The organism is Coprobacillus cateniformis, from assembly GCF_009767585.1.
GTDB classification, from domain to species: domain Bacteria; phylum Bacillota_I; class Bacilli_A; order Erysipelotrichales; family Coprobacillaceae; genus Coprobacillus; species Coprobacillus cateniformis.
Genome location: NZ_WSNW01000001.1, coordinates 2,047,188 through 2,162,530, shown reverse-complemented (window position 1 = coordinate 2,162,530; position 115,343 = coordinate 2,047,188). Strand labels below are relative to the sequence as shown.

116 protein-coding genes (2 of these 116 cut by a window edge) are annotated in these 115,343 nt (G+C 31.0%); 25 read left to right on the top strand and 91 right to left on the bottom strand.

From position 1 onward, the window contains the following. From GQF29_RS10780 to GQF29_RS10735, 10 genes are all read right to left on the bottom strand, one after another. Positions 1 to 1,399, bottom strand: partial view of a hydantoinase/oxoprolinase family protein gene (locus GQF29_RS10780; RefSeq protein WP_008787330.1) — the 5' portion only. 746 nt of this gene lie to the left of the window's left edge; only the first 1,399 of its 2,145 coding nucleotides appear in the window; it begins with the start codon at positions 1,397 to 1,399; its stop codon lies beyond the left edge, outside the window. 21 nt (positions 1,400 to 1,420) lie between these two features. Further along, positions 1,421 to 2,701 (bottom strand): TRAP transporter large permease, encoded by a 1,281-nt coding sequence (locus GQF29_RS10775; protein ID WP_008787329.1) that lies wholly within the window; start codon positions 2,699 to 2,701, stop codon positions 1,421 to 1,423. A gap of 1 nt (position 2,702) precedes the next feature. Then, on the bottom strand, positions 2,703 to 4,067 hold the full coding sequence (locus GQF29_RS10770; protein WP_008787328.1) for an FAD-dependent oxidoreductase: 1,365 nt from the start codon (positions 4,065 to 4,067) through the stop codon (positions 2,703 to 2,705). A gap of 180 nt (positions 4,068 to 4,247) precedes the next feature. After that, positions 4,248 to 7,673: a transcription-repair coupling factor gene (gene mfd, locus GQF29_RS10765; RefSeq protein WP_008787327.1), complete on the bottom strand. Its 3,426-nt coding sequence runs from the start codon at positions 7,671 to 7,673 to the stop codon at positions 4,248 to 4,250. A gap of 11 nt (positions 7,674 to 7,684) precedes the next feature. Next, positions 7,685 to 8,239: an aminoacyl-tRNA hydrolase gene (pth, locus tag GQF29_RS10760; protein WP_008787326.1), complete on the bottom strand. Its 555-nt coding sequence runs from the start codon at positions 8,237 to 8,239 to the stop codon at positions 7,685 to 7,687. Between the two features lie 8 nt (positions 8,240 to 8,247). Beyond that, a complete protein-coding gene (gene pulA / locus GQF29_RS10755) occupies positions 8,248 to 10,341 on the bottom strand; it encodes a type I pullulanase (RefSeq protein WP_008787325.1) in 2,094 nt (697 codons plus the stop codon). Between the two features lie 691 nt (positions 10,342 to 11,032). Further along, positions 11,033 to 13,429 (bottom strand): glycogen/starch/alpha-glucan phosphorylase, encoded by a 2,397-nt coding sequence (locus GQF29_RS10750; RefSeq protein ID WP_008787324.1) that lies wholly within the window; start codon positions 13,427 to 13,429, stop codon positions 11,033 to 11,035. A gap of 14 nt (positions 13,430 to 13,443) precedes the next feature. Further along, the gene (glgB, locus tag GQF29_RS10745; RefSeq protein WP_008787323.1) at positions 13,444 to 15,315 is read right to left on the bottom strand and encodes a 1,4-alpha-glucan branching protein GlgB; all 1,872 of its coding nucleotides are present in this window, start codon (positions 15,313 to 15,315) and stop codon (positions 13,444 to 13,446) included. A 144-nt stretch (positions 15,316 to 15,459) separates the two neighbouring features. Beyond that, complete coding sequence (locus tag GQF29_RS10740; protein WP_008787322.1) at positions 15,460 to 15,663, bottom strand: helix-turn-helix domain-containing protein; 204 nt, start codon at positions 15,661 to 15,663, stop codon at positions 15,460 to 15,462. A gap of 146 nt (positions 15,664 to 15,809) precedes the next feature. Continuing rightward, positions 15,810 to 16,793, bottom strand: a complete 984-nt coding sequence (locus GQF29_RS10735) for a nucleoid-associated protein (RefSeq protein WP_008787321.1) — start codon at positions 16,791 to 16,793, stop codon at positions 15,810 to 15,812. Positions 16,794 to 16,875: 82 nt separating this feature from the next. On the opposite strand from GQF29_RS10735, the gene GQF29_RS10730 reads away from it, so the two are divergent. Together GQF29_RS10730 and GQF29_RS10725 are read left to right on the top strand one after the other, a co-directional pair. After that, positions 16,876 to 17,574: a YaaA family protein gene (locus tag GQF29_RS10730; protein WP_017143935.1), complete on the top strand. Its 699-nt coding sequence runs from the start codon at positions 16,876 to 16,878 to the stop codon at positions 17,572 to 17,574. A 152-nt stretch (positions 17,575 to 17,726) separates the two neighbouring features. Next, a complete protein-coding gene (locus GQF29_RS10725; protein ID WP_008787319.1) occupies positions 17,727 to 19,058 on the top strand; it encodes an MATE family efflux transporter in 1,332 nt (443 codons plus the stop codon). A gap of 724 nt (positions 19,059 to 19,782) precedes the next feature. On the opposite strand, the gene GQF29_RS10720 is transcribed toward GQF29_RS10725, so the two are convergent. From GQF29_RS10720 to GQF29_RS10710, 3 genes are all read right to left on the bottom strand, one after another. Continuing rightward, positions 19,783 to 20,328 (bottom strand): DJ-1 family glyoxalase III, encoded by a 546-nt coding sequence (locus GQF29_RS10720; RefSeq protein ID WP_008787318.1) that lies wholly within the window; start codon positions 20,326 to 20,328, stop codon positions 19,783 to 19,785. Further along, a complete protein-coding gene (locus tag GQF29_RS10715) occupies positions 20,306 to 20,749 on the bottom strand; it encodes a DUF2871 domain-containing protein (RefSeq protein WP_008787317.1) in 444 nt (147 codons plus the stop codon). The genes GQF29_RS10720 and GQF29_RS10715 overlap by 23 nt, the downstream gene beginning before the upstream one ends. Positions 20,750 to 20,844: 95 nt before the next feature. Beyond that, positions 20,845 to 21,450, bottom strand: a complete 606-nt coding sequence (locus tag GQF29_RS10710; RefSeq protein ID WP_017143936.1) for a hypothetical protein — start codon at positions 21,448 to 21,450, stop codon at positions 20,845 to 20,847. A gap of 110 nt (positions 21,451 to 21,560) precedes the next feature. Between GQF29_RS10710 and GQF29_RS10705 the strand changes: the two genes are divergently transcribed. Next, a complete protein-coding gene (locus tag GQF29_RS10705) occupies positions 21,561 to 22,742 on the top strand; it encodes an AI-2E family transporter (RefSeq protein WP_008787315.1) in 1,182 nt (393 codons plus the stop codon). Between the two features lie 151 nt (positions 22,743 to 22,893). Here the strand turns inward: GQF29_RS10705 and GQF29_RS10700 are convergent, their stop codons facing one another. From GQF29_RS10700 to GQF29_RS10675, 6 genes are all read right to left on the bottom strand, one after another. After that, positions 22,894 to 23,838: an ABC transporter ATP-binding protein gene (locus tag GQF29_RS10700; protein ID WP_008787314.1), complete on the bottom strand. Its 945-nt coding sequence runs from the start codon at positions 23,836 to 23,838 to the stop codon at positions 22,894 to 22,896. Then, positions 23,828 to 24,922 (bottom strand): ABC transporter ATP-binding protein, encoded by a 1,095-nt coding sequence (locus tag GQF29_RS10695; protein WP_008787313.1) that lies wholly within the window; start codon positions 24,920 to 24,922, stop codon positions 23,828 to 23,830. The genes GQF29_RS10700 and GQF29_RS10695 overlap by 11 nt, the downstream gene beginning before the upstream one ends. 3 nt (positions 24,923 to 24,925) lie before the next feature. Next, a complete protein-coding gene (locus tag GQF29_RS10690; protein WP_008787312.1) occupies positions 24,926 to 25,852 on the bottom strand; it encodes an ABC transporter permease in 927 nt (308 codons plus the stop codon). A 2-nt stretch (positions 25,853 to 25,854) separates the two neighbouring features. After that, the gene (locus GQF29_RS10685) at positions 25,855 to 26,799 is read right to left on the bottom strand and encodes an ABC transporter permease (RefSeq protein WP_008787311.1); all 945 of its coding nucleotides are present in this window, start codon (positions 26,797 to 26,799) and stop codon (positions 25,855 to 25,857) included. An 81-nt stretch (positions 26,800 to 26,880) separates the two neighbouring features. Beyond that, positions 26,881 to 28,509, bottom strand: a complete 1,629-nt coding sequence (locus tag GQF29_RS10680; RefSeq protein ID WP_008787310.1) for a peptide ABC transporter substrate-binding protein — start codon at positions 28,507 to 28,509, stop codon at positions 26,881 to 26,883. Positions 28,510 to 28,818: 309 nt separating this feature from the next. After that, positions 28,819 to 29,553 (bottom strand): nitroreductase family protein, encoded by a 735-nt coding sequence (locus GQF29_RS10675; protein WP_017143937.1) that lies wholly within the window; start codon positions 29,551 to 29,553, stop codon positions 28,819 to 28,821. A gap of 112 nt (positions 29,554 to 29,665) precedes the next feature. On the opposite strand from GQF29_RS10675, the gene GQF29_RS10670 reads away from it, so the two are divergent. Then, positions 29,666 to 31,033 carry an aminopeptidase gene (locus GQF29_RS10670; protein ID WP_008787308.1) on the top strand — a complete coding sequence of 456 codons (1,368 nt, stop codon included), beginning with the start codon at positions 29,666 to 29,668 and terminating at the stop codon, positions 31,031 to 31,033. 32 nt (positions 31,034 to 31,065) lie between these two features. Here GQF29_RS10670 and GQF29_RS10665 read toward each other — a convergent pair whose 3' ends face one another. The 7 genes from GQF29_RS10665 to GQF29_RS10635 form a co-directional block, all read right to left on the bottom strand. Then, complete coding sequence (locus tag GQF29_RS10665; protein ID WP_008787307.1) at positions 31,066 to 32,307, bottom strand: MFS transporter; 1,242 nt, start codon at positions 32,305 to 32,307, stop codon at positions 31,066 to 31,068. 2 nt (positions 32,308 to 32,309) lie between these two features. After that, positions 32,310 to 33,269, bottom strand: coding sequence for an ABC transporter ATP-binding protein (locus tag GQF29_RS10660; RefSeq protein WP_008787306.1), 960 nt, complete (start codon positions 33,267 to 33,269; stop codon positions 32,310 to 32,312). Beyond that, positions 33,269 to 34,273 (bottom strand): ABC transporter ATP-binding protein, encoded by a 1,005-nt coding sequence (locus GQF29_RS10655; protein ID WP_008787305.1) that lies wholly within the window; start codon positions 34,271 to 34,273, stop codon positions 33,269 to 33,271. The genes GQF29_RS10660 and GQF29_RS10655 overlap by 1 nt, the downstream gene beginning before the upstream one ends. Positions 34,274 to 34,279: 6 nt before the next feature. Next, complete coding sequence (locus GQF29_RS10650; protein WP_008787304.1) at positions 34,280 to 35,248, bottom strand: ABC transporter permease; 969 nt, start codon at positions 35,246 to 35,248, stop codon at positions 34,280 to 34,282. 4 nt (positions 35,249 to 35,252) lie between these two features. Continuing rightward, entirely contained in the window at positions 35,253 to 36,197 is a 945-nt protein-coding gene (locus tag GQF29_RS10645; RefSeq protein ID WP_008787303.1) for an ABC transporter permease, read from the bottom strand. 196 nt (positions 36,198 to 36,393) lie between these two features. Further along, the gene (locus tag GQF29_RS10640; RefSeq protein ID WP_008787302.1) at positions 36,394 to 38,040 is read right to left on the bottom strand and encodes a peptide ABC transporter substrate-binding protein; all 1,647 of its coding nucleotides are present in this window, start codon (positions 38,038 to 38,040) and stop codon (positions 36,394 to 36,396) included. Positions 38,041 to 38,261: 221 nt separating this feature from the next. Next, positions 38,262 to 39,083 (bottom strand): mechanosensitive ion channel family protein, encoded by an 822-nt coding sequence (locus GQF29_RS10635; protein WP_008787301.1) that lies wholly within the window; start codon positions 39,081 to 39,083, stop codon positions 38,262 to 38,264. A gap of 137 nt (positions 39,084 to 39,220) precedes the next feature. Here GQF29_RS10635 and GQF29_RS10630 point away from each other — a divergent pair, with 137 nt between their 5' ends. From GQF29_RS10630 to GQF29_RS10620, 3 genes are all read left to right on the top strand, one after another. Further along, positions 39,221 to 40,093, top strand: a complete 873-nt coding sequence (locus tag GQF29_RS10630; protein ID WP_008787300.1) for a DegV family protein — start codon at positions 39,221 to 39,223, stop codon at positions 40,091 to 40,093. Positions 40,094 to 40,192: 99 nt separating this feature from the next. After that, complete coding sequence (gene rnjA, locus GQF29_RS10625; RefSeq protein ID WP_017143939.1) at positions 40,193 to 41,944, top strand: ribonuclease J1; 1,752 nt, start codon at positions 40,193 to 40,195, stop codon at positions 41,942 to 41,944. Then, the gene (locus tag GQF29_RS10620) at positions 41,941 to 42,762 is read left to right on the top strand and encodes a metallophosphoesterase (RefSeq protein WP_008787298.1); all 822 of its coding nucleotides are present in this window, start codon (positions 41,941 to 41,943) and stop codon (positions 42,760 to 42,762) included. Before rnjA ends, GQF29_RS10620 begins: the two co-directional genes overlap by 4 nt. 7 nt (positions 42,763 to 42,769) lie before the next feature. On the opposite strand, the gene GQF29_RS10615 is transcribed toward GQF29_RS10620, so the two are convergent. The 11 genes from GQF29_RS10615 to GQF29_RS10565 all read right to left on the bottom strand — a co-directional run bounded on the left by GQF29_RS10615 (position 42,770) and on the right by GQF29_RS10565 (position 51,070). Next, positions 42,770 to 43,582, bottom strand: coding sequence for a MurR/RpiR family transcriptional regulator (locus GQF29_RS10615; RefSeq protein ID WP_008787297.1), 813 nt, complete (start codon positions 43,580 to 43,582; stop codon positions 42,770 to 42,772). Then, positions 43,579 to 44,340, bottom strand: a complete 762-nt coding sequence (locus tag GQF29_RS10610) for a metallophosphoesterase (protein ID WP_008787296.1) — start codon at positions 44,338 to 44,340, stop codon at positions 43,579 to 43,581. Before GQF29_RS10610 ends, GQF29_RS10615 begins: the two co-directional genes overlap by 4 nt. A gap of 117 nt (positions 44,341 to 44,457) precedes the next feature. Continuing rightward, a complete protein-coding gene (locus tag GQF29_RS10605) occupies positions 44,458 to 44,826 on the bottom strand; it encodes a DUF11 domain-containing protein (RefSeq protein ID WP_008787295.1) in 369 nt (122 codons plus the stop codon). A 173-nt stretch (positions 44,827 to 44,999) separates the two neighbouring features. Next, positions 45,000 to 46,055, bottom strand: a complete 1,056-nt coding sequence (locus tag GQF29_RS10600) for a type IV pilus twitching motility protein PilT (RefSeq protein WP_008787294.1) — start codon at positions 46,053 to 46,055, stop codon at positions 45,000 to 45,002. A 3-nt stretch (positions 46,056 to 46,058) separates the two neighbouring features. Continuing rightward, positions 46,059 to 46,439 (bottom strand): hypothetical protein, encoded by a 381-nt coding sequence (locus GQF29_RS10595; protein WP_008787293.1) that lies wholly within the window; start codon positions 46,437 to 46,439, stop codon positions 46,059 to 46,061. Next, positions 46,432 to 46,800, bottom strand: coding sequence for a hypothetical protein (locus tag GQF29_RS10590; protein ID WP_008787292.1), 369 nt, complete (start codon positions 46,798 to 46,800; stop codon positions 46,432 to 46,434). The genes GQF29_RS10595 and GQF29_RS10590 overlap by 8 nt, the downstream gene beginning before the upstream one ends. 12 nt (positions 46,801 to 46,812) lie before the next feature. Beyond that, entirely contained in the window at positions 46,813 to 47,262 is a 450-nt protein-coding gene (locus tag GQF29_RS10585; RefSeq protein WP_008787291.1) for a DUF4860 domain-containing protein, read from the bottom strand. Further along, on the bottom strand, positions 47,259 to 47,555 hold the full coding sequence (locus GQF29_RS10580) for a hypothetical protein (RefSeq protein WP_236916420.1): 297 nt from the start codon (positions 47,553 to 47,555) through the stop codon (positions 47,259 to 47,261). The genes GQF29_RS10585 and GQF29_RS10580 overlap by 4 nt, the downstream gene beginning before the upstream one ends. Positions 47,556 to 47,608: 53 nt before the next feature. After that, positions 47,609 to 48,637: a type II secretion system F family protein gene (locus tag GQF29_RS10575; protein ID WP_008787289.1), complete on the bottom strand. Its 1,029-nt coding sequence runs from the start codon at positions 48,635 to 48,637 to the stop codon at positions 47,609 to 47,611. A 15-nt stretch (positions 48,638 to 48,652) separates the two neighbouring features. Then, positions 48,653 to 49,549, bottom strand: coding sequence for a transglutaminase-like domain-containing protein (locus GQF29_RS10570; protein ID WP_017143940.1), 897 nt, complete (start codon positions 49,547 to 49,549; stop codon positions 48,653 to 48,655). 327 nt (positions 49,550 to 49,876) lie between these two features. After that, positions 49,877 to 51,070 carry an AfsR/SARP family transcriptional regulator gene (locus GQF29_RS10565; protein ID WP_054689469.1) on the bottom strand — a complete coding sequence of 398 codons (1,194 nt, stop codon included), beginning with the start codon at positions 51,068 to 51,070 and terminating at the stop codon, positions 49,877 to 49,879. Positions 51,071 to 51,424: 354 nt separating this feature from the next. Between GQF29_RS10565 and GQF29_RS10560 the strand changes: the two genes are divergently transcribed. Then, positions 51,425 to 52,069 carry an immunity protein TriTu family protein gene (locus tag GQF29_RS10560; protein ID WP_008787286.1) on the top strand — a complete coding sequence of 215 codons (645 nt, stop codon included), beginning with the start codon at positions 51,425 to 51,427 and terminating at the stop codon, positions 52,067 to 52,069. 13 nt (positions 52,070 to 52,082) lie between these two features. Here the strand turns inward: GQF29_RS10560 and hflX are convergent, their stop codons facing one another. Continuing rightward, positions 52,083 to 53,309 (bottom strand): GTPase HflX, encoded by a 1,227-nt coding sequence (gene hflX, locus GQF29_RS10555; RefSeq protein WP_017143941.1) that lies wholly within the window; start codon positions 53,307 to 53,309, stop codon positions 52,083 to 52,085. A 34-nt stretch (positions 53,310 to 53,343) separates the two neighbouring features. On the opposite strand from hflX, the gene GQF29_RS10550 reads away from it, so the two are divergent. The 3 genes from GQF29_RS10550 to rbr all read left to right on the top strand — a co-directional run bounded on the left by GQF29_RS10550 (position 53,344) and on the right by rbr (position 55,349). Next, positions 53,344 to 54,261 (top strand): nucleoside recognition domain-containing protein, encoded by a 918-nt coding sequence (locus GQF29_RS10550; RefSeq protein WP_160340808.1) that lies wholly within the window; start codon positions 53,344 to 53,346, stop codon positions 54,259 to 54,261. Between the two features lie 78 nt (positions 54,262 to 54,339). Further along, on the top strand, positions 54,340 to 54,744 hold the full coding sequence (locus GQF29_RS10545; protein ID WP_008787283.1) for a Fur family transcriptional regulator: 405 nt from the start codon (positions 54,340 to 54,342) through the stop codon (positions 54,742 to 54,744). A gap of 17 nt (positions 54,745 to 54,761) precedes the next feature. Beyond that, positions 54,762 to 55,349 (top strand): rubrerythrin, encoded by a 588-nt coding sequence (rbr, locus tag GQF29_RS10540; RefSeq protein ID WP_008787282.1) that lies wholly within the window; start codon positions 54,762 to 54,764, stop codon positions 55,347 to 55,349. Positions 55,350 to 55,388: 39 nt separating this feature from the next. Here rbr and GQF29_RS10535 read toward each other — a convergent pair whose 3' ends face one another. From GQF29_RS10535 to GQF29_RS10520, 4 genes are all read right to left on the bottom strand, one after another. After that, on the bottom strand, positions 55,389 to 55,955 hold the full coding sequence (locus GQF29_RS10535; RefSeq protein WP_054689466.1) for a DUF2812 domain-containing protein: 567 nt from the start codon (positions 55,953 to 55,955) through the stop codon (positions 55,389 to 55,391). Continuing rightward, the gene (locus GQF29_RS10530; protein WP_008787280.1) at positions 55,955 to 56,272 is read right to left on the bottom strand and encodes a PadR family transcriptional regulator; all 318 of its coding nucleotides are present in this window, start codon (positions 56,270 to 56,272) and stop codon (positions 55,955 to 55,957) included. The genes GQF29_RS10535 and GQF29_RS10530 overlap by 1 nt, the downstream gene beginning before the upstream one ends. Before the next feature lie 202 nt (positions 56,273 to 56,474). Further along, a complete protein-coding gene (locus GQF29_RS10525) occupies positions 56,475 to 56,984 on the bottom strand; it encodes a GNAT family N-acetyltransferase (protein WP_008787279.1) in 510 nt (169 codons plus the stop codon). Between the two features lie 10 nt (positions 56,985 to 56,994). After that, a complete protein-coding gene (locus tag GQF29_RS10520; RefSeq protein WP_017143943.1) occupies positions 56,995 to 57,618 on the bottom strand; it encodes a phosphatase PAP2 family protein in 624 nt (207 codons plus the stop codon). Positions 57,619 to 57,691: 73 nt separating this feature from the next. Between GQF29_RS10520 and GQF29_RS10515 the strand changes: the two genes are divergently transcribed. Further along, a complete protein-coding gene (locus tag GQF29_RS10515) occupies positions 57,692 to 58,288 on the top strand; it encodes an HAD family hydrolase (RefSeq protein ID WP_008787277.1) in 597 nt (198 codons plus the stop codon). A gap of 25 nt (positions 58,289 to 58,313) precedes the next feature. On the opposite strand, the gene GQF29_RS10510 is transcribed toward GQF29_RS10515, so the two are convergent. The 17 genes from GQF29_RS10510 to aroE form a co-directional block, all read right to left on the bottom strand. Further along, complete coding sequence (locus GQF29_RS10510) at positions 58,314 to 59,036, bottom strand: C39 family peptidase (RefSeq protein WP_054689464.1); 723 nt, start codon at positions 59,034 to 59,036, stop codon at positions 58,314 to 58,316. 442 nt (positions 59,037 to 59,478) lie between these two features. Next, positions 59,479 to 59,979, bottom strand: a complete 501-nt coding sequence (gene tnpA, locus GQF29_RS10505; protein WP_054325826.1) for an IS200/IS605 family transposase — start codon at positions 59,977 to 59,979, stop codon at positions 59,479 to 59,481. A 226-nt stretch (positions 59,980 to 60,205) separates the two neighbouring features. Further along, positions 60,206 to 61,084 carry a DMT family transporter gene (locus GQF29_RS10500; protein ID WP_160340807.1) on the bottom strand — a complete coding sequence of 293 codons (879 nt, stop codon included), beginning with the start codon at positions 61,082 to 61,084 and terminating at the stop codon, positions 60,206 to 60,208. A gap of 21 nt (positions 61,085 to 61,105) precedes the next feature. Beyond that, positions 61,106 to 61,591 carry a pyridoxamine 5'-phosphate oxidase family protein gene (locus tag GQF29_RS10495; RefSeq protein ID WP_008787274.1) on the bottom strand — a complete coding sequence of 162 codons (486 nt, stop codon included), beginning with the start codon at positions 61,589 to 61,591 and terminating at the stop codon, positions 61,106 to 61,108. 57 nt (positions 61,592 to 61,648) lie between these two features. Next, positions 61,649 to 62,614: an SIS domain-containing protein gene (locus GQF29_RS10490; protein ID WP_008787273.1), complete on the bottom strand. Its 966-nt coding sequence runs from the start codon at positions 62,612 to 62,614 to the stop codon at positions 61,649 to 61,651. A 72-nt stretch (positions 62,615 to 62,686) separates the two neighbouring features. Continuing rightward, complete coding sequence (locus GQF29_RS10485) at positions 62,687 to 63,523, bottom strand: PTS system mannose/fructose/sorbose family transporter subunit IID (protein WP_008787272.1); 837 nt, start codon at positions 63,521 to 63,523, stop codon at positions 62,687 to 62,689. A gap of 13 nt (positions 63,524 to 63,536) precedes the next feature. Then, positions 63,537 to 64,334 carry a PTS mannose/fructose/sorbose/N-acetylgalactosamine transporter subunit IIC gene (locus GQF29_RS10480; RefSeq protein ID WP_008787271.1) on the bottom strand — a complete coding sequence of 266 codons (798 nt, stop codon included), beginning with the start codon at positions 64,332 to 64,334 and terminating at the stop codon, positions 63,537 to 63,539. A gap of 18 nt (positions 64,335 to 64,352) precedes the next feature. Further along, a complete protein-coding gene (locus GQF29_RS10475; RefSeq protein WP_008787270.1) occupies positions 64,353 to 64,817 on the bottom strand; it encodes a PTS sugar transporter subunit IIB in 465 nt (154 codons plus the stop codon). Positions 64,818 to 64,835: 18 nt separating this feature from the next. Then, a complete protein-coding gene (locus tag GQF29_RS10470) occupies positions 64,836 to 65,261 on the bottom strand; it encodes a PTS sugar transporter subunit IIA (protein WP_160340806.1) in 426 nt (141 codons plus the stop codon). An 11-nt stretch (positions 65,262 to 65,272) separates the two neighbouring features. Then, a complete protein-coding gene (locus GQF29_RS10465) occupies positions 65,273 to 67,996 on the bottom strand; it encodes a PRD domain-containing protein (protein WP_160340805.1) in 2,724 nt (907 codons plus the stop codon). Between the two features lie 238 nt (positions 67,997 to 68,234). Next, complete coding sequence (locus GQF29_RS10460) at positions 68,235 to 69,605, bottom strand: MATE family efflux transporter (RefSeq protein ID WP_008787267.1); 1,371 nt, start codon at positions 69,603 to 69,605, stop codon at positions 68,235 to 68,237. Between the two features lie 117 nt (positions 69,606 to 69,722). Then, positions 69,723 to 70,439 (bottom strand): GntR family transcriptional regulator, encoded by a 717-nt coding sequence (locus GQF29_RS10455; RefSeq protein ID WP_160340804.1) that lies wholly within the window; start codon positions 70,437 to 70,439, stop codon positions 69,723 to 69,725. Positions 70,440 to 70,505: 66 nt separating this feature from the next. Next, entirely contained in the window at positions 70,506 to 71,153 is a 648-nt protein-coding gene (locus GQF29_RS10450) for an HAD family hydrolase (protein ID WP_160340803.1), read from the bottom strand. A gap of 117 nt (positions 71,154 to 71,270) precedes the next feature. Continuing rightward, positions 71,271 to 71,927, bottom strand: coding sequence for a TIGR01906 family membrane protein (locus tag GQF29_RS10445; protein WP_008787264.1), 657 nt, complete (start codon positions 71,925 to 71,927; stop codon positions 71,271 to 71,273). Further along, positions 71,902 to 72,408, bottom strand: a complete 507-nt coding sequence (locus tag GQF29_RS10440; RefSeq protein WP_054688841.1) for a tRNA (cytidine(34)-2'-O)-methyltransferase — start codon at positions 72,406 to 72,408, stop codon at positions 71,902 to 71,904. The genes GQF29_RS10445 and GQF29_RS10440 overlap by 26 nt, the downstream gene beginning before the upstream one ends. 418 nt (positions 72,409 to 72,826) lie before the next feature. Next, a complete protein-coding gene (locus GQF29_RS10435; protein WP_054688844.1) occupies positions 72,827 to 73,414 on the bottom strand; it encodes an XTP/dITP diphosphatase in 588 nt (195 codons plus the stop codon). Between the two features lie 5 nt (positions 73,415 to 73,419). After that, positions 73,420 to 74,706 carry a shikimate dehydrogenase gene (aroE, locus tag GQF29_RS10430; protein ID WP_336603414.1) on the bottom strand — a complete coding sequence of 429 codons (1,287 nt, stop codon included), beginning with the start codon at positions 74,704 to 74,706 and terminating at the stop codon, positions 73,420 to 73,422. 476 nt (positions 74,707 to 75,182) lie between these two features. Between aroE and GQF29_RS10425 the strand changes: the two genes are divergently transcribed. From GQF29_RS10425 to chbG, 3 genes are all read left to right on the top strand, one after another. Further along, on the top strand, positions 75,183 to 75,824 hold the full coding sequence (locus GQF29_RS10425) for a hypothetical protein (RefSeq protein WP_054688846.1): 642 nt from the start codon (positions 75,183 to 75,185) through the stop codon (positions 75,822 to 75,824). A gap of 8 nt (positions 75,825 to 75,832) precedes the next feature. Continuing rightward, positions 75,833 to 76,234, top strand: a complete 402-nt coding sequence (locus GQF29_RS18640; protein ID WP_236916419.1) for a hypothetical protein — start codon at positions 75,833 to 75,835, stop codon at positions 76,232 to 76,234. Positions 76,235 to 76,514: 280 nt separating this feature from the next. After that, the gene (gene chbG / locus GQF29_RS10420) at positions 76,515 to 77,261 is read left to right on the top strand and encodes a chitin disaccharide deacetylase (RefSeq protein ID WP_008787259.1); all 747 of its coding nucleotides are present in this window, start codon (positions 76,515 to 76,517) and stop codon (positions 77,259 to 77,261) included. 11 nt (positions 77,262 to 77,272) lie between these two features. Here the strand turns inward: chbG and GQF29_RS10415 are convergent, their stop codons facing one another. The 22 genes from GQF29_RS10415 to GQF29_RS10315 form a co-directional block, all read right to left on the bottom strand. Further along, the gene (locus GQF29_RS10415; protein ID WP_160340802.1) at positions 77,273 to 77,848 is read right to left on the bottom strand and encodes a sugar O-acetyltransferase; all 576 of its coding nucleotides are present in this window, start codon (positions 77,846 to 77,848) and stop codon (positions 77,273 to 77,275) included. Next, positions 77,845 to 78,453: a PTS sugar transporter subunit IIB gene (locus tag GQF29_RS10410; RefSeq protein WP_008787257.1), complete on the bottom strand. Its 609-nt coding sequence runs from the start codon at positions 78,451 to 78,453 to the stop codon at positions 77,845 to 77,847. Before GQF29_RS10410 ends, GQF29_RS10415 begins: the two co-directional genes overlap by 4 nt. Positions 78,454 to 78,631: 178 nt before the next feature. Beyond that, on the bottom strand, positions 78,632 to 80,056 hold the full coding sequence (gene ascB / locus GQF29_RS10405; RefSeq protein WP_160340801.1) for a 6-phospho-beta-glucosidase: 1,425 nt from the start codon (positions 80,054 to 80,056) through the stop codon (positions 78,632 to 78,634). A gap of 12 nt (positions 80,057 to 80,068) precedes the next feature. Continuing rightward, a complete protein-coding gene (locus GQF29_RS10400) occupies positions 80,069 to 81,052 on the bottom strand; it encodes a sugar kinase (protein WP_236916418.1) in 984 nt (327 codons plus the stop codon). Positions 81,053 to 81,069: 17 nt separating this feature from the next. Further along, positions 81,070 to 81,711 carry a bifunctional 4-hydroxy-2-oxoglutarate aldolase/2-dehydro-3-deoxy-phosphogluconate aldolase gene (locus GQF29_RS10395; protein WP_008787254.1) on the bottom strand — a complete coding sequence of 214 codons (642 nt, stop codon included), beginning with the start codon at positions 81,709 to 81,711 and terminating at the stop codon, positions 81,070 to 81,072. After that, a complete protein-coding gene (locus tag GQF29_RS10390) occupies positions 81,708 to 82,001 on the bottom strand; it encodes a hypothetical protein (RefSeq protein ID WP_008787253.1) in 294 nt (97 codons plus the stop codon). Before GQF29_RS10390 ends, GQF29_RS10395 begins: the two co-directional genes overlap by 4 nt. Then, complete coding sequence (gene ilvD, locus GQF29_RS10385) at positions 82,001 to 83,716, bottom strand: dihydroxy-acid dehydratase (protein ID WP_008787252.1); 1,716 nt, start codon at positions 83,714 to 83,716, stop codon at positions 82,001 to 82,003. The genes GQF29_RS10390 and ilvD overlap by 1 nt, the downstream gene beginning before the upstream one ends. Positions 83,717 to 83,733: 17 nt before the next feature. Next, on the bottom strand, positions 83,734 to 85,170 hold the full coding sequence (locus GQF29_RS10380) for a glycoside hydrolase family 1 protein (RefSeq protein WP_008787251.1): 1,437 nt from the start codon (positions 85,168 to 85,170) through the stop codon (positions 83,734 to 83,736). Between the two features lies 1 nt (position 85,171). Further along, a complete protein-coding gene (gene uxuA / locus GQF29_RS10375; protein WP_008787250.1) occupies positions 85,172 to 86,206 on the bottom strand; it encodes a mannonate dehydratase in 1,035 nt (344 codons plus the stop codon). A gap of 15 nt (positions 86,207 to 86,221) precedes the next feature. Continuing rightward, positions 86,222 to 86,983 carry an IclR family transcriptional regulator gene (locus GQF29_RS10370; protein WP_008787249.1) on the bottom strand — a complete coding sequence of 254 codons (762 nt, stop codon included), beginning with the start codon at positions 86,981 to 86,983 and terminating at the stop codon, positions 86,222 to 86,224. 86 nt (positions 86,984 to 87,069) lie between these two features. Further along, a complete protein-coding gene (locus tag GQF29_RS10365) occupies positions 87,070 to 88,401 on the bottom strand; it encodes a PTS sugar transporter subunit IIC (protein ID WP_008787248.1) in 1,332 nt (443 codons plus the stop codon). A 233-nt stretch (positions 88,402 to 88,634) separates the two neighbouring features. Then, entirely contained in the window at positions 88,635 to 88,763 is a 129-nt protein-coding gene (locus GQF29_RS18855; RefSeq protein ID WP_270601355.1) for a hypothetical protein, read from the bottom strand. 344 nt (positions 88,764 to 89,107) lie between these two features. After that, the gene (locus GQF29_RS10360) at positions 89,108 to 89,905 is read right to left on the bottom strand and encodes a ChbG/HpnK family deacetylase (protein ID WP_008787247.1); all 798 of its coding nucleotides are present in this window, start codon (positions 89,903 to 89,905) and stop codon (positions 89,108 to 89,110) included. Then, complete coding sequence (locus GQF29_RS10355) at positions 89,880 to 91,307, bottom strand: PTS transporter subunit EIIC (RefSeq protein ID WP_236916417.1); 1,428 nt, start codon at positions 91,305 to 91,307, stop codon at positions 89,880 to 89,882. Before GQF29_RS10355 ends, GQF29_RS10360 begins: the two co-directional genes overlap by 26 nt. A gap of 64 nt (positions 91,308 to 91,371) precedes the next feature. After that, positions 91,372 to 92,220, bottom strand: coding sequence for a PRD domain-containing protein (locus GQF29_RS10350; protein ID WP_044927310.1), 849 nt, complete (start codon positions 92,218 to 92,220; stop codon positions 91,372 to 91,374). Next, entirely contained in the window at positions 92,198 to 92,692 is a 495-nt protein-coding gene (locus GQF29_RS10345) for a PTS sugar transporter subunit IIA (protein ID WP_008787244.1), read from the bottom strand. The genes GQF29_RS10350 and GQF29_RS10345 overlap by 23 nt, the downstream gene beginning before the upstream one ends. A gap of 256 nt (positions 92,693 to 92,948) precedes the next feature. After that, positions 92,949 to 94,031 carry an ORF6N domain-containing protein gene (locus GQF29_RS10340; protein WP_008787243.1) on the bottom strand — a complete coding sequence of 361 codons (1,083 nt, stop codon included), beginning with the start codon at positions 94,029 to 94,031 and terminating at the stop codon, positions 92,949 to 92,951. An 810-nt stretch (positions 94,032 to 94,841) separates the two neighbouring features. After that, positions 94,842 to 95,549, bottom strand: coding sequence for a hypothetical protein (locus GQF29_RS10335; protein WP_008787242.1), 708 nt, complete (start codon positions 95,547 to 95,549; stop codon positions 94,842 to 94,844). Next, a complete protein-coding gene (locus tag GQF29_RS10330) occupies positions 95,546 to 96,226 on the bottom strand; it encodes a fluoroquinolone export ABC transporter permease subunit (RefSeq protein ID WP_008787241.1) in 681 nt (226 codons plus the stop codon). The genes GQF29_RS10335 and GQF29_RS10330 overlap by 4 nt, the downstream gene beginning before the upstream one ends. Beyond that, positions 96,223 to 97,068, bottom strand: a complete 846-nt coding sequence (locus GQF29_RS10325) for an ABC transporter ATP-binding protein (protein ID WP_017143946.1) — start codon at positions 97,066 to 97,068, stop codon at positions 96,223 to 96,225. Before GQF29_RS10325 ends, GQF29_RS10330 begins: the two co-directional genes overlap by 4 nt. 75 nt (positions 97,069 to 97,143) lie before the next feature. After that, entirely contained in the window at positions 97,144 to 97,728 is a 585-nt protein-coding gene (locus GQF29_RS10320) for a TetR/AcrR family transcriptional regulator (protein WP_008787238.1), read from the bottom strand. Between the two features lie 114 nt (positions 97,729 to 97,842). Further along, positions 97,843 to 98,109 carry a hypothetical protein gene (locus GQF29_RS10315; protein ID WP_008787237.1) on the bottom strand — a complete coding sequence of 89 codons (267 nt, stop codon included), beginning with the start codon at positions 98,107 to 98,109 and terminating at the stop codon, positions 97,843 to 97,845. Between the two features lie 123 nt (positions 98,110 to 98,232). Between GQF29_RS10315 and GQF29_RS10310 the strand changes: the two genes are divergently transcribed. Next, positions 98,233 to 99,123: an Rgg family transcriptional regulator gene (locus tag GQF29_RS10310; RefSeq protein ID WP_008787236.1), complete on the top strand. Its 891-nt coding sequence runs from the start codon at positions 98,233 to 98,235 to the stop codon at positions 99,121 to 99,123. Between the two features lie 68 nt (positions 99,124 to 99,191). Here the strand turns inward: GQF29_RS10310 and GQF29_RS10305 are convergent, their stop codons facing one another. The 3 genes from GQF29_RS10305 to GQF29_RS10295 form a co-directional block, all read right to left on the bottom strand. Beyond that, positions 99,192 to 99,806: a DUF2238 domain-containing protein gene (locus GQF29_RS10305; RefSeq protein WP_008787235.1), complete on the bottom strand. Its 615-nt coding sequence runs from the start codon at positions 99,804 to 99,806 to the stop codon at positions 99,192 to 99,194. A gap of 50 nt (positions 99,807 to 99,856) precedes the next feature. Continuing rightward, entirely contained in the window at positions 99,857 to 100,054 is a 198-nt protein-coding gene (locus GQF29_RS10300; RefSeq protein ID WP_008787234.1) for a hypothetical protein, read from the bottom strand. A 73-nt stretch (positions 100,055 to 100,127) separates the two neighbouring features. After that, complete coding sequence (locus tag GQF29_RS10295) at positions 100,128 to 101,870, bottom strand: M3 family oligoendopeptidase (RefSeq protein WP_008787233.1); 1,743 nt, start codon at positions 101,868 to 101,870, stop codon at positions 100,128 to 100,130. A 251-nt stretch (positions 101,871 to 102,121) separates the two neighbouring features. On the opposite strand from GQF29_RS10295, the gene GQF29_RS10290 reads away from it, so the two are divergent. The 9 genes from GQF29_RS10290 (at position 102,122) to GQF29_RS10250 (ending at position 108,638) form a co-directional block, all read left to right on the top strand. Further along, a complete protein-coding gene (locus GQF29_RS10290) occupies positions 102,122 to 102,574 on the top strand; it encodes a nucleotide triphosphate diphosphatase NUDT15 (protein WP_008787232.1) in 453 nt (150 codons plus the stop codon). Positions 102,575 to 102,576: 2 nt separating this feature from the next. After that, positions 102,577 to 103,242 carry a response regulator transcription factor gene (locus tag GQF29_RS10285; protein ID WP_029158205.1) on the top strand — a complete coding sequence of 222 codons (666 nt, stop codon included), beginning with the start codon at positions 102,577 to 102,579 and terminating at the stop codon, positions 103,240 to 103,242. An 88-nt stretch (positions 103,243 to 103,330) separates the two neighbouring features. Continuing rightward, positions 103,331 to 104,245, top strand: coding sequence for an ATP-binding cassette domain-containing protein (locus GQF29_RS10280; protein WP_008787230.1), 915 nt, complete (start codon positions 103,331 to 103,333; stop codon positions 104,243 to 104,245). Beyond that, on the top strand, positions 104,238 to 104,981 hold the full coding sequence (locus GQF29_RS10275) for an ABC-2 transporter permease (RefSeq protein WP_008787229.1): 744 nt from the start codon (positions 104,238 to 104,240) through the stop codon (positions 104,979 to 104,981). The genes GQF29_RS10280 and GQF29_RS10275 overlap by 8 nt, the downstream gene beginning before the upstream one ends. 15 nt (positions 104,982 to 104,996) lie before the next feature. Beyond that, positions 104,997 to 105,893: a sensor histidine kinase gene (locus GQF29_RS10270; RefSeq protein ID WP_054325318.1), complete on the top strand. Its 897-nt coding sequence runs from the start codon at positions 104,997 to 104,999 to the stop codon at positions 105,891 to 105,893. 197 nt (positions 105,894 to 106,090) lie between these two features. Continuing rightward, positions 106,091 to 106,762 carry a CatA-like O-acetyltransferase gene (locus GQF29_RS10265; RefSeq protein ID WP_008787227.1) on the top strand — a complete coding sequence of 224 codons (672 nt, stop codon included), beginning with the start codon at positions 106,091 to 106,093 and terminating at the stop codon, positions 106,760 to 106,762. A 125-nt stretch (positions 106,763 to 106,887) separates the two neighbouring features. Then, positions 106,888 to 107,310 (top strand): VOC family protein, encoded by a 423-nt coding sequence (locus GQF29_RS10260; protein WP_008787226.1) that lies wholly within the window; start codon positions 106,888 to 106,890, stop codon positions 107,308 to 107,310. Continuing rightward, positions 107,303 to 107,893, top strand: coding sequence for a TetR/AcrR family transcriptional regulator (locus GQF29_RS10255; protein ID WP_008787225.1), 591 nt, complete (start codon positions 107,303 to 107,305; stop codon positions 107,891 to 107,893). Before GQF29_RS10260 ends, GQF29_RS10255 begins: the two co-directional genes overlap by 8 nt. Beyond that, positions 107,886 to 108,638, top strand: a complete 753-nt coding sequence (locus GQF29_RS10250; protein ID WP_008787224.1) for a DNA alkylation repair protein — start codon at positions 107,886 to 107,888, stop codon at positions 108,636 to 108,638. Before GQF29_RS10255 ends, GQF29_RS10250 begins: the two co-directional genes overlap by 8 nt. Positions 108,639 to 108,751: 113 nt before the next feature. On the opposite strand, the gene GQF29_RS10245 is transcribed toward GQF29_RS10250, so the two are convergent. From GQF29_RS10245 to GQF29_RS10215, 7 genes are all read right to left on the bottom strand, one after another. Beyond that, positions 108,752 to 109,687, bottom strand: coding sequence for a transketolase family protein (locus tag GQF29_RS10245; protein ID WP_008787223.1), 936 nt, complete (start codon positions 109,685 to 109,687; stop codon positions 108,752 to 108,754). Further along, positions 109,677 to 110,504 carry a transketolase gene (locus tag GQF29_RS10240; protein WP_008787222.1) on the bottom strand — a complete coding sequence of 276 codons (828 nt, stop codon included), beginning with the start codon at positions 110,502 to 110,504 and terminating at the stop codon, positions 109,677 to 109,679. The genes GQF29_RS10245 and GQF29_RS10240 overlap by 11 nt, the downstream gene beginning before the upstream one ends. Before the next feature lie 52 nt (positions 110,505 to 110,556). Next, positions 110,557 to 111,828, bottom strand: a complete 1,272-nt coding sequence (locus GQF29_RS10235) for a PTS ascorbate transporter subunit IIC (protein ID WP_008787221.1) — start codon at positions 111,826 to 111,828, stop codon at positions 110,557 to 110,559. Between the two features lie 17 nt (positions 111,829 to 111,845). Then, the gene (locus GQF29_RS10230) at positions 111,846 to 112,133 is read right to left on the bottom strand and encodes a PTS sugar transporter subunit IIB (RefSeq protein ID WP_008787220.1); all 288 of its coding nucleotides are present in this window, start codon (positions 112,131 to 112,133) and stop codon (positions 111,846 to 111,848) included. Positions 112,134 to 112,136: 3 nt separating this feature from the next. After that, entirely contained in the window at positions 112,137 to 114,230 is a 2,094-nt protein-coding gene (locus GQF29_RS10225) for a BglG family transcription antiterminator (protein ID WP_008787219.1), read from the bottom strand. A 144-nt stretch (positions 114,231 to 114,374) separates the two neighbouring features. Further along, the gene (gene fsa, locus GQF29_RS10220) at positions 114,375 to 115,025 is read right to left on the bottom strand and encodes a fructose-6-phosphate aldolase (RefSeq protein ID WP_054325670.1); all 651 of its coding nucleotides are present in this window, start codon (positions 115,023 to 115,025) and stop codon (positions 114,375 to 114,377) included. Positions 115,026 to 115,321: 296 nt separating this feature from the next. Further along, positions 115,322 to 115,343, bottom strand: the 3' end of a protein-coding gene (locus tag GQF29_RS10215; protein WP_008787216.1) for a helix-turn-helix domain-containing protein. Its footprint extends 887 nt past the window's final position; 22 of the gene's 909 nt are visible here — the last part of the coding sequence; its start codon lies beyond the right edge, outside the window; its stop codon occupies positions 115,322 to 115,324.

The following is a 115,343-nucleotide window of genomic DNA, read 5'->3' as shown; positions in this document are numbered from 1 at the left end:
CAGATGCACTTCCACCGCCTCCAACGAGAGTTACATAATTCCTATCCAATTCATATTCATCAATTAACATATTGACAACTGTCATAACTTTTTCACAAGCAATTTTGATAACTTGTTGAGCAGCTTCTTCAGCAGTCATACCACAATAATTGCCTAATGCATTCCAAGCTTTATAATTCGCTTCTTTATGACCATAAGCATAATCACCTTCAGGAACATAACCTAATAAATTAGCAGCACCTGCTAATGTAAATGAATATTCTTGACCTGTTTCGCTTACAACAATAGCATGATCTTTTGAATCTCCTTCTTTTGGTGAAATAAATTGAATTGTTGGATTAACTAAATTTTTGGCATCTGTAAAACATTCATACTCTTTTCCAGCTATGTGAGCACTTCTTGGTCCAACGTCTACAATTTGAGCATCTTTCACAATAACCATACTACCACCAGCAATCCCCAATGTTCTGACATCAAGTGATTGTAAATAAGTATGATGTCCACCAACTTGAGCATTTTTAATCATAACTTTTCCATCTTTAATAACAGAAATATCTACACTTGTTCCACCAACTTCAAAGAAGATACCATCAGTGACTTTCTCATACATGAGTGCTCCTGCAACTCCTGCTGCCAATCCTGACAACATTGTTAAAATAGGACGTTTTCTAACCTCATCAATACTCATAACACCACCATCACAGCGCATAATCATTAATTGTGTTTGAATATTTGCATCTTTTACTGCCTGTTCTGTCATATTTGCTGTTTCCATCATCTTTGGAATTAAACTTGCATTAACAACAGCTGTTCTGGTTCTGACCTTAAGTCCATAAAGTTGTGAAATCTCATGTCCACCAGTCGCAAACATTTCTTTTTGATTCGCTTTTTCTATTACCTTTAACTCATTGGTAGGATCATCAACACTATAAGCCTCAGAAGCAACAATGACTTCTGCTCCTTCTGATTTTAATTCTTCAATTGATTGCTCAATAAGAGCTTCATTTAACTTCTTTGAGTCTACAAAACGATTATAAACTTTTAAAAATTTTCCTTGTGCTAACTCAATATCTTCTGTATGTGTTCCACTCTTAGCAGTACTGCTATCAATACCAGTTCCCATTCCAAGAACTCCTACTTTTGCAACATCACCTTCTAATAGCGCATTTGTTGCCTGTGTTGTTCCATGGGCTATAAAGTTAACATCAAGAGGTGAAATGTTATTATCTTGTAAAATTTCATTGATGATATTAACGATACCTGTGGCAACTCCACCAACTGCATCATGTGTTGTTGGTATTTTCTTTTTTGCAATAATTTCATAGGTATCATTGTCAATAACAACCGCATCGGTGAATGTTCCACCTACGTCTATACCAATTCTTACTTTTTTACTCATTTCTTATTTCCTTCCTATTTTTTAAAAGAACTGGAAGCTAGCAATTGTTAGTGAAACAATAACAGCTGCAACTGTCCATAAAATAGTTCCTTTTGTTAAATCATTAACTTCTGTCTTTGTAAAGTCTGCTGACCATACATTATGTGTATTTGTTGGATCACATGTCCCTTGAACCATTCCTTCAACTCTCAATGCAACCATTGCAGCCATTGGATTCATTCCAGATGCAACTAAGATAGCACCAATTCCACTTCCGAGTCCCCACATATTCATAGGTCCACGATATAAAGCCAGTGGTGCTAAAACAGTAAAAATCAATACATAAGCAATAGGTGAAGTTGGAATAATCATCTTAATAACAGGTTGAATAATTGTTGCAACTTGTGGAGCCATAACAGCATTTAATAAAATACCAATTCCAATCATCAATCCCATTGCACCTGCAACATCTTTTAAACCTTCAACAAATGAAGCTGAAATAACTTGTAGTGGTTTTCTTGGCAATGTTAATAATAAAGCAACTGCAATTCCAATAATAACTGCTGGAACAATTGATAAATTCATCGTAAAAACTAAAACAACTGGAACAATTGGGCTTAATAATGCCAATGGATTTACATTTTTTTGTCCACGTGCACCATCACCTGTAGGCATAGCCCATGATTTCTTTAAAATACTTTTTCCTTTGACATGGTAAAGTATAAATGCTAAATATGCAACAATCATCGGTACCATAATTAATAAGTTTGTTGATAAAATCTTTTGAATATCTAAATTGAATAAATCTACATACATAGCTAAACCTGAAACATTTAATGTTCCTCCAGTCGTATTCGCTAATAATAAGATTGAAGCACTTGCAAAAGGACTTATTCCTGCTGTTAACATGATTGGAATAATAATTGTACCAACTAAGATAACCATTCCTAAGCCATTTGAACCTGCAAAGATAACTGATGCAGCTACATATAAAACCAATGCAATAATTAAAGGCTTATCACCAGCCAATTCAGCTGCCTTTTTAATAATACCTTTCACTATCCCAACACGATTTAAAACCTGTCCAAAAAATGAACCAAATACCAAACCAGCAATAGCTGAACTTAATCTCATTGCTCCTTGTTCTAAAACATTATTAGCAATTGTATAAGTCTCTGGATTATTTGAAATCAAAGGGACTCCAGCTACCAATGCAATTAAAATTCCCATTAAAGGCAATGCTATAATTGTCTGCATTTTCTTTGTCATCATTAAAGCTGCAAATGCAAAGAAAATAACTAAAATCAAAATTCCTTGTACCATCTTACTTCTCCTTTATATTTAAATATGCATTTTGTTTTAATAATTCTTTTTGTATCAAATGAACATTAATTTCATCTGGATATTGATTATATCTTGCTGATAAAGCTGCAGCAATACCAACACTATGTCCAATTGCCCCCACCGTTGGTGTTGTACGAATCGCTGCTTGTGCTTCAAAAGTTGCACTCACACATCTCCCCGTTACCAATAAATTGTGAATAACTGGATTAATAACTATTCTATAAGGAATAGAATAATACTTTCCATCTTGTAATCTTTGATGATATGTTCCTTCTCCATCAGGACTATGTACATCAATAGGATATGCTGAATGGGCAATCACATCATCAAATATTTTCGCCAGAAGAATATCTTCTGAAGTGAATTGATAATATCCTTTGATTTGTCTTGATTCTCGAACGCCAATACTTGGGCCCGTAGAGATCATATGAATATTCTGAAAACCTTCTAAATCACTTTTCATGAACTTTTCTAACTCTTGGCATTGCTTTCTACCCTCAATTTCTGCTAAACTAAGACTGTAAGGATCATTTGGATCACAATCTCGTATTCTTGTCGTATTCACAATGAACTCACCAGGTTCATTTGTTTCAAAAAGCAATACATCTTCGCGTTGAATATGAATTCTACCTTCTTGTTTTGCACATTCAAATTCCTTTTCAAAACCAATAACAGATAGCCTTGGAACTTTTGTTATGGTTGAAATATCATTGTGCATACGCTTGAAGTTATCAGGATGTGTTTGAATGTAGTGGACGAGCTTTTCTCTATTCACTCCATTAATTTTCATATTTAATGTCATAGGTTGTGTCTTATGATCTTTTTTTCTACCAACATCACAGGGAACACCAGATTTATATGCCAAATCTGCATCTCCAGTTCCATCAATATAGACACGGCCAGCAATTCTTTCTAATCCTGCTTTATGGCAAACAGTTACACTTTGAATACATCCATCCATAACTTCTACATCCGCCAGCATAGCATGATAAAGAATTTTTCCCTGACTTTCTAAATACATCGTTTCTAATTCATACTTCATTGCTTCACTATCAAAAGGTGTTACTGAATATGTGTAATTTGTAGAGTCATAAATATGACCTACTGATTTGTCTTTTGCTTGTAAACGTTCAATTAATTCACCAGTAATACCTTTAATAATTTGTTGTTCATTAACATGAAAAGTCATCATCGGCCCTACACCTGCAGATGTTAAAGCACCACCTAAATAACCATTCTTTTCAATAATGAGAGTTGAAGCTCCTGTTCTTGCAGCCGCTATCGCAGCGATAGTCCCAGAAAATCCTCCTCCCATAATAACAACATCATAAATTATTTTCCTCACCCTCCTTTGCAACCGTTTACAACCATTATTATAAATATCATTTTCATAAATGTAAATAGTTTTAGAATATTTTTTTCATTATTTTCTGAAAATATTGGATATTTATAGTTTTAATATATAATATTTCAATAAAAAAGAAGTCAATTATTCATCATTTTGACAAATTATGACTTCTTTTTCTTATACCATTTTCTTTAATTCACTTAATAATTCTAAAGCATGAGGTAACCAATGTCCAACTGTTGGAAACATAATGACAATTTCATTTTTCATATACTTCAATTGTGGTTTTGTAAATAACCTATGAACAAGTTCAAATAAAACATCTCCTTGAATATGAGCAGAGAATTCAGATGTTAACATAATCTGGATGTTTTCTCCTGTATCCTTGACCACATCAATAAATGGTTCTGTACATAAAATCTCATACTTACGTTTCAATACAATATTATTAACTTCTCTTGGTAATGTCCCATACAAATCTTTTAAATCACTTTCTAATGATTGAATTTGAGAAAGATGCTGAGCTTTATAAATCCTTTGATAAAGATTCAATTTCTCTATATCACTCTCAACGTAGTTTTCAGGAATATAACCCTCAATATTAATATTTTGAATTGGAACTTCTTTTTCTTCAGGTTTTTCACCTGTCTTTTCGTCTATTGCTTCTTGCAAGATTTTCATATACATATCAAATCCCACACTATCAATAAATCCTGCCTGTTCCCCACCAAGAATATCTCCCGAACCACGTATAGATAAATCTCGCATAGCAATCTTATAACCACTCCCTAATTGTGCAAACTCTTTAATTGCTTTTAAACGCTTTGATGCTTCCTCATTCATTTGCTTGTTTTTAGCATATAATAAATATGCATATGCAACCCGTTCACTTCGACCTACACGACCTTTTATTTGATAGAGTTGTGATAATCCGAATCTATCGGCGTCTTCAATAATAATCGTATTAGCATTAGGAATATCAATACCTGTCTCAATAATTGTTGTACATACTAAAACATCATATTCTTTATCTACAAAGGCTTGCATAACATCCTCTAATTGTTCTTTATTCATCTTCCCATGACCAATGCCTACTTTCGCTTCTGGTACCATGCGAGCAATATGATTAGCAACTGATTCAATATTTGATGTTTTGTTATAGAGATAGAAGACTTGTCCTTTTCTTCCTAACTCTCTTTCAATAACTTGCTTGATTAACTGCTCACTTTTTTCCATAACATATGTTTGAACAGGTAATCTATTAAGTGGTGGTGTTTCAATTTGTGATAAACCTCTAATACCCATAAGTGACATTTGTAAAGTCCTTGGAATTGGAGTTGCAGTTAAAGTTAAAACATCGATTGTTTCTCTCAACTGTTTAATTTGTTCTTTTTGTCTTACACCAAATCTTTGTTCCTCATCAATACATAATAAGCCCAAATCCTTGAATACAACATCTTTTGATAAGATTCTATGTGTTCCTACTAAAAGATCGATTTTTCCATTTTTTAAATCTTCAAAAATAACTTTTTTTTGTTTCAATGTTGTAAAACGATTTAATAAAGCAATTCGAACTGGGAAATTTTCAAATCGTTTGATCATTGTATGATAATGTTGAGCGGAAAGAATTGTTGTGGGACATAAGAAAGCCACTTGTTTATTTGCAAGAATTGCCTTAAAACACGCACGTAATGCGACTTCCGTTTTTCCAAATCCTACATCCCCACATAAAAGACGATCCATTGGTCTTGGAAGTTCCATATCTGCTTTAATTTCTTTGACTGCTTCTTGTTGATCAGGAGTTAACTCATACCCAAAGCATTCTTCAAATTGAATCTGTAATGCATCATCTTTAGGATAAGCAAATCCAGCCTGTTTCATTCTTGCTGCATAAAGTTCAATAAGTTTATCAGCTAAATCATCAACCTTCTTACGAACACGTTGTTTTGTTTTTTGCCATTCGGAACTATTCAGAGAATGAATCTTAGGAGATTTTCCATCACGTGAAGCATATTTTCGAACCAATTTAAAGTTCTCTACTGGAATATATAAAGTATCATTACCTTTATATGCTATATACAGGTAATCTTTCTTTGCCCCTTTTGTTTCCAAAGTTTTAATACCCATATATTGTCCAATACCATGTGTATCATGAACAACATAATCACCAATATTTAATTCTGTATAATCATTAATGATTTTTGCATCTTTATATTTAATATAACCTTTCTTTTTCTGGGAATTAACTTTAAATAATTCCGTCTCTGTTAACAAAACAATATGTTCTTCATAGAAATCCATACCAGTTTTAAATGAACCCATATAAATATTAACACCATTGTAGATATTTTCATCATTTCCTACCATAGTATATGGGATAGCATTTTGATCTAATAACTCAATCATCATTTGTATTTGATGACTATTATCTAGACACATTAATACTTTGTTTTGAATTAAATAATCTTTAATCTGCTGAACCAATTGTTTTTCATTAAGTAAAGAGAGTTGAACTTCTCTTGTTAAAAAAGAAATTTGTTTATCATTTGTTCTAAAATCAAGAAAGTCAATTTGTTTTTGAGATAATAAAGGTATGATTTCCTGATAAAGAATCAAACCTTTTATCATTTTTCCAACACCTTGTAACTCGTGAGTATAATAAAATGTTTCTTCAACATATTGTTTGTAAACATTTGTAATTTTTTCATAGCTAGAGGTCATCAAAAGAACATGATCAAAATATGAAGATAGTGTTGTTGTTGAAGAAAATAAACTTAAATACTGATATAAACGAGTTGAATAATCATGGCCCTTTAATGCTTCTATATCAATAGAAATTTCTTCCTCTAAATTCTCTTTATACTCTTCACATTCTGTTTTATCTTTCAATGTTTCAATAACTTTTATAGCCTCTGGAATTTCCTCTTCTCTATAGAGAAGATCTGTTGCAGGCAAAATGGTCACTTCTTGAACTTTTTCTAGTGACCTCTGAGTATTTTTATCAAAGAATCTTAAACTTTCGATTTCATCATCAAAGAATTCAATACGAATTGGATTATCATATTGAATAGAATAAACATCAATAACACCACCACGTTTAGAATAATAAAAAGGTTCATCAACCCTTTGAATCATTTGATATCCACTATGTACTAAACGTTGACGTAACTCAATAGGTTCTATAACCATACCAGTTTTTAAAGACAAAGTATTCTCCATAAACAAATCACGATTAGGAATATGACGTATAACACTATGTGTATGACAGATAACGACCATATCTTGAGATTTACATAATGCTGCTAAAGCATTAATTCTTTCTCCCATGATTTCTTGGGAAGATGCAAGTGCCTCTATTCGCAAAGATTCATCACATGGAAAAAAAGCAACTTTGTTTTTTAGAATAGGATATAGTTCCTGATATAACAATTGAGCTTGGTATAAACTCTCTTTGACAATCAGCATTGGCCTTTCAGAACTGAAAAAAGCACTAGCAATGAGGATTGCCTCATCACTAGCGTGGGATACCACTATCTCGCCTTTTCCCTTCATTAAAGCAAGATAAGCTGGATTATCTTTTAATATTTGAATAATCTTTTTCATTTTTATCTCCTCTAATTATATACATTCATAGCAGCAACAAAACCTTTATTCAAGTATGTCTCAATAGCTTTGACTGCATCTTCAACTCCTTGATCAATCAGGGGCTGCTCATCTTTTTGAAAACGCCCTAAAACATAGTCGACAACCTTGATTCGAGGATGTTTATCAATACCTACACGAATACGCTGAAATGACTGTGTTCCAACATGGGCAATAATGCTTTTAACTCCATTATGTCCCCCAGCACTACCACTTTGTCTTAAACGCAATTTTCCTACTGGCATATCCATATCATCATAAACCACAAGTAAATCCTCAACATCAATCTTAAAATAATCCATAACTTGACGCACTGACTCTCCTGAATTATTCATATATGTCATAGGTTTCAACAAAATAACATCTTCCCCATGATATTTAAACTTAACATATTCACCTTTGAACTTTGTTGTAGAAATAGAAACATTCATCACATCAGACAAACGATCCATTACCATAAATCCAACATTATGTCTTGTATTTTCATAATCCTTACCAGGATTACCTAAACCAACAATTAATTTCATAAAAACTCCTATCTGACAAGTATAGCCATACAAACTCCATCTATACTTAATTTTCCATCAATTATTTTCCCTTTTTCAGTATGATGCAATACTGTATAACCATCTTCAACATCAACTTCTACTGAATCAGTCGAAGCATTAAAATAAACAATAATATCTTGATATTCTCCATCATCTTGATGTAATTTATATTGTATCATACGATGATCAATATTTTCTAATTGAACATTTGCTCGTATCATATCATAATCTGCATATCTAAAACAAGGATTATTCTTTCTTAAATGAATTAAAAACTGCACAAATTGTACTGTGTCTATTTCAAAATCCTTACGATTCCAATCAAGAGCATTAACCTGATCACCAGCATTGTAAGTATTTTGCAAACCACCTTTTGTTCTAAAGAACTCCTGACCACTATGAATAAAAGGAATACCTTGAGACAAAATGACAGCAGCTAATAATAATCTTAAACGCTTCTTCTTTGTTTCTTCATCTTCATCATAATTAGAAATCTGGAATTTATCATAACAAGTTGCATTATCGTGACATTCTACATAATTAATAGACTGTGAGATATATTCAAACATATCAAGATTACAAATCGCTTTCATAGCATCATTCGTCTTATATGTATCACCAGAAAAATATCCTTTTGTTTCCATTTGATTTGTTCCTCTTAAAGTATCTCTAAAGAAATCATTAAAGAATCCAATATGAGGAACTTTTCTATTATTTTGTATTGTTGTTCTTTTGTCTTCTGCTAAAGCTGTCATCATATTCCAGCCTTCTCCATAAATAAGAAATGAAGAATCTAGCGCTTTTCCCTGGGCATCTATAAGTTTCATTGTTTCAATATCTATAAGTCCCATAAGATCGAATCTAAAACCATCAACACCATACAAAACTTGCCATCGTTTACACATATCTAGAATATATTTACGACACATCTTTGCTGTTGTATTCAAATCATTTCCACACCATGATCCATTAGACAAACTGCCATCATCATTTCTTCTAAAGAAATAGTGTGGAACTGTTTTTTCTAAAGCATTCATGTTGACATCATGCATATGATTATACACAACATCTAGCACAACTCTCATTCCTCTTGAATGAATGAATTCAATCATTTGTTGTGCCTCATAGACACGTTTATACCCATCATTAGGGTCTGTTACATAACTTCCTTCTGTTACATTATATTGAGCAGGATCATAACCCCAATTGTATAATTCTGATGGGTTTTTCTCATCTACAGTTGCAAAATCATTAATAGGCATTAATTGTATATGAGTGACACCTAAACATGATAAATAATCTAAACCTGTAGGATTGCCACTGTCAGTTGATGTATGCGGCTCTGTAAATGCAGCAAATTTTCCTTTGTTCTTCATACCACTTGTAGAAGACATTGAAAAATCTCTAACACTTGTCTCATAAATAATTGCATCTGTTTTATGCTCAAGTGGTGGCAATTGATGTGGTGGCATAGATAATTTTTGTAAATCAACAATAATATTTGTCCGCCCATTTGATGATGCTGCATATGCATAAGGATCCATTGAGATATCATAATTTCCAGCATGTTTAATGAGATAAAAATAATGAGCATTTTCTAAATCCTCTTCAACAGTATAGCTATAAACACCTTTTAATCCTCTTACCATTGGATAAAGAAAATCTTTTCCATCCTTGATAATCTTTAAAATGACACCAGTTGATAGTGGTGCCCATACCTTAAAAGTTGTTTTTTCTCTTGTATAACAATTTCCTAAATCATCACCTTCATAAAAATAAAGTTCATCAAATTCTTTACACATAGAAAGATATGAAAAATCTAAAAAGCATGTCAATCCATAAGCATCAACGATCTTATAGACTCTTCCCATATGAAATGAAACATGAAAAGCATATTTTTGAAAATCAGGATCATCACTACTATCTAATGCATCTCCTGTTAAAAGAATTAATTCATCAGATTCTAAATCTTTTAAATAAAATTTACTACTTATTCCATTATAATAATTCTTAGAGAGATAAACTCTTATTTCATTAAAATTTATAGCGATAGCTTTCATTCTTATTGCATTAGGTTCCATATTTATATTCCTTTCTCAAACTAAAAAAGCGAGATAAAGCGAACACTTTTCCTCTATGTATAGAGTATAACATAAACTATCTTAAAAAACTATCAAAGTTTGTCAAACTAAAAACTCCTAAAAAATAAAATGACCTATATATAAAATATAAGTCATTTCTGTAGTTCTTTAATCATTTAATAAAATGATTTGTATGAAATTTTTTGACATTCACATTTATTAAAGTATTGGAATGCTTAAAAAACATTATGATTAAAATACCTTATTTATAACTTTTCTTTGAAAATCTTCATGTATTATCAATTTCCTTTCTATCTTTAAATGTTCTTCTGTACATACTTATAACCAACTCAAAGGACTAACCTCATATTTATAGACAATCTGTTCATCTAAAACAGCCATCTTACCTTGTTTAAACTCTTTTCCTATTCCCTCACCTATCTTAGATTCTGCCCATAAATCTATCCCTTTGTATCACTTTATAATAGATATACTCCTCTTAGAGATGTTCAAAATTCCTTATCGGATTTCCCGTAAAGAAACCTATTTTTATTTTTCACATACATTATACTTCAAATTGAATATATGTGTAATAAGCAAACAATTCATAAATATAAAAAAGATCTAAAACTATCTCAATGATAATATTAGATCTTTTAATATTTTTATTCTATGAAAGTGTGCTCGTCTTTTAACGTTTCACTCTATCTAGTTTCCAAATATCAGATACATATTCTTCAATTGTACGATCTGAAGAGAAATATCCAGACTGAGCAATATTAACTAAACACATTTTTGACCATTTAGCACGGTCACGATAATATGCATCAATCAATTCATGTGCTTTGACATACTCTTCAAAATCAGCAAATAAGAAATATTCATCATTTCTATTCATTAATTCATCAAAAATCATTCTAAATTCTTCTCTAGATTCATGGAATGTTCCATCAACAAGTGAATCCACAACACGTTTAATATGTGGATTATTATTATAATAATCCCATGCATTGTATTGTCCATGTTGTCTCAATGTTTCAACTTCATTATCTTTTAATCCAAAGATAATAATATTGTCATCTCCAACACGTTCAGCCATTTCAACATTTGCACCATCTAATGTTCCTATCGTAACTGCTCCATTCATCATGAATTTCATATTACCAGTACCACTTGCTTCTTTTCCAGCAGTTGAAATTTGTTCAGAAACATCTGCAGCTGGCATGATTTTCTCAGCAATTGTAACTCCATAGTTTTCAATAAAGACAACCTTTAAGTAATCACTCGTCTCTGGATCATTGTTTACAATATCAGCTACACTGTTAATCAATTTAATAACCTTTTTAGCAAAGTAATAGGCAGGAGCAGCTTTAGCACCAAAGATAAATGTTCTTGGATAAATTCTAAATTCAGGATTAACTTTCATTTCTTGATATAAGTAAATCACATGCATGATATTTAACAATTGTCGTTTATAAGCATGTAATCTCTTCACCTGAATATCAAAAATACTATTTGTATCTATACGAATTCCATTATGTTTATAGATATAATCAGCTAAAACTTGCTTTCTTTGTTGTTTCACATTATAGAATTTACCTTGGACAATTGAATCATCAACATATTCCATTAATTTTTCTAATTGTTCAGGATGCTTTAACCAATCAGTTCCAATTGTTTCATTTAACAATGCAGACAATTCTGGATTGGAATAAGCTAACCATCTTCTATGAGTAATACCATTTGTTTTATTATTAAATTTATTTGGATATAAGAAATTAAAATCTTTCATCTCTTGTTCCTTAAGAATTTGTGAATGTAGTCTAGCTACACCATTTACACTGAAGCTTCCAGCAATCGCTAAGTGAGCCATATAAACTTGTCCATCTTTAATAATCATAACTCTATTTAATAAGTCATCATCATGATCACTGACCTGTTTAACATAGCCAATAAATCTACGATTAATTTCCTCAATAATCTGATAAATTCTTGGTAATAATGATTCCATTGTAGATACAGGCCATTTTTCTAAAGCTTCAGCCAATATAGTATGATTTGTATAAGCACATGTGTGTGATGTAATATGCCATGCTTCATCCCACTCCATATCATATTCATCAACCAAAATTCTCATTAATTCTGGAATAGCTAAAACAGGGTGTGTATCATTTAACTGAATAACATTTTTTTCATGAAAATTACTTAACGAAGGATAAACCCTCAAATGATTTTTAATAATTGCACGAATACCTGCTGATACAAAGAAATATTGTTGTTTTAAACGCAATGTACGACCCGCCAATGTAGAATCATCAGGATAAAGTGTTTGACAAATATCACGCACTTCCTGAGCATATTGTCTAAAATCTTTATTTGAAGGAATCTCTTCACTTGGTTCAGCATGCCATAAACGAAGTGTATTTGTGACTGTTGTATCATTTCCAACAATAGGCATATCATATGGAACAGCACGAACGCATTCAGCATCTACATGTTCCCATTTTCCAGTTTCTTCATTCCAAACAACACGACCCCAGAATTTAACATCAACAGCATGTTTTGGTTTACGAACTTCCCACATATTCCCCAATCTTAACCATTGATCAGGAACTTCTACTTGATAACCGTTTTCAATTTTTTGTTTGAACAAACCATATTCATAACGAATTGTATTTCCAAAAGCAGGATATGAAAGAGATGCTAATGAGTCCATAAAACAGGCCGCTAACCTTCCTAAACCACCATTACCAAGTCCAGCATCTGATTCTAATTCCTCTAAATCATGAATATTGATTCCATAGTCCTCTAATCCATCTTTAGCAATTTCATAGATTCCTAAGTTCATCATATTGTTAACTAACAGACGACCAATTAAAAATTCCATTGAAAAATAATGAACTTGTTTTTGATAATTCGTTTTTGTTGCCATTTTTGTCATAGCCCAGTTGACAGAGGCATAATCTCTAACCATTGTTTCAAGAACCATAAATTTTTCAGTAATATGAGATTCTTCTACAGTTCTCCCATAAGACTCAATAATTCTTCTTGAAAATTCATATTTAAATTCTTCTTTTGTTTTGAACATACATTTCTCTCCCTTTAATTTCTTTTCAATTCAAAGACCATAGCTGAGAATGGTGCAATATTGACTGCAATTGAATTCTCTTTATGAACTGCTGGTACTTTCTTCGATTTGATTGCACGCTTGTTAATAAAATGACTACCCGTATAACAATCAGTATCAGTGTTAATGATCTCTTTATATGTTCCTGCAACAGGTACAGGAATTTTATACCCTTCATGAGTATTCCCCACAAAGTTCATAATACAAATTAAAACTTCACCATCTGGTGCATAACGTGCATAGGCAAATACACTTTGTTGATTGTCATCAACAACTAGCCACTCAAAACCTTCAGGATAATAATCATACTGATAAAGTGCAGGATGACTTAAAATCATATGATTTAAATCACTAAAATATTTATGGAAAGAATCATGTTGTGGATATTTTAGCAATACCCAGCCTAATGCTTTCTTTTCGTCCCATTCTTTATACTCAGCCAATTCATTACCCATAAAGTTTAATTTTTTACCTGGATGAGTCATCATATACAAGTAAAGAGTCTTACATTGAGCAAACTTCTGATCATTATTTCCCCACATCTTATCTAAGATTGTTCCCTTACTATGAACAACTTCATCATGTGATAAAGGTAAAATATAATTTTCTCTATAAAAGTACATCATAGAAAAAGTTAACTTGTTGTGAGTATCAGGATGTTGACGGAAAATAGGATCTTTCTTAAAATATGCCAATGTATCATTCATCCAACCTAAATCCCACTTATAATCAAAACCTAATCCGCCAGCATGTGGTGCTCTTGTGACATTAGGATAATCACTAGAATCTTCAGCAATTAACATTACACCAGGAAATAAGCCATTCATATGTGAATTCATGCGTTTCATAAATTCAATTGCACCATCATTAACGCCTCTTTCTTTATTTCCTTTCCAATAAATCAAATTACTAACAGCATCAAAACGAATACCATCAATATGAAAATAATGTGCCCAATAATGAACAGAAGACATCAAGAAACTACGCACTTCTTCTCTTCCTAAATCAAAATAACAACTATCCCATTCTGTATATCTCAAATTAATATCTGGATATTCATAAACATAACCACCATCAAATTGATGTAATCCATGTCCATCTTTTACAAAATGTGCAGGAACAAAATCCATAATCACACCAATATTATTTTTATGACAAGCATTAATAAATGCCATTAATTGTTTAGGATTTCCATAACGACTTGTTGCACTAAAATATCCTGTCGCCTGATATCCCCATGATCCATCAAATGGGAACTCAATCAAAGGCATTAACTCAATATGAGAAAATCCATTTTCAACAACATAAGGAATAATTTCATCAATCATTTCCTCATAACTATAATATTCACCATCTTCTTCATCAGTAAAATCTTTTTTCATCTTCCATGAACCAATATTGGCCTCATAAATATTTAAGACTTTATCAAAATTCTTTGTACGCTTATTCAACCAGCGCTTATCTGCCCACTTAAATCCATCAATATTATAGACCTTAGAAGCAGTTGCAGGACGAAGTTCACTAAAAAAAGCATAAGGGTCTGCACGATCTACCCATGAACCATTAGGTGTCTCAATGCGGTATTTATATGTAGCATACTGTTTTATATGTGGAATAAACAATGTAAAGATACCTCCATCAGTATATCTTTCCATATAATGTTCTTCCCCATTCCAGTTATTAAAATCCCCTACGACTTGAACACTCTTTGCATGAGGTGCATAAACACTAAAACGAACACCTTTGTCACCATCATTTTCTTCAAGATGTGCTCCAAAGACTTTGTACATCTCTAAGCAGTTACCTTCATGAAAGAGCTGAATTAAAAAATTATCTAATTTTGCCATGGTAAAACCCCTTTCGTATAGTTTTATTATACATGATATGATTTTAAAAAGCATTAAGATTTATCATTTGAAAAAATATAAATTGAAACACATATCCTCCCAAAAAGACAAAAAGTAACAAGTCTGTTTTTGAGACTTGTTACTTTATTCATCTTTGATAAACTCTATAATATCATTAGGAGTACATTCTAAAATATGACATAATTTCTCCAATGTATATGTTGAAATTCCTTTATTATGTTTGAGATTATGTACTGTTCTTGGGTTAATATCATGTTTATGAATTAATGCATATGAAGATATACCCTTTTCTTTCATTTTATCAAATAATGGTCTATAACTAATCATCTCTCATCACAACCTCTGCTATATTATCCCCTTTTCATTTCATAATGAATATACTGAAAAATGTATCTATATAGATAATTGACATTGTTAATGAGAGTATTCAAAAAACTAAAAATAAAAATAGTGAACTTTATAGTTCACTAAAATTATTTAACAACAACTTCATTAATATCTTTGAGTATTATAGAAAAACTTCCATCAGGTTGCTTAACCTTCTCTAAATGACTACCTGATAAATATTCTTCAATAGGCAAACGCACTTCAATCTCATCATCTAAGACAAGTTTACAAGTATCAATAGCTCCAGCTAATGCTTTAATTTGATCTTCCTCACCAATACCCAAATCCTTTAACATGACTTCACTTTCTTCCTGTGCCTGATAATCTCTTTCAAGTACTTTTTTAACAATTTCTAAAGGTTTGACTGGCTGATTACTTTCCATTTTTTCTTGAATTTCTTGTTTCATGAGTGGCAATGCCTTGCCATCATTAACATTATAAATATCATCCATCTTTTTAATAACTTTTTTCATAGTGGAAAACTTTTGTTTATCAGTTAATTTTTCTTCACCTTTTATCCATTGAGGATTTAAATAAAAGTCAGGCTTTCCATCTATCGTATATTTCTTTTCAATCAAAAACAATTGTTTTTGATCACAGTTCATAATAATGGCTTCATCAACTGCTGCTCCCATCATTGGTAAAACCTGCTGTTTCGTAATACGTACAATTCCATCTTCAACCACACTCATTGGAATCATTCGGTAATTCAGCTTTAAGACAGCGACATGTCTTTCTCCATTTTTATAACAATCCACAAAAAGAACATTACTATTTGGCATCTCTTCAATCACTGAACCTAATGCAAATAGTTTATCTGTCATTTCATTAGCTTGCTTTATAAATTCTTCATCACTTTCAATTAACTTTTCACTTCTTAACATCATTTCATGTAAAGAACCTACAGTTAACTCTTTCATAACTGGAGAATTCAAGGCTTTCTCAACCTTTTTTCGATAATAATCAATTGATGTCTCATTCAAATCAACAAATGATGCTGAATGAAAAATTTTACGATGTTCAAAATCTAACATATGCATTAATATTTTATTAATAATGATTGTATTCATATTCTTCACCTGCCGATGTGATTATATCATATTTCTTTTCACATTATAAGAAATACTTTATAATATTATCGAGGTGAAAACAATGAAGATTATTATCGCACCAAGTAAAACAATGAAGTATAAAGACAGTGGCTTTGAATTAACTGAACAATTCTTTCCTGAGCAAACACAATATCTCCAGACACTCTTAAAACAATATAACGATGAAACTCTATGTGAGCTTATGAAAATATCATATAAACAAGCAACTCAAGTTTATCATTATTTTCATCAAACATACCCGTCTTATCCTGCATTATCCTTATATCAAGGAACTGTTTTTAAACAACTAGAACTTGATCAATATAAAAATCATTTAGATTATCTTAACTCACATCTTAGAATCATGTCTGCTTACTATGGAACATTAAAGTACAATACAGGTATAACGCCATATCGTTTAGATATGACAATGAAACTTCCACATGTAAATCTCTATGAATATTGGTATACCCCTCTCTATCAGCATTTTGAGAATGAAGATTTTATTATTTCATTAGCATCAAAAGAATTCACAATGATGTTGCATCATCCTCATATTTACTTTATTGATTTTATGGAAAGAAAAGATAATCAATTCAAAAGAAATGCAATGATTATTAAAAAAGCGAGAGGTCAGATGCTTAATCAAATGATATTACAAGAAGTACATACTTTAGAGGATATTCAAAAACTAAATATTGATGGCTTTACATACAATCCAATATATAATCAAGAAGGTACACTTGCTTTTGTGAGATAAAAATATAGAAACATAATTGACATTCATATATGCTCTGCTATAATGGGTATTGCTCGGAGGGCAAATCATTAAAATGATTAGCTGGACAAGGGTATAGATCTTTAGAATCTATTCCTTTGTCCAGTTTTTTATGTTTAGAGGAGGAAACGAATATGGATTTCATAAATGGAAAACTAAAACCAATTTATTTCAAATATCTTGCTGCAGCCTTTGGGAGTGCATTAATCACATCCATTTATTCTATTGTTGATATGGCTATTGTTGGACAATATCAAGGACCTGATGGAACAGCTGCATTAGCAGTTGTGGCACCTATATGGAATATTATATTTAGTTTAGGACTGCTTATGGGTATAGGTGGTTCTATCATATTTAGCACTTTAAAAGGAAGTTCAGATCAAAACACTCACAGTCAAAATGAATATTTTTCAACTGCTGTCATAGGTTCTCTTCTTTTGGCTGTCATATTTTGGATTGTCATTATCTTCTTTGACAAACAACTCCTTACATTTTTTGGAGCCAAAGACAATTTAATGCCATTAGCCTTAGAATACTTAATTCCCATAAAATTTGTTATTCCATGTTTTTTATTCACACAAATGTTAGCTGCATTTTTAAGAAATGATAACAGTCCTACATTGGCGACTGTAGCTGTCCTCTTAGGTGGCGTTTTCAATATATTTGGTGATTATACTTTTGTCTTTCTTTTTGATATGGGTATCTTTGGAGCGGGATTGGCAACTGCTATTGGATCAGTTATCTCATGTTTCATCATGTTATTACATTTCTTATCAAAGTCGAATACATTATATCTTGTGAAACCTACACATATCTTTCTTAAATTCAAAAAGATTTGTGTCACTGGATTTTCGACGTTCTTTATAGATATAGCAATGGGCATTCTTACAATTCTTTTCAATCGACAAATCATGAAATATCTAGGTACAAATGCTCTTTCAATTTATGGCATTATTGTTAATATAAGCACTTTTGTTCAATGCTGTGCTTACAGTGTTGGACAAGCTTCACAACCTATTATTTCTATGAACTATGGTGCAAAACAAGGGGATAGAATCAAGGAAACCTTAAAGTATGCGCTCTGTTCAGTCGCTTTCTTTAGCATCTTATGGAGTGCATTATCGCTTTGCATACCCAACATATTTGTTACATTTTTTATGAAACCAACTGATGAAATACTTGCAATGGCTCCAGCTATTATAAGCATATATGGACTTTCATTTATATTACTGCCATTCAATATTTTTTCTACTTATTATTTTCAGGCATTATTAAAACCGCAAATATCTTTTATTATTTCCATAACAAGAGGATTAATTGTTAGTGGTATTTTGATTTTCTTACTCCCACTATTGAATGTTCATTATATTTGGTTCACTATGTTATTTACAGAGATAATTGTCGCATTCTTCTCAGTTATCTCAATGATATACTACACAAAATCTTTACCTGCTAAAACCCACTAAAGTAACGCTGATAAAAAAGTATTATTCTCACTTTTCAGTTTGAATGATACTTTTTTATAAATATATAGACTAAGTTCAATAAACTTAAATTCATTTATAGCCGTTTTTCATTATATATTATTAAGCATTAAAATATTTACGCAATTTAGAATCACCATTTTTGATAATAATCGGTTCATTGGAAGCATTCATAAATAGGAAATGCAATAATCCTATTCTTCAACTAGAACATTGCATTAATTCTTGAAAATTAAAAACAAAATATTTATATTCAATATCCTGATTTGTATATAATGTGATTATTTTGATTTCTGGTGATTGATTATATAAGTCATCAAATATGAGTTCTTTGAGTCATTGCTTAAAATCAGAGATAGGTATTGATAACCTTTATTCACAAACACATTAATCATAACTTCCATTCATTTAAGCAACTGATCCAATTAATAATGGTCTAAGCAACATCTGTGGATCTTAATCATCATAAGTACAATAACCCGCCTAAAGAACCAGTCATAATACTTGAAATCAATTCATTCTTTTTCCACCTCAATTTATTATTATAAATAAATGATATGATACATTTGTATTGACCTCAATGTTAACTATTCATATTGAAATTCACATATTTATACTTGCAAATTAATAAAGAAAGTTTTCACAAAAAAATAGGACAAAAAACAATATAGTTTCTTGCCCTATCATTATCACTTTTAAAATGTCTTTATTTCTTTAAATAATGATACTGCATTGCCTGGGAAATATTTGTCGAACTTACACCTAATTTCTCAAGTATTGTATATGCAAACTCCAATGCAGCAGCTGGTCCTCTACCTGTAATAATATTTTGATCAATACAAGTGAATGAATCTTGATAAATACCTGAAGGTATTTCATTTTCAAATCCAGGATAACACGTAAACTGCTTATTTTCTATAATACCTGCTTTTTCTAAAGAGATTGGCCCAGCACAAATTGCTGCAATCCATTTTCCTTTTTGGTTAAAATCCTTTAAAATATCAATAACTCTTTGATCACTTCTCAACGAAGATGCTCCTGGCATACCACCTGGCAATACAACAACATCTGCCTCATATGCTGATTCATCAAATAAACAATCCATTGTCACTTTAACACCATGTGAACTTATAACTTCCATACTGTCCATACCTAACATATCACATTTTACATCAGCACGCCTTAACACGTCCACAACACTCAACGCCTCTAATTCTTCAAAACCTTCTTTAAATAACACTATTGCTTTCATGTTCATTCTCCTTTTCACTTAATTTGAGTAAAATTACCATTAGTATTATAAGTCCAACACCTAATAAAATATGTCCAATTCCAGCAATACCAGAAATAGCTGCATTCATCCCTGAACTTACTGATGTTCCTAATACCTGTAGAACACCTCTCATCATCAGCATTATAACAGTTATAAGAAGTCCACCATTATATACAATCATAAAATATTTAAACTTCTTTTCAGAAATCAAATTTGTACGTTGACTAAATAATGCCAAAATCATAAACATAAAAGTTCCTAAAACCATAAGATGAACGTGGATATTCGCTAAAACTGTTGTTCCAGTAAAACCATTTAATTTCGTAAATTCACGATAAAAAACACCACCTACTAAAGCAAGTATAACATATATAAATGAAACTTTAATCATTTTCTTCATGACTATTCCTCCTATTTTCAAGATATATTATAGAAATCATGACATATTTTTTCAACTCATGTGCTCTCAAATGAGAAAAGCTATCTTATGATAGCCTACCATGAAATCACTTTATTTCTTTTATCTATATCTTTTAATGTATTAATAAAGTCTTGAAGGTTCATTATTTTTTCTTTTGTCTTTTTCTTATTAGCAAGGGAAACACTATTAGCATCACTTAAAAGAACCATTGGAACCTTATCATAAGTAATGCGTGCATTTATAATTTCATATGATTTTTCTTTTGTTTTCAGATTTGTTTTCTCTTGTATATCACCTATTAGCAACATTGAATATGCATAATGAGTCACAACCTCTTTAGATTGAGAAGATAAAATTTCTTTACCATCTGGTCCTTCAGGTTTTATATATTTAGAAAATACTTGATTTTTTGAGAGGCTATAATTACCAATCTTTGTACCCTTCTCTAATTCAATTTTAAATTCTTTATAGGCTGAAGATGATTGTTCTTTTGAAATAGCATTTATGTATGTTGAAACAATTTTCTGATTTTCTGCAACAAGGCTTATACTATATTGATCTGATTGGGTAACTTTCTTCTCTTCTGAAGTTGGTTTGAATAATAAAAATGCAGCAATCAGAAATATGACAATCATGATAGCAAATATAAGAACTTGCGCCTGTCTTGTTATTTTTTTCATATAATCCATCACCTCTTTGTCTTATTTTATCATGTTTTGAAGACTTACACAATCAACTACACTTTTTCTATAAATTATGTTATGATTAAAAAGTCAAAGAAGGTGAAAAAGTGATAGATAAAACTCATATTGTCAAGAACAATAAAACCATGCTTTATATAACATATGCAATATTATTAGCCTTTGTTGTCTTTAACTATGAAACAGTCTTTTCAGTTGTTGGATATTTATTATCTTTAGCAACACCGCTATATATTGCTATTATTATTGCGTTTATCTTAAATATTCCAATGCGAAAGATTGAGCATTTATATGGTAAAAAGATTAAGAAAAAAGGATTAAAAAGAGGACTGTCCATTACGACAACTTTAATCCTTGCTATTATTTTACTTGTTCTCTTCTCTTCATTTATTATTCCAAAATTAGGAGAGAGTATTAGTTTAATCATTACCAATATATTTAATTATTCTAATCGTTTAGTTACTTTAGTGAATGATGCATTGGCACAATTCAATGTGAATTATGCCATTAATTATGATTCTATTCAACAAGCATTAACCAATATGGATTTGAATAGTTTTCTTTCTAAAAGTGGAGACTTATTAGGAAATGCAGGTATTAATTTAATATTTCAATCTATTGGTATTTTTGGAACATTTATCAATGCTATTACATCGTTTATTATGGCTTTATATTTATTAGCTAATAAAGAAACACATTTAAGACAATTGAAGAAGATAGTTACATTCTTCTTTGGTTATAAAGAATCTCTTGTTATCTTTGATATTGGTGCTGAAGCCAATCATTATTTTAATGGCTTTGTATCTGGTCAGCTTTTAGAATGTTGTATTCTGACATCATTGATGTATGCTGGTTTTAAGATTTCCGGTATGCCTTTCCCTGAATTATTAGCCTTTATCATAGGAATTGCAAGTTTAGTTCCAATGTTTGGAGGTTTTGTGGGATTTGGTATCAGTTTTGTATTGGTTTTAGCTGTTGAACCAACTCAAGCTATTATCTTTACTCTTTGCTTTGTTATTATTCAACAGTTTGAAGCAAATATTATTTATCCAAGAGTTGTTGGTGGTGCTGTTGGGATATCTGGTGTTTATGTACTTCTTTCTTTAGTTATCTTTGGAAATCTCCTTGGTTTCTTTGGACTCTTAATTGCAGTTCCAAGTATGGCTTTGATTTATGCAGTTGGTAGCCGTGTTGTCAATATTGCACTTTATCGAAAACATATTGAAGTCACAGATCATTCAATTACAAAGATTGATCCAGATAATCTTTAAATGAACATCATATATATTTAAAATTATTTTTATAAAAGTTCTTATCATCATTAAAGATAGGAACTTTTTTATTATAAAATAGTCTTCTTAAATAAAATAAACATGCAAAAGGCTAATGAGTTCAATGAAGAATTTCATTAGCCTTATTTCATCAAATTTTATCATTTTGATGTTCAATAAATGATTTCAATTCTTTTTCTGTCCCAAGTACATAATGTGTTTCAGTGACTTTGTTTTGGATACCAGCTTCATAATCCAATCCACTTTTATTATAATCATATGTCAAAGAAGTTCTTGTCTTTTCAACAGTTGGATTTGGATGAGGAATTGCTGATAATAATGATTTGGTATATGGATGGAGTGGATTATTAAATATTTCTTCAGCAGTTCCTGTTTCTACTAAATGTCCTAAATGTAAAACACCTATACGGTCACTAATATATTTGACCATTGATAAGTCATGGGCAATAAACAAATAAGCAATATTTGTTTCCTTTTGAATCTTTTTCATTAAATTGACAACTTGAGCTTGAATAGAAACATCCAAAGCTGAAATAGCTTCATCAGCTATAATTAAATCGGGATTCATAATTAATGCTCTTGCTATGCCAATACGTTGACGTTGTCCCCCTGAGAATTGATGTGGATAACGTGAAGCATGTTCTCTAGAAAGACCGACAAGTTCTAAGATTTCATAAACTTTCTCATTTCTTTCTTGAATTGAAGAATAAGCTTTATGAATATCTAATCCCTCTGCAATAATATCAAGAACCTTTTTTCTAGGGTTTAAACATGCCATTGGATCTTGAAATATCATTTGCATATTAGTACGTAAATCTTTTAAAGCATTCTTACTCATTTTCCCTGAAATATCTTCACCATTAAAGATAATGGAACCATCAGTTGGTTTATATAAACGAATAATACTTCTCCCCGTTGTTGATTTTCCTGAACCAGATTCTCCAACAAGTCCATATGTTTCTCCTGGCATAATTTCAAAAGAAATACCATCAACTGCTTTAACTGTAAAATTACGATTAATCTTAAAATGTTGTTTTAAATCTTTAACAACAAGGATAGGTTGTTTACTTTCCATTTGCTAACCCCTCCTCTTTCATTTTCTCTATACGTTTCTTCAGCGTTTCAGGCATTTCTACCTTAGGTGCTTTTTCATGCATTAACCAGCTTGCAACTTTATGACTGTTTGAACCAGGAACATCAAACATTGGTGGTTCAACCCTTAAATCAATGTTTAAGGCAAACTGATTTCTTGGTGCAAAAGCATCTCCTTTAATCTCATGAGCAAGATTAGGTGGTGTGCCAGGAATTGTATAAAGTTCATCATCATCTGTATCCAAATCTGGCATTGATGATAATAACCCCCAAGTATAAGGATGACGTGGATCATAGAAAATTTCATTAATCGTTCCAGTCTCAATAATTTTACCTGCATACATAACATTAACAAAATCAGCTACCTTTGCTACGACACCTAAATCATGAGTAATGTAAATAACTGACAAATCTTTTTTTCTTTGTATATCTTGAATCAATTCAAGGATTGTTGCTTGAATTGTTACATCCAAAGCAGTCGTTGGTTCATCACAAATCAATACATATGGATCACAAGATAAAGCAATGGCAATGACAACTCTCTGTCTCATTCCTCCTGAGAGTTGATGAGGATAATTCTTCATACGCTTTTCAGCATCTGTAATCCCAACTTCTTGTAACAGTTCAACTGCTTTTTGATATGCTTCTTCTTTAGACTTTCCATAATGATAAATCATTGGTTCCATAACTTGCTTTCCAATTGTCATAGTAGGATTTAATGAAGTCATAGGATCTTGAAAAACCATTGCGATTTTACGTCCACGGATTTCTTTTTGCATTTCACGTTCACTTAATTTAACAATATCTCGTTCTTGTCTTTCTCCAGTATTTTCATCATGCCAAACATATTCAATTGAACCACTTTCAATCTTTCCATTGTTCGCCAATATCCCCATAATAGCTTTTGTTGTAACTGATTTCCCAGAACCAGACTCACCTACAATGGCAATTGTTTCACCTTTATATAAATCAAGATCAACTCCACGAATAGCATTGACTTGTCCAGCATCAGTTTGAAATGAGATACTTAAATCTCTGATTTTTAAAATTCTTTCTCTATCAGCCATACCCTACATCTCCTTCATTGTTGGATCTAATGCATCACGAAGTCCATCTCCAAATAAGTTAAAACTTAACATTAAAATTGATAACACAACTGCTGGAATAATCATCATATATGGATATACCAAAAAACTATTAAAACCATCATTAATTAATGTTCCAAGTGAAGCCATTGGAATTGGTAATCCTAAACCAACAAAAGATAAATATGCTTCATAAAAAATTGCATTTGGAATAGACATCATAACCATGATAATCATTTGACTATAAATATTTGGTAAAATTTCTTTAAAGATAATAAAGAAATCACTTGCACCAAGAGTACGTGAAGCCAAAACAAACTCATCTTCTTTCACTTTAAGAACCTGTGCTCTTGTAATACGACTCATTCCAATCCATTCTGTAAATGCCAAAGCAATAATAATTGTTGTTAAAGATGCTTTCATAACCATCATTAATAAAATTAAGACAACCAATGTTGGTATAGAATTCATAATTTCCTGGAAACGCTGCATAATCGCATCAACCTTCCCACCAAAATATCCTGAAATCAAACCATATGTCATTCCAATAACAACATCAATAAAAATAGCTGCAACTGCAATAAACAATGAATAACGTGTCCCTGTCCACAAACGAACCCATAAATCTCTACCATAAGCATCAGTTCCAAACCAATGTGTTGCATTTGGTTCTACATTCTTTATAGCTGTATTAATATCATCAAATTTCCAATGAGACAACATTGGTGCAAAAATAGCCAATAGAATCACAACAACAATAAATGCAAAACCAATAACTGCTCCTTTATTCTTAGAGAAACGACGCATTGCATCTTTCCATGCAGGAACTGCAGGTGCTACAACATCTTTAGTGATGTCTTGCTTGTCGCCAACAAATTCAAAATCAGTTTCTAAAAACTCAAACTTATCCATCACTAATCATCCTTTCCTAATCTAATTCTTGGATCGATGATACCATAAGAAACATCAATCACTAACATCATAATAATATACATTGCTGCATATAAAAATGAACATGCCATAATTATGTTATAATCATTTGTTAAAATACTTCCAATTAATAATGTTCCTAATCCAGGGACACTACAAATCTTTTCGACAACCATTGTTCCCGTCATTAAGTTGACTAGGATTGGTGCTAAAATTGTGATGACTGGAATCAATGCATTTCTAAGTGCATGTTTCATAATCAATGTATTTTTATCTAAACCTTTTGCCTTAGCCAAGGTCATATATTCGCTTCCCAGAACTGAAATCATCTCTGTTCTCGTAAAACGGGCGACATTGGCAATAACCCCTACTGATAGAGCAAGAACAGGCATAATCGAAGAATAGATAGCATCATTGGAATCATACATGGTTGGTAATATATGCAATTGACTGCCTAAGAATATTAAAATCAGTAAGGCAAAAACAAACGATGGAACTGATACCCCTATAACGGATAAAATTGTTGCAAATGTATCCCAAAAGGTATTTTTATGCAATGCTGCAAATACACCTAATGCCATGCCAATAACTGTTCCAAAAATAACAGCTGAAATTCCTAAACTAAATGATATTTGTGCAGCATCTCCTACCAGTGTTGCAACTGGCATATCTTTATACATATTAAAAGAAACACCAAAATCTCCTGTTAACATATTTTTTAAATAAGTGAAAAACTGTACGATAATTGGCTGATCCAAACCATACTTTGCCATGATTGCTGCTCTTTGTGCTGGACTTAACTTTTCATTGTTAAATGGTGTCCCTGGCAAAAACTTAATCATGATAAATAAGACAGCCAAGATGACAAGCAAAGTAATGATTGAGATAATCACACGTTTTCCAATATATTTGAGTGTTGACTTATTCATCAAATTCCTCCTTTTAAAAGATAAACACAATACAGATACCTATATTGTGTTTATCATGCTTTCATTCTTTATTTAATTGAACTATTCAGCAATGTCTACATAAGTAAATGTATAAGGTACACCTACTGGTTTATGAACCAATCCAGAAACCTTTGTATTTTGAAGAACTGCTGTTCCTTTTTCAAATACAGGAATGTATGCATAATCATCCATTGCAATCTTTTCTGCTTCTTGTAAATAAGTCCAACGTTGTGTATCATCACTAGCTTGTTTTGCTTGATCCATTTTTCCATCAAATGCTGAACTTGTATATTTACCATAGTTGTTAGAATTATTAGTTAATAACAAGTTAAGGTAAGTTGTTGGATCTCCATAGTCTGGTCCCCAACGAGTACAACAAATATCATAGTCTCCATTTTTTTGTTTTGTATAGATTCTATCTTGTTTTGTTGTTGCAACCATTTCAATTTCTAAACCTTTTAATTTAGAGAATGAATTTTGTAAATAAGTTGCTAATTGATCCATTGGTGATTCATCTGTACCATAAGTTAATCTTAATTTAATACTTGAAACTCCTAATTCTTTTAATCCTGCATCTAATGCTTCTTGAGCTTTTGTTGTATCATAAGCAGTAAATGTTGCGGCAGTATCGCGGAAATCTTTACCATCTGGTCCAGTTGACAATTCAGCAGGAATAAATCCTCTTGCGGCTTTAGAACCATCTTTTAAGATATTTGCTGTAAAGTCTTCTCTATTAATAGCTAATGATAATGCTTTTCTCACATTTGCATTTGCTAATTCTTTTGTTTTAAAGTTTAAACTTAAATAGAATAAATATCCTTCATTAAAAGTTTGATAAGAATCATCATCTTTATATTTATCTACTAAATCAGAATTGATTGGTGCAAAATCATTTTTTCCACCTTCAAAGTTTGTTGCAGCTGCTTTTGGTTCTTGAACCAAATTCATAACTAAGTTATCAATCTTCACAGCATCAGCATTCCAATAATCTTTATTCTTTTCATAAGTTGCCTTATTTCCAGGTTTCCATGTTTTCATCACAAAAGCACCACAAGATAATACATTTTCAGCACTCTTAGCATATTGGTCACCTTTTTCTTCACAGAACTTTTGATTAATTGGATAATAGCAAGGGAAAGTCATTAATTCTTTAAAATAAGAAATCTTACGTGTGATTTTTACTTCTAATGTTTTTTCATCAGTAGCTTTTACACCCATCTTATCTAAATCAGCCTGAGTAATATCTTGTTTGTTATCCATTTTTGCAAGAATTTCATCAGCACCAACTAATGCCGCACCATCACTACCTAACATATAAGCATAGTTACCATTCTTTTTCATAATTCTTTGCCATGCATAAACAAAATCATTTGCTGTCACAGCATCCCCGTTTGACCACTTTGCATCTCTTAAATGGAAAGTGTAAGTTAAACCATCATCACTTACATCAACTTTCTCTGCTAATGCTTCAGTAATTTTTCCGTCTTTATCTAACCCCATTAATCCATCAATACAAGCATGCATTGCATTAAATGACATACCATCATCTGCATCTGATGAATCTAAATTTTTGATGTCTAATTCACTAGCAAAAGTAAATGTTTTACCACTTGTTCCACTATCTGAACCACATCCAACTAACATTGCTACTGCTAACCCTGCAGCAACTAAAGCTTTTAGTTTTTTCATGTTTTCTCCCTCCATAAACATATTTAATAAACAAGTTTCCTTGTATATGCATTAAGTATATACACACAAACACTTGTTGTCAAACAGTTTTTAATTATTTTTGTTTAATTTTTATTAATTGTCTAAATTTTACAAATATTTTTAGATATTTATTAAAGTTATCCTAAATATTATTTATTGTGTATACAATGATACAATAAATAAGCGACTTTTATTGACAAAATAATTAGATTGTCTTTACAATTCATATGTATATAAATAATCATTTATGATATTTCAAAATAAAGAAAAAAAGACAATAATGTCTCTTTATTTTATCCAATGCTCAAGAATTGCTCTTACTGACCTATTCATTTCATGACGAAATTCAGCAAAAAACTTTCTTTTTGCAAATGCCTGAATATATTGTTCTAATGCTTTTTCATCTTTATTTGATTGTTTCATAAACATTGATTTTGTTTCTGTTATATCCTTTTGATGATAATAATCAATATGAACTAAATCCTCTAATTCAAATCGTTTTGGTTTCATACGATCTTTTTGTTGCTGTGTTGGTTTTCCAAACACAACCATAATATATGGTACAGTATATTTAGGTAATCGAAACAGTTCTTGATGGACTTCAAAGTTTTCTAAAATATCTCCAATATAACACGATCCTATTCCTAGTGATTGGGCAGCAACAACAGCATTATGGGCAGCAATTGTACAATCTTGTCCAGCTAATATAAAATCAGACTCTTCTAATTTTGGCATATCATCTGTATATTCATTAAAGATATCATACCATTTTTGATAATCAGCTAAAAATATCAAGATCATGGGTGCCTTTGCTATAAATGGTTGATGATCACATAAAACTGCTAAACGCTCTTTAAGTTCCTGATCCTGAACATCTATAATCGAATATAAGGCCATATTTCCTGCCGTAGGTGCCTGTAATGCTGCTTCTAATATCATTCTTTTTTCTTCTTCTGTAATTGGTTCATCACGAAAATCTCTTACAGATTTACGTAGACATAGTTCTTCAAATGTTTTATTCATGAAAAGTCCTCCATTTCCATACTTTATTTTGATTATAACATAGATTATCTTGGCTTTTCCATGTATAATAGAGAATATAAGTAACTAAAATATATAAGTAAAGGAGAATAAAATGTACGCTAAAAATACTTGGAGTAAATACAAAGACAATCAATATAAAGATGTCATGGATTTCAACGAAGGATATAAACATTATATCTCAGCTGGAAAAACAGAAAGAGCTTGTGTTAAAGAATCAATTGCTTTAGCAACAGCAAAAGGATTTAAAGATATTAATGAATATTCTTCATTAAAAACTGGTGATAAGGTTTATGTTGTTAATAAAGATAAAAATATTGCTTTATTTGTGATGGGTGAAAAGCCATTAACAGAGGGAATGAGAATTCTTGGAGCACATATTGACTCACCACGTTTAGACTTAAAACAAAATCCGCTTTATGAGAGTGATGGTTTTGCAATGATGGATACGCATTACTATGGTGGTGTTAAGAAATATCAATGGGTAACAATTCCTTTATCACTTTATGGAGTTGTTGTCAAAAAAGATGGAACAGTTGTAGATGTTATGATTGGTGAAGACGAAAATGATCCAGTTGTTGGTGTGACAGACTTATTGATTCATTTATCTGCTGATCAATTACAAAAGACAGCTGCTAAAGTTATTGAAGGTGAAAATCTTGATCTTAATGTAGGAAGTATTCCTTTAGATGATGAGGAAAAAGAAACTGTTAAAAGAAATATTTTAAAATTGTTACAAGAAAAATATGATATTGAGGAAGAAGACTTCTTAAGTGCTGAAATTGAAGTTGTTCCAACTGGTAAAGCAAGAGATTTTGGAATTGATAGAAGTATGGTCATGGGTTATGGACATGATGATCGTGTATGTGCATATACTTCATTAATGGCTATCCTTGATATCGATACACCTGAATATACTTCATGCTGTATCTTAGTTGATAAAGAAGAAATTGGAAGTGTTGGGGCAACTGGTGCTCAATCTTTATTCTTTGAAAATACAATTGCTGAATTATTACACTTATGTGGTGATGATAACTATTTGTCATTAAAACGTGCAATGACAAACTCTAAGATGTTATCAAGTGATGTGAGTGCTGGATTTGATCCTCTCTATAAAGAAGTTAATGATGCAAAAAATGCTGCATATTTAGGAAATGGTATTTGTTTTAATAAATATACTGGCTCTAGAGGAAAAAGTGGAAGTAATGATGCAAATCCTGAATATATGGCTGAGTTAAGAAAGATTATGGATGAAGCACAAATTCATTTCCAAACAGCTGAATTAGGTAAAGTAGATCAAGGTGGTGGAGGTACAATTGCCTACATTCTTGGGAACTATAACATGAATGTCATTGATGCAGGTATTGCTGTTTTAAATATGCATGCACCTTATGAAATTGTTTCTAAAGTTGATGTTTATGAAGGCTATTTAGCTTATAAAGTTTTCTTACAAAAAGCTTAAAATAAAAAACCTATAGCATTTAAAGAATTTTCTTACTTGCTATAGGTTTTTTCATATAATCGTGGATAATCTTTTTTATCTATAATTCGTAATATCATGACCATACCAACAGTTAAACACCCCACAATTGTTATCACTATCCACATAAAAATCATAGAATGATGATCAATTAAAAATCCAACACCATTTTGGACAATTGCAACACTTAAACTCGTAAAAATATTTCTCACACTTGATATGCGTCCACGATGTGTCACAGGAATACGCCTAGTTAAATATGGTTGTGAGCCTAAGGTATTATATATTTCCCCTAGTGTAAAGATAATAATTGATACATAATACAAAGACATTATACCTTGAATGAATATATACATTCCAAATCCTATTGTCATAAGGAATACACCAACAACGATTTTATTTAAATCTTTCAACTTCTCACTCACTGTTGTCAAAATTGGTGTTGCAAAAATCACAACAAAGGCATTTACACTTGTAATTGTTCCAAAAATAAAAGCTCCCTGTTCTCCATATAAGCGCTCAAAATTTAATGGCATTAAAAAATTAAACTGGCTATATACAATCTGTATCATCATTGAACAAATCATAAAATAAACAATAGCTTTACGGGCTTTCAAAACTTTAAATACAGAATTCTCTTCTTCACTTTCTTCATAAAAATCTTGACCATTTGTACTTTTTGTCACAGATATATCTTTAATAAATATAAAAATAAGAATCGTTGATAACAAAGTAGATATAGCATCAATAAGAAATGCAACATTTAAATAATTAGCAAAAAGTAATCCCCCTATGCTTGGTGCTAACACCAATCCTAAATTCATCCCTAGATAACTTAAACTATACGCATTCTCTCGATCTTCATAACTGCTTAAATCAGCAACCAACGCATCATATACTGGGTGCTCTACTGTTGCAAATAAACTCGCAATAAATAACAAGCCAACAGTTATCATAGAAAGTGGAATCATACCCGCAAGAAAATAACACACAACCGTTATGAAATCACAGATAATAATTATATTTCTTTTGTTATAATGATCCGCTAAATATCCTGCAATATATATTGTTGGAAACTGTGCAATACTCATAAATAACAATAAAGATGCAATAGAAGCTGCATCCATGTGCAGCTTGTTTGATAATATAAGCGTTAATAAGGGAAAAACCATTGATCCCAAATTTGTCACAATACGACCAAAGAAGAGAACATACATTTCTCTTCTTAGACCTGAATATTGCTTAAATACATTCATTTTTATTTTTCAATGTTATGGCATGCTACAAAATGATTAGGCTCAACCTCTACTAATTGAGGTTTGTCACTATGACATTTGTCACAAGCTCTAGAACATCTTCCAACAAAAGGACATCCATCAGGCAAATTAATTGGACTAGGAACATCCCCTTGTAAAATAATTCTTTGTTTTTGTGATTCCAAATCAGGATCTGGAATTGGAACCGCAGATAATAATGCTTGGCTATAAGGATGCAATGCATGATTATAAACTTCATTTGCTTCAGCAATTTCTACAACATGTCCTAAATACATAACAACAATACGATCAGAAATATAACGAACGATATCTAAATCATGAGCAATAAATAAATATGTTAATCCCAATTCTTTCTGTAAATCTATCAACAAATTGATGACTTGTGATTGGATAGAAACATCCAATGCTGAGATTGGTTCATCACATACTAAGAATTCTGGTTCAATTGCTAAAGCTCTCGCAATACCAATTCTTTGACGTTGTCCACCAGAGAACTCATGAGGAAATCTATTTGCATGTTCTTTATTTAAACCAACAAGCTCTAAAAGTTCTTGAACTTTTTTCTTGCGTTTATCAGCATCATACATTTTATGAATTTCCATACCCTCAGCAATAATATCTCCTACTGTCATACGCGGATTTAAAGAGGCATATGGATCTTGGAAAATCATTTGTGCTTTCTTTGCATAGTCTAAACGATCTTTTGCTGATTTGACATGCAATTCTTCACCATCATATAATATCTTACCAGATGTTGGGGAATAAATTCCCATAACTGTACGACCTAATGTTGATTTTCCACATCCTGATTCACCAACAAGCCCAACCGTTTCACCTTTTTTAATATCAAAGTTTACATGATTAACAGCTTTTAATGTTCCACCGTTGACATGGAAATTTTTAGATAAATCCTGTAGAGAAAGTAAAACTTTATCTTCCATTATTTTGCCTCCTTTCTTTCACTTGGACAATCTTTATGCAATAACCAGCATGAAGACTCATGTCCTTCATCAACCTTAAAGACTGGAGGTTGTTTTTCTTTACATATTTTCATACACTTTGTACATCTACTTGCAAATGCACATCCCTTAGGCGGCTGAATCAAATCGGGGGGGGTACCAGGAATAGATACTAACACATCCCCTTTATCTGTATCATGCTTAGGCAATGAACTCAATAAAGCTTCTGTATATGGATGACTTGGTCGATAGAAGATATCTTTTGCAGTTCCTGTTTCAACAACTTTCCCCGCATACATAACAGCAACACGATCCGCTAAGTTAGCAACAACCCCTAAGTCATGTGTAATCAAAATAATTGCTGTATTCAATTCTTTTCTAATATCTGATAACAAATCAATAATCTGTGCTTGAATTGTAACATCTAGTGCTGTTGTTGGTTCATCTGCAATTAACAACTTTGGATTACATGACAATGCCATAGCAATCATCGCACGTTGTCTCATCCCACCTGAATATTGGTGAGGATATTGTTTTGCACGTTCTTCAGCATTAGGAATTTGAACTTTCTTCAACATTTCAATTGCTAAAGCTTGAGCTTCATCATCTTTCATATTTTGATGATGTTTAATAGCCTCAACAATTTGTTTACCAACTTGCATTGTTGGATTTAAAGATGTCATTGGATCTTGGAAGATCATGCTGACTTCTTTTCCACGAATCTTTTGCATAGCATCTTCAGGTGTTGCAACAATGTCAATACCATCTAATGTTAATTCACCACTTTTAATACGAGCAGGTGGCATAGGATTTAATTTCATGATTGTTTGAGCTGTCACAGACTTTCCACAACCAGATTCACCTACAACTGCAAGAACTTCACCTGCATCTACGTGATATGAAACACCTCTAACCGCTTGAACCTCACCTGCGTAAGTATCAAACGACACATATAAATCTTTTATATCTAATATTCTTTCTGCCATTATCTCTTACCTCCTTAATTTTGGATCAAACGCATCTCTCAATTTGTCACCCAATAAATTAAAGCTCAACATTGTAATACTAATAAAGAATGCTGGAATAATTAATTGGATTGGCTGAGTTTGGAAAACAACAACTCCTTCATTTGCTAATGTTCCCCAAGAAGCAAGTGGAATAGGAACTCCTAAACCAATAAAAGATAAGAATGCTTCATTGAAGATAGCACTTGGAATTGATAATGTTAAATTAACAACAACAATTGATAAAATATTAGGAACTAAGTGTTTAGAAATAATTCTTGTTGCACTCGCACCCATTGTTCTCGCTGAAATCACAAACTCCTGTTCTTTCAAACGCATAACTTCACCACGTACCAAACGAGCCATTCCAACCCATCCTACAGCCACTAATGCTGTAATGATTGTCATTGTCCCTCTTGGTAATACCATCATCAATAAAATAACAATTAATAAGTATGGAATACCATTAATAATTTCAACAATACGCATCATAACATTATCAATTGTTCCACCAAAATAACCTGAGATTCCACCATAGACAATCCCAATAAAACAATTGGCAATAACTGCAGCAAATGCGATAAACAATGAAACTCTTGCACCCTCAAAAATACGTACAAAAATATCACGCCCTAAATTGTCTGTTCCAAAAATATGGAAACATGTTGCATCACTAAAGAACATGCCCTGATTAGTATGTTGTAAATGTTGTTCAGCCATATTGTATGGCGAAACCATTGGAACAATAATTGCTAAAACAGCAATAACAGCCAATGTACATACAAGTGTAATTGCAACTTTATCTCTTTTGATACGACCAAACGCATCTTTCCAGAAACTTGTACTTGGTCGTACTATTTCATTTAAACTTCCTAAATCTTGTCCAATATGCTCAAATTCACTCGCATCAATAGGACTATTGACTAATAGTTCTTCATTCATTTTATATTCTTCCATCATACTACTCCTTACTATCGGCAATGTTGACACGAGGGTCAATCACTCCATATAAAATATCTACGATTAAAGTTGCAATAATCAAAAAGACACCGTAAAACAATGTACTACCTGCAATCATTGGATAATCTGCTTGTGTAATTGCATCAACAAAGAATTTACCCATACCAGGAATTGCAAATACTTTTTCAACAACGAAAGCTCCTGTTAACACAGAGGCAGCAATTGGCCCTAAAACTGTAATAACTGGCATAATCGCATTTCTAATAGCATGTCTCCATACTATCGTTTTGTTTGATAGCCCTTTGGCTTTCGCAGTCTTAATATAATCAGAACTCAAAACGTCTAACATACTCGTTCTCATCAAACGTGAAATTGTTGCTAACGATCCAAATGCAAGTGCCAATGATGGTAACCATTTTGAAAATTCATCTGACCAACCTGAAATGGCAAAAATTTGAATACCTATAGCCTGTTGTAATTTTAAAGATACAAAATATTGTAACAAAGCTGCAACAATAAAACTTGGGACAGAAACACCAATAACTGCAATTAACATTGCAATTGTATCACCTTTTTTACCACGTTTTACAGCAGCGAATGCTCCTAAACCAACTCCACCAACTGTGGCAAAAATAAGTGAACGAATTCCTAATTCAAATGAATATGGAAAAGCTTCTGTAACAATTGTAAGAACAGGACGATTAGAACCTAATGATGTTCCTAAATCTCCTTGAAAAACATTCATGACATACATAAAAAACTGTTCAATAACAGATTTGTCTAACCCATATTTAATTCTTAATGCTTCTCGGGTTGCTTCACTTACTGCCTTCTCTCCTACAAAAGGATCACCAGGCAATGCATGCATCATAAAATAAGTTAATAGCATTAACAAAAATATAGTGATCACTGCGTAAACAATTCTTTTTAGAATATATTTTTTCATGACTCCACTCCTTATCTTCTTTATAACTTTACCTACGCCAAATATAAAGTTATATATAACACAACTATATTGTCATAGTAATGTTATATATAACTTCAACCATTAAGTCAAATATTATTTATCATAAAAATACATTTTTAGACAATATAACAAAATATAAGGGCTATTTTTCAATAGCCCTTAACGCGCCATTTAATTATCCTTCAATATAGCATCCAGTGATATCAATATCTTGGAAAGCAGTTCTTAACATTCCTTTTAATTTAGGAGAAACTGCGTAATCTCTCACACGGCAATAGATAGGACCAACAGGCATTTCTTCCATTAATAATTTTTCAGCATCAACTAATAATTGAGTACGTTTTGCTGTATCAGCTTCTTTTCTTGCATCTTCAATTAATTTGTCATATTTAGCATTTGACCATGATGTGTGGTTGTTTCCACCATCTGTAACCCATAAATCCATGAAAGTCATTGGGTCATTATAATCTGGACCCCAACCAGCCATAACTACAGAGAATTGTTTATCTGTCATAGCTTGAAGTCTAGCTTTGTATGTTAATTGGTTAATTTCCATCTTAACACCTAAGTTTTGTTTTAATTGTTCTTGCACATAAGCACACATACGAGCAACACTGTCACCTTCATCAGCAATCATAGTGATTTTGAAAGTTTCTAATGTTAATCCTTCTTCTCTTAAACCTTCTTCTAATAATTTCTTAGTCTCAGTGTAATCATTATTAGCAGGTCTTTCAATTAAATCACCAACAGCTTTTTTGAATTCTCCTTGAGCAATAGCTTTTGGTGTAAATGAAGTTGCTACATAAGAATCATTTTGTAAGATACTCTTAACAAATCCTTCAGCACCCATACCAATTGTTAAGGCTTTACGCACTTTTGCATTATTTAAACCTTTTTCTTTTGTATTGAATTCTAAATAGAAGTTACCACCGTCATCATATTGTAACATTTCAGTTCCTTCTTTTTTCAATTGTTGAGTTTGTTCACCAGTAAATCCAGCCATATCAAGATTTCCAGCTTTGAATTCATTCATAATAGTATTTGTATCAGTGATCATTCTCATTGTACATTTGTCAATTTTAATATTGTCTGCATCCCAGTATTTATCATTCTTTTCTAAGACAATATTGTCTTGGTGAGTCCAAGAAGTTAAATTGAATGCACCATTAGTTACAATTTTATCTGCTTCTGTTGCATATTTATCATATCCACCAGCATCATTAAATCCTTTTTCATTAACTGGGAAGAAACTTTGATAAGCAGTTAAACCTACGAAGTAATCATAAGGTCCAGTTAATTTAAATTCTAAAGTATAATCATCTAAAGCTTTATATCCAGCATTTTTCTTTGCTTTCTCCCATCCAGCTTTATCTTTTTGTTTTAAAATGTTTGAAGCACCTTCAATTAATGGAGCCCAAGTTCCAGCATATTCAGCACCGTTTTTTAAATAGAATAATTGATCAAGAGCGAAAACAAAGTCATGTGCAGTTACTTTTTCTCCGTTTGACCATACAGCATTGTCTCTTAATTTGAAAGTAACAGTTAATTTATCATCTGATACTTTCCATTCTTTTGCAACACCTGGTTCAGGTTTATCATTTTCATCTAAAACAACTAACCCTTCCATACATTGTCTTAATACGTTCCCGTCAATTGAACCAGTTGCTTTAATTGAGTTTAATGTTTTAGGTTCAGTTTGTAAGTTGATAACAATGTCTTTGCTGGCAGAACCAGTCTTACCTTTGTCGCCTCCACAGCCAGCTAATAAGGTTACTGACATTGCTACGCCTAATACACCGACAAGCAATTTTTTGAATTTCATATTCTTCCTCCTCTTTTTTCCCCTAAAAGTCAAACTTTTAGTATATGAGTATTCTATCATAAGATTGTATTCAATTCTATACATTTTTTATTTTTTTGTATAAAAAAGACAAATTAACACTTTAAAATTCTAAATATAAGAATTTTCTACCAAAATAATGAATGTTTCATTGTTTAAACAATTGCATCTTGTGAAATAATTTTGAAATTTGCTAAATTTAGTTAATTTTGTGTCTCATCAGAGTTATGAACGTGGACATCTAATTGTGAGTATGGAATGACTATTCCCTCACGATCAAAGGCCTTTTTAATCTGCTCTGTAAGATCATCTTTAAGATCATAATAGTGTTCTGTTTCTGTCCAAACTCGCAATGAAATTGCAATTGAATTTTCACGATATTCACTGACTCTTACATACACCAAAGGTTCTTTTAAAGTATATGGATGTTGATTAATGACATTCATAATCAATTTTTTAGCAAGTTCGACATCATTATGATAATGGATATCTATAGTCATATCGACTCGACGTTTATCTTCATGTGAATAATTGACGAAAGTTGACGAAGCCAATTCATTATTAGGAATGACAACCATCTTATTATCAAATGTCATTAGAATAGTATATAATAATTGAATTTCCTGTATTTTCCCAATATATGTATTCACTTCAATAATGTCACCTTTCACAAAAGGTTTAGCAAACAAAATAACAATCCCCGAAACAATACCTTTCATAGAATCTTGCAACCCTAAAACAATTGCAGCTCCAGCTGTTGTGAGGACAGCAACAAAAGAAGTTACAGGAACACCTAATTGAGCAATAACAGTAATTAACAAAATAATTTTTAAGCCGATATGAATAATAGATTTCACAAAATTAATCACAATAGGATCAATATGTGAACGATTCATCATCTTGACAATAAAATGTATTAAAATCTTTATACCATACCATCCAAATAAAAAAATCAAAAAAGCATCAATAAAGTTTTTGCCTACTCCACTATACTTATCTATTAAATATGAAAAAATTTTTTCCATAAAATCACTCCTTTTCTCTTTATTATATACAAGTTCCTTGAATAATCCAACATCCCTAATACAAAAAGGTTGCATTATTTTATAAATAAGATAAAATAGTAATGTCAAATTACATACAATAAATAAGGAGGAATCTCATGAAAGTCGCTATATTGACTGATAGTAATAGTGGTATCACTCAAGACGAAGCCAATAAACTCGGCGTTTTCGTCCTACCTATGCCTTTTACTATTGATGGTCAAGAATATAAAGAAGATATCAATCTCTCACAAGAGGAGTTTTATGATAAATTAATGAATAATGCGGAAGTATTTACTTCTCAACCAGCAGTTGGTGAAGTCACTCAACTTTTTGATAATATTTTAAAAGATTATGATCAGATTGTACACATTCCAATGTCTAGTGGTCTAAGTGGTTCGTGTCAAACAGCATTGATGTTAGCAGAAGAAGATGAATACAAAGGAAAAGTTTATGTTGTTGATTCTCAACGTATTTCTGTAACTCAAAAATATGATGTCCTTGATGCATTAGAACTCTCTAAACAGGGAAAGAACGCCAAAGAAATTCATGACATTTTAATGGAAAATAAATTAAATGCAACAATTTATATTACAGTCAATACCTTAGAATATTTAAAAAAGGGTGGAAGAATTACTGCTGCAGCTGCAGCATTAGGTGGATTATTAAAGATTAAGCCAATTTTGACTATTCAGGGTGAAAAATTAGATTCTTACCAAAAGACACGCACAATGGCAAAAGCAAATAAAATTATGATTGATGCTACAATGAAAGATATCAAAGAAAGAATTGATCCAGATACAGAAAATATGGATAATGCACGTATTATGGTTGCCTATACTTATGATAGAGATCAAGCCCTTGAATTAAAAAAACAAGTCGAGGAAGCATTTCCAAATCACGAAGTGATATGCGATCCGCTTTCCTTAAGTGTGGCTTGTCATATTGGTCCACATTCTCTAGCAGTGGCAGCTTGTAAAAAAATTATTTAGTATGTAGATGAGAATGGCTTCCATTCTCATTCATTTTATTATAAAATGTTGACGAAGTGGTATACTATAAAAAAACACAGAAAGAAAGGTGAAGTATCAATGGCAGATATGCCTCAAAAACGTTCTCCTCAACGTAGAAGAACGCCTTATAATAGAACCAAGAAATCGAATATAAAAAATGATAGCCACACTTTAGATACAAAAGTCTTCGCACTAGGAGGACTTAATGAAGTCGGAAAGAACATGTACTGCATTGAACATGATGATGAAATCATTATTATAGATGCTGGTGTTAAATTCGCTGAAGATGGACTACCAGGAATAGATTATGTTATTCCAGATTATTCGTACTTAAAACGCAATCAAAAGAAAATTAAAGCTTTATTAATTACTCATGGACATGAAGATCATATTGGAGGAATTCCCTTCTTATTACAAGTTGTACACATTCCTTTCATCTATGCCTCACCACTAGCATGTGCTATGATTCGCAGAAAACTTGAAGAAAGACGTTTAACACAGGCAACAAAACTTGTACAAATTGATAATTTATATCAAATTAAAACAAAACACTTCAATATTGGTTTCTTTAAAACAAACCATTCTATTCCAGAATCTTTAGGGATTATTGTCAATACACCTAATGGTCGAGTTGTGGCTACTGGTGATTTTAAATTTGACTTAACACCAGTTGGTGATCCTGCTGATTATCAGGTGATGTCATTCTTAGGTGAGACTGGTGTCACTCTCTTGTTAAGTGATTCAACGAATGCTGAAGTCCCTAACTTTTCTATTAGTGAAAAGCAAGTTGCTTACAGTGTTCAAGAAGAATTTAGAAAGACAGAAGGTCGATTAATTGTTGCAACATTTGCATCAAACGTACATCGTGTTCAGCAGATTATTGATGCAGCAGTTAAATTCAATCGTAAGATTTTAGTATTTGGTCGTTCTATGGAAAACAATATTCAAGTATCCCGTAAACTTGGATATATTAAATGTCCTGATCGTTTCTTTATTAAAAATGAAGAAGCAAAAAGATTACCAGATAATGAAATTTGTATTTTATGTACTGGAAGCCAAGGTGAAGCACTTGCAGCTTTAAGCCGTATTGCTAATGGAACACATCGTCAGATTTCTATCAAATCAGGTGATACTGTTTTATTCTCATCAAATCCAATACCAGGGAACGCAGGGAGTGTCAGCAAAGTTATCAATAAACTTTATCGTGCTGGAGCTAGAGTCTTAACAAATGAAGCTATTAATAATCTTCATACATCAGGACATGCTTCACAAGAAGAACAAAAATTAATGTTGTTATTAACAAGACCTAAATATTTCTTCCCAGTTCATGGTGAATATCGTATGTTAAAAATTCATGCCAAACTCTTTGAAGAGGTGGGATTAATAAAAGGAAATGCTTTTGTGTTATCAAATGGTGATTCTATATTATTAAGAAATGAAGAAGCACGTTTAGGACCACGTGTTCATGTTGATGATATTTATGTTGATGGAAATGATATTACTGGTTTATCAACCGCTGTTTTACGTGATCGTCAAATCTTAAGTGAAGATGGAATGGTTTCTGTTCTTATTTCAATGGATTCAAGAGCTGGATGCCTTTTAAACAAACCAATTATCATGTCACGTGGATTTGTCTATATGAAAGATAGCACTGAAATGATAAGAGAAGCAGAAATGCTTGTTGGTAAAGCGCTAACGCAACTTCTAAAAAGAAAGACGACCTTTGGTGAAATTAAAAATACAATTAGAGATACTCTTGGCCCTTACTTTTATCAAAAAACAAAACGTAATCCAATGATTATCCCTGTTATCATGAACAAAAAAGCATGAAAAAACTAAAATTGATAAGACGATTAATACTCTTGTTAATCGTCTTTGGTTTATTCTTTACTGCTTATTATACATATGCTATTTCACCAAATGATTACACTTTTTCCACATATAACTATGTCAACAAAGATGTAACATCGGCACTTAATGGTTTTAAAATTGCATATATATCAGATACAAATCTCACAGATAAAGAGAGCGTGAGCAGACTCAAGAAAATGATTGACAAACTCAATAGTTATCCCTTTGATATGGTTATTTTTGGTGGTGATTTATATGATGGAGCAATTGTTGAATCTAAAGATGTCTCTGCTGCTTTAAAAAGTATTGAATGCAAATATGGTAAATTTGCTATATTAGGAGAAAAAGATAATTCTTCATCATTAGAAGTGACACAAATCCTCAATGATGGTGGCTTTGAGGTGCTTGAAAACACAGCACGAACAATCCATTATAAAGAAGCCAGTTTTCTTCTTCTTGCATGTCATCAAGATACCGATATCTCCTCGCTGAAAGGAGATACCAAAACTATAAAAATTGGTATAACACATCAGCCAGATAGTTTTCAAAATCACAAAGGTAAACTTGATTTACAATTATCTGGACATAGTTACGGCGGTTCAATTTATATACCTTATTATGGTGCTTTACTTGCTCCTGATAATGCCAAAATATATAATCATGGAATTTATGAAGAATCAAATTCAGTTTTACTTGTCTCTAATGGTTTCCATGGACCTGCATCATTTCCATATAAGTTTCTTGCAAGAAATGAAATTAATTTTATTACTTTAAATACAAGTAGCAACTCCCAATAGAGAGTTGCTACTTTCTTGTTCCATATTTTAAATGATATAAAGCTTCTAAAACTTCAAAAATATAAGTTATAGAAAATTTGCCAATTAAAGAATAATGATTGTTTCCAACTCGTAAGATCATATCTACTCTATCACTAAATGAGAATTCTTCAAGTTGTGTGATAACAATAATATAGGCTGGAGTTTTCATTAATGCTCTCATAGCATCAGGATGATCTTGGAAGAATCCTCCTGCAATTGAAGAAACGATAATTAAATCATTACAATCCAATGATTTATATATCTCTTTTTGCTGTTCTAAAGGATACATAGCAGTACAATCTTTTCCTAAATATGATAAGGCAATTTGTAATTGCATAGAAACAGATTGAGTAAAGAAATTTCCTGCAAAACAAATTCTTTGTGACTCATGAATTTTATCAACAACTTTCATTAAATCTTCATACTGAATATTGTCATATGTATCTTGTAGATTATGAATAATATTTTGAAAGTGATCTTTAAAAATTTCTTTTCCTTCATTAATTGTTTCTCTTGCTGGTAACTGATGATCAAACAATAAACGTTTAGAATCCTGATTAAAGAAATTCAAATTCATTGTGACATCATTCTTGAAATCAGCAAAAGATTCATAATTAAGTTTTCTACACAAACGAGAAATCGTTGCAGTTGACACATAACACATATCAGCGACTTCCGTAATTGTACTCTGTGGAATTTGATATATATTTTGAAGGATTTTTTTTGCAGCTCCCCAATAAACATCATGCACATTTGTCATGTTGATAAAATTAATTAAGTTGTAAAATGCACTTCTCACTTAGGCTGCCCCTCCTCATACTTGATGACTGTCACTTCACCTGTTGTTAAACATAAACAGTTAAGCTGTCCTTTATTTCCAACTGCTAATCCCCCGTCAATAGCAATCTTATTGTGATAATCAGGATCATGCCATATATCAAATGAATGGTCATCATTAATAAAACAACAAGGGGTATGACCAAAAATGTATGTATAATTAGGATTTGCTTCATTTAAGTAGAAATATTCTCGAATCCAAGCAAGTATATCCTCATTATTCTCTTCTAAAGGAATTTCTGGATCAACACCTGCATGAACCAGAACATAATGTTTATCATTTAAATCTAACTCTATATAACTTGGTAATGAATCAATAAAAGCAATAACTTCTTTTATAAACATTTGTTTAAGATCAAAATATTCTTCATAAGGAATGCAATCTTTTTGAAGGTACTCTCTGATACTATTCACTGTTTTCTGTGCACCATTTTGTTTCCATAAACGATAAGGATTTGATCTTTCTGAATCCAAATCATTATATTTCAATGCTGTTTGCATAGACTGACGCATCATAATTTCATGGTTACCCTTAATCATATGAATATTATCCATTGCCTGTACAAAATAGTAAATATCTATACTATTAGGACCACGATCCATAATATCACCTAATATATATAATTCATCATTATCATTAAAACCAATGCGATCTAATAATAATTGTAATAATACAAATTGACCATGAAGATCTGATATAACAAATATTCTTTTTTCCATATATCATCACCCTATTATATTTTACCATAATTATTTTTTTTAATAAACCAAAGCCACTCACATTTTAAAAAATTATACAGGCAAAAGATTCACTGATGACAGTGAATCTTTCTATAATTACTCTCTCACTTGTACTTGGAATCGAATTACAACTGTACCCATTGGTTCAATAGTTGGTATTGTGTAATATAATGTGTAATCATCAATTGATGGAACTTGAGGCACATCATCAACTTCAAATGTGTTCAATATATAATCTGTACCATATGGAATGCGATCATTAAAGACAATATTCTTAAGTGGGCATAATGAATTATTCCTAATTGTGATTGTATAAGTCAAAATGTCTCCTACACATGCTTCACATTTATCAACTTCTTTATAGATTGTTGGTGGTATTCTCACAATTGTTTCTACTGTATTGCTATCAATAACCAAACAGTCAGATATAATTTGTGCAGTATTTTCAATTCTATTAATTGCCATAATAAAAACCTCCTTTCACTTTATCATATGAAAGGAGTTATTTTATTTCTGTTCATTCATCTTATATTTATAAGGAAGTTTTTTAATCAAAAATAATATTCATTGTTTTTTATGAATTATATTCTTATCTCTACAATGTCATCAATTGATTTTGACTTAAATCTTTGTTCATTTTACAGTTTATTTATCAAAAAAGTGGGATTTGTTGCATACATTAATGCCACTTCCTTTGTTATTTGCTTGTGTTTGTATAGTTCTAAAAGTGAATCATCCATTGTTATCATATTTTGATTTCTATTTGTTGCTATTGCATTATCAATCTGATGTGTTTTTCCTTCTCTTATTAATGTTCTAATAGCTTGATTACAGATCATAATTTCGAATACAGGAATCATTTTCCCATCTATACTAGGGACTAATTGTTGTGAAATAACTGCACTCAAAACCATAGCTAACTGTACCCTTATTTGCTGCTGTTGTGAAGATGGGAAAACATCAATCATACGATCAATTGTATTGGCAGCACCAATTGTATGTAAACTTGAGAAAAGTAAATGGCCTGTTTCAGCAGCAGTCACAGCAATGTCAATAGTCTCAAGATCTCTCATTTCACCTACTAAAATGACCTCTGGTGCTTCTCTTAATGCTGCTTTCAAAGCTGAAATGTAATCCCTTGTATCATGATAGACTTCACGTTGAGATACAATACTGCGATTGTGAGTATGAAGATATTCAATTGGATCTTCAATTGTTATAATATGTGCATCGCGTGTTTTATTAATTTGATCAATAATACATGCTAATGTTGTTGACTTGCCACTCCCTGCTGGTCCAGTAAGCAGAACCATTCCTTTCTTGAGTTGAGCTAAATTGATAATCACTTCAGGAATATGCAAACGTATAGGATCTGGCATCTCAAAGCTAACAACCCTTAAAACTGCAGCAAATGAGTTTCTTTGACGATAAACATTTACACGAAATCTACCAACTCCAGGAATTGAAAATGAAAAATCATCGTCTCCATTTCTAATAAATTGATCAATATCATCTTTATTGGCAATAGCATATATTTCTCTAATCAAGTGTTCTGTATCCTCTGGTTTCAATTTCTCCTGATTGTATTTTTGAATTTTACCATGAATCTTGACAGCACATGGTGATCCAGCAACTATAAAGACATCAGAAGCATTTCGTTTTACCACATCCATAAGCAATTCTTTAGCATCCATTTTCTATTCCCTCCCACTTATCTTTTTCAATGATATTATCTCTAGCTGATTATTACTTATTTCTATAATCATCTCAAGTTTAAAATCATTATTCATTGCTGCTTGTAAAACATATTGATTATTTTTCTTCTTATAATCACCTTCCCAATTCTTAAGTTTACTATCAATATTGTCAATATCTAGCTGATAGTAGAACTTAAAAAGCTGAGATTCTGCCTGATAATACTGATTTGTTATATTCATTTGACGAATTGTACTTTCATAAAAAGAATTTGCCTTCAAATAAGACAAAACTGATAAAATACACATAACCAAAATCACAAAAATCATAAAAATTAATGGTGCACCAATTCCAAGATGAGAAAATATACGTTTTTTAGCCATGAGAAGTCCCTCCCAATACAAAAGGAGTCTCACAAATGACATCATCTTGATTAAAAATACTTATCACGCCATGTTTAACCTGATCTTCCCATATTACGATTTTTATATTCTCTTTCTGATATGTATTCGTATCTATTTTCTCAACTTTAAAGAGTTGTTCCAAAGGAGTCTGAGGATAAGCCTGCATTGTTTCAATCATACTTTGCATTTCTAACATAGCATTTTGAATCATAACTCCATCCATTTGTTTTTCTTTTGCTTTGACTAAAAATGAAATACATACAGTTGTTGACAATGCAAAAAAGAAAATAACAATAATCAATTCCATCATAAACGAAAAAGATTGATTTTTTCCTTTCATAGACACCCTCCTCTAAGCATGTAAATAAACTGATAACCTTTTTTGATACTGCTCTTTCTTAACTATAAAAGTATATAAATTCTCTTGTCTATCTATCTGAAAATCATCAAGAATAAATAAATTTGTTCCTTCATCTAAAGAAGGAAGATAATCTAAATCTGTATATAATTCCTTCAAGTATCCATTGAGATAATATATATAAGTTGCTGTTTTCGTAGTAACCATTTTCAAACATTTTCTGCCTTGTATAGATACAACTGAAATAGCCCCTTTTTCATCCATTGCCTTCAACTTTGTATTTAAATAAGCTAATGGTATATTCAAATCATCTTCTAAAAGACATTGTTCATTTAACTTTTGATACCCTTTAATCTCATATGCTACAACAAAGAATGAACCAAGGACAAACAGTAAGAATAATGTTAATGATAATAATATATGTATATGATGATGCCTACTCATAATGTCTTCTCCCTTTGATGAACCTCAATAGTTGGTTGCAGATTATCTCCCTCATAATGATAAATAATGGGATATTCATCCTCATTTAACAACAACCCATAATGTTCTTTAAGATAATAAATATCTTGAGGATATCTTCCTTCTATACTATAACACTTTAAACACAATGTCCAAATTGTCTCTTTAATTCTCAAAAGCTCCTCCTCTTCAGAATAAGATTGTGCAGATTGGAATCCAAAAACAATCATGAATATAACCGTCATAAAAATAACAATTTTTATTATTTTTTTCATAATTCCCTCCATCTCTATCCACCATATCTACTAGACACTTATAAATTAAGTTTCTACAAAGAAGACATAATACTGACTAATGGCAACATCACTGATAATAAAACAACTCCAACAATCACTGAAAGAAAGGTCACTATAGCAGGTTCTATAATATTTAAAAAGTGAGCTATTGATTGACTGACTTCATCTTGATAATGATTAGACAATGTTTTCATAACTGCATCTACCTGACCAGTTTGGAAACCAATCTGAATCATATTTAATTTCATTCCTTTATAGATTTGATGTTGTGAAACAGCATCAACAAAAGAAACACCTTGTTCTAAATCATGATAACATTGTTTCAACTGATTTTGTAATTGAGAATTATCAACTAATTCAATTGTATAATGAACTGCTTCCTGTAAATCATAGCCACTTGAAACAAATAATGATAATGCATAAGTCAATTGTGCATGATTCATATGATTCGCAATTTTTTTGGTTATCCAAGATTTTTGAACAAACATAACCATAATATCTTGATGCGATTTTTTGGCATATACATAAAAAGAAATGATCATAATCATAAAGATACCTAAAATCATAAATCCTAACATAGAAAATATTTGACCAAAATTCATAAACCGACTTGCAAAAGAAGACAAATGACTTCCTAAGCTCATAAGTACATTTTCAAAAATAGGTAAGACTTGAAAAACAACAACTCCCACAACAACAAACATCATTATAAAAAGAATAATAGGATAAGTCAGAGCTTGCTGGAGTTGAGAAGTCATATCATCCATTCGTAAATAATATTCACCCAACGACTCCATAACATCATCAATATGTCCGCTCACTTCTCCAACTTTTAATAAATGAACCATATAATCATCAAACATTCCTGTTCTTTCAATCGCTAGGCTTAAATGAGCATCTTCTTTCATATAACCCAAAATAGCTTCTAATGCTATTTTTAGATTTTGATTCTCTAAATCTTGCTGCATCATTTCAATACCCTGCTGTACACTTAATCCTGCTTTTAAAATCATTGCCATCTGATTGGAAAACTGATATTTTTCTTCTAAAGATAATCTCATCTCAAATAGCCTCCTTTAGTAATAATAAATAGCTTGATACTTACCATTATAATCAAATTTTGAACTTGCAAAAGTGGGATCCATTCTCGTCCAAGTTCCTTTATCCATAAAGATATCTGGATTAATCCATCCTTCACCTTCTATATAAACTTCTACCCAGGCATGATATTCCACATCTGTATCACCACAAATTAAACGCGCAGGTATATGGTTTATTCTTAGCATAGCTACCATCATAGAAGCATAATCAAAACAAATACCTGTTTTATTTTTTATAATATTGTTTAGATTTGGGATTAAATATTTTTGAGTTGCTTCCACTGCCTTTTCATCGTCATATGTTATATTATCTACAACATAATTATAGATATTTTGAATCCGTTGCAGATCATTTTTATCCTTTTTCACTATATCTATAGCTATTGAAGTAATCTTATCACCTGGCTGATAGTCAACCAATTGATTAGGATATAAAAATGGAGAAAGTTCATCTTTTATTTGAACATCTAATGTAAGTGATTTTTTCATAGCATAGTTATCACCTTCAACATTTTCATATATACCTAAATAATATTTACCATTTCCCATCTGCAGTGGAAAAGCAACAGGATTCTGATTGATTAAATCATAATAATAACTTTTTTCACCTTTACGAATTAATAACTTTATTTTCTGCTCACTTTTATGATTAAGCGAAGCAGTAACATAACCTTGATCTATATGTGAATAATTTACGTTTGCAATATCTGAAGACAAAATTTTTTGTCCTGAATTATCTGGATAATAAATATCATCAATTCCATAACCTGAAGAATCAGGATAATCACTCGGATATTCTTTTACATCTTTTTGCGAACTACATCCAAAAAGGAAACAGGATAATGTTAACATCAACAAAAAAACTTTTTTCATTTTGTTCACTACCCTCCTTTTCCCCCATTATACACCAATTTATCCCATTGAGGAATTCTTTCCTACAACCCCTATAAAAAATATAACTTATAAGTCATCAAGACATAAAAATCAAGACATTAATCTTGATTATCGGTTCTAACCATTCTATTGTCCCTTGCTATGAATTATTGTATAGTCATAGAAAATTTTAAGTATACTGATTATATTTTATATGTTTTGAGTTTTTTGGATATTAAATAACAAAAGCAACATATGTTTCCACTCTGTGACTTAATATCATTCATTTAAACAAGTCATCTCATATAATAAAGCAGAAGCCATTTTTTAAGCTTCTTTTAAACTCATTAAACCCACTTCTTCTATTGATATATCTATGATCATCTTTTTTTGTATTGCTGAAGTTATGACAGTGTTTAGTACTCTTTCCATGACCATATTTGCGTTCTTAAAGTCACATGCTGGTAATAAAACAATAAACTGATTAAAACTGTAACGTGAAACAATATCACCAGTACGGAGCTTATGTATAAGAGCATTTTGAATTTTCTGCATGATTTTCTTGATATACTCACTTTCTAAATCCGTATAGAGAAATGATGTTTTTATTGTTATTAAACATAAATGTGCACAAATACCTAATCTATCCATCATTCGCATTTGCATATTATAAATATCTTTAAATGCACCATATTCACAGAAAAATGCTCCCTCTTTATTCTCTAAGGTCAAATCCTTTTGAATATCATTAATATGACCCTCATCATGACTTTCTTGTCTAATAATTTCATATAAATCTCTCATTTTAGAAGAGGGTTGAACTCCCATTGTTTTGTATAATAAATCAGTTGTTGCACGATATGTTTCAATTGATTCATGATATTTTTGCTGTAAATACAGAGACTCAATTAAAATAATGTATAAATCCTCATTAAAATTGTCAATTGCTAGGGCACCTTGTGCTAATTTTTCCATCATTGTATATTTTTTCTGTTGTTTTAATAATTTTGCACAATCTATGACTCGAGATAAATAAAGCGTATGATAGTAGGCATTTAATGATAAAATATGATAATCATCAATGTCAGATAAAAAATATCCTGTATAAAGTGTTAAAAATTTGTTGTATAACTCATTCTCCTGATGTCTTGATACCAATTCCAGATTATATTTTTCAAACAGATAAGCATCAATTTCAATTGTATATTGCCGATTAATTAAATATCCACCTTGCCCTGTTATTACAAAATCATACAAATTCAGTTGCTGTTTAAGAAGTGTACGTAAACGATAAATAAGATTTTTTAAAGCAGCAATAGGATTTTCAACTTCATCTTCGTACCAAAGAATATCTATTAATTCCTCTGAAGAAATAAACCGTTGATGATAATAAAGCAAATAAACCAACAGTTTAAAAAGCTTTTTAGATTTCATTTGGTCCTTTCCTAAAATGATATTGTTATAATTCATAGTAAAATTATTAAACATTGTGACATATATAATCTGATCCTGCATCTTCATAGCCCCTCCTCATATATATTGTACCTTTTATGAATGGCGATTTCTACATTTCATAACTTTATTTCCAACTTTTATCCATATTTCATGACAAAGCCATCAGAATCACAGTGAGAAATTCTTACACTCTCATATCTATCGACAATCACATACATTGCATATCACACTTCCCTTTGACGAAACATGAAGTATATTCAATAACCACATCCTAATGCCTTTGCTTATAAAATTTACAATAGAGATGACTGTCAATATGATGAAAAACGTCTATATAAAAAAATTGACTTTCAAGACAAGAAAATTTAGCACAAAAAGATTATATTTGTTTTATGATATAAGAAAGAAGGTGAAATCATTATGACAACAGAAGAATTCTATCAATCACTATATCATGATATTTTTTTAAAATGGATTTTATTAAATGCCCAAGATTATATGAAAGATAATATAACTTGTCAGGTGCAAGAAGAAAGCGATATATCTACAACACTTTTATTTCATACAAATAAAATGATTGGACGTGTAACAATATGGCATAACAATATTGTTGAAGAAGAAATTAAACAAAAGAACTGTCAAGATAATCTTTTCTATCTTCATTATAAAATTGTTGATCTTGGTCAAGCAAAATCTTTATTTAAAGAATTTTATCACACTTTAATGAAACATAATCAACAAAAATTAATAAAGATTGGAATTTGTAGTAGTGATGGTTTTTCAACATCTCTATTTGTAGAAGAATTAAAAGCAATTATGAGTATGGAAAATATAGAATTTGCGTTTGATTCTCTTTCATTAGATGAACTCTATCAGAGTTATCGTCATTATGATCTTTTATATCTTGCCCCTCAATTAGCCCAAAAAGAACCTGAGATAATTCTTCATACTCAACATCTTGTTCCAATTCATGTCATTGATGCAACCGATTTTGCAACAAAAGATTATCAAGCTATTCTCAAAACAATTCAAAAACATCTGAGTTATGTAAAATGCTATCAATAACGATAGCATTTTTTTAGTTCAATGGATGATAAATATATTGTTGATATTTATGTTTTTGTTTCATATCTATGAAAAATGAGATATAAATACCAGTTTCTAAATACTCCTCTTTTATGAATTCATAAGTCTGTTGAATTTGTTGAAAGATTTCCCCATGATCATAGGGAATATATAATTCAATTAATTCATAATCTTTAAAGAGAGTTTCAATCATCAGTTCTTCTAATTTATCTAAGTTGATTTGTTCCTTAACAGAAACAAAAACATATGGTTGATGTGGTTGTAAAAAAGCATAACGATCTTTATCCACTTTATTATAAACATATATAACAGGTGTATCTTTAACTCCTAATGCTTCTAAGACTTGTTGTGTTGTCTCAATTTGAATATCACTGTATGCTGAAGATGAGTCTACAACATGCAGTAATAAATCTGCTTCTTTGACTTCTTCTAAAGTAGAGCGAAATGCTTGAACCAGATGATGAGGCAGTTGATTAATAAATCCAACTGTATCACTCATAATAATTTCTTTATGACCTTTTAAAGTGACTTTACGAGAAGCTGTTTGGAGTGAAGCAAATAACATATCTTCTTGAAATACCTTTTTATCAGTAAAATAATTTAATAAAGATGATTTTCCGCTATTTGTATAACCAACCAAACATACAACCTTTTGTTGATTACGTTTACGCAATTGCCTTTGCGTCTGTCTTTGTTTAACAATTGATTGAAGTTCTCTCCTTGCCTGTACCAATTGTCTATGAATGACTCGACGATCAAGTTCAATTTGCTTTTCTCCACTACCTCTAAAACCTGAACCACCTTGTTGAGAATAAAGTTCTTCTTTCATTCCAGCTAGTCTCGGTAAAAGATATTGATTTCTTGCGATTTCTACTTGTAACTTTGCTTCTTTTGTCTGAGCACGTGATTCAAATATCCTTAAAATCAAATCACTGCGATCACTAACTTCTACATCTAGTTCATCCGTTAGATTTTTTATCTGCATGGGTGAAAGCTCTTCATTAAAAATAACCATATCATCATCAGTTAACATATCTTTCAATTCCTGAACTTTCCCTTTTCCAATATAATATTTTGGAGATATTTGTGATAGTCTTTGAATCATAACATCTTTCACTTCAATTTGACATGCTCTTGCCAATTCCTTTAATTCTTCCATTGAAATATGAAGATCATAATACATATGATCATATTCTACACCTACAAGTATTGCCTTCACATTCTCACCTCTTTCTCTATTATAAGGAGTCACTATGAAAAAAGCCAACTATTATTTTACTTTATTTCTTGTTTTATTCACAACCATATTTTCATTTATGAATATGTTTCAGATTGTAAAAGTTTCAACGAATGTCATTCAAATTGTATTATCCAATCTTTTACCATCATTACTTCCATTCATGATTTTAATTTCATTATGTTTATCATTAGGATTATTTCAACTCTTTAGTTATTTCATCCAATTTCTTTTTTCACCATTATTTCATTTAACTCCACATATGTCCTCATTATATTTTGTATCTTTTTTCTGTGGTTATCCAACCAATGCCAAAATTATAAAAGAATCCTATGAGTTAGGATATATTAATATAGATCAACTTCAACATCTTTTATCCATAGCTTCTTTTTCTTCTTTAAGTTTTATTTTTGTTTCACTTGGTTTACCACTTGATAAGGCACTCTTAATATATCTTTGTCATATTGTTCCAAGTCTTATCAAAGCAATTATTCATAAAGAGGATTATCAGTTTTTGAGTTTCAGTGAAACTCTTTATTCTTTAAAAAATCCCCATATGACTTTTGTTCAAGCCTTAAAACAAAGTATTATGTCTTCATTAACTGCGTTTATTTTTATTCTTGGGTATATGTTGGTTTTTCAATTTGTAGGATATAGCCTTCATTCTATTATTCAAAATGAATTTATATTAGCAGTTATACAAGGCTTCTTAGAATTTAGTTCAGGAGCTATTCAATTATTAAAATTCAATCATTTTTTAGTATATCCATTTGTTTGTTTCTATCTGTCATTTTCAGGTTTGTCTGTTTTAATGCAAGTCGATAATATCTTAGAAGGAATTCCTTATTCATTTCAAAGATATTTTAAAGATCGTCTTGTTCATGGATTAGCGTCTTTTCTACTATGTACGCTTATTATGTTATTGTTATTTTAAATCTATAATATACATTATTTGACATTCATGAAATATATGTTAAAATAATAGTAACCATTATTAATAAGGAGGGAAAATATGTCAGATACAAAATTAAGATACTCCAAACAAAGAGAAACTATCTATGAAGTCTTAAGGGAAGATCCATCTCATCCAAATGTAGATACAATTTACATGAATGTGAGACAGATTATTCCTGATATAAGCCTGGGGACGGTTTATAGAAATTTAAATCTGCTTGCTGATCAAAAACGAATCTTGCGCCTTGATGTTGGTGATGGTGCAGTTCATTTTGATGCAAGATTAGAACCACACTATCATATGGTTTGTGATGAGTGTGGAAGTATTCAAGATTTATTCTTAGATGAAACTCTTATTTCTCCTCTTATCGATAAGGTTCAACAAGTTTGTGATGATCAAATCACATCGGCGGAAATATTATTTCATGGAACTTGTCGCCACTGCTTAAAAAAGAAACATTAGAAAGGAGGGCATATCAAATGCCTACATTAAAAGGAACAAAAACTGCTAACAATTTATTACACGCTTTCGCTGGAGAATCTCAAGCAAGAAATCGTTACACTTACTACTCTTCAATTGCTAAAAAAGAAGGATATGTACAAATCGCTAATATCTTTGAAGAAACTGCTAACCAAGAAAAAGAACATGCTAAAAGATTAATGAAATTATTAAACACTGAATTAAAAGGTGAATGTTTACATGTTGAAGGAGATTTCCCAATCTTATTAGGGACAACTGCTGAATGTTTAAAAGCTGCTGCAGCTGGAGAAAACGAAGAATGGACAGATATGTATCCTGAATTTGCTAAAATTGCTGATGAAGAAGGATTCCCTGAAATTGCTGAAGTATGCAGAAGTATCGCAGTTGCTGAAAAAATGCATGAAGCAAGATATTTAAAATTATTAGAAAACTTGGAAAATGGAACTGTATTTGAAAAAGCTGAAACAGTAACATGGAAATGCAATAACTGTGGATTTATTTTTGAAGGAACAAAAGCTCCTGAAAGATGTCCAGCATGTGATCATCCTCAAGCTCACTTCGAAGCTTATACTTTTTTCTTGAAATAAATATAAAAAATTGCCCTTAGGTTGGTTGGACCTAAGGGTTTATTTTTCGTCTAAAGGGTTTTGCATTTCACCTATTAATTGATTTAATTTTATAACATTATGAACACTGATTCCTAAAAGAAATGCCATAAAAAGTGCATAAACAATCCATACAATCTGAAATCCTAAATCATTTTTTGAAAATCCATTCATCATTTCATAATTATATAAAAAGAAGAAGAATATAATAGGCAACATGATAATCAATTGCTTCCACATGACTTTTTTAATCATATTTAGTTTTGAATCACGATCACTAAATATTTCATTATCTGATTGATTTATATAAGATTTCTTTTTTCTAAAATAATACCAGGTCTGATATTTCATAATATATTCCCAGCCACAGTCATCAAACATTTGAAGATAATCCGTTTCATCCTTATTTTCTTCATTATAATCCAATCGATAAACATAGTCTTCTGGTTCAACCTTTTCAAAAGTATATTTTCGTAACCAATGAAATTTTTTAAACTTCCACCCATTACTATGTTGTTCTTCTAAAAACTTTTGTTCATCAAGGAAATCTGCAAGTCCAAAGAATTTTTTGATTATTTTCGTTTCCATCACAATACCTCCTCTCTACTATTCTTATATAACCTTTCTATCCTTTTTAATTCAATGTTTAATATCTCTTGTCCCAATTGTGTTATTTGATAACACTTTCTTTTTCCTTCTTCTTTTGTAAAACGAATGAGTCCATCCTTTTCCATTTTAGATAAGCTTCCATACATTGTCCCAGCCCCTATTTGAATTTCTCCATTTGTCATTTGACTGACTCGTTGAATAATGTTATAACCATGCATTTCAATTTGCAGACAAAATAAAATATAGAACCCTGTTTCAGTCATTGGTATATATACTCTTTTAATTTTTTCTTCCATTTTTACCATCCCTACTGTTAATATAAACGATAGTTATTGCAACTCCAATTCCTATAGTTATCCAAGGAAATGCAGCTGATAAAAAATCTATAATCATATTTACACCCCTCCTTTTATATCGCACTTTGATATATCACAGCACTATTGTATCGTACTGCGATGTATATGTCAATAAAAAAAGAAAAGTTTCTCTAACCTTTCCTTATTCTAAAACAACATATCCACCACATTTAGTAAGAACATTTTCAACTAATTCTACTGCCATAACAAATTCATCAGGAATCTCACTTCGATTTTCAATTCCATATGATCTTGTTGAACGAAATCCAAAACGATGATAATATTCAGGATTCCCAACTAAAAACAAGGAAGTATATCCAAGTTGAAGAGCACGTTTCATTGCTTCCTCCATTAGTCTTGAGCCAACTTTTTGATTTCTATACTCTTTCTTGACACATAAAGGTGCTACTAACAAACCATGACTTATCCCATCAATGCCATGTATGACTTGTTTTGTCAACATCACATGCCCAACAAGTTCATTCTGTTCTTCCATAACAAGTTCTAAGGATGGAATATATCCTTCACGCTTTCTTAATTCATAAACAAAATCCTGTTCACTTCCATCACTGACTTGTGCTGTTAAAAAGGCTGTTTTTACCAAATTATAAATTTCATTATAATCAGATGTTTTTGCTTCTCTTATCTTCATATTTTCTCTCCTAGTATCCATATTTTCTGTTTCCAATAACATAAATAATAATAACCAAAATCATAGCTACAATGACATCTATAAAAGCATGTTGCTTAATCATAACTGTAGATAAACAAATGAGGAATGCCAATCCTATAATTCCTATTGATAATATTCTATGTATTTTTATTTTATCACTTTTCAATAAAGAAATCATCATCATTAAACTATTATAAACATGGATGCTTGGACACACATTAGTTGATGAGTCTATAGAGTAAATAAAAGCAATAATATCTTGGAATAAATTTTCATGTTGGATATCTACTCTTAAATTCTGTCCATTTGGTAAAATAAAATAAATGAACAAAGAGATACTCATTCCTAAAAATAAATAGAAACAAGTTCTTTTTAATCCAACTTGATCAATAAAAACAAAGTAAGCAAATCCTAAAGCAATAAATACAAACCAGAATAAGTAAGGAATTACAAAATATTCATTAAAAGGAATATATTTATCTATCCATGAATCAGTTATTATCATGTATGGTGATGTCCAGTTTTCTAAAGATATAAATCCTATCATATAAATAATGAAAAAAATTATTATATATTTAATGCTAGTGTATTTTTCTAAAAATGCTTTCATCATGAATACCTCCATGTTAGAATATATAAGAACATAATGGTTATTTTATGTGAACTTTGTATGAATGGAGTCTTTTATGAAAAATATTATTTTTGATATTGGTAATATATTATTAAGTTTTCAACCTGAATTATATCTAGAAAAACATTTTTCTCCTCCTCAAATGGGAGATTTAATGATGATTATATTTGCAAGTGATGAGTGGGTTGAATTAGATATGGGGACAATGATGATACAGGATGCTATTGATTCATTAACTTTAAAACACCCTCACTATCATGATGAAATTATTTCTGTTTTAGAAAATTGGACACAAATGTTAATTCCAATAACAGAAAATGTTGAAATAGCTTATGAATTAAAAAAGAAAGGTTATCATTTATATCTCTTATCTAACTTTCATAAAGAAGCAATTCAAACAATGTATCAACAATATGATTTCTTTGATATCTTTGAGGGTGGTGTTATTTCAGCTGAAGAAAAAGTTGTTAAACCAGATGAAGAAATCTATACGATTCTCTTAGAACGTTATCATTTAAATCCTGAAGAATCACTTTTTATTGATGATTCACTAGCAAATATAAAAGCAGGAAATCGATTAGGTATTCAAGGTATTCACTTACCCTATCTTGCGAATTTAAAAGAAGAACTTAAAAAAATTGGTCTTTTATAACCAATTTTTTATTATTTCTTACATATCATATAATGACAATTGCCTGTGAAGATAATTGATGATATCTTTTGATAAATAAATCCATATCATATTTAACAGAACCTTGAAGTGGATCACTAACATAAACAATATTATCAGTTATATTATAACCAGTTAAGACAACACAATGTTCATTTGCTAACCATTCAATATGATGACCATTGATTTCCCATTCCATTGTACTATATGGTTCATTTAAATCAATTGTTGTCCATACGATAACTGGTATACCTTTTTGAATATAACGCAATAATGTCTTAAAATCAGTAGAAGTCAGATTTAGAACTTGCACTTTAGCATCAATAGATGTCAGGTAATCCTGAGCACATTCTTGAATAACATTAGCATAGCATCCATAACTCTCATCATCTCTTGGATTACCTACAAAGGCTTCTGAAAAATCTGTGCTTCCTATTTCTCCTTTATTTAAGAAATCATCAGCCAATATGCATTTATCAATTTTATAACCTAGATGATTTAAAACCATAGCTAATGATGTGACTTCACATCCTGTAGGAAGTTCAGGATTTTGTTGTATATTTTGAAAATCAATCATAAACTGATTATACTCTAGACTTTCACTTTCTATTTGTGATATAAAGTTTTGAATATTTTGTTTTTCTGTTTCACTAGGAGATTGCTTGTTATTTTGACAACTACATAATATCAAACAGAAAATCAAAAAAACATACTTGATTATTTTTTTCAATTTATCACCCCACTCTTTTTAATTTAGACAAATGAACATAATTATATCCCTCATCATAAGAAAGAAAATTATTTTTCATAACTTCATGACATCATTCTATTGTTACATAGATAATAAAGTATTCCCACTTATCAATAAATATCCCTTGATATTATATTTCATCCTATAACTCCATTCTTTCAAATATAAAAAATTGGATAAAGCAAAGATATATGGCAAATATACTCATTTTACACTCAAAAATTTCTGTACTATTATAGAAAGCAGTTAATCATACAGTACTAAAAGCAAACATATTTATATTTAAATAAAAACCACGCCTAAAAGACGTGGTTTTCTCTGCGGCTATAAGCCTTTGCTACTTGCTCGCGTCTCAAGGCGCTGCTTTCACTTCGCTCAAGCTATCGCTTTTGACTCTCGCTATCCCTCAAAGGGATTTTTTCTACTTCCCTTTCTTTTTCTCTTTTTTCTTCTCCTTTGTAATTCTCTTTTCTTCAAATGGATCCCTGTATTCCTTCACACTTAATTTATCCATCGCTATATCATGAGCTTCCTGCTCCCTTATATATTTTGCGACTGTTTCATCGTTTAATCCTACTGTGCTTACATAATACCCTTCTGCCCAGAAATGTCTATTTCCGTACAGATATTTCAGATTGGCATGTCTATCAAACATCATCAATGCTGATTTCCCTTTCAGATATCCCATAAATGACGATACGCTTTCCTTTGGTGGTATCATCACAAGCATATGCACATGATCAATCATTAGATGCCCCTCTATGATTTCCACTCCTCTATACCTGCATAGTGTCCGCAATATTTCGCCTAAGTCTTCTCGGTATTGATTATATATCGCTTTTCGTCTATACTTAGGTGTGAACACAATATGGTATTTACACATCCATTTTGTGTGTGCTAAAGAATTTGCTTTTTTAGCCATAGTCAAATCACCTTTCCTTTCTTTTAATGATAGCTTGAACAACTTCATTATACCGGAAAGGTGATACTATTGTTAAACTTTTTAATTGCTCCACCCGCATAGCAGGTGGTTTTTTTGTTTCGCATATTTCATATGCTCAACTGACTAAAGTCTATATGTTCAAATTTTGTAATTTGAACCTAAAAAAATAAAAAAACATATCACTTTTATGATATGTTTTCTTCATTTATTCTTTTCTCATGACTTTGTTGATAACAATTTTAAGGGAGGATGTTTGAACAAGTATCACTGACAAAAGAATAAGCAATCCACCTACTAATAAATGAATATGAATACTCTCATTGAGTAAAATAACTGAAAAGATAACTGCAAATAGACTTTCAGTTGATAAAATTACTGAACAACTACTTGCACTGGCAGCTTGTTGTGCTTTTGTTTGTAAAAAGAAACAGAGAAAGGTTGCAAACACAACAATATAAAGGCAAGACATAATAGACATTAATGATATATCAGTAGGCGTTCTTGAAAAGAACAAAGTACAAGGAATTGATAAAATAGCACTTGTTAAAAGTTGAACAGCATTGATGACACGGCTATCTTCTAAAACACAAGTATATTGTAAAGAGACAAGATGTATAGCAAAGAAAATAGCACATCCTAAGGCAAGAATATCTCCAACTTGAAAAGACATTTTTGATGATGTTAAAATAGCAATTCCAATCAAGCATAAACAGGAACTTAAGATTTGTATTGTGTTTGGTTTTTTCTTAAAGACCAAATAACAAAAATAAGGAACCATCACAACACCTGAAGCTGAAAGAAAAGCATTATTACTAACACTTGTTAATGTTTGTGCATAAGTCTGTAATGCATAAGCAATAAATAAGAAAGTTCCATTAATGACACCTTTTTTAACTGTTTTGATATGAATCTTTTTGATATCTTTAATAATGAGTAACCATGCTAATATAGATGAACCTAGAAAACGTATAAGCAAAATATCAAAACAAGAGAATGATAGAAGTGCTTGATCAACTGCAATAAATCCTAACCCCCAAATAACAGCAACAATCCCACAATAGAAATGCGCTTTACCTTCACTCATATCTATCACTCTCCTTTATCATTATGTTTTGTTTTTCAGTTCAATAGACTCTTTTCCACTCATATATTCAATGTCTAAAACAATAATAACTGTTTGTTTAAACAATTTATGAATCTCTGCTAAACGTCCTTCTTGATCATTTGGTGAGTATTTAGCAGCTAATATTTCAAATGCTTTTTGCTTTTCTTTTTCGTCAAGTAGAATATGTGTCCTTCCAAAAACAATGACACTTCGAAAGTAGGTTGTATATTCTTTAGGAATAATAATATCTTGATCAATGACACAAAAAGAAACTTTATCATTTCTCAAAACACTCTCTAATTTATGCCCTGTTTTGGCACAATGAAAAATCAAACGTTTATGATCAAATGCAAAACTCATGGGAACAGCATAAGGATACCCATCTTCTCCACTGACTGCTAAAACACCTGATGTGGCTTTTGTTAGAATATCTTTATTTTCTTGTAATGATAGTTTTTGTAAATGACGTCGCATCTCTTTAAACATATTTATCACCCCTTTTAAAGAATGAATCTGACAGTCTTGACTGTCAGATCGTTCACTCTAATATTGATATTTCCACATATATTTTCTTTTACTTAATGGATGGTCTCTCATATCAGCAAGTAAATGATTGAAAACGCCTAACATAGCTGTATGGAAATCATAGTCAAAATACTCACTCACTTCACCTAATTCGTTCATACCATATTTTTCTGCATCAATAACTGTAAAATGATGATTATATTGACTTAAGAAAGAAATTGCTCTTTCGTCTAATGGTTTTGTTTTACCAGTTGATTTTAATAATAAGAATGCTGTATCTGGATTAGTGATTTCAAATGGTCCATGGAAGAATTCACCAGTATGGATAACTGCAGAATGAATCCATTGCATTTCCATTAAAATACAGATTTGTTGTTGTTGAGCAGCTGACCAAGCAGTACCAGAACCCATTGTGTAGATAATCTTATCATCTTTATAGTTGATTGAGAACTTAATTGCTTCTGGAATAATTGCTTTTTCAGCAGCTGGGATAAGCGTATTCATTTTTTTCATAGCATCAAGCATCAATTCATAATTTCCAGTTCCTTCAACCTGATGTAGTGTTTCAATAGCAATACGTAAGATATATCCAGTTTTGCTGACCTCATAAACATCCTCAGATAAATCTTTAAACAAAATGACATAGTCAGAAACCTCATGAATACCGTTATCCCCTTCTTCATGTGTCATTCCAATAACAGTTGCACCTAATCTTTTTGCAACACGCCCTGCCTCAACTGTTTCAGCAGTATTTCCACCACGAGATGAAATCACAACAATAGAGTTTTCACCAATACATGATGGTGTATCATGAACAAATTCATTAGAAGAAGTATAACTTGTTGTTACATTTTTCGCTTCTCTACTTACATAATAGTATGGTGCATAGAAACAAGCAAGTGAACCTCCTACTCCTGTAAAACTAATGTTTTTAATTTCCTTTTCTGAAGTAATTTCTTCAATCATTTTTTTAACATCGAACATTTTTCTTTTCCTCCTCTTTTATCTTTTTCTAACGTTCAATAATATATGAATTAACTTATTTCTAAGTTAGTTCTAAGCTGCTAATATACCAAAGTAATTTAAGATAATTCCAGCAATAAAACAACAAATAACAATAACAATTGGATGAACTCCTTTTTTCACTAAGAAATACATAAATCCAGTTAGTGCTAATGGTAACATCTGTGGCATAATACCATTTAAGATATCTTGGACAACTAATGTTTCGCCATAAGCCAATGGTGTTGTCACATTCACTAATGTTGCGGCCATACCACCAACAACCATCAATCCTGCAATTGAACAACCATACATTAATTTATCCATTAAATTGCTTTCTGAAATCTGGCGAATTAATTCCTGCCCTTTCGTATATCCTAATTTTGCTCCATACCAGGTGATTGGAAAACTGACACCAAATGAAATGAGCATAGCGAGAATTGGTCCTAATATAGATCCCTGTTGGGCTAAAGATATTCCAATACTCATTGCAATAATTCTCACAGTCCCTTGGAATAAAGAATCACCAATTCCTGATAATGGTCCCATTAATGCAGTTTTTACTGAAGTAATCATCTTAGGGTCAAAGACATCTGGTTTTTCAGCATATTCTTCTTCCATTGCTGCTGTTAAACCTAATACAAATGCACCAAACTGTGGTGTGATATTGAAGAATTCTAATGAAGCTCTATATCTTTCTTTTTTCTTCTCTTCATCTTTTGGGTCTGGATATAAACGATCTAAAGTTTTAGAAATTCCCCACATAAATGCTGTATTCATTTGTCTTTCATAATTCCAGTTTGTCTGCATACACCAGCCACCCCAGAAAAACTCTCTGACTTTTTTATGTAACGGATAATTTCTTTGTGTTTCTAATCCCTTTTGTGACATCTCTCTTTCCTCCTTAATCATCAAGTTCATCATCTAGTTCATCTAACTCATCAACAGAAGCTCCTGCTCCTTGAAGAGATGAACCATCACCATATTTAAATTGATAAAACAAGATTGCCATAATCACTGAAATAATTGCAATAGCTGTTAAACTCAATCCTGAATAAGCTGCAATGGCAAATCCTAGGAAGAAGAATATAGCATTTTTCTTAGTAATCATAACTGATAACAACATAGCAAATCCAAAGAATGCAACCAAATTAGCCCCCAAAGTAATACCATCTAATACAAATTGTGGAACTGCATTCACAATTGCATTAATCACATCTGCACCTAAATAGACTGCCATGAAAACTGGTATAAAAGTACAAACAGCATATAATAATGGTCCCCAGAAAATATCAACAAGTTTAGCCTTTTGATATTCACCTTTTTCCACATAATTATCACACATATGTGTCATACTGATACGAACAACACTTGCCCCTGTTTCAATAAGTGTAATCAATAAAGTCATTGGTGTGGCAATTGCCAAAGCTGTTTCAATATTCGCTCCAGTCATGATAACCAAAGCACATCCTGCAATAGACCCCATATTCATATCAAATCCAGAAGCCCCAATACTCATAAATCCTAAATTTACCATTTCCATTGATGCCCCAACAGCGAGTCCTGTTTTTACATCTCCTAAGAAGAGACCTACAAGTGTACATGTAATCAATGGTCTTTCAAAGTTTAAACGCCCTAACATACGTGAATCGATTCTTGCAAAGACTGCAATCAATCCAACAACAACTGCATTCAATAACATCCTTTTTCCTCCTCAATTCTATAATTTTAATTCTTCTCTCTTGGTTGTAGGAAGCTGTTGCATAAAGACAGAAGTTCCACAACTCATAATTTTCTTTGTATCTTCTCTCTCTTCCTCATTCAAATAAACAACATCTCCATATGATTTTGAACCCTCTTTTTTAGCAATTCCTCCATAATTAATCTCTTTAAAGTTTGGATATTGTTCAATAAATCTTGCTGCATCTCTTGTACATCCAAAGATGATAAAGATAGTATCATTCAATGTTTCCACCTTTGGCATCTTTGATAATGCTTTTTCAACAGTAAAGATATTCAATTTTACACCTGCTGGTTTTGACATATTTAATGCCATTTTTTGAAACTCATCATTTGCCGCTTTATCATCAATGACAATAATTCTTGTTGCTGCTAAGAAATGTGTCCAAGTAAATGCCACTTGACCATGTACCAAACGATGATCAATTCTCACTGCTTTAATCATTTTTTCACCTCCGTTCTTTTATAAATCATCTGCTTCATGAAAGTTTTCAACCATGCTATTTATATATTTCACAGATACCAGTTCCTCTTTCGCTTTTTTGGTTAACATCTCTTTATTGATACCACCAGGTGTTAAGAGTAAATCAACTAAAAATGCTAAGTTGGTATTTGTAATCAAATGAAATGGGTATTGCCCTAAATATTTCACAAATCCATTATTCACACTTCCCCCCATCATATCTGTACAAACAACCAGATCATGAGTTTCAAAATTATGATTATTCATGATTTCCTGAACTGTTTCATCTAAATTAAAATCTGATGATGTGTATCCACAAACCGTTTTCACCTGTGGTAGCTCTCCAACAATAATTTGCAGTGCACTTACCAATCCATCTGCGAGATGGCCATGTGTTGCTATCACAACTTTTTTATCACTTTTCATTTCTCTTTCCCCTATTTCCTATCTAATTTTGATAATAATTCTCCATCTTCAAAACCTTCTTCATCAGCTGCAATAAACTCATAAAGATATGCAATTTCACTAGTTGGAATCGTAATATTATATCTTTTTGATAACGTTTGAAAGGAATCATGAACATCTTGAATAAAAACATGATTATCTTTTTTGAAATCTTCTAAATTATTAAATTCAGTAATAGCTGATTTTGTAACAAGTCTTTCAATCAAGCAACAAACATGAATATATATTCCAATCAATGTTTTTCCACCAAATCTTTTTTGAAGATGCTCTTGTAATGTTTCAACTGCTAAACTAACATTATCTAATAAGACTTTTGGATTTAAGATTGTTAAATAACCAACGACATTTTGAAGAGTAAAATTCTTTCTTAAATCATCAAGTAATTGATTTAACTCATTTGGTTTTAAGTATTTAGATAAACGATTCATAATGACATCTATGTTATTACCAGAGATAATTTCCTCTAAGGCTATAAAGATCTGACCCTCAATATGTGGATTTGCTGTTCCAGTCATAAAGAGAACATTGTTGCTAGAAAAGAATTCATGATTTGCCCCACTTGCAAGCAATTGATTATAATCACATACCTCTAAATCAACTGGAACTTGAAGTGGAAAACTATTTTCAAATAATTCACGCATTCTTTGTGCCATATGAATGCCACTTTCACTTATAAATAAAATCGTATCATTCTTTTTACGATCAATGATTGTATAATGAGCAAGTGAATTTTCACTGACCTTTTGCAATGTTGTTTTGAGGTCTTTATCATTTAAAATACAGTTACCAACATTGAGTGCTAATCTTGTAGATACATTATTAATAACACCAACATTACAGTTAATTGCTGTACTTAGACTTTTTCCTAACTGTTCTAAAGACCCCATGTCCACCATAACAATAACATCAGCATTATGATTCATACGATTTAATCTTTCCATCAGGATTTCTTTAATCTCATCAACTGTGATATCTAATGGCATATCTACTGCATCAAAAACATATGTTTCAAGTAAACTATTCACTGCATCTGCAATACTCGTTGCAGTTGAATAGCCATGACAGACAATCATACCAAAAATCTTACGATTGGTTATTTCTGAATTATAATGATGTATATAAATCATCATAATTGCTGATAAGATATCCGTTGTATTGATTTCAAGATTTGTATACATGAGTCTTGTAATATCTTCAACAATCATAGATTCATTGAAAAGATGTGTTTTCATCTGATTTAAAGCATCATCAATTAAATTTCGATTATCCTGACGCCATTTTTGGATTGATGAACTATAAAGGTCATGTATATAAATTAATTTAGCTAAAGTACAACAAAATCCACTTGGTAAATTCATATAACGTTTCTTTAAAACAATATCTAAGATATTGGATAAAGAAATCTCTGTTCCTTTGATTCTCACAGGTGGAATTCTTTGTTTATAAGAAAGATAATCACCTAATAAATCAAAGTTATGTTTACTTTCTGTTAATGCTTCAAGAAAATGTTCTGTTTTTAAAAAAGGCTTAAAGATACGATTGAAATAATCTAATATAAAATCAATTTGTTCACTTTTTTTGTAAGTTGTTGTATCTATGTAAATAACATCTTCATCAATCATAATGGGCATTGTTGTTAAAAGGTGTTCTGGTAAATGATATGTATGTATAATAGCTTCACTTTTTCCTGCACTTTCTCTGAGTGCACTTGCACACATAATACGAATGGTTGATTGAAGTCCAATCATATTGTTATCATAGTCACCATTGACAAGAGCTCTGAGAACGACATTACTGATTTTTATTGTTTTCTCCATTTTCTTGCCTTCTTGTTGAATAAAGTGAATGATTAATTCTTCTTTTTCTTCATTGCTTTTCTCTTTTAATGATGGAACATTTAAAATAACAGGTATATTTTTAAGAAGTCTTTCATTTATGAATAAGTTTGGATTTGTATCACAAATAAACATATAACGAATAATTTTATTTTTGTATTGACCTCTATAGTGACTTTTATCCATTTCAATCAATTGACATAATCTATTTTGAAAATCTTCTGACATATGCTGTATTCCACAAAGCATAAAGACAATATGATCATATGAATCAATCATGCCTATTTTATTCTTCTGTCCAAAAACTTTATGAAGTAAATCTTCATTATGTCCTGGTGAAAATTCTAGTTTCATCAGTTTTGTATTTTCATCAATGACTCCTTTTCTTGCTGCATTATCAAATATCGTTGTACATAATGTCCGTTTGCCAGTTCCTCTTTCTCCATATACAATCATGGGTAATCCAGATGGTGGATATTCAAAGCTTTCTCTTAACTGTTTAATGACTCCAGCAAGTGATTTATCACTACCAATAATTTGTGAATAATCACCTTCCCCTTTTGAATGTGTAGCAACATATTCTTTGACTTCTTCTAAATCATAGAAATCTTCTTCTTGAAATGTTGTTTGATAGAGTTCTTCCATCTTTTTACGATGAAAGAAGTAGACTGGTCGTGAATTAATCTTCATGACTGATTTCTCTTTGACAAGTTCATTGAGATACTGACTTGCAAGGCTTCTGCTGATATGCATTTCATCACTTATTGATGAAGCAGTGAAATGATTGACTTGAGTAAAGTCGAAGTTCTCACTCAGATCACTCAGATAGCTTAATATAAGATCTTTTGTACTGTTGGCCATTTTTATCATCCTTTCATGAGTTTTCTGATTCATCCCTGCCTTACACTTCCAATATATCGTATTATGACATCTTATAACAATAGTGTTGAATTCTTTGACACACTTTCTCGTTTTTTTGATATTCTTGATTATTTTCAACACTCATCAACACATTTCGACACTGAAACAATGAAATTGTATAAGAGAGACGAATCTATCATTATTTTATCAATGCATATCAAGACTCTCAATTTTTTTCTTATTTAGAAATAAGAGTTGTTAAGTTAATAGCCCAATTCCCTTGGTTATAACGTTTCATTCCAAAATAAACACGAATCACTTGTTCCAGCTGACAAATGAAGAATACAAGTGCAATACTTTGAATATGAAAGAGATGTACACTTATAAAAGCTAAAGGAATACCAATAAGCCACATGAATCCACTATCTAAAATGGCCAATATTTTTGAATCACCACCCGCTCTTAATGATGAGAACACAATAACAATAAACATTCTCAAAGCAATTTTTAATGAGAAAACTTTGACAATGGCGATTGCTTGTCCAACAACATAAGAATCTTCTAACTGAAATATAGAGACGAGTTGATGCGAACATCCAAAAATAAAAACAATAGACATAACAGCCAAAATAGCTGCCATTCCAACAAAGTAGTTCCCTTCTTCCCTTGCTTTTTCTACATCACCAGATCCTAATGCAACGCCTAGCATAACTGCTGTTGCATTAGATATACCTGTCACCAGTGCATTAAAAACATCTGATAATTTCGCACCAACATAATACGCATCCATTGAACTTGTTCCTAGTGCTCCAAACGCTTTGACAAAAAGTGTTGAACCAAAGCCAAACATCAATTCATTCCATATTAATGGCTGAATTTTACGCATGATTGGCCTCACAAAGTGATAATCCAGCGAAAACATTTCATGAAATGTCCCAATGAATTCTTGCTTTGTTGCATAAGCATAAACAATATTGACAATAAGAACAAAACTTTGTGCTATGAGAGTCCCTATTGCTGCTCCTTGTATTCCTAATTCTGGGAATCCAAAATATCCAAATATTAAAACATAATTGACAAAAATATTGATTCCCATTGCAGCTATACCAATGATAAGAGGTACCTTTGTTTTTTGAATACTGCGATAAATATAACTAAATGAGAATCCTAAAGATAATGGTATATATGAAAACATGGCAATCATTAAATACTGATGACTATTTGCAATCACGTTAGGGTCCTGTATATAAAAAGCGATAATCTTTCTACCAAAGAGTGCTGCAATGAGTAGCCAGATAAGACCTATGCCAAGACCCAGAATAACGCTTAGTCCAAATGTTCGCTTGAGATTATCATGATCTTTAGCACCATAAAATTGTGCTGAAAAAATACCAGTTCCAGCAATTGCACCCCATGCAACTGCACTACATAATGTCTCAATTTGGACAGCTGTTCCAACTGCTGTCACCTGATGAATCCATGAGACCATTAAAGAATCAATAATTCCCATACAACTACTTACCAGTTGTTGAATGGCTAATGGGATAGCTAATAAACTCGCTCGTTTATAAAATGCTCTTGTTCCTATATAATGTTTCATAACATCCATTTTCACTCCCCCTTTCAACATAATCTCATTATAAATTTTTATAAATAAAATAAAAAAAGTGTTTGAAGACTCAACACTTTTTTGAGAATTCAAACACTCTTTTTCCTTTTTTCATAATTATCTTACAAATGAATATTTTTCACCAACAATATACTGTAAACTATAATGAACAGGGAATCCATTTTTATCCCCCATAATACCATCCATTACAAACAATGGTGCACCTACTGGAACTTGTAATAACTTCACATGTTCACCATTTGCAGTCGTGACAGTAATAACAGTTTTTAATGAGCGGTCACAAACAATTCTCTTTTTTTCTGCTAATAACTCATAAAGTGAACCAGTTAAAGGTTCATTCATTAAAAATCTATAATTCTGATAAGAATAATAATTATTCTCTATCATCAATGGAATACCATCTGCTAATCTTAATCTTTGAATATACAAAACCTGATCATTATCATTTAATTTTAAAAAGTTTTGCATACGATCATCTAATGGCAGGACCTCTCTTTTTAAGACAATTGAAGAACTTTGCATTCCTGCATTTTTACATGATTCAGTGAAACCAATACTATCTTCTAAAGGTCTAAAAAGTTTAGGTGTTGTTGCAAAGGTTCCCTTTCCCTGTTTCTTAATCAAATAGCCTTCTGACTCTAATTCAGCAAGTGCGTTTCTAACTGTAATACGACTGACATTGTATTTCTCACAAAGTTCATATTCTGATAAAATTTTCTCTCCCTTTTTAATTTCACCACTGTCGATTAATCCTTTAATCGTATTTTTTAATTGTAAATACAGGGGCATTGAATTATTATCATCTAATTTCATATTCTTACCTCACTTATGATACTTCTATTATATCCTTATTCAAAAGAAAAAGCGATACTTTACAGTTTATTCAAATAATTCAATAACCTCATGTAAAGAAGATAAAATAGCTATAGTCTGTTGTTGTTGAAGAGCTTGTGCGCCAATTAAATCCGGAATCATAATACAAGGTATATGAGCACGATAAGCCGCTTCTACCCCTACAGTTGAATCTTCTAAAACCAGGGCCTTATGACTTTCAACACCAAAGTGTTGAATCACTTTTTGATATATTTCTGGATTTGGTTTTCTGTGAGTCACTTCATCACCACATAGCATATAATCAAAGTGATGAAGCAAGTTCAGTCTCGTTAATCTTTCTATTGTTAAGTCTCTATTGGTTGCAGTTGCGACTGCTTTAGGAATTTGAAGATGATCTAAAAGTTCTAATAATTCATAGATCCCTGGCTTTGGATCAATTCTTTCTGCCAATAATTGTCTACCATAAATACGAGCTTCTTCCAAAATCATTTCTGCTTGTTGAGAACTATTCAAATCCTCAACAACAATTCTCTCAACTTCTTTACCGTTTCTTCCAACACATCTTAAAAAAGTTGTATACCCTAAATCACTAATCCCATGTTTTAAACCAACTTCCTGCCAAGCTTGTTGCCACCTTGCTTCAGTATCTAACATTAAGCCATCAACATCAAAAATAACAAGTTCTGGACGCATGATTATCCCTCTTTTCTTTTTATTCGTTTATAACATCTTATAACAACTTACATTCACAATATAACATTATATAACAAGTTAGTCAATGAATTTATAAAAAAACAGGATAACTTCATCTTATCCTGCGAGTATTTGATTTCTCTTCTTTTTATACAGTACATAACAAAGAACACTTATCATAATAACAATCACAATGATCATCATGAAACAATGCATAAAGAATGATTCAGGTAAAATTGTAATCACTGGATCAGTTGTATAATCAAAAATCCAATAATCATTTCTAAAGACAATGTTGTGAAAAATAACAAATGCTTTATCAAAATCTAATGCAACAAAAAATCCTAATACGGATGGAATAGCAACAGAAAAGAATGATGTTAATGGTAAGAAACGATATTCTTTTTGCTTCACATTCAAATAAATCATGACTGCTGATATAATTCCTGTAACAACAAAAGTGATTTGTATCATTTCAAAAACTCTTTTGACTTCTTCAAAATGAATTCTCCCTGTATTTGACATCACAAAGTCTGGCAAATTTAAACTCCCCTGATAGAAAATACTTTGATACTGAATAAGAACATCATAATTTTTTTGAATAACTTCTCGAGAAAGACCAGTTGATTCTGCAATCTTTAAATAATCAATATCAAAATAATATAACTGTTTAAAAAAAACAGTTATAATGACAGCTAAACAGATGATAAAGACTGTTAAGAAAAGCGCTAAGACAATATCCCTCTTTCTACTCTTCGTAAATAAAGTCTGCACCTTTTTGAACCTCTACTTTTGATAATTTTGGATAATTTTGCTGACGTAAAACCTCATATATACCAATAGCCACGCAGTTAGATAAATTGAGGCTTCTAACATTCCCATCCATTGGAATACGAACACATTCATCTAAATGATCTTTTAAAATATGATGTGGAATACCATCATGTTCATGTCCAAATAAAATATATTGATCTTGATCTGATACATAATTTTGATCTGTATAACAAAGTTTAGAATAACGTGTAAAGAAATGATAATCACCTGGATTTTGTGTTACAAATTCTTCCCAGTTTTCATAGATTTCCATTTCTAAATCTTTAATATAATCTAATCCTGCTCTTTTCATATGTTTATCATCTAATGAAAAGCCCATTGGTTTAATAATATGTAATTTTGAGTGTGTTGCTACACATGTTCTCATGATATTTCCAGTATTCTGTGGAATTGCTGGATGGACTAATACGATATGATTCATTTTCTACCTCCATTGACTACATCTTCTGTATTTTATCATAACATTACTAAATAAGAAATACCAAAACTATGTTTCTTTATTTGATGGAGAAAAATGTCAATTTTATTATTTGAAAAGTGATTGTTATAATGGAGTTATTAGACAGAGATGGAAGAGTTCTTATGAAAGTCATTTATCCTTATATATCAAAATAGTTTGAAAAAATTCCTTATTGCATTGCTCATACCAGCTATATGATATCTGTTATTTTTATAACATTTGACTTAATTGTTACATATAGTGCATTTGCAGAAACATCCTTTCGAAATCAAGATCAGGTGAAATCTATGACCAAATATATAATGATGAATTTATGTATCATCAGTTTCCTGTCATGGAACCAGATAATGAATAAAACAAAAGCAAATCATAGAAGAAATTATGGTTTGCCTTTTAATATTTGATATAGTTTTCTTAAAGCTTTTGCACGATGTGAATATTGATTTTTTTCTGCTAATGTTAATGCGGCAGATGTTTTATGTAACTCAGGTACATAGAAAATAGGATCATACCCAAATCCATTTTCTCCTTCTATATGATCATATATCTCACCATAAAAATATTCTTCAATTAAGATAGGATCTTCATGAGGTATACATAAAGCCATTGCACATACAAATCGAGCACCTCTTTCTTTACCTTTGACAGCATCTATAATATATTGATTCTTTATATCATAACTTGTATCATGTCCCATAAATCTTGCTGAATAAATACCAGGCGCTCCATTTAAGGCATCAACTTCTAAACCTGAATCATCTGCTAATGTTGGTTTATTAATCATATCACAAATTGTTTGTGCTTTAATCAAAGCGTTCTCTTGAAATGTTTGACCAGTTTCTTCAATATCTATTTCTTTTTCAAAAACATCTTGAATTGAACGAACTTCAATACCAATTTCATTCAACATTGCTTTTATTTCCTTGATTTTCCCTTGATTGGTAGATGCTATAACAATTTCTTTCATATTTTTCACTCCATTCCTAATGCAATTTTTACTTCCTTAATAGGCATTTTTTGCCCAGTCCAAAATTCAAAAGATACAGCCCCTTGATATAAAATCATTCCTTCACCATTCATATACTCTAGCCCCAATCTTTCTGCCATTTTTAATAGTTTCGTTTGAGCTGGCTTATAAATGATATCTGCTACTTTTAATTGATGAGACAAATACGATTCATCAATCAAGCACTGATCAACATTTGGACTCATCCCAACATTTGTTGTTTGAACTAATAAATAGGCATCCTTTAAATCCTGTTTTAACTCATCTTTATTACTCAAAGATTTTAAATGAATGTCACAATTTAACTTTTGATTAAGCTCCTCTATAAAAGGTTTCTCACTACGATTATAAACAACAATCTCTTTTGCACCTTGTAACGCCATCTCTACAATGATTGCACAAGCAGCCCCACCTGCCCCTAAGACAACAATCTTTTCATTTTGAATATGCCATCCTCTTTCTTCACATGCCATGACAAATCCTTTTCCATCACTGATATGTCCAATTAATTTTCCATTCACATTTTTGACTGTATTAACTGCCTGACAAAGTTTTGCCTCAGTTGTCAAATCATCTAAATAATCCATAATTTTTAATTTATATGGCATAGAAACATTAAATCCTTTGATATTTAATGTTTTGACACTGGTTATATAATCAGATAGCTGATTTTCTGCAACTTCAAATGCTAAGTAAACATCATCTATTCCTAATGTTTGAAATGCTGTATTATGCATCATTGGTGAAAATGAATGTCTGATTGGATTCGCAACAATCCCATATAAACCTGTATATCCTGTAATCCTATTTTTCTTCTTTTCCAAAAGCTCCTCATCCCCTTTTTGATATATACTTTGAAATCCATATGACTCTAATATCTTTTTAGATGGTATATTTAGCGGATCAATATAAGCAACTATTCTTTGAACTGTCATTGTCTCTACAATCTTCATCAGCTCATAACAAATCTGCTTCCCATACCCTTGACGCCAATATCTTGGATAAATCATATATCCAACTTCAACACCATGATAATATGGTTTTAAACATCCAACACCTACTAAAAGATCTTGATCAAAGCCTAAATAATATCCATATTTGAGATCATGGTTCCATGAAGTGATTATTTCCCATTTTTCTTTCATTTCCTGTTCACTCAAAACATCTCCTGTAATCATCTTCATAACATCTTTATCTTGATAAAAAGATTTGATAATTGGATAATCATCATAAGTCATAAGTACAAGTTCCACAGAAATCACTCCATTCTCCTCTATTATATAGCAAACTTCTACGACTACAAAGAAAAAGTAACAACTTTTAAAGCACCCTTTATGGATTTTAACTACAAAACATATAAAGCCATACATTTAAAATTTATTTTTATATTTGAATATGTAAGTGGAGATTTCTTTATGACTTGAAAGTATTCGTAATTTTTAAATCACTTTTTTCTCTCTATAAACTTGTGAATAATTACTTATTGTTTAATCATATTGCTCCGATGTCGAAATATGTCGTAAAACAAAGGTTGAATAATGTTGACTGTATATGATATGGAGGAATATAATTTAAGTAGAAAAAAGGGAGAGGAAACCATAGAAAAGCGTTGATATCAAGGGAGGGATAAACGTTTACAATGCTTTAATTTTATTATTAAATTAATAAAACCTATAATATAAAATATTGTTAATTCCTCTTTCTTAGAATTAAAAAGGAGGAGTTTGTTATGTTAAAAAAGTTTCTAAGGTTATGTAGTGCAGTTTCATTATCTTTGTGTTTATCTCTTGGCATGAATTCATCAGTATTTGCTACTGATACGACAGAAAATATTGATGAAGTAACCCACTCTTATTCTTCGTATACTTTATCTAAGGAGGAAATAGAAGAAAATATCAGAAAACAACTTGAAAATGCGAATTCTGTTTCTCCTCGCATGGATGAATATCTCTATGAATATGTGAATATAGGAACAAGTATGACTTCAAAATCCAAATATTATCTAGCTCAAAATCAGCCATCAAATGGTGTCGTGTTTGAGAGTGGAGGAGGAAGCATAAATTGGAAAGATACCTCTTATGTCGCTGACACAGTTTCTTTTTCAGTTGGGTTCTCTGGTAAATACACTTCTGTTTCTATTGGTGTTACTCCTGGTACACGTGTGACAGAAGGTACGTATTCATTTTCCCCACAAATTAATTCAAGTCAAATTGGTAAACGTGTTAAACTGTATGTTGCAAAAGATTATAAAGTCTATCGATATGCTGTTTATCGTTACAATAAGTATTCGCCATCTAATAAAGTTTTTGTTCGTTATCAAGATACTCCGAGTACTTCAACTATTTATTTTGATATAAGAACAATTGGTTAAATAGACTCATGAAAAAAAATATTATTGGCGTAATATTGATTGTATTAAGTTTATTTTTTGGATTTTTTATTGGTAAGAATACAAACAACGAACAAAACAAACCAGCTAGTAACGATATACTTGTAAGTGGAAACTATGTAAATAATCAAATTGAAAAAATATATATTAACTTAAAACTTAATGAAAAAATAATAGAGTACTATGATGGTAATGATTATCTGACTTCTCATCGTTATAATATTTTTAACGATAAAGTTATTTTATGCCAGTTAGAAAAAATTGGTGATTGTATATTCATTTCTGAATCAGACAAATCGCTATTGATGATTTATAAAGTTGATGGCAAATGGATTTCAAGTGTATATCATTTTCGTGGTCATGAATTTGTTTATTTTGAACATACAGATTAATCTTTCATGTAAGTGTTTGTATGTTTGATGTGAAAAAATAGCTTAGTATGAATTCATTTATAGTGCTTTAAATAATTAAAAGTAAAAATGGGACAAAATTTATTTTGTCTCATTTTTTATGAAAGAATACACTTAAAAACAGTACAATTGGAAATAAATAGGTAACAAATGTTTATAAAACCCTATAATATAATAAATTCTTTTTTAGATTATGAAAATAATTTCCCTTTTCTCTCTTTTCTTTATATAATAGATACGTAGATTACGGGAGGATATAAAAATGATTAAAAAGCTCATTATGAATGCTGATGATTTTGGAATGACTCAAGGAAATTCAATTGGAATTTTAATGGCTCATGCGCAAGGTATTTTAACTTCTACAACATGTATGATGAATATGCCCTATGCTGAGTTTGCACTAAAGGAAGCTAAAAAATTTCCTAAATTAGGCGTAGGAATACACTTTGTATTAACTGTTGGTAGACCTTTAGTAGAAGGTGCTAAGTCTTATACTGATAAAGATGGTAACTTCATTAGACCTAAAGACTATCCAGACAAACAACCACATGCTGATCCTGAAGAACTTTATGTAGAATGGAAAGCTCAAATGGAAAAATACATCGAAGTCGCAGGACATAAACCAACTCACATTGATTCTCATCACCATGTTCATTTATTACCATGGCATGTAGAAGTCGCAAAAAGACTTGCAAAAGAGTATGATTTACCAATGCGTCAAAGAGAACAAGTCTTAGATACTTATGAATATGCACGTTGTGATGATCGTATGTATGGAGATGATGCTAATTATGACTTTGTAACAAAAGCATATAGTGTAGATGATGAAATATTAGAATTCATGTGTCACCCAGCATATGTTGATCAAAGACTTTATGATATGACTAGTTATTGTTTACCTCGTATGAAAGAACTGGAATTAATTCTTTCACCTGAATTAAAACAATTTGTAGTTGATCATAATATTGAATTAATTAATTTCTCAGATATCAAAAAAATGGCCGAATAGCCATTTTTCTTTTACCATTTTTTATGTACATCTTCCTGTGTAATAGATCTAATCACTTCACAAGGGTTACCAGCTGCAATAACATAAGGAGGAATATCATGGGTCACAACACTCCCAGCCCCTATAATCGCACCTTGATTAATTTTAACTCCTGGTAAAATGGTCACATTTCCACCAATCCACACATTATCATAAATAGTGACTGGTTTTGCATATTCTAAACCTTTTATTCTTTGAACTTCATTATATGGATGAGCAGCAGTATAAATCTGCACATTAGGTCCTAGTATAACATTATCACCTATAGATACTTTTGCCTTATCTAATATTGTTAGATTGATATCACTATAGAAATTCAAACCAATTTCAATATTATATCCATAACTACAATGAAAAGGCTGCTCAATACATAATTTTCCTTTACATTTTAAGAGTTTCTTAAGAATCAAATCTCTTTCATCTCTATGTAAAGGACTTAAACGATTATATTCATATAACATACCTTGACAAAACTCTCTATCTTTATAGAGTTCACTACTATAAGGTTGATAGAGATGCCCATCAAGCATCTTTTCTTTTTCGCTCATACTTTCACCTCACTTTGATAACACTCTTCTATTTGGTCTAACAATGCCTGACAATCATAAGTTGCAAAAGTGATTGGATTAATACTTTTCACAATAATAGGCTTGTATTGTTGTGCCAATTGAATCACTTTATAACGTAGTTGTGGAGCAACTAAAATGATATCATAGTCATGATAAACATCATCTAAATGATATGCTGGTGATGCTTTAATAATATAAGGCAATTTATTCAATTCACAAAATGTATTCATTTTCTCAGCAAAAAATCCTGTTGTCATTCCCCCTGTACAACAAAGTAATATCTTCTTTTCCTTAACTTGATTATCTTCAGTAAGTTTATCAATCATTCTATAAAATAAGTCTTTAGCAAAATGAAAATTAGAAAATTGATAATGTAAATAAAACAATAATTTCTCATCTTCCTTGATAGCTTCTTCAACAATACCAATTGGCCATATCACAAGCCTTGCTACCTTTTGCTGATAAAAGATTTTATATGTTCTTTCATCGTATTCTTCAAGTGTTAAACGAGGATCATTAAGGACTTGAAAATATACCCATTTCTTAAATACTTCTATATTCTCTTTACGATAGAAATCATCCATGATCCTCACCTCTTTTTTAATTATACTAAAATCTATAAAAAAAAGAAATGCCAAGAAATAAACTTAACATACTTTCTTCTTTTAAAAACAAAGATTTTTTAACAATACAAAAAAGATAAAACAATTATTAGATATCTACTTATAATTATTTCATCTTCAAAATATTATTATTCTTCTTTTAAAATGAGAGTTTTTCTCCATTGCTTTCAATAACTTTTTTATACCAGTCAAAAGATTTTTTCTTTCTTCTTTCCAATGTTCCTTGTCCTTGATCATCTTTATCAACAAAAATAAAACCATAGCGCTTACTCATTTCACCTGTACTCGCTGCCACCAAATCAATACATCCCCAGGTTGTATAACCCATCAAATCGACACCATCTTCAATCGCATCTTTCATTGCTTTGATATGTTCTCTTAAATAATCAATACGATAATCATCATTGATTGAACCATCCTCTGCAATTTCATCTTTAGCACCCAATCCATTTTCAACAATAAACAATGGTTTTTGATAACGATCATATAAAGCATTTAAAGTAATTCTTAGTCCTAAAGGATCAATTTGCCATCCCCAATCAGATGTTTGTAAGTAAGGATTTTTAACAGACTTGACAACATTCCCATCTGTCATTCCCATTTTTGGATTTGCACTGGCACAACGTGACTGATAATAACTAAATGAAATAAAATCTACAGGATATTGTTTTAAAATTTCTAAATCACCATCATGAATATCCAAATGAATATCTTTTTCCTTGAATACTCTTTGTGAATAACTTGGATAATATCCTCTTGCTTGAACATCTATAAACATTAGGTTTTCTCTATCCTTATTCATTGCTAACCAAACATCATTAGGATCACAACTATATGGATAGAATTGTCCACCTGCTAACATACATCCCACTTTATTATTTGGATTGATTTCATGTGCTATTTTTGTAGCCAAAGCACTTGCTACTAATTCATGGTGAGCAGCTTGATATTTGACTTGTTCACGATTTTCACCTGGCTGAAAACTAATTCCCGCCCCTGAAAAAGGTGAATGTAATAAAATATTAATTTCATTAAATGTTAACCAATATTTGACTAATCCATCGAATCTTTCGAAACAGACTTTCGCATATTTCGTAAAACAGTCAATCATTTCACGACTTTTCCATGAATCATATTTTCTAACTAAACCCATTGGGACATCAAAATGACATAATGTAACTAACGGTTCAATACCATACTTTTGACATTCTTTAAACATGTCAGTATAAAAAGCAATTCCTGCTTCATTAGGCTTTGATTCATCACCATTTGGAAATATTCTTGCCCATGCAATAGATGTTCTGAATGTTTTAAATCCCATTTCAGCAAATAAAGCAATATCTTCTTTATAATGATGGTAGAAGTCAATCGCTTCATGACTCGGATAATTTTCACCAGGTATTTCTTCAACTGGATACATATCTCCCAGTTTTACAAACATTCTCTTTTCACCATGAGGAATCATATCAACAGTTGTTAAACCTTTGCCATCTTCAAGATAAGCACCTTCGGCCTGATTGGCTGCAATCGCTCCACCCCATAAAAAATCTTTAGGAAATCCCATAACTTCTCTCCTTTATCTGTTAATTCTTGATGTTCCTGCTTCCATAAATGATTCAATTTCAGCAATATGAAACGTATTGGCATCGCCATGAATTGTATGTTTTAATACTGAAGCACAACATCCAAATTCCAAACTATAATCAATATCTTTCTGATTCAATAATCCATAAAGAACCCCTGAAAGATAAGCATCTCCTCCACCTACACGATCAACAATGTCATCAATATGATAAGTTTGAGAAATATGTAAACAATTATCATATAAATAACCTGTTAAATCATTCACACTTGTTGAAAGGATATCTCTTTTTGTACATGTGATATATTGAATATTTGGATACATCTTTTTTATTTGTTGGTAATAATCCGCTAATTGTTTTTCAAAAGTCTCTTTAGAACTTGTTAATCCAAGAAAATTTTGTGCATCTAAATGTCCTGCTGATAAAATAGTCACATAAGGTAAGATTTGTTTGAAAGCTTGTCCAGCTTCCTCAATTGTCCACATTTTGGCACGATAATTACTGTCATAAACGACACATTTATTATTTCCTCGGCAATATTCAAGCATTTTCAGCACAGCCTGACGAACTGTCTCATTTAATGCTACTGTTATACCAGATACAACAAAAATATCAATATCCTTAAAAAGGTCTTCCATATCAATGTCATCCAAACAAAATGATGTCATGGCACTATACTTACGATCATAAATGACCTGACTTGTACGATTGCCACTGCCATTTTCTAAAAAGTAACTGCCAATTCTCATATCATTTCTTAAAATCTGTGTTGTATCAACATCATACTTTTTTAAATATGAAATGACTGCATCTCCTAATGCATGATTCGGTAATTTGGTTAATAATGTTGTATCAAAGCCATACTGTGCTAAACTTACAGCAATATTTGTTTCACTTCCACCAATATGAACTTGGAAATCAAGTTCACTAAAGCGATGTCCTTTATGTGTTGAATATCGCAGTAAAGTTTCTCCCATACATAACACTCTCATGGTTATTTCGCCTCTCTTGTACGACTAACATACTGACTTGCTATTTCAGTGACTTCATCAAACTTTCCTTGAGCCCCCAATTTATTTAATTCGCCACCAACACCAATTGCATCAACACCAGCCTTAAACCAATCCTGAACATTGTCTAAATTGACACCACCAGTCACCATTAAAGAAACTTGTGGCAAAGGAGAGCGAATAGCCCCTATATATCCAGGTCCAAAGGCACTGCCAGGGAATAATTTAATGATTTCACTACCTGCTTCCATTGCTGTGACAATTTCTTTAATTGTCATACATCCAGGAATATACGGAATACCATAACGATTACAAAGAATAGCTGTCTCTTTATCAAACGAAGGAGAAACGATATATTTTGCACCTGCAAGAATAGCCATTCTGGCTGTTGGTGCATCTAAAACAGTCCCAGCTCCAATACACACTTCCTGATCTTCTTTATAGATTTCACAAAGCTGTTTGATAATTTCAGAAGCACTGGTATTTGTATAAGCCATTTCAATAGCTTTTAATCCACCTTTAATACAAGCTTTAGAAATTTCAATTCCTTCTGATAAACTGTGACCTCTAACCACAGCAACAACACCTTGTTTTTTTAATTCCATAATTGTTTCTGATTTTTTCATGATGACATTCCTCCTGTTAATAATGTAAATAAGACAATCATATAAATAATACAGACAGCTGTTTGTATCCCTTTTTCATTTTTATTAAATTCTGAATTTTTGTTCCATATACGATACAAGGCATAGGGAGGAAACAAAATATTAAATATATAGGTAATGATTTTATATAGTGTAAATACACGAATAGCATTAGGATCAGGTTTATTTAACTTTTCACGTAATTCAACGATATGTTTTTGACGTTCTGTTAAGCCATCCATTTGACCTTTCTTTTGTTTCTTTGTTGCCATTATTTCATATACCCACCTTTCATTGGTGAAACTGCATGCTCTGTATAAAGTGCCAATACACCTTTTTGATATTTAGGTGTTTTAGGTTGCCATTTGGTTTTTCTTTCTTTTAAAATTTTATCAATCAAATCCAATGGTGTTCTCTTTCCATGAATACCAACAATATTTAAAGAACGATTTTTCACGCTAATTTCAATCAAATCACCATCTTCAACAAGTGCAATTGGGCCACCACTGGCAGCTTCTGGTGATATATGTCCAATCGCTGGTCCTTTACTTGCTCCTGAAAAACGTCCATCAGTTAATAAAGCAATAGAAGCAGATAATTTAGGATCACTAGAAATAGCTTCCGTTGTATAGAACATTTCAGGCATTCCACTTCCTTTAGGTCCTTCATAACGAATAAATACAGCTTCCCCAGGATGAATATAATGTTTTAAAATAGCATCAATAGCATCTTCTTCACAATCAAACACACGAGCTGATAAAACGACTTCATGCATTTCTCTAGGAACTGCAGAATGTTTGACAACTGCACCTTCAGGAGCTAAGTTTCCTTTTAATATGGCAATTGCACCTTCTTCATTTAAAGGTTGTGTGATAGGATAAATAATATCTTCTCTTTTCACATGAATATCTTTTAAGAAAGCATAACATTTTTCATAATAGCCATTGCATTTTAACTCTTTTAAGTTTTCACCTAATGTTTTTCCAGTGACAGTCATCACATCAAGGTGCAAATGTTCTTTGATTGCTTCCATGATGGCAGGTGTTCCTCCTGCATAGTAATAATATTGAGCAGGATAGAAACCACTCGGTCTTAAATTAAGTATATATGGAATTTTACGATGAATTCGATCAAAATCATCACCTGTTAATTCAATTCCTGCTTCATGTGCAATTGCTGGCAAATGCAATAATGCATTTGTTGATCCAGCAATGGCAGCATGAACCATAATTGCATTTTCAAAAGCATCTTTTGTTAAAATATCAGAAGGTTTAATATCTTTTTCAACCAAGAATTTCATATGCTCACCGATGTTTTTCGCAACATCTTTTAATGCTTCACTTGTTGCTGGAAGTAAAGATGAACCTGGCAATGCCAAACCAAGTGCTTCAGCCATGATTTGCATTGTGGTTGCTGTCCCAATAAAACTGCAGGCTCCACAACTTGGGCAAGCATTGTGTTTATAATAATTAAACTCATCTAAAGTAATCTCACCACGCTGATATTGAGCAGAATATTTACCAATCTGTTCTAATGTTAATAAATCTGGTCCTGCATTCATGACACCACCAGGAATCATAATAGCTGGTGCATTCAATCTCGCAATTGCTTTTAAATGAGCGGGTACAGCTTTATCACAACTTGATAAAAAGACACAGCCATCAAATGGTGTCGCACAATACTGAATTTCAATCATATTGGTCATCATTTCTCTTGAACATAATGAATAATTAATCCCATCATGACCTTGAGCTTCTCCATCACAAATATCGGTTGTATAATATTTTGCACCTTTGGCATTGACTGCTTGAAGACTTTCTTCAACATACCCTACCAATTCATTAAGATGCACACTTCCTGGGTGAGAATCCCCATAGGTACTTCCAATAAAAATTTGCATTTTTTCTAATTCTTCTACTTTCCAACCTGTTCCAATTCTTAATGGATCTAATTCAGGTGCTATCTTTCTTAATTCCTGGCTTTTCAATGCTCTAACCTCCTTCTTTATTTATAAATGTTCTCTTCATCCTCTATTTCAAATTCTCTTGTTTGAATCATATTTTGATAAAAGTAAGCTGATTTTTTAAGATGTCTGTTACGGTTATCTTCTAAATCTATTTCAACTAATCCATAACGATTTTTAAAAGCATTCATTGGAGAAACATTATCTGTAAATGCCCATAACATATAACCTTTACAATTTGAACCTTCTTGAATACCTCTTAATAACCAATCTAAATGCATCTTGATAAATTCAATACGATAATTATCTTGAATCATACCTGTTTCATCTTTATACTGCTTTTCATTTTCCACACCCATGCCACTTTCAGCAATAAACCATTCAAAGTTATTGTAATGATTTTTCATACGCATTGCCATATCATACATGATTTTTGGATAGATTTCCCAGCCACGATGAGGATTCATCTTCTTTCCTGGCATATTAAAATCTTCATAGTAGAAATCTGGATGGAAAGGCGCATCGGGATGAATCGCTGTTGTACGTTCCTTGACACGATTTGGATGATATAAGTTAATACCAACCCAATCCACTGTATTGTTTTGGATAATTTCTAACTCTTCTGTCGTATAATCCATTAAAATATCATGTTGATTGAGTAAATCAAAGAATCCTTCTTCGTAATGTCCTAAAATGGCAGGATCTAAGAATACACGGTTATAGAATAAATCGTATTTATCAGCCGCCTCTAAATCTCTAGGACTATTACCTCTAGGATAAGCTGTTTCTACATTGACAATTGTCCCAAACTTGCCACCATCAATGCGATAACCACCTTCCTTATAAACTTTCATAATCATATTTGTGGCAAGAGCCTTGTTATAATTCCACTGCATCCATGCTTTACTATCCTGATAAAATGGATAACGTAAAGCATCTAAATGAATTCTTGTTTGAACAACCACAGGTTCATTAAAAGCAAACCAATACTTCACTTTATGTCCAAATCTTTGAAATGCTTTTTCAGCATATCTTACAAATAAGTCAACCACATGTTTGCTGGCAAATCCATCATACTTTTTGAATAATTCACCTGGTATTTCATAATGTTCTAAACATACCATTGGTTCTATCCCTTGAGCAATCAATTCATCTAACATAGCATCATAATAAGCAGCATAATCTTCATCAACAATCACATTCTCATAATCAATTAAAAATCTTGACCAATTGAGTGATGTTCGATAACAATTCATGCCAATCTCTTTCATATAACCAATATCTTCCTGATAACGATGATAATAATCCGTAGCAATTGCTGGCCCATAACCGTTGTGCCATACATCTTTATTTTCTTTATACCATAAATCTATATATGAATCTTGATGTTCTTTTTTTCCTGTCCAACCTTCAGTCTGCCAAGCACTGGCAGCAGCCCCTAAGAAAAAATCATCAGGTAACTTTATTCTTCTTTTCATCTTATTTTCCTTTCAAAGCATCAATAATCCCACCTAAGTACATAGCTCCAAGTGCACGATCATATAAACCATAACCTGGTTTTCCTTTTTCTCCCCAAATCATCCGTCCATGATCTGGTCTTATATAACCTTCAAAACCAGTTTCTATATATGCTTTCATTAATTCAACCATATCAAGTGATCCACAACTTGAATAATGAGCGCTTTCTTCAAAAGAACCATCTGCCAATAATTTCACATTTCTGACATGTGCAAAGTGAATTCTTTTCATTGCTCCATATTTCCTAATTAATTTTGGCATATCATTGAACGTAGCACACCCTAATGAGCCACTACATAATGTGAGACCATGATGAATATCATCATATAAATTGAGAAATCTATCTAGATTTTTTTCATTTGTAATAATTCTTGGTATTCCAAAAATTGACCATGGTGGATCATCTGGGTGAATGGCCATATTGACATCACAAGCACTTGCAACTGGCAAAATTTCTTCAATAAAATATTGTAAATTTTCCCATAGCCCTTCTTCTCCTTGAATTTTATAGGCCTCTATCAATTCACTAACCTCTTCAACAGAATAAGATGCATCCCACCCTGGTAAACTTAGTTTTGTTGGATCAAGTTGATCCACTTCTTCTTTATAATAAACCAAAGCATATGAACCATCAGCTAATTGGTGATCTATTGATGATCTTGTCCAATCAAAAACTGGCATAAAATTATAACAAATACATTTGATTCCACACTTTGCTAAATTTCTAATTGTTTCTTTATAATTATCAATATATCTTTGATAATCATTTCTTTTTAATTTTATATCCTCATGAACTGGTACGCTTTCAATCACTTCTAATTCCAAGCCAGCATTATGAATAACTTTTTTTAGTTCCTGTATTCTCTCTATTGGCCAAACTTCACCAACAGGTATATCATAAATAGCACTAACAACTCCTGTCACATTAGGAATCTGTTTAATATTCTCTAAAGTCACTGAATCATCTTCGCCATACCAACGAAACGTCATTTTCATATTTTTATACCCCTTTTACCCAAGAGTGTAACCAAGTTTTACTGAAATTTTATCAGCAACATCCTTAACTACTAACCCTAAATCATCTAAATCAATTTGGCTCTCATAAAAACCAACACAGCTGATTGCTGCAATGACTTTACCATCATGATTTCTGATTGGTGCAGCTGCTGCAACTTGCTGTAATGTATCTTCACGATCACTTTTAGCATATCCTTTTATTCTTACTTCTTTAAGTTGATCTAAATACTTTTCAACAGATGTAATTGTATATTCTGTATAAGCAACAAAATCTGTTCTTTGAATAGCTCTCTTTAAATCTTCATCTGTTCCAAAAGCAACCATAACTTTTCCAAGTGCTGATGAATGAATAGAACGGCGACTTCCAATATTAGCAGTCGTGATGATTGTTTTTTCTGATTCATACTTATATAGATATGTCACCATATCATCATCTAATATTGACATAAATGTTGTTGCCTGCATTCTATTTGCTAAATCAATTAAATCGTTTTTAGCTATATTGACGATATCTGTATCATTTAAATAACTGCTTCCAATTAAAAAAGATTGAAGACCTATTTTATATTTTGTTATACCTGACTGATTATCTTCAATAACCATGTTTTTGTAAACAAGTGTCTTCATAATATCGAAGATACTTGATTTGGGAGAATCTAACATAGACGATAATTGAGCTAGAGTATATCCCTCTTTACTTTTTGAAAGAAGTTCTAAAATATCAATAGCTCTTAATAATGTTCTGTTTAATTTCATGGTAATATCACATCCTTTATATATAACATAATCATATCATAGGTCTATCTAAACATAAATACAAACCACCCTTAGGGTGGTCATATTTATTCTGCTTCAGCATTTTTCAATTGTTGTTTATTTGCTGCCATAACAAATGGAATGTAAATCAAAATTGATACAGCAATACAAAGCAATTGAGTAATGACAGCTGTCATACTTCCACCAGTGGCTAACCAGGCACTTAAGATTGGTGGTGTTGTCCATGGAATAGCATAAACCAAAACATCAGCAAATCCTATAACTGTCAAGAAATAAGCAATTGCTCCAGTAATTAATGGTGTAATAATAAATGGAATAGCCATAATAGGATTTAACATAATTGGCAAACCAAATGTCATTGTTTCATTAATATTAAAGATACCAGGAGCAAGAGAGAGCTTGGCAATTCCTCGATAATCTTCACGTTTAGAGAATAAGAAAATTGCAACAACCAAACCAATAGTCACACCAGAACCACCCATAGACATGTAAACATCCCAAAATGACATATTGATAATATTTAAATCACCTCGTACAAAATTTCCAGAGTTAACCAAATCAGTGTTAGCAATAATTGCAGCATTCAGCAATGGTTCACGAACTGGTTTAATAATTTGGTTACCATGAATACCAATAACCCAAAATAATTGAGCAACTAACATTAAAATCAATAATCCAGGTAAGCCTTGCATAACAGCTTCTAATGGTTTTTGTAACATTGTATAAATAATGTCATATAAAGTCATTCCAGTCAGTTGAGTGACACCAAAATTAACTGCTGAACATAAAATAATAGTGATCATAGCTGGAAATAACACGTTGAAAGATGTTGCAACATTTCCTGGTACTGAATCTGGCATTGAAATTTTTAATTTTCCAGATTTAACAAACCATGAGAAGAATTCAACAGATATCATAGCAATAACCATACCTAAGAATAATCCTCTTGCAGCAGTATAGTTCTTACCAAAAACATCTGCAACTTGAATAATATCCCCACTTTCTAGTGTAAAGTCAATTGTTGTAGGACAACAAGCAACATATGAACACAATGCGATAACAGCTGGAGCAAATGTATTAATACCATTTTTCTTACCAAGTTCTAACCCAATAAGGACAACTGCTCCAATTGTAAAAAAGTTTAATGTTGCATAATTTGCAGCATTGAAGATAGGTGATAAAACTTCTAGCCAAGCAAATCCTGATACTTTAGCCAAAGAAATTCCATCTGTTGTTGTAGAACAAATAACATTTGTAACAAGTGTACAAAATGCTCCAGTAATAATGACAGGCATTAATGTTGAGAACGCATTTTTGATAGCACTCATATATTTTTGATTACTGATTTTATCAGCAATAATGAGCAACTTCTCAGTTGCAGCTTCGGATAACCCCATTTCCTTTTCCTCCTCTTATCCGTATTTACGAATACTATACGTAATTTCGTATTACATATTTAATATAACCGCTTTCAGATAATTCGTCAATGCTATTTTGATAAATTTCTACACTTTTTTCACACGTCCAAAATGACGAATAATGATATGCGAATATACGGAAAATAAAAGGAAATCTCTTATTTTAAGAGCTTTCCTTAGTCACTTATTTTCAATTGTTCAAAATGTAATTCTTAAATTCTTGATAGATTATATTCTGATAAATCAAATACTTTATCTAACTGTTTAAAAGAGCATTGTTCTAACCAATATGTTGAATTATCTGAATATTTTTCTGAACAATTGTTTGATATGATTCTCATTTTGCTTTTCTTCTCTTTCAATATTATAATATGCAAGAAAATTATCTTGGAACTTTCTTTATTGAAGCCATATGTATTTCAATAAACGACTTCTGCTTTGTGACGATATCATTATAGCCTAAAACATAATCACATAGTCTCCTACGAAAGTTCTTTCTATGGTGCAAAAGTAGTAAAAGAAATAATCAGACAAAACAGCGAAATTCTTTCTTTTATTTTTATGTTCTGAGTCATTTGACTTGTAATTCTTTCTAAAGAAATAATCCCTCTACTCATATAAACTCATTTTTCTTATTATCTATAATAATTATATAATTTCATATAAGTTCATGTCTTCTTTTCATTTATTTTAAATTCTTATAAGTGATTAATTTTATATCATGATTATGAATATAAGAGATAATATCTTTATCAAGCATTGCTTGTAAATCCTTTATTCTTCTTAATGTTAATGTTGTTTCTTCAAACAACTGATAATCAATATAACCACAATGTCCAATATAATAATAGGTTTGATTGTTTTTTAATACAGGTAAATCATCTTCAAGCAAATGCTTTGTAATATCAATATCTATTTGATCTTGTAAGTTGCTTCCTTTTGTACCCATGAATGTTGTTGGTAAACAAGGATAGTGTAACATCATATCCATTGAATGATAAATTCCATATTTTTGAGCAATTTTCTGCGCTGCTTTATATGTATTTGGTGTCAATAATGAATGGGGATGGATATACTCTGGTAAACGACCTATAATCTCAATAAATCTTTTGACTTGATTTTCTGTCTCTAGGTAGATTTCATGATAAGGATAAGGATCGATTTCAAATGTTGTGATAAGATTTTCATAAGACACTATTTTATGTTTTTGAGAAATATCTGTTGATTTATAAAAATCTCCATTTTCATCAACGAGATGAGGAATAAGTTTGGGATCACTGACTGGTTTCCCACACACATAATTAATATCTATTCCTAAACAAACATCCATATTTTTAATATCTTGTGCCGCCTGATAGGAACAAGGCATATTGATAAATATTCCAGTATTTCTAATGATTCCGTTTTGAATACCTTCTCTAATTCCAGCTGAAACACCAGGCGTAATTCCATAATCATCACTTTGTACTAATAACTGAATCATTGTTTCTTCCCTCCTTTTTATCATCAAATCCAAAAATCATCGCTAAGGAAAGTGTCAAAACAAATGCAATCACACAAGCAATAATTCCCTGTGGTAAACTGTTTGCGTTCTCACCTGCAAAGCCTAGTGCAATTGCAATATTTCCTGAACCTACAAAGTAAACAGCTACATTCATTAAACCTGCATAAAATCCTCCTGCAAAACCACCTGCTAACATATACAAAATTGCCTTTTTATATCTCAATATAATACCAAATAGAGTCGGTTCACTAATTCCACCAATTGTAAGCGTCACAAATGAAGTTAAGGCATTTCCTTTTTCTTCAGCTCCCTTAGATTTCATTAAATATGTTAAACCAATTGCAATCATAGGATAATTAGAAATAAATGCACCGACTAAGATACTATTATCAAATCCCATTGTTGCAATATATGTTAACGCAATTGCAATTAAAGCCTGATGCATTCCAGTAACAATTAACAATGGCCAACAAGCTGCAATAATAGCAATTGAGAAAGGTCCTACCAATGTATGTAAACTTACCAATCCATCTGCTATTCCTTTTCCTAAAATCGCTCCAATTGGTCCTAATATACACAATGCAATTGGTAACATAATTAATAATGTCAATAAGGGAAAGAGTAATGCTCTTAAAGCATTTGGAATAACTTTGTTTAAACCTTTTTCAACATAAGACATCATCCACACAATCAAAATCATAGAAACAAAGTTAGATGAATATGTTGTTAAATACATAGGGATTCCATAAACGGTAAATGCTTCACCAGTATTGACAATTTCTATTAAAGTTGGATGTAGTAACACACCAGCAATAAATAATGCCATAGGAATATTTGTTTGAAACTTCTTAGCTGCTGCATAAGCCACATAAATGGGGAAGAAATAAAATCCCGCATCTCCTACAAATGTGAGTAAGCGCATGAAATCACTTGTTTCACTCATGATATTCAACATAGATGGCCCTAATACCGCAACAATCAGTTTCACCAAACCAGCCGCAGTAATAATTGGTAACATAGGAGCCACACATCCGCCAATCACATCTAGTACATTATTTAAAATAGATTTTGGTGTTAGTTTCTCTTTCTTTTGAGATATATCATCCACAATCTCATCAATTCCTTCATGAATTTCAAAGCCAGCAATTTGGCATAATTCTTTATAAACATTTTCTACTTCTGATCCAATAATAATTTGATATTGTGTTCCAACTGTTTTTGTTCCAACAATACCTGTCATTTTCTGAATGTCTTCATCTTGAATCAGTCCTTTATCTTTAGGTGTAATACGTAATCTTGTCATACAATATGTCACATATGTGACATTGTCCTTTCCACCAACAAATTCTAATATACGACCCGCTTTTTCTTGAATGTTCATCATTTTTCTCTCCTTTTTCGTTGTTATTATAAAAACCCCATTCCACATAGATATCTTTCTATCATTAGGGAGTGGGGTTATGCTCTTTACGGTTACAGTCCTCACGTGTGCATAATCTATTGACATGCATCATCAAATATAATTTTTCTTCTTCATTCATATAAAGATTTTTCTTTTTTAAAACACTTTCTATAATATCCACACATCTTTTCACTTCTGGATAATCTATACTGACCATCTGATATAATCGTATATTATCAGTAGATATAGTTTGACCTTCAGTCATTCTTCTTAACAAATAATGAAGATGTGTTACAAATCTTGAATAATGAAAACTATCTCTTCTGATTTTCATATTCATTGACCTTTCTACTATAGATGTACATAAATCAACCAATTCTTCATGATGAGAATTGTTATCATTTTGATATAATTCACTATTAATAATATTCATTGCAATGCCTGTTTTCTCTGTATCAGGCAAAGGAATCTGTAGATCTTCTAAAATGAATTGAAGAGCATATTCAGCAACCTTTGACTCTTTTGGATATAGATATTCAATATCATAATAAAGTGGCATTTTCATATCTATGTTCTTTTCATATCTTTCAATACTAAACTGAATATGATCGGCAAGGATAAATGTCAAATTAGGATTGATTTTATCACCAATCATTCTTGAAGCAAGTTCAAATATCTTTTCACAGACTTCTAAAACAGTTTCAGGGACTTCATGTATTAAATCTATATATTGTTCTTTGGTATTATAGTATGTACGCTTAACCTCTGATAAATCAGTGATTTCACAAGGCATTTTATGAAACCCAATACCTTTTCCTTCAACAATAATTTGCTCTCCTTGTGAATCAAGTGCTAAAGCATAATTATTGTTAATCTTTTTTATCAATTTCATACTCATCTATCCCTTCAAAAACAACATCTCCAATATTAATACTCTCATGAAGACAAATTTTATGAAAATTTTTCCCATTTGTCACAATCATCATTGTCGTTGAATCATAATTTTCTTTAATAAAATCAAGATCAACCTCCACAACAGGCTCACCCTTCTTCACTCTTTGATTGACCTTTTTAAGAACATTAAATCCTTTTCCTTCCAGATTCACAGTATCAATACCAATATGAATTAAGATCTCAAATCCATTATCAGCTTTGATTCCAAAAGCATGTCCTGTCCTAAATATCATTTGCACTGTCCCATCACATGGTGCTGCAATGATATGAGTATCAGGGATAATCGCAATACCATCTCCCATACTCAAAGATGCAAAACCAATATCATTCACTTCTGTAATATCTATACATTTTCCTTTTACAGGTGCATAGATATTTTTATCAACTTTAGACTTAAATAAATTAAACATTTTGACCTCCACAAAAAAACTCATAATAAGCAAACCAAAAACAGCTGTTTAATTGGTTATGCCTCTTATGAGTAACAGTCCAACACTTAATTTACAAATTTATGATATCATGCGCATCTTAAAAAAGCAAGCGTTTTCATACTTTGAAAATATGAGTTAATTCTCTTTTTTTATGAGTATCCTCATTTAAATATAAATTATATATCCATGAAATTAATAATTTAACAATTATACATATATTTCATTATCTTCCTATTTATTCAAATATATAATCATCATGCATTAACAATTCATCAATAATTGAATAAATAATATCTGATGTTGAAAGTAGGCTTATACAACAAACTTTCTTTCCAGCATCTTTACTTGATGCTCCACAATGATATATTTTTTCTGTATCTGTTTGATAATCTATAATGATAAATCTATCATGGCATCTTTGATTATTCTTCTTAATAGACAAAGTTGGATATTCTCTATTAAAGTTATCAAACTCTAATTGATTTAATTTTCCACTACCTCTTCCCTTATTATCTGAGAAAACAATAACATTAACTTCCTTTTTCTTTGCAGACAATAAAGATAAAGTATGACAATTAATATAATCATCTACAATATAAATAGAATGTTTTGCTTCTTTATAGATATCCATATAAGCAACATTTGCTTCAAATGGCTGACTATCCTTAAAAACAAATTGTTTCAATTCTTCTTTAGGAATAAAACTATTTAATACTTTATTCATAGAAGCCTTCATATCATTTTTAGTGACCATATTTTCTTTAATCCCATCAATTTCTGTCTTTAGTTCTTTATGACCGTTGTACATTTCTTCTTTAATCTTCATATTATCTTGTATTAATGAGTTCAATAGATCTGTACTACCTAATAATTGTCTGTTTTCATTAATATAATGTCTCATCTTTTTAAATGTTCTCATAATCATTAAACTCTGATGGACTGCAACTTCCCCTTTTAATACAGTCGCAAGCATATAAACACCTTGTTCAGTAAATGCATTAATTTTATAAGTTCTTCCACCTTTAATACCAAATGTCTGTATCGAGGTCGCAAATTGCGACCTCGATAATTCAAGCATTTCATCTTGCGTTAATGGAAACATAAAATCTTCTGGAAATCTTTCTTTATTTCTTTTGACTTGCTCATTAAGTCTTTTAACTTCATATCCATACAACTTCGCTAAATCAAAGTCAAGCATAACTTGTTGTCCACGAATTTCATATATCATCCCTTGAATATCTAAGTCATTATATGACGGAAGAAATTCTTCTTGATTTTCTTTATTTTTCAATGCAATTGCTGTTTTGTCTTTATCCATTTTTTACCTCCAATTTATAATATTATTTGTATTTATCACTGTGAATCTTCTAAAAACAAGGGGAGCAAAACAAAGCACATAAAATACATGTATCATTATCTAACCCCAAACATTTCCATACTCTTAGTATATCACAATTAGCAAACAAAGAAAATGCTATAAGCAATTTTTTGCACAATTATAAAAAGGAAACTGACGCAAAATTTATTCAAATAGGCATACTCTTGTATATAATATTGAAATTATATTAATGGAAAACATGAACAAATGACGACTTCTCCCTTTCATACCAAATATCTGCATCGAGGTCGCAAATTGTGACCTCACGAAATTTATTTCTTCTCTAGTTAATTAAACATAAAATTATCTAGGAATCTTTCTATATTTTTCTTACCTATTGATTCAATCTTTATATCATATCTATATAACATTGCTTAATTAGACTCAAGCCCCACTTTTTACCCTCGAATTTCATATACCATTCCTTGGATATCTAAATCGTTATATTTAAGAATAATAACTTCATTATCTCCTTTTTTTACTGCAATTATCGTTATGTCCCTATTTTCTCCATGTTATTATCATCATTCTACTTACCCAAATATATCTCTAATTTATTATTCTTGTGTTAATATATTTATAAAATAAAAAAAATAATGGAGCAAAACAATGATACATCAACAAGATATATAATCATTTTACTCCGAAATCTTCCATATTCACTGTTTAACACAATCAGCAAACCATAATAATACTTAAAACAGTTATTGGCTATCTAGATTTTTAAACTTCAAAGACATATGCATATCCTTATGCTAATTTTCGATTAAACACAAATACAAGTATCACTATCCATAAAACCGATATGAATAATCCCATAAGCATAAAGAAAACTTGTTCATTGACTAATCCCTTTCCTATCCAAAAAGTTGGAACCCATGCAAACAAATATGAATATGCACTGTGCATAAAATAAGGGATTAATACAACAAATGATTCTAGCGAAGCCATTTTTGCTACTGCCATTCCTTCTAATTTATGTGATGATAAACTGACAACCAGTAAAGAAACAATCAGCCCTTGCATACATCCCAATATACAAATCAAAATCATCATATCAAATGGCAAAGATGAAATATGAAATATTGGTAATAATATACATGTAAAAATGAAACTCATCAATGTTGGTATTCCTAACCTCGAAATTAAATACCCTATCTTCCCTAATGGAGTCACAAATAAACCATTGATTATATGATCGTCTCTTTCTTCTAGGATGATTAAAGCAGAAACAATACACAGCATATCAGAAATGAGTATTCCATAAAAAGTATCAATCAAAGAATAATACTGATGAAAATCAATCTTAAAATATTGTATAGACATTTGATTGAATATTGGAACTCCATAACGAAAGATAAAACCACACAATATAGGTACAAAGCAAATCAGTAATAACATTTTATCCTTTTTAACCATAAATAATAATTGTTGAAAACTTATCAAGAGAGATTTCATAGATGAACACCTCCTACGCTTTTCCACATTTTCTTTGTCATATAAACAGCAATTTTCCATAAACAAACAAGCATAATCACAACAATCAATATACTTAATAAATCATTCTGACTTTTTCCATTGATAAGTGATAAACAATGTGTCATAGGATAGACCATTAAATATTGATTTTCAATAAAAATAGAAGCAAGAGGTGGAACAAAACAGAGGATTTCAACTGGAACTGTCCATAAGATAAACTGATTAAGACTGTGAATCTTTGTCGATACGATGAGTCCTAATAGGCTAAAAATAAATGAAGATAATAATGTTCCAATAAAAACCATAATGAGATTTTGATGATGGGAGATAACTGCTAATATCATAGCAACTATTTCTGAAATCAAAGCAAGCGAAATGATTTTTGATAAAATATATTCTGAAATATGAATAGGTGAAACAGCTAAACTATTGAGAACTCTTTGACTCTTTTCAAATAGGACAATAGCTCCCATAAAGAATAAACCCATTGCAGCAGGATCAGAATATATCATTAAACTCGCAACTGTTTCCTGCCAAGTCTCTGGTAAAATGACTAAAACAAAAGCATAAAGAACTGTAAAAACAACATAGAGGAAATAAAAACCATATTTGATTTGAAATACAATATCTCCTTTTATCAAATGAATTATTCTCATAATAAAGTTCTCCCCGTTAATTCTATGAAGATATCATTTAAAGTTGGTTCGCTACTATGAATAGAAAGAATCTTATTCTGTTGCATGAGTTGATGCAATCTTTGATCATCTGATATTTGCTGCAATAAACAGTTGGCTGTTTTGAATCCATGATCTTCATATGTGTAAGTCACCTGTTTGGCACCATGAGATAAAATTAAATTTTGAGGACTGTCTATTGCACATATTTGCCCATTAATGATAAAAGCAACCTGATCACACAATTCTGTCGCATCTTCCATGTTATGGGTTGTTAAAATAATTATTTTACCCTTGTTTTTTTCTAATAGAATCAAGTCTTTCATCATACGACTATTGGTTGGATCTAAACCACTTGTTGGTTCATCTAAAAAGAGGATATCTGGATCATTAATTAACGCTTTGATAAAATTCAATCTCGATTTCATTCCTTTAGAATAGTCGCTGACTTTTTTATCAGCATCATTTTGTAATCCAACAGATTCTAACAACTGATCTATAGAACGCGTCTGGTGAGTATAGAGTGATGCAAAAAATTTAAGATTCTCTCTGGCGGTTAGTTTCTCATATAGTGTTGGAAACTCAAAGTCTACACCAATATTCTCGTAAAAAATATTCGTATGATGTTTACATTCCACACCATTCACAATCGCATGTCCTTTATAGTTTGTGATTAATCCTGTTAATATTTTCTGTAATGTAGATTTTCCTGCACCAGATGGTCCCAAGAAACCAAATATCATCCCTTTCTCTACTTTAAAATTGATTTCTTTGATAAATTCATTCTTGTTATAACTGAATTGTAAATCTTTGACTTCTATCATATTTATCTCCTTTTTTGACTGTTTATATATATTTAGTCAAATAAATATATAAATGAACTTGGTTCTATGACCAAGTTATTGTTTTAAAAATTGTAAGACTAAACCTTGTATTAACATCTTTAATGATTGCTCGTCTTGACAGCAATCCGAAAACATAAACATAAATAAATCTCGAAATGCTCCAGATAATGCCTTGATATCTATATCTTCCTGATGAGGAATATACATCAAAATCTGTTCTAACATCTGTTGATCATGTTGAAAATGTTCATTCACTATATCTGGAGGTAGTTTCATTGTAAGTAACTCTAATTCTCCAGATGTTAAGGCTTGAAATAAAGGGTTATCTTTGGCTTTTAGAAAGAAGTCAAGAATAAAATCAGTAAGTTGATGAACATCCATATGTTGAAAATCCAACTGTGATAATGCTATTTTCATATCTTTTTCAAAGATTTCATGAAACTCAAGTAGGACCTCAAATACTAATATTTCTTTAGATTTATAAAACAAATAAAATGTTCCTTTAGGAATATTGACTTCTTTTACAAGTGAATCAACTGTTGTTTTTTTAATCCCATTCATTGATAAACTTTGCCTTGTCGCCTCTTTTAATCTGCCTTTAATATCATCTTTTTCACTCTGAGAATAAACCTTTGGCATTTCATCACCTCTTTTTTGACTAAATATCTATTTTTAGTCATTATAAATCTATAAAGATAAAAAGTCAATACAAGAAATATCATAACAACTTTTAGAACTTCTTTTTAATTGTAATTATTCATTTTTAAAGATGTTTCTAAGTTTGTCTTTGATTCTTTGAATTATTTGACTTGTTTCATCAAGCTTAATAATCCATACACCTTTTGATAATTGATTCAATTGATAGTCGACGATTGTATCATCAATATATTCAAGCTCTTTCTCTAACATATCCATTAAACTTTCCTGTCCTTTTTCTTCATCAATTTCTCTAACTTCAACGACCCAAAGTCCTGGTGATAATTCACTCACCTTCCATTTTTCATCATTTTTACTTTTCATAAACTTTCCTCCTTATATATTTACTTTAACTTATAATTGCTTATTTTAATCAAAAAGTCCGAATACTCATACCAAATTTACTATAAAATTATATTATGATAAAATGATCTACGAGGTGTAATTATGGAAAAATATGGACTGACAGTTCGTCAAATCAGATTAAATAAAGGATTTAAACAAAAAGAAATTTATACAGGATTATTAAGCAAATCTTTTTCTATTGACTTTGAAAAAGGATTATATGATATTAAGTTTTCAATTATGCTAAACATATTAAAACGATTAATGATTTCAATAGATGAATTCATACTTATACATAATCATTATCATGAAAATTTAATCAATCAGACTTTGGTAGAAATTAATGAAAAAAAGTTTGAAAATGATGATCATTATGCCCAACTCATAAATGATATTATTAAAGAAGAATCTAAAAAAAGTCAGGATCCTGCTAGCCGAGTAGCATATTGGCAAATGCTCATCCTACAATCAATATATTCTGATACGGATTATCAACACTCAAATCATTACTTACATGCAAAACAAGAAATCCAAAACTATTTATTCAACATAGAAACATGGACATTATCAGAATTAAGAATATTTTCTAATATGCATTTTCTTTTTGAAAATAATGAAATAAAGACAAGTTTATTTCTTACAGCATGGAAATCTATAGAAAAATATCAGTATCATCCAGAATTCCTTACTTATATAACTCATCTTTTAACAAATCATTTATTCTCACTTATTTATACTCAACAATATTCTCTTGCAGCTAAAGTTATCGAAAGATTATATGAATTAACTGAAGATATAACAATGATGGTGTGGAAAGTTATGTTATATTATTTAGAAGGACTTTACTTCTATGCCACTGATGAGCAAGAAAAAGGATTACAACTTATTAATAAAGCAAAACTAATCTGTGAACTTACAGATAATGAAAACATAATTAAACAAATAGAAGCAGGATTAAGAGCTATTCAAAATGATAATCATATATCTGTTTAACCATAACAATTATGGTTTAAACAGATAAAAAGATATTGAAATCATGTATTCAATATCTTTTTATCTAATTATTTATGATTGAGTTTATATAGTTTTCTTTCTAATGAAACAAAGAAATGGTCTTTTGAAGATTGATCAAACCTCACCAAATAAATGGTTAATAGTATTCCTCCAATAACTGCCACTAGCATATCTGTCATTGTATCATGAACCCCTGTTACATTTCTAATTGCATCATATTGAAAAAAGACAAGCAAAGCATACTCATAAAACTCCCAAAGTAATGCAATGGTAGCATTAACTGCATTGATAAATATACACATAACAATCTTTCTTTTCTCATTTCTTAAAAGATGTTTATATAACATATACGCCAATTCACAAATCACAATTCCACTCGCAAAATGAGTAAATTTATCATAATAAGGTGTAGAATAGCCACCTAAACAACTACCCCACAGACTTGCAAAATAAATAAAAATAATATTCAACAAATAGAATTCATCAGGAACTTTAACTTTGATAAGTTTCATAAACAATGGTGCCATAAACGGCGTTAAACAAGCGACAAATGTCATACCAAAATATTTTCCTTGCCAGTTCATATAAAAAGCATAAATCAATGTTATTACATAGACCAAAATACACAACTTAAAAATGATATCTAACTTTTTATTTTTCATAACAGCACCTTCTTTAAATCTATTGTACCACTCTCTAAGATAAATAAAAATTATTTCATAATAAACTTGTTCACAAGAATTAAAATAACTGGCAAAATGATTACAAAATACACAATAAATAAAATGATCAAACTCATTCCTTCATGATCAGTTCTAAAGAAATATTGATTGATGGGTTGAGCAATAACCTTAAAATAGAGATATGTTAGAATGATTGTCACTATAACACTTATCATTTTCCTTAACATCTCCATCACCTCAAATCTATTTTAACACATTGATTTTAATTGAGAAACAAAAACAGATTGATGATCAACCTGTTTAAACTTCTCGTAATAATCTTTCAAATAAATAAATATCCTCTTGAATCATATCAATAGAATTTTGCCAAAAATCTTCAGAAGTCAAATCAATACCAACACTTTTTCCAACATCCTCTAAATTCATCTTTCCTGTTAATGATAAAAAGTTTTCATAAGTTGTTGCAAATTGATTTCCTTCCTTAAGATACAGTCCATATAATCCTTTTGCTAATAACAAACCAAAAGCATAAGGGAAATTATAGAAAGCATAGTCCGCTTCATAATAATGAGGTTTCCATGTCCACATATAAGGATGCAATGTATTTTGGTCTAAACCATGACCATAAGCTTCCTTTTGTGCTTCAATCATTAAATCTTTTATCTCAGCAACACTTAATGGACCCTCTTTTCTTTTTTCAATCAAACGACTTTCAAATAAGAAACGTGAATATATATCAACGATCACTTGTGCACAATCTGATAACTCATTCTCTAAAATCATTAATTGTTCAGCTTGGGAAGCATTTTTTAAGGCTGCCTTTTTAACAATCGTTTCACAAAATGTTGAAGCTGTTTCAGCTATTGGCATTGGATAATTAGCATTCATAGCTGTTTGGCTATTTAAACAATGTCCATGAAAACCATGTCCAAGTTCATGTGCCATTGTAATGACATCGCTAAAATCATTTCCATAATTCAATAAGAAACGACTTTCTTCAATACAATGTAAGTTATTACAAAATGCTCCACCTACTTTCCCCTGTCTAGGATAAACATCAATCCAATTTTTTTCTATTGCCATTTTAGCATAATCACCTAAGTTTTGTGAAAATGAAGAAAATTGCTCAATCACAAATTGACTTCCTTTTTCATAGTCATATTCACTATTCACATCAACAATGGGTGCATACATATCATACCAAGGTAATCCATTTTGATATCCTAAATATTGTGCTTTTGTTTGAAAATACTTTTCAAACATAGGTAGTGCTTTTTTCATTGTAGCAAGTAAAACATCTAATGTCTTTTGAGACATTCTTGAATCTATCAGCGTTCTTTGTAAAACCGAATCGTACCCTCGTAATTGTGTCACTGTAATGGCTTCACCCTTAATCGCATTTAATGCACTTGCTATACCATGTTCAACACTTGTATACGCTGCAATCTCTGCCTCGTATGCTTTTTTTCTGATTTCTTTATCTTTTGAATAAGCCATATTTAAGACTTCAGTTAATGGATAGACTTTCCCATCCATTATAACTTCCAATGAAGATATTAATTGATCTTTGTATTTTAACCAAGAACTAGATCCTGTTGTTTTCATATTTGCTAAAACAGATTCACTTTGATCATCTAATAAGTATTTATTTTGTTGTTTGATTTCATTTAAGACAAACATATGATCCTGTACATAAGAATCTGTTAATTGTTGAAAATCAAATTGAGCAATCCATTTTTGAATTTTAGCACTTGCATCTGCAAAAGAAGCAAGTAATGTTTCAATGACTGATGCATATTTAATAGCTTCATAATCATTTGTATCAGCATTCATTGTTAAGCTTACATATGCATATAACTTTTCTACCAAATCGTCTAAATGATTTTCTTCTTCTAGATATTGGATAAGATGTGATTGTTCATTTGGTAGTAATGGATATTTACGCATATCATTTAATATTGTTTCAACTTCTTTTAAATCATTTTGAAACTGAATGTCTTCAAAAGATGTATATAATTCTTTTAAACTCCATTTTTTATCCATAATTCTTTCTCCTTGTATTGTTGTTTTTATTATACACTGATTTCATTATAGATAACAATATATGAAACAATAATTTATATTTATACATTATCATTATATAATAATTCATAGTCTCTATTTAAAAACAAACAAAAAGTATGTTGAGAATTACTGAATTTTGATTTTATTAATGATTTGTTTGTTGAATATGTGATTAAGTAGTAAAATAGTCTTTATAAATGATTTATGAAAAAATTCAATGAGGTGAGAAAATGGGAGATACCATAAAAGTTGGAATCGGTGTTATGATTATAAAAGATAATAGAATTTTATTAGGACATCGTATAGCAGGTGGAAAAGATACTGGAGGTATATTTGAACCAGATAGTTGGTGTTTACCTGGTGGAAAACAGGAATATGATGAAACTATATTTGAATGTGCAAAAAGAGAAGTGAAGGAAGAAACAAATTTAGATGTTTGGAATCTAGAAGTATTCAGTGCGGTTGATGATATTCAACCTCATAAACATTTTGTTACAATTCAAATGATTACAAAGGATTATACTGGTCATTTAGAAATCATGGAGCCAGAGAAGCAAGATGAATGGAAATGGTTTTCTCTTGAACGTTTACCAGAGAAAATATATTCTCCATCAAAGAAATTTATAGATGCATATCTTGCTAAAAATAAAGATACTGATAAGCTTCAAAGTGGAGATGAATGAATATGAAAAAAATATTAATCATTGATGATGATATAGATATTGGAAATATGCTTGAAGAAACGCTTATAAAAGAAGGATATGAAACTTCTCGTGCCTATTCTGGAACTGAAGCTATTCTTTTGCTTGAACATGCAAAGCCAGATCTTGTACTCCTCGATTTAATGTTGCCTGGTCTCAATGGGGAAGAGGTCCTGCCGAAGATTAAAAATATACCCGTTATTATTATAAGTGCTAAAATTGACATTGATAACAAAGTTAATCTTTTGCTTAATGGTGCGGTTGATTATATGACCAAACCATTCCACAAAAAAGAACTCTTGGCTAGAATTGCTGTTCAACTTCGTAAACCAATTTTCCTTGAATCATCTCCAATACTTACTTTTGAAGAATTGAACCTTCACCACAATACACATACAGTGACCATTCACAATACTGAAATTAAGTTAACAAGGACTGAGTATGCAATCTTAAAATTATTGATGCAAAATCCATCACAAATCATTACCAAATCACTTTTATTAGAGCGTATAAGTGATGATACTCCAGACTGTACAGAAAGTTCATTAAAAATGCATATCAGTAACTTAAGAAAAAAACTTCGTGAAGTGACTGGTAAAGACTACATAGAAGCTGTATGGGGAATTGGCTTCAAACTTAGAACTTCATAAATCTTTACGATTTCTTTACTTTTTTCTTTACTACTTTCTTTATAAAAATTGATTAAAATAATATTATCTTATAAAGGAGGGTAAACATATGGAATATGTTTTAAGAACAAATAACTTAAGTAAGCATTATGGACAGTTTAAAGCACTCAATGGATTAACAATAAATGTTCCTAAAGGAGCTATATATGGTTTTGTTGGAAAAAATGGTGCTGGAAAGACAACTCTTATTCGATTGATTTGTGGTCTTCAATATCCATCATCTGGTGATTATACATTGTACACAAAACAAAATCATGAAAAAGGGTTTGATAAGATACGAAGAAGGATGGGTGCTGTGGTAGAAACACCATCTATTTATCTTGAGATGTCTGCTGAAGAGAATCTCAAACAGCAATTTTGCATTTTAGGGATGCCATCTTTTGATGGATTAAAAGACATTTTAGAATTAGTTGGACTCAGTCATACTGGAAAAAAGAAAGCAAAGAACTTTTCTCTTGGTATGCGACAAAGGCTAGGAATCGCTATAGCACTTGCTGGTCATCCGGATTTCTTAATACTTGATGAACCAATCAATGGTCTTGACCCTCAAGGAATTATAGAAATGCGTGAACTCATTTTAAAACTCAATCATGAACAGCAAATAACAGTTTTCATTTCAAGTCATATCCTAGATGAACTTTCAAAACTAGCAACTCACTATGGATTTATTGATAATGGATGCATTGTTAAAGAAATAAGTTCAGAAGAACTACAAATGGCTTGTAGAAAATGTATACATATAAAAGTAAGCAATACAAAAGCACTTGCTCAAATACTTGATCAAATGAAACTTGAATATAAAATCCTTTCTGAAACAGAGGCTGATATTTATGCTAAAGTTCAAGTCTCACAACTGGCACTCGCCTTAGATAAGGTGAACTGTACAATCGTTTCTATGCAAGAAAACGATGAAAATCTAGAAAGCTATTATATTGAGTTAATTGGAGGTCATAAAAATGTATAATTTATTATCCGCGAATATCAGCCGGCTATGGCTCAATAGGGCATTCTGGGTAACACTTCTATTCATGGCTATGATAGAATGCTCATTTGCTTATATATTACTTGATCAAAATTCAACACGTGTAGATTTGATTTTGTTTGCATCTCTTCAAGTTGTTGGTATATTGATTTCGATTTTCTATAGTCTATTTCTTGGAACAGAGTATAACGATGGAACCATTCGAAATAAACTTATTGTTGGTCATAAGAGAGAAACTATTTATTTAGCAAGCTTTATAACTGGCACTGTGGCAGTCACAATCATTTACTTTATTTGGGGACTTATAGGTGGTATTTTTACTCTTGTTTCACATGCCTCAGTAAATATAACTATAAGTCAAATAATGCTTATAGGATTAGCTTACTGGTTAGCATGTATCTCATATATTGCAATTTTCAATTTTATAGGTATGATTTCATCAAATAAAGCAAGGACATCAATTATTTGTATTTTAACAGCCTTTATTTTAATGTTTGCTGGACTCCTCTGTTACTCGCTTGCAAGACCTGGCTTTCTACCTCAATATCAAGTCACAATTTTTCAGTTTTTATTTGATTTTAATCCCTATGGACAGATATTTCAAACTATGTCAGTTGACACAATCACACTATGGAAGTTATGTGCATATGCACTTTCCTTAATAACTCTTATATCTGGATTTGGCATATATATTTTTCGTAAAAAAGATTTAAAATAAAGGTTGGTGAAAAAGATGTTTCTTCCTTGGTTTTTGTGCATAGTTTTACTTGGAATCATTATTATACTGCTTATAAAAATTATCTTTGTTAATAGAAATATAGATAAAATCTGCACAGAACTCGCAGAACATCTTTCTGATGAAACCAATACATTGATTTTAGTATCAACTGGTGATAGACATATCAAACATTTGGCAAATGAACTTAATAAACAATTACAACTTCTTAAACAAGAACGACACAACTATTTAAATGGTGGTCAAAAACTCAAAGAAGCCGTGACAAATATCTCACATGATTTAAGAACACCTTTGACTGCTATTTATGGCTATTTAGATCTTTTAGAAGAAGAAGAAGACAAGTCTTTAGACGTTGAGCGATATATTAAAATCATCAGCAACCGAGTTGAATCACTAAAACAATTAACTGATGAACTCTTTCTCTATTCTTTATCCATAATTTCACAAAATAATGATAATAAAGAAGATATTATTCTCAATGATATATTAGAAGATAGTCTTGCTGATTTTTATATGGCATTTAAAGAAAGAGGAATCATTCCAAAGATTAATATGCCTACTGAAAAAGTTATCTGTCATCTTAATCCGGCAGCACTCTCTCGTGTGTTCACAAATCTATTAAGTAATGCTATTAAATATAGTGATGGAGATTTAGAAATAACTCTAACAGATTATGGTGAGATAACTTTTACCAATACTGCTGTGAATTTAAATCAGATAGAAATAGAAAGATTATTTGATCGCTTTTATACTGTCAATACTGCTAAAAAATCAACTGGATTAGGCTTAGAGATTTCTAAGACTCTCATTCAGCAAATGAATGGTGAAATTTCAGCAGAATATAAAAATAAAAAACTGTTTATAAACATTTTATTACCGTTGAATCAATAGATTTTAAAAAGTGTAAACTCACACAACAATTGATTTTTGTTGCTTATTGCACAACAGAATTATATAATTAAAATATCAGTAATTCATATTTAAAAAGTTATATAATGTGATAATATATATGAAAGGAAAATGGAAAATGAAAATCGGACTCAATAAAGCCTCTTAAAATTAAAGAAAAATTCTAGGAGGCAGAAAAAATGAAATTTACAAAAAAGAATTTAGACACATGGGACAGAGCAGAACTGTTTCAGCATTTCATAAATGATATGCGTTGTGTCATGAGTATGACTGTTAACATTGATATCACAGAATTCCTACAGGTGATCCATGATAAAAAATATAAGTTCTATCCAGCAATGATATGGGTTATAAGTTCAGCAGTTAATTGCCGTGAAGAATTGCGTATGGGATATAATGAAGATGGAGAAGTTGGTACATGGGATTATATTTCCCCCTATTATACACACTTTCATCAAGAAGATGAAAAGTTTGTAAAGTTAGTTATTGATTATCATTCTGACTTTGAAGCATTTTACCAGCAGTTTATAAAAGATATGCAAGTCTATCAAACTTACCGTTGGTTTGATCAAAAAAATATTCCACCAAATACATTTGATGTATCTTGTTTACCATGGTTACATTATCAAAGTTTTGATATGCACATTTTTGATTCTGGTCTATATATTGCGCCTGTTATTACTTGGGGAAAATATATAAAAAATGAAAGTGGGAGAATCATTATGCCATTATCATTAAATATTCATCATGCGGTTGCTGATGGATATCACCTTTGTAGATTTTTTACAGATGTAGAAAATTGTTTAAAAAAGTTCAGTAATTTAATTCAATCAGTTAATCATTTTGATTAACTGATTTTCTACTTTAGACAGCTCTATGAAACATTTCATTTGTATTTCTAATAATTCTCATACCATTGACATACATACAGAATGTATGTTATATTGTTTATATCAAAGAGAAAGGAGAAATTTATATGAAGAAAAGTTTTTATCCAGTACTTATGTGTAATAAAATACAAGAAGAGGCAAATTTTTTTACAGATTTATTTGATTTTCAAGAAATCTTTACAAGTGATTGGTATATAAGTTTAAAAGATAATGATGGTTTTGAGATAGCAATGATTGATAGTTCTCATAATACAATACCAGAACAGTTTAGAAAACAATGCGAAGGTATTATTCTAAACATTGAAGTTGATGATGTAGATACTGTCTATTCTAGATTTATGAATAAAAATCATTCATTAATATTGTTGGATATTCGAAATGAAGATTACGGGCAAAGACATTTTATGATTGAAACACCCAACAAAAATTTAGTTGATATTATTCAATTGATTCAACCTTCCTATGAAAATAACAAAGGCAATCAAGAATTAGGTGAAAATAATGACTAATAATAAAAAAGAATTAGCAACTCTTCATACAACCAAGAACTTAATATCAATTGCACGTCATCATTTTTCCACATATGGATATGAAAATACATCTTTAGAGGCTATTGCGAAAGAAGCAAATATGACAAGAGGGGCAGTCTATCATCACTTTAAAAATAAAAAAAATCTTTTTAAAGCAGTTTTAAATCTTGTACAACATGAGGTTGGATTAAATGTTGAAAAAAGAGCTCAATCATCAAAAGATATTTGGGAACAATTAATATTAGGATGTGTTGGATTTGTAGAAGCAGCAACTTTAGAAAATAATAAAAGAATACTCTTAATTGAAGCTCCTAATATTATAGAATGGACTCAGTGGAAGAAAATGGATGATGAAAATTCTGTTTTACTTTTAGAAGAACAACTTATGATTATTCAAAAAAATGAACAATTAATTGATTTTGATATTCATATGATTTCACATATGATATCTGGTGCTTTAAATGATTTATCAATCTATCTTGCTGAATCTGACAATTTGAATAATGAACAAATTTATAAAGCAGTTGACTATTTATTAAAAGGATTTAAAAAGAATGGGTAAGAAAGTAAAAGACTATTATGATATTGAATATGGATATTTTTTAGCTAAAAAGATAAAATCAGTCTATTCAGAATTCAATGACAATCAATTTATTTCATTGATAAGACCAACAATTGAGCAATTAGAATTTAATGATAGACAAGAATTGCTAGCTAATGCATTAAAAGCATCTATCCCCTTAAACTATTCAGAGACGATTGGTATTTTTAAAAAAATATTAGGGCCAGAACTCAATGGCAGTTTAGGCATGTTTACAGAGGGATATTGGCTTTGGCCAATTGGGAAATTTGTTGAGTTATTTGGTGGTGAAAATTTTGAAGTCAGTACATCCTTTAGTAAAGAATTAACAAAAAGATTTACGAGTGAATTTTGTATGCGTACAATTATAAATCAGTTTCCTGAACAATCAATGAATCTACTTTTGAAATGGAGTCAGGATAGCAATCAAAGAGTACGTCGATTAGCAAGTGAGTGCATAAGGATACGGTTACCTTGGTCAAAAAAACTGTATGTTGCCCTAGAATATTTTGATATTTATTATGAATTATTAACTTGTCTTAAGGATGATACTGATAAAACAATTCAAAAAAGTGTCGCAAATAATCTCAATGATTTATATAAGGAAGATCAAGAGAAGTTTGAATTCATTGTATCCAGTTGGCAAAATGAAAATATAACAAAGGAATGTCAATGGATTATTAAGCATGCTTCAAGAACAAAAAACAAAAAACATTCATGTGTATAAAATATATGCTTATACTATTAGATAATAGAGAGTATAACTTATAAGTGAATTGAAAAAGACCTATTACACTTAAGCAAAAAAGATACTTTTTTAGGAAAGTATCTTTTTCATATCTATTCATATATCTCTTTCATCTTTGTTTTTATATTTTCTACATTAAGTCCATATTTTTCTTTAATAGCAAGAGATGGTCCAGACTCAGTAAAAACATCCTCTACTCCAATTTTTACCACTGGGGCATGTTCACTCATTTCTGATACAATCTCACTAATAGCACTACCAATTCCCCCAATGACTGAATGATTCTCAACTGTAACTATTCTTTTCACTTCTTTAGCAAGTTTACGAATATAGTCTTTATCCATTGGTTTAATTGAGAAGATATTAATCAATTGACCATTAAAGCCTTCATTTGTTAATGTTTCAAATGAACGATATGCCAAATCAGTTGTTGACCCTTCAAAAATCATAGCAAAATCATTGCCATTGTTTTCAACACAATAACTGTGTCCAATTTCTACATCAAAGTGTGATGGTAAATCTGGCACAACATCTCGAGCAGCACGAATATAGACTGGTCCTTCATGATCAATGGCTAATTGGACACATTTTTTAAATTCATCATGGTTACTAGGAACAAGAACTTTCATATTTGGCAAAACTCGCATTAATGCAATATCTTCATTTGCATGATGACTTGCTCCATCATAACCTCCATCCATACCAGGATGCGTAGCAATGAATTTGACATTTGCATTGGCATAACATGCTTGACGTACTTGTGTCCAAGCTGTCCCTGAAACAAAAATAGCAAAGTTTACATAGAAAGGAATTTTTCCTTCATCTGCAATTCCAGTGGCAATAGAAACAGCATTTTGCTCAGCAATTCCTGTTTCTACAAAACGATTAGGAAATTCATTCTGGAATTTATTGGTTGTTGTTGATTTAGCTAGGTCACTATCAATGACATAGATATCAGGATTTTTTCTTCCTTGTTCACATAAAACATCCCCAATAATTTCACGAATTGTTGTGAGTTTATATTCCATTTTTAATATCCTCCTCTCTCTTCAATAAATCTTTTTTAGCTATTTCGTACTCTTCATCAGTTAAACCACTTGAATGCCATTTAGGAACAGATTCCATAAATGAAATACCTTTGCCTTTGATTGTATTTGCTATAATGCAAATAGGTTTATCAACAACCAGTTTAGTCTCATTTAAAGCAGAAACAATTTGTTTCATATTATGACCATCAATTTCAATTGTATGGAAATGGAATGCCTTTGCTTTATCAACAAACGATTCCATATAAATAACATCATTTGTAGGTCCACCAGAAGATAGTTTATTATAATCAATAATGAAAACCAAATTATTAAGATGATGATGGGCTGCTGACATCATAGCTTCCCACATTTCACCTTCTTGCATTTCTCCATCACCGGCAATAGCATAGATACGATGATTTTCTTTATTATTCTTTTTCACAATCGCATGTCCTACTGCCATTGAGAAACCTTGACCAAGCAATCCTGTAGTTGCATCCACTTCGGGGATATCTTTTGTATAAGGGTGTCCCTGTAAACGAGAATTTAATTGTCTAAATGTTTTAAACTCACCTTCATCAATCATCCCATAACTGGCTAAAATAGCATATTGAGCAGGAACAGCATGTCCTTTTGAAAGAATAACACGACTGCGCTTTTCTTTCTTAAAATCAACATCTAATTCATAGATAGCTGTTAATATATCAATTATAGATAATGCACCTCCAACATGTCCAACACCCGCTTGATAGACCATATCAATAATACGCCTTCTATTTTGATTGGCTAATAATTCTAATTCTTTGATTTCTTTCATTTTTACACCTCTTTCTTTAGAAAGAAATGCCCTTTATTCAAGGGCATTCCTATTACCAAGCACCTATAAGTTTACCAATGAAATTAAAGATAATACCAATTAAGTTAAAATCAGTTTCAGGGAAACTACTTCCAGATAGCCCAACACTCTTCATAATAGGATAAATAATTGCAGGTCCTACAGCAATTAAAACCCCAGCAATAAATGCCCCAATAATACATCCTTTCCAACCACCTGTTGCATTACCAAAAACTCCAGCAGTGGCACCAATAAAGAAGTAAGGAATAGCTACTGGAATGATCACTGTTGTTCCCATTGCAATCATGATTAACATACATAACAATCCAGCAATATAAGCTGAGATAAATCCCATAACTGTAGCCGTTGGTGCATAAGGAAACACAACAGGACAGTCTAATGCAAGTTTTGCTCCAGGAATAAATTTCTCAGAGACACCTACGAATGCAGGAACAATTTCGCCTAAGAATAAACGAACACCAGTAATAATGACATAAAGTCCACCAGTAAATGTTAATGTTTGCATTAATGGATAAATCAACCAATGTTGACTACCTGAAAGAACTTCAACAGCACCTTGTCCAGCAGCAATAGCAGCAACATAATAGAAAATACCAACTGATAATGAAACAGAAACTATGTAATCTTTAAAGATTGATAACCAGCCAGGTAACTCAATAGACTCTGTGCTCTTTTTGGGATTACCAACTTTACCACCAATCCAACCTGACAGAGCATAAGCAATTGAACAATAATGACCAATCGCAATATCTTCACTACCTGTAACTTTATTCATATATTTTTGAGCAATAGCAGGATAGATACATGAAGCCAATCCCAGAATAATAGCACCAATTCCAATTGCCATAACATCAGATAAACCTAAAGCTTTTAATAAGATTGCTAATAAGGCAGCTAAGAATAAACTATGTCCTCCAGTTAAAAAGATATATTTAAATCTTGTGAATCTTGCAATAATCAGGTTACATACAAATCCTAAAACCATAATTAATGCAATAACCATTGGGAATAATGTTTGTGCCTGAGCAGTAATCGCTTCAGAAATAGGTGTAACCCCTTCTAACCCAAAACCACTCGCAAACAATGATTGAAATCCATTCAAAGCTCCTTGTGCAGCAGAAGAACCTATCCCAAAAATCAAGAATCCAACAATTGTTTTAATCGTTCCCGAAATAACTTGAGCAGCAGATTTCTTTTGAATCAATAATCCAATAAGTGCCATCAATCCAACAAGTAACGATGCTTCCCCTAATAAATCATAAACAACAAACTCTAGTATAAACATATTCTTTCCTCCTCTTCCTAATTATTTTCAGCAAAATACTTTTTGAGTTCGCTCTCAATATAATCAACATCCATGATATCTTTAACTCCAATAACATAGGCTGATGAACCTTTAAATTCATCAACTAAGTCATCCATTGTAATAATAATATCTGTCTTCTGTTGACCTGCAAAACCACTAAATGCATCATGTGTAACGTCTAATGGAAAATTATTTTTCATAATTAATTTATCAACTTTGATTTTTAACATCAAAGAGCTCCCCATCCCTGTACGACACATAATTAATGCTGTTTTTCTAGCCATTTTTTATTCTCCTTTCACATTTGTTTCATTTTCTTTGATATATTTGATCAATTGTTCAGCTTCAGTTGCACGAGACAAGATATTCATAAACTCTTTTCTCTCCAAAAATTCTGCAAGGTCTGATAATGCAACCAAATGCGAAGTTGAATCAATTGTAGCCAGTGTAAAAACAAATCTAACAGGATCATTATTGGCGTTGCCAAATTCTACAGGTGTTTTTAATCTCACCAATGACATTCCAGTACGTAAGACTCCTTGATTATTCGTTGCATGTGCAAGGGCTACACCTTTGGTAATGACAATATAAGGTCCATATTCCTTGACACTATGTATTGATGCCTGAATATAATCATCTGTTATATATTCTTGTTCAGCCAATATCTTACCCGAGGCACGAATGGCTTCCTGCCAATCTGGAACATCAATATTCAATTGAATTGTTTGATCCGTTAATAATTCACTAAGCATTTTATATTCCCCCATTGTTCTTTCTAAACTATTTTCATTAGGTTTTATTTTTTGATACAGTTCAGTTAATTCATTAATTAATTTAGAATCGTCTTTATCTTTCATATAGTGATCCATTAAGATAGATAATTCTTTTGTAATTGAATCTTCTTGATTAATAATTTCAAATCCCAATTCAGATAACTTCTTTCTAATGTTATTGTTATCCTCATCTGTAAGTATTGGATGAACTCTCACATGTGGAACTATTGATTCTAATGGAACTGTTGTAATAATGAGATCAATTGGATACTTTCCTAAATAGTACTGTAACTGATGTAAAGCAGTACAAGCTTGAATTTTTAATTTAAAGTATCTATTTAATGATGAAACGACCAGTTCTGAGGTTCCTAATCCTGTTGAACAGACCACTAATATATTAGGAATTTCTTTAGATTTTTGACTTCTTCGATTAATAGCAGCAGCAAAGTGAAGAAGAACATAAGTCATTTCATCATCATTAAATCGAATATAACCTTGATCTTGTGTATCATTAATAAACAGTGATAAAATCTGATACAGATTGGGATAACTTTCAATCAAATCCTCTTTTAAAGGATTCTCAATAACCATATCATTCTTATAACGATAACGACATGCTCTTAAATGTTGAATAAGTCCATCTAACAATCGTTTATCTTGTTTTAAATCAACCTTCAAGATATTTCCCACATGAATAATCATATTAATTGCGTAGTACTCTACAAGTGCATGACTACCAACATCATCTTCATTTAAATAACTTGATTTCCCGCCTAAATGGATAGCGACATAGATAATTTCTGTTTCTGGGAGTTTTAATTCAAACTGTCTATTGATTTCATGGACGATTTCACTAGCCATTTGGTAAGGGAGTGGATCAATATCTGTATAATGAGATGCTTCATGACTTTCTGAAATATGATGACTTTGATAACGTTTAATTGATAAAGCAATATGAATACTTAATCCTTCAAAAGCGATATCAGTTAACCAAATACCATATTTCTTTTCAGCTTTTGTCACAATTGTTTTAATGGTTTCAACATCTATATCTTTAAACCATTCTATAAAAATAAAATCTTTATAATGATCTAATTTTGTAGAAGAACGAATAAGTTCACTTAAATAAGCACGTCTTTGTTTTTCAGTAGCATCAATATAAATGCCTTTTCCTTTTAAAGAAACAAGTGGAATATGTCTTTTATGACACCATTTTTTAATTTCAATAAAATCACTATTGATTGTCCCTCGACTTACAAAATATTTATCAGCAAATTGCTGAATTGTCATCTTATCAGTTGCCCAACATAAGTCATAAAGAATCATAATCATTCTTTCTTCTGAAGAAATCTTAATTTCATAATAATCATTATCCATCTCTTCTAATCTTAAATCTTGAATTTCATCTTGATTAATCATAAGATGTGCAATGTTATTTTTGATCATTAATCCCTGGTGTTGTAACTTTGTTGAAATATAGTCCGCAATAACATCTAAATCATATCGAATTGTTCTTTCACCAACATTAAATTTTTGAGCACTTGTTCCAATATGGATAGAACCATCATTCACAAGTGTATTGAGCATGTGCTTTTGTCGTATGTTCATATTTATCCTTCCTACCTCAATTATTTACTTTTGAGACTTTTTATTCAAGTTCAACATTTTTCAACAATTTTTTTGAAAAAATAGACTTATGTTTCCTATTCTATCACAACTTGGAATGTGGATAATAACATATCACCTATTGTTTTAACCAAAAACTTTTTGATAGTCTTTTATAAACTTTTCTACACCAATATCAGTTAATGGATGTTGTATCATTTGCATAATGATTTGATATGGTACAGTTGCAATATCAGCACCTAATCTTGCACATTCTATAACGTGTATAGGATGACGTATGCTAGCACAGATGACCTCAGTTTCAAATCCATATTGATTAAAAATCTGCATAATATCTGCCACCAAATCAATTCCCGATGCTGAAATATCATCCAATCTTCCTAAGAATGGCGATACATAAGTTGCTCCAGCAATGGCTGCTAATAAAGCCTGTGTGGCACTAAAGACAAGAGTCACATTTGTTGAAATACCCTCTTGTGATAAGATTTTAACTGCTTTTAAACCTTCTTCACACATTGGTATCTTCACAACCATATTCTTATGAATCTTAGCAATCTCTCTTGCCTCAATAACCATATCTTCAGCTTGGGTTGTTGTTGCTTTGACTTCACCACTAATAGGTCCATCTACAATCTCTGTAATCTCTTTAATCACTTCTTTAAAATCTCTTCCTTCTTTAGCAATCAATGATGGATTGGTTGTTACCCCACAAATGACACCTAAATCATTTGCTTTTTGAATTTCTTCTATGTTTGCAGTATCAATAAATAATTTCATAACTCTCCTCCTATCTTCTATATTTATTATCTAATCTCTTTTCATATTCTACAAGTTCAGTCTTTTTCAAGATTTTTTTGAAAAAATTGAACTCATTTTAATAAAAAAAAACAGAATGATTTCTATCATTCTGATCTTTTTAACAATAATATTCCTATCAATACAATGCCACTTCCCATAACCATACCAACAATATATATCAAATTGGGTATCGTTTTCATAAATCTATCAATAACTGATAAAATGCTACAAATAAGAAAACCAAATAAGAAACACAACTGTGAACATCTTTTCATCTATTCTTTATTCATAAAAGAT

Bases quoted from the DNA above. Each gene is read 5' to 3' on its own strand.
- pth (WP_008787326.1), bottom strand. From the start codon at position 8,239: ATGAAATTAATTGTTGGTTTAGGTAATCCTGGTAAGGATTATGAAAAT.
- GQF29_RS10535 (WP_054689466.1), bottom strand. From the start codon at position 55,955: ATGGAAACGAAAATAATCAAAAAATTCTTTGGACTTGCAGATTTCCTT.
- GQF29_RS10235 (WP_008787221.1), bottom strand. From the start codon at position 111,828: ATGTTTATACTAGAGTTTGTTGTTTATGATTTATTAGGGGAAGCATCG.
- GQF29_RS10460 (WP_008787267.1), bottom strand. From the start codon at position 69,605: ATGGATGTTATGAAACATTATATAGGAACAAGAGCATTTTATAAACGA.
- GQF29_RS10285 (WP_029158205.1), top strand. From the start codon at position 102,577: ATGAAAAAAATATTAATCATTGATGATGATATAGATATTGGAAATATG.
- GQF29_RS10775 (WP_008787329.1), bottom strand. From the start codon at position 2,701: ATGGTACAAGGAATTTTGATTTTAGTTATTTTCTTTGCATTTGCAGCT.
- GQF29_RS10265 (WP_008787227.1), top strand. From the start codon at position 106,091: ATGAAATTTACAAAAAAGAATTTAGACACATGGGACAGAGCAGAACTG.
- GQF29_RS10715 (WP_008787317.1), bottom strand. From the start codon at position 20,749: ATGAAGAAAATGATTAAAGTTTCATTTATATATGTTATACTTGCTTTA.
- GQF29_RS10480 (WP_008787271.1), bottom strand. From the start codon at position 64,334: ATGTTATTGAATGCAGTTGTTGTTGGATTGATTGCAGTCTTTGCAAGA.
- GQF29_RS10640 (WP_008787302.1), bottom strand. From the start codon at position 38,040: ATGAAATTCAAAAAATTGCTTGTCGGTGTATTAGGCGTAGCAATGTCA.
- GQF29_RS10620 (WP_008787298.1), top strand. From the start codon at position 41,941: ATGAAAAAACTAAAATTGATAAGACGATTAATACTCTTGTTAATCGTC.
- GQF29_RS10485 (WP_008787272.1), bottom strand. From the start codon at position 63,523: ATGTCACAAAAGGGATTAGAAACACAAAGAAATTATCCGTTACATAAA.
- GQF29_RS10690 (WP_008787312.1), bottom strand. From the start codon at position 25,852: ATGGATAAGTTTGAGTTTTTAGAAACTGATTTTGAATTTGTTGGCGAC.
- GQF29_RS10245 (WP_008787223.1), bottom strand. From the start codon at position 109,687: ATGGAATATAAACTCACAACAATTCGTGAAATTATTGGGGATGTTTTA.
- GQF29_RS10515 (WP_008787277.1), top strand. From the start codon at position 57,692: ATGAAAAATATTATTTTTGATATTGGTAATATATTATTAAGTTTTCAA.
- GQF29_RS10340 (WP_008787243.1), bottom strand. From the start codon at position 94,031: ATGGATAAAGACAAAACAGCAATTGCATTGAAAAATAAAGAAAATCAA.
- GQF29_RS10580 (WP_236916420.1), bottom strand. From the start codon at position 47,555: ATGAAAAAAATAATAAAAATTGTTATTTTTATGACGGTTATATTCATG.
- GQF29_RS10395 (WP_008787254.1), bottom strand. From the start codon at position 81,711: ATGAAAAAATCAGAAACAATTATGGAATTAAAAAAACAAGGTGTTGTT.
- GQF29_RS10335 (WP_008787242.1), bottom strand. From the start codon at position 95,549: ATGAAATCTCTCTTGATAAGTTTTCAACAATTATTATTTATGGTTAAA.
- GQF29_RS10740 (WP_008787322.1), bottom strand. From the start codon at position 15,663: ATGATTAGTTATAGACCATTATTTGATAAAATGAAAGAAAAGGGTATA.
- GQF29_RS10655 (WP_008787305.1), bottom strand. From the start codon at position 34,273: ATGGCAGAAAGAATATTAGATATAAAAGATTTATATGTGTCGTTTGAT.
- tnpA (WP_054325826.1), bottom strand. From the start codon at position 59,979: ATGGCTAAAAAAGCAAATTCTTTAGCACACACAAAATGGATGTGTAAA.
- GQF29_RS10550 (WP_160340808.1), top strand. From the start codon at position 53,344: ATGAAAAAAGCCAACTATTATTTTACTTTATTTCTTGTTTTATTCACA.
- GQF29_RS10635 (WP_008787301.1), bottom strand. From the start codon at position 39,083: ATGGAAAAAATTTTTTCATATTTAATAGATAAGTATAGTGGAGTAGGC.
- GQF29_RS10250 (WP_008787224.1), top strand. From the start codon at position 107,886: ATGGGTAAGAAAGTAAAAGACTATTATGATATTGAATATGGATATTTT.
- GQF29_RS10415 (WP_160340802.1), bottom strand. From the start codon at position 77,848: ATGAGCGAAAAAGAAAAGATGCTTGATGGGCATCTCTATCAACCTTAT.
- GQF29_RS10605 (WP_008787295.1), bottom strand. From the start codon at position 44,826: ATGGCAATTAATAGAATTGAAAATACTGCACAAATTATATCTGACTGT.
- glgB (WP_008787323.1), bottom strand. From the start codon at position 15,315: ATGGCAAAATTAGATAATTTTTTAATTCAGCTCTTTCATGAAGGTAAC.
- GQF29_RS10280 (WP_008787230.1), top strand. From the start codon at position 103,331: ATGGAATATGTTTTAAGAACAAATAACTTAAGTAAGCATTATGGACAG.
- GQF29_RS10295 (WP_008787233.1), bottom strand. From the start codon at position 101,870: ATGGATAAAAAATGGAGTTTAAAAGAATTATATACATCTTTTGAAGAC.
- GQF29_RS10315 (WP_008787237.1), bottom strand. From the start codon at position 98,109: ATGAAAAGTAAAAATGATGAAAAATGGAAGGTGAGTGAATTATCACCA.
- GQF29_RS10390 (WP_008787253.1), bottom strand. From the start codon at position 82,001: ATGGCAACAAAGAAACAAAAGAAAGGTCAAATGGATGGCTTAACAGAA.
- GQF29_RS10600 (WP_008787294.1), bottom strand. From the start codon at position 46,055: ATGGATGCTAAAGAATTGCTTATGGATGTGGTAAAACGAAATGCTTCT.
- GQF29_RS10525 (WP_008787279.1), bottom strand. From the start codon at position 56,984: ATGAAGATAAGAGAAGCAAAAACATCTGATTATAATGAAATTTATAAT.
- GQF29_RS10570 (WP_017143940.1), bottom strand. From the start codon at position 49,549: ATGAAAAAAGTTTTTTTGTTGATGTTAACATTATCCTGTTTCCTTTTT.
- GQF29_RS10365 (WP_008787248.1), bottom strand. From the start codon at position 88,401: ATGGGGTTATCCGAAGCTGCAACTGAGAAGTTGCTCATTATTGCTGAT.
- GQF29_RS10675 (WP_017143937.1), bottom strand. From the start codon at position 29,553: ATGAATAAAACATTTGAAGAACTATGTCTACGTAAATCTGTAAGAGAT.
- GQF29_RS10585 (WP_008787291.1), bottom strand. From the start codon at position 47,262: ATGAGTAGGCATCATCATATACATATATTATTATCATTAACATTATTC.
- GQF29_RS10725 (WP_008787319.1), top strand. From the start codon at position 17,727: ATGGATTTCATAAATGGAAAACTAAAACCAATTTATTTCAAATATCTT.
- GQF29_RS10465 (WP_160340805.1), bottom strand. From the start codon at position 67,996: ATGGCCAACAGTACAAAAGATCTTATATTAAGCTATCTGAGTGATCTG.
- GQF29_RS10610 (WP_008787296.1), bottom strand. From the start codon at position 44,340: ATGGAAAAAAGAATATTTGTTATATCAGATCTTCATGGTCAATTTGTA.
- GQF29_RS10595 (WP_008787293.1), bottom strand. From the start codon at position 46,439: ATGGCTAAAAAACGTATATTTTCTCATCTTGGAATTGGTGCACCATTA.
- GQF29_RS10730 (WP_017143935.1), top strand. From the start codon at position 16,876: ATGAAGATTATTATCGCACCAAGTAAAACAATGAAGTATAAAGACAGT.
- GQF29_RS10300 (WP_008787234.1), bottom strand. From the start codon at position 100,054: ATGTTAAGGAAAATGATAAGTGTTATAGTGACAATCATTCTAACATAT.
- GQF29_RS10440 (WP_054688841.1), bottom strand. From the start codon at position 72,408: ATGAATCATATCGTATTAGTCCATCCAGCAATTCCACAGAATACTGGA.
- pulA (WP_008787325.1), bottom strand. From the start codon at position 10,341: ATGGAACCTAATGCAATAAGAATGAAAGCTATCGCTATAAATTTTAAT.
- rnjA (WP_017143939.1), top strand. From the start codon at position 40,193: ATGGCAGATATGCCTCAAAAACGTTCTCCTCAACGTAGAAGAACGCCT.
- GQF29_RS10305 (WP_008787235.1), bottom strand. From the start codon at position 99,806: ATGAAAAATAAAAAGTTAGATATCATTTTTAAGTTGTGTATTTTGGTC.
- GQF29_RS10270 (WP_054325318.1), top strand. From the start codon at position 104,997: ATGTTTCTTCCTTGGTTTTTGTGCATAGTTTTACTTGGAATCATTATT.
- GQF29_RS10320 (WP_008787238.1), bottom strand. From the start codon at position 97,728: ATGCCAAAGGTTTATTCTCAGAGTGAAAAAGATGATATTAAAGGCAGA.
- GQF29_RS10260 (WP_008787226.1), top strand. From the start codon at position 106,888: ATGAAGAAAAGTTTTTATCCAGTACTTATGTGTAATAAAATACAAGAA.
- GQF29_RS10325 (WP_017143946.1), bottom strand. From the start codon at position 97,068: ATGATAGAAGTCAAAGATTTACAATTCAGTTATAACAAGAATGAATTT.
- GQF29_RS10545 (WP_008787283.1), top strand. From the start codon at position 54,340: ATGTCAGATACAAAATTAAGATACTCCAAACAAAGAGAAACTATCTAT.
- rbr (WP_008787282.1), top strand. From the start codon at position 54,762: ATGCCTACATTAAAAGGAACAAAAACTGCTAACAATTTATTACACGCT.
- GQF29_RS10380 (WP_008787251.1), bottom strand. From the start codon at position 85,170: ATGAAAAGAAGAATAAAGTTACCTGATGATTTTTTCTTAGGGGCTGCT.
- GQF29_RS10645 (WP_008787303.1), bottom strand. From the start codon at position 36,197: ATGAAAAAATATATTCTAAAAAGAATTGTTTACGCAGTGATCACTATA.
- GQF29_RS10240 (WP_008787222.1), bottom strand. From the start codon at position 110,504: ATGAAAGAAATCAAAGAATTAGAATTATTAGCCAATCAAAATAGAAGG.
- GQF29_RS10650 (WP_008787304.1), bottom strand. From the start codon at position 35,248: ATGGAAGAATATAAAATGAATGAAGAACTATTAGTCAATAGTCCTATT.
- GQF29_RS10475 (WP_008787270.1), bottom strand. From the start codon at position 64,817: ATGATTAAAGCAGTGAGAATTGATCATCGTTTGGTACATGGTCAAGTG.
- GQF29_RS10630 (WP_008787300.1), top strand. From the start codon at position 39,221: ATGAAAGTCGCTATATTGACTGATAGTAATAGTGGTATCACTCAAGAC.
- GQF29_RS10565 (WP_054689469.1), bottom strand. From the start codon at position 51,070: ATGAAGATGCAGGATCAGATTATATATGTCACAATGTTTAATAATTTT.
- GQF29_RS10230 (WP_008787220.1), bottom strand. From the start codon at position 112,133: ATGGCTAGAAAAACAGCATTAATTATGTGTCGTACAGGGATGGGGAGC.
- GQF29_RS10665 (WP_008787307.1), bottom strand. From the start codon at position 32,307: ATGAATGTATTTAAGCAATATTCAGGTCTAAGAAGAGAAATGTATGTT.
- GQF29_RS10310 (WP_008787236.1), top strand. From the start codon at position 98,233: ATGGAAAAATATGGACTGACAGTTCGTCAAATCAGATTAAATAAAGGA.
- GQF29_RS10400 (WP_236916418.1), bottom strand. From the start codon at position 81,052: ATGGGAGAAACTTTACTGCGATATTCAACACATAAAGGACATCGCTTT.
- GQF29_RS10735 (WP_008787321.1), bottom strand. From the start codon at position 16,793: ATGAATACAATCATTATTAATAAAATATTAATGCATATGTTAGATTTT.
- GQF29_RS10500 (WP_160340807.1), bottom strand. From the start codon at position 61,084: ATGAGTGAAGGTAAAGCGCATTTCTATTGTGGGATTGTTGCTGTTATT.
- GQF29_RS10720 (WP_008787318.1), bottom strand. From the start codon at position 20,328: ATGAAAGCAATAGTGTTATTTAAAGAAGGTTTTGAAGAATTAGAGGCG.
- GQF29_RS10410 (WP_008787257.1), bottom strand. From the start codon at position 78,453: ATGGATGATTTCTATCGTAAAGAGAATATAGAAGTATTTAAGAAATGG.
- GQF29_RS10275 (WP_008787229.1), top strand. From the start codon at position 104,238: ATGTATAATTTATTATCCGCGAATATCAGCCGGCTATGGCTCAATAGG.
- GQF29_RS10520 (WP_017143943.1), bottom strand. From the start codon at position 57,618: ATGATGAAAGCATTTTTAGAAAAATACACTAGCATTAAATATATAATA.
- GQF29_RS10360 (WP_008787247.1), bottom strand. From the start codon at position 89,905: ATGATTCAGTTATTAGTACAAAGTGATGATTATGGAATTACGCCTGGT.
- ascB (WP_160340801.1), bottom strand. From the start codon at position 80,056: ATGGGATTTCCTAAAGATTTTTTATGGGGTGGAGCGATTGCAGCCAAT.
- GQF29_RS10670 (WP_008787308.1), top strand. From the start codon at position 29,666: ATGTACGCTAAAAATACTTGGAGTAAATACAAAGACAATCAATATAAA.
- uxuA (WP_008787250.1), bottom strand. From the start codon at position 86,206: ATGAAAATGACGTTTCGTTGGTATGGCGAAGATGATTCAGTGACTTTA.
- GQF29_RS10455 (WP_160340804.1), bottom strand. From the start codon at position 70,439: ATGAAATTAGATGATAATAATTCAATGCCCCTGTATTTACAATTAAAA.
- GQF29_RS10560 (WP_008787286.1), top strand. From the start codon at position 51,425: ATGACAACAGAAGAATTCTATCAATCACTATATCATGATATTTTTTTA.
- GQF29_RS10330 (WP_008787241.1), bottom strand. From the start codon at position 96,226: ATGAGAATAATTCATTTGATAAAAGGAGATATTGTATTTCAAATCAAA.
- GQF29_RS18855 (WP_270601355.1), bottom strand. From the start codon at position 88,763: ATGAGAATCATATCAAACAATTGTTCAGAAAAATATTCAGATAATTCA.
- GQF29_RS10435 (WP_054688844.1), bottom strand. From the start codon at position 73,414: ATGAAAGAAATTGTTATAGCATCTACCAATCAAGGGAAAATCAAGGAA.
- GQF29_RS10750 (WP_008787324.1), bottom strand. From the start codon at position 13,429: ATGTTCAAAACAAAAGAAGAATTTAAATATGAATTTTCAAGAAGAATT.
- GQF29_RS10425 (WP_054688846.1), top strand. From the start codon at position 75,183: ATGTTAAAAAAGTTTCTAAGGTTATGTAGTGCAGTTTCATTATCTTTG.
- GQF29_RS10700 (WP_008787314.1), bottom strand. From the start codon at position 23,838: ATGGAAAGTAAACAACCTATCCTTGTTGTTAAAGATTTAAAACAACAT.
- GQF29_RS10530 (WP_008787280.1), bottom strand. From the start codon at position 56,272: ATGGAAGAAAAAATTAAAAGAGTATATATACCAATGACTGAAACAGGG.
- GQF29_RS10355 (WP_236916417.1), bottom strand. From the start codon at position 91,307: ATGAACATTCAAGAAAAAGCGGGTCGTATATTAGAATTTGTTGGTGGA.
- GQF29_RS10680 (WP_008787310.1), bottom strand. From the start codon at position 28,509: ATGAAAAAACTAAAAGCTTTAGTTGCTGCAGGGTTAGCAGTAGCAATG.
- GQF29_RS10575 (WP_008787289.1), bottom strand. From the start codon at position 48,637: ATGAGATTATCTTTAGAAGAAAAATATCAGTTTTCCAATCAGATGGCA.
- GQF29_RS10470 (WP_160340806.1), bottom strand. From the start codon at position 65,261: ATGAAAAGTGATAAAAAAGTTGTGATAGCAACACATGGCCATCTCGCA.
- GQF29_RS10590 (WP_008787292.1), bottom strand. From the start codon at position 46,800: ATGAAAGGAAAAAATCAATCTTTTTCGTTTATGATGGAATTGATTATT.
- GQF29_RS10685 (WP_008787311.1), bottom strand. From the start codon at position 26,799: ATGAATAAGTCAACACTCAAATATATTGGAAAACGTGTGATTATCTCA.
- GQF29_RS10255 (WP_008787225.1), top strand. From the start codon at position 107,303: ATGACTAATAATAAAAAAGAATTAGCAACTCTTCATACAACCAAGAAC.
- GQF29_RS10490 (WP_008787273.1), bottom strand. From the start codon at position 62,614: ATGTTCGATGTTAAAAAAATGATTGAAGAAATTACTTCAGAAAAGGAA.
- mfd (WP_008787327.1), bottom strand. From the start codon at position 7,673: ATGAAAAAGATTATTCAAATATTAAAAGATAATCCAGCTTATCTTGCT.
- chbG (WP_008787259.1), top strand. From the start codon at position 76,515: ATGATTAAAAAGCTCATTATGAATGCTGATGATTTTGGAATGACTCAA.
- GQF29_RS10495 (WP_008787274.1), bottom strand. From the start codon at position 61,591: ATGTTTAAAGAGATGCGACGTCATTTACAAAAACTATCATTACAAGAA.
- GQF29_RS10345 (WP_008787244.1), bottom strand. From the start codon at position 92,692: ATGTTTAATTTATTTAAGTCTAAAGTTGATAAAAATATCTATGCACCT.
- GQF29_RS10695 (WP_008787313.1), bottom strand. From the start codon at position 24,922: ATGGCTGATAGAGAAAGAATTTTAAAAATCAGAGATTTAAGTATCTCA.
- GQF29_RS10290 (WP_008787232.1), top strand. From the start codon at position 102,122: ATGGGAGATACCATAAAAGTTGGAATCGGTGTTATGATTATAAAAGAT.
- fsa (WP_054325670.1), bottom strand. From the start codon at position 115,025: ATGAAATTATTTATTGATACTGCAAACATAGAAGAAATTCAAAAAGCA.
- GQF29_RS10450 (WP_160340803.1), bottom strand. From the start codon at position 71,153: ATGCGTCCAGAACTTGTTATTTTTGATGTTGATGGCTTAATGTTAGAT.
- GQF29_RS10710 (WP_017143936.1), bottom strand. From the start codon at position 21,450: ATGAAAAAAATAACAAGACAGGCGCAAGTTCTTATATTTGCTATCATG.
- GQF29_RS10660 (WP_008787306.1), bottom strand. From the start codon at position 33,269: ATGGAAGATAAAGTTTTACTTTCTCTACAGGATTTATCTAAAAATTTC.
- GQF29_RS10225 (WP_008787219.1), bottom strand. From the start codon at position 114,230: ATGAACATACGACAAAAGCACATGCTCAATACACTTGTGAATGATGGT.
- GQF29_RS10370 (WP_008787249.1), bottom strand. From the start codon at position 86,983: ATGAAATTAAACAGAACATTATTAAGAGCTATTGATATTTTAGAACTT.
- GQF29_RS18640 (WP_236916419.1), top strand. From the start codon at position 75,833: ATGAAAAAAAATATTATTGGCGTAATATTGATTGTATTAAGTTTATTT.
- GQF29_RS10350 (WP_044927310.1), bottom strand. From the start codon at position 92,220: ATGAAATTGATAAAAAAGATTAACAATAATTATGCTTTAGCACTTGAT.